This is a genomic window from Cereibacter sediminicola (genome assembly GCF_007668225.1).
In the GTDB taxonomy this organism is placed as follows: domain Bacteria; phylum Pseudomonadota; class Alphaproteobacteria; order Rhodobacterales; family Rhodobacteraceae; genus Cereibacter_A; species Cereibacter_A azotoformans.
This window is the reverse complement of the sequence record NZ_VDEK01000006.1, coordinates 1-112,947: the sequence shown is the minus strand read 5'-3', so window position 1 is coordinate 112,947 and position 112,947 is coordinate 1. Positions and strand designations below refer to the sequence as shown.

Sequence of the window (112,947 nt, the reverse complement as noted above, 5' to 3'; positions counted from 1 at the left end):
GCATGGAGACCCGTCTCCATCTTCATCGCCTCGATCGTGAGCAGCAGATCGCCCGGCTTCACCTTCTGGCCCACCGTCACAGCGACCGAGGCGACCGAGCCCGGCATCGGCGCCCCGACATGGGCGGGATTGCCCTCCTGCGCCTTGGGCCGCGCCGCCGTCTTGGCCTTCACCGCCCGGTTCGGCACGCGGATCACCCGCGGCTGGCCGTTCAGCTCGAAGAACACCTTGGCGTCGCCCTCGTCCGAGGTCTCGCCCACCGCCGACAGCCGGATCTCGAGCGTCTTGCCCGGATCGATCTCGGCGGTGATCTCCTCGCCCGGCTCCATGCCGTAGAAGAAGGTCCGCGTCGGCAGCGTCCGCACCGGCCCGTAGATCTTGTGGCGGGCGCGGTAGTCGGTGAAGACCTTGGGATACATCAGGTAGCCGTTCAGATCCTCGGAATCGACCGCCGAGTCGAGCGGATCCTCGGCGCCCTGCTTGATCTCGGACAGCAGCTTCTCGCGCGCCGCCTCGATATCGACCGGCGGAAGATGGGCCCCCGGACGCTCGGGCGAGGGGCGCTCGCCCTTCAGCACCTTCTTCAGGATCGGCTCGGGCCAGCCGCCGTGGGGCTGGCCGAGGTTGCCCCTGAGCATGTCCACGACCGAGTCCGGGAAGCTGACCTCCACCGCCGGGTCCTCGACCTGCGCGCGGCTCAGGCCCTGGGCCACCATCATCAGCGCCATGTCTCCCACCACCTTCGACGAGGGCGTGACCTTCACGATGTCGCCGAACATCCGGTTGGCGTCGGCATAGGCCTGCGCGACCTCGGGCCAGCGTTCCTCCAGCCCCATCGAGCGCGCCTGCGCCTTGAGGTTGGTGAACTGCCCGCCGGGCATCTCGTGCAGATAGACCTCGGAGGCGGGCGAGGGCAGGCCGGACTCGAAGGCGCAGTAATGCTGGCGCACATGGCCCCAGTAGTCCGAGATCTCGCGGATCGCCTCGATGTCGAGGCCGGTGTCGCGGTCGGTATGGCGCAGCGCCTCGACGATGGAGCCGAGACAGGGCTGCGAGGTGCCGCCCGAAAAGGCGTCCATCGCCGCATCGACCGCATCCACGCCCGCGTCGCAGGCGGCCAGCACCGTCGCGCCGCCGATGCCGCTGGTGTCGTGGGTGTGGAAGTGGATCGGCAGGCCGACCTCTTCCTTCAGCGCCCGGATGAGGACGCGGGCCGAGGCGGGCTTCAGCAGCCCCGCCATGTCCTTCAGCCCCAGCACATGCGCGCCCGCGGCTCGCAGTTCCTTGCCCATGCTGACATAGTAGTTGAGGTCATACTTGGCCCGGTCCGGGTCGAGCAGATCGCCGGTGTAGCAGATCGTGCCCTCGCAGACCTTGCCCGCCTCGACCACCGCATCCATCGCCACGCGCATGTTCTCGACCCAGTTCAGGCTGTCGAAGACGCGGAACACGTCCACGCCGGTCTCGGCCGCCTGACGCACGAACTCCTGCACCACATTGTCGGGATAGTTGGTATAGCCCACGCCGTTCGAGGCGCGCAGCAGCATCTGCGTCATCACGTTCGGCAGCCGCTCGCGGATGTCGCGCAGACGCTGCCAGGGGCATTCCTGCAGGAAGCGGTAGGCCACGTCGAAGGTCGCGCCGCCCCAGCACTCGACCGAGAAGAGGCCGGACAGGTTCGCGGCATAGGCCGGCGTCACCTTGATCATGTCGATCGAGCGCATCCGGGTGGCCAGCAGGCTCTGGTGGCCGTCGCGCATGGTCGTGTCGGTCAGGAGCACGCGGGTCTGCGCGGCCATCCAGTCGGCCACGGCCTGGGGGCCCTTCTCCTCGAGCAGGTTGCGGGTGCCGGGCTGCGGCTTGCCCTTCGGCGCCGGGGGGCGGGGGTCCTTCAGCTCGGCCGAGGGCCGGGTCCGCCCCGCCGTCTCGGGATGCCCGTTCACGGTGATGTCGGCGATGTAGGTCAGGATCTTCGTCGCCCGGTCGCGCCGCGGCTTGAAGTTGAACAGCTCCGGTGTCGTGTCGATGAACTTGGTGGTGTAGCTGTAGTCGAGGAAGCTGGGATGCTTCAGCAGGTTCTCGACGAAGGCGATGTTGGTGGCGACGCCCCGGATGCGGAATTCGCGCAGAGCGCGGTCCATCCGGGCGATCGCCTTGTCCGGCGTCGGCGCCCAGGCCGTCACCTTCACCAGAAGCGAGTCGTAATAGCGGGTGATGACGCCGCCCGCATAGGCCGTGCCTCCGTCAAGCCGGATCCCCATGCCCGTGGCCGAGCGGTAGGCGGTCAGGCGGCCATAGTCCGGGATGAAATTGTTTTGCGGATCCTCGGTGGTGACGCGGCACTGCAGCGCATGGCCGGACAGGGTGACGGCCTCCTGGCCTGGGCAGCCCGTGGCTTCGGCCAGGGTCGCGCCTTCGGCGATGCGGATCTGCGACTGGACGATGTCGATCCCCGTGACTTCCTCGGTGACGGTATGTTCGACCTGAACGCGCGGGTTGACCTCGATGAAATAGAATTTCTCGGTGTCCATATCCATCAGGAACTCGACCGTTCCCGCGCATTCGTAATTCACATGGGCGCAGATCCGGCGGCCAAGCTCGCAGATCTCGGCGCGCTGATCGTCAGTAAGGTAAGGGGCCGGGGCGCGCTCGACCACCTTCTGGTTGCGGCGCTGCACGGTGCAGTCGCGCTCATACAGGTGGTAGATCGAGCCATACTTGTCGCCAAGGATCTGCACCTCGACGTGGCGCGCGCGCAGGATCATCTTTTCCAGATAGCCCTCGCCGTTGCCGAAGGCGGCCTCGGCCTCGCGCCGGCCCTCGCGCACCTTGTCGGCCAGCTCGGCCTCGGAGTTGATCGGGCGCATCCCCCGCCCGCCGCCCCCCCACGAGGCCTTCAGCATCAGCGGATAGCCGATCTCGGCCGCCTGACGCCGGATCTCGTCCATGTCGTTGCCGAGCACCTCGGTCGCCGGGATCACCGGCACGCCCGCGGCCATCGCCACGCGCCGGGCGCTGGCCTTGTCGCCAAGCGCGCGCATGGTTTCGGCCTTGGGGCCGATGAAGACGATCCCCGCCTCGGTGCAGGCTTCGACGAAATCGGGATTCTCCGACAAGAGCCCGTAGCCCGGGTGGATCGCGTCGGCGCCCGACATCTTCGCCACGCGGATGATCTCGGGAATGCTCAGGTAGGCGCCGACCGGCGACAGCCCCTCGCCGATCCGATAGGCTTCGTCGGCCTTGAAGCGATGGAGCGAGAGCTTGTCTTCTTCGGCATAGACGGCGACGGTCTTCTTGCCCATCTCGTTCGCCGCCCGCATCACCCGGATGGCGATCTCGCCGCGGTTGGCGATGAGGATCTTCTTGAACTCGGCCATGCGTTCACCTCCGGGCATCAGGCTGGTGCGCGAACTCTAGTGGTGCTGCGGTGCGGCGCAATAGCACATGGGGGCGTCTGGAAAGAAATTTTGACCGATCCGGCGGCGGAACGGCGGTGGCGTCGCGAACGATTGCAGAACACTTCTTTTACTCGGGGCGGAGGCAGGTTAGATTGCCGTTCATGAGCCAGTTCGATGAAAGCGAAGCCTTCGAGGCGGCCGTGCCGCTCAGCCGTCAGGCGATGGCGGCGCGCCCGCGTCCCTATCTCGAGGATCTGAACCCCGCGCAGCGCGAGGCTGTCCTGGCGCTGGACGGGCCGGTCCTGATGCTGGCCGGGGCGGGCACGGGCAAGACCAAGGCGCTGACGGCGCGGATCGTGCATCTTCTCGATTCGGGAAGGGCCCGGCCGAACGAGATTCTCGCCGTGACCTTCACCAACAAGGCCGCGCGCGAGATGAAGGATCGCGTGGCGCGCATGCTGGGGCAGGTCGAGGGGATGCCCTGGATGGGCACCTTCCATTCGATCAGCGTCAAGATCCTGCGCCGGCACGCGGAACTGGTGGGGCTGAAGTCGAACTTCACGATTCTTGACACCGACGACCAGCTGCGGCTGCTCAAGCAGCTGATCGTGGCCGCCAACATCGACGAGAAACGCTGGCCCGCGCGGATGCTGGCGGGCCTTATCGACCACTGGAAGAACCGGGCCTGGACGCCCGCCAAGGTGCCCGCGTCGGAGGCGTTGGCCTACAACAACCGCGGGACCGAGCTGTACGACCAGTATCAGACCCGCCTGCGCGAGTTGAACGCCACCGACTTCGGCGACCTTCTGCTGCATGTGCTGACGATCTTTCAGAACCACCCGGACGTGCTGGCGCAGTATCAGCGCTGGCTGCGCTACATCCTGGTGGACGAGTATCAGGACACCAACGTCGCGCAATACATGTGGCTGCGGCTGTTGGCGCAGAGCCATCGCAACATCTGCTGCGTGGGCGATGACGACCAGTCCATCTATGGCTGGCGCGGCGCCGAGGTGGGCAACATCCTGCGGTTCGAGAAGGATTTCCCCGGCGCCCAGGTGATCCGGCTGGAACAGAACTACCGCTCGACCCCGCATATCCTGGCCGCCGCCTCGGGCGTGATCGCCACGAACGCGGGCCGCCTCGGCAAGACCCTCTGGACCGAGCGCGAGGAGGGCGAGAAGGTCCGGCTCATCGGCCACTGGGACGGCGAGGAGGAGGCGCGCTGGATCGGCGACGAGGTCGAAAGCTTTCAGCGGGGCAGGGGCGAACTCGGGCCCTTCCGGCTCGACGACATGGCGATCCTCGTGCGGGCCTCGCACCAGATGCGCGCCTTCGAGGATCGGTTCCTGACCATCGGCCTGCCCTACCGCGTGGTCGGCGGGCCGCGCTTCTACGAGCGGCTCGAGATCCGGGATGCGATGGCCTACTTCCGCCTTGCGGTCTCGCCCGACGACGATCTGGCCTTCGAGCGCGTGGTGAACCAGCCCAAGCGCGGCCTTGGCGACAAGGCCCAGCAGGAGATCCAGCGCGAGGCGCGGGCGCATGGCACCTCGCTGCTTGACGGCGCGCGCAGCATTCTGGCGCGCGGCGGCATCGGCGGAAAGGGGGCGGGGCAGCTCCGCGCCTTCGTGGCGGGGGTTGACCGCTGGCACGGGATCACGCTCGACCGCGACCATGACCACATCCGTCTGGCCGAGCAGATCCTCGACGAATCGGGCTACACGGCGATGTGGCAGGCCGACAAGACGCCCGAGGCGCCGGGACGGCTGGAGAACCTCAAGGAACTGGTCAAGGCACTCGAGCAGTTCGAGAACCTTCAGGGCTTTCTCGAGCATGTCGCCCTCATCATGGAGAACGAGACCGAGGAGGCGGCCGACAAGGTCACGATCATGACGCTTCACGCCGCCAAGGGGCTCGAGTTTCCGGTCGTGTTCCTGCCGGGGTGGGAGGACGGGCTGTTCCCCTCGCAGCGCTCGATGGACGAGAGCGGCCTGCGCGGTCTCGAGGAGGAACGCCGGCTGGCCTATGTCGGCATCACCCGCGCCGAGCAGCTCTGCACCATTTCCTTTGCCGCCAACCGCCGTGTCTATGGCCAGTGGCAAAGCCAGCTGCCCTCGCGCTTCATCGACGAGCTGCCCGCGGCCCATGTCGAGGTGCTGACGCCGCCCGGCCTCTATGGCGGGGGCTACGGCGCGGCGGGCATGGCCTCGTCGCTGGAAAGCCGTGCGGTGCGGGCGGATGTCTATGCCTCTCCGGGCTGGAAGCGGATGCAGGACCGCGCGACCAGCCGGCCCATGGCCCAGCCGCGCGAATCCCGCCATGTGACCATCGACCTCGAGGCGGTCTCGGCCTTCTCCGAGGGCGATCGCGTCTTCCACCAGAAGTTCGGTTACGGGATCGTGCAAGGGATCGAGGGCGACAAGCTCGACGTCGATTTCGAGAAGGCCGGGCCGAAGAAGATCGTGGCGCGCTTTGTCGTGGCCGCGCATCAGGCGGATGACATCCCGTTCTGAGGCTCAGGCCCGGCGCGCCGCCCGCTCCATCGCGTGAACGGCCAGCCCGGCCGCAAGGCCCCAGAAGGCGCCGCCGATCCCGAGGATCGCCACGCCCGATCCCGTGACCGCCAGCGTGACCACGGCCGCGAATCGTTGATCGGGCACGGCGAAGGCAGCCGTCAGCGCCCCGGTCAGCGGACCCAGCAGCGCGAGCCCGACCAGCGCCGCGACCAGTGCGGGCGGCAGGGCCGCGATGCAGGCGAGGATGGCCGGACCAAAGAGACCAAGCGCCACCCAGACGCCGGCATAGACAAGGCCCACGATCCAGCGACGGCCGCGATCCGGGTGCACCTCATCGCCCAGGCAGATCGCCGCGGTGATCGCGGCCATCGAGATCGTATGGCCGCCGAAGGGCGCGATCAGGGCCGACAGCCCGCCCGTCACCGTCAACGCGCTGCGCACCGGCGGCTCGTAGCCCGCGGCGCGCAGCACCGCAAAGCCCGGCAGGTTCTGCGAGGCCATCGTCACGAAATAGAGCGGCAGGCCCAGCCCGATCAGGGCCGCCGCATCGAACTCGGGCACGATGAGGGCCAGCGTCGGCAAGGCAAGCGGGATCGCGGGCAGCGCGGCCTCTCCGGCAAAGGCCAGCGCGGTGCCGCCCGCAAGCGCGGCCAGCACCGCAAAGGCCGGATTCCAGAGCCGCACCAGCGCGAAGACTGCCACCGCCGGCAGCACCAGCAGCGGAAGCGCCTCGGCCGCACCGGCGAGCTTGAGGCAGAAGGGCAGCAGCACGCCCGCCAGCATCCCGGCCGCAATGCCGTCGGGGATCAGCGCCACCGCGCGGCCAAGCGGACGGAGCGCCCCGGTCAAGGCGATCAGCCCGCCCGCCAGAACGAAGGCGCCCGCGGCCTCGGCCATCGTCACGCCTTCGCTCGCGGCCACCAGCGCCGCGCCGGGCGTGGACCAGGCCAGCACTACCGGAACGCGGCTCTGCCAGCTCAGGAACGCGCTGCCCACCGCCTTGCCCAGGCAGAGCGCCAGCACCCAGCTTGCCGTCTGCGCCTCGCTTGCGCCCGCCGCCGCCGCGGCGGCCAGCACCAGCGCGATGGTCGAGCCATAGCCGACAAGCGCGGCCACCACGGCCGCCGAAAGAAGTGAAAGCCGCATGATGTGCCCCCGCGAACGGCCGCGACTATGCCCGGCGTGTCGCCGGCTGCAAGCCGGAAGCTGCATGGGGGCAAAAGACAAACGGCGGCGCCTTTGGGGAAAGGCACCGCCGCTCGGACAGGGCCGGCGAGGGAACGTCCGGCCCGAAAAGGGTGCGGCGGCTCCAGGGAGGAGGAGGGGAGCCGCCGCCTGGTCATCGGCGCCGCGGGAGGAGGTGCAGCGCCGAAGCCCGGTGGGACGGGGCCAGGGCCCGATCCCGAAGAGGGTGCGGCGGCTCCAGGGAGGAGGAGGGGAGCCGCCGCCTGGTCATCGGCACCGCGGGAGGAGGTGCAGTGCCGAAGCCCGGTGGGCAGGGGGCGCAAGGCCCGATGCCCGTATCTGGTGCAGCGACCCCAGGGAGGAGGAGGGGGTCGCTGCGGTTGCGATCGGCCCAGGGAGGAGGAGGGGCCTTTCGAACGTCGGTGAAGCTTGCGCTTCGGAAGAAAGGACGGCGACACCAGGGAGGAGGAGAGGCGTCGCCGCTGCTGCTACAGGCCCCGGGAGGAGGTGGGACCTCGCAGGAAACTCAGTTGCCGTAGGCGGCTTCCATCGCGACGCGGGTGATCATCGAGCGATGGATGCCGAGGTCGGCCAGTTCACGGGTCGTCAGACCGTTCAGTTCGCGCACCGTCTGCCGGTAGATCCGGCGCCGTGCAAGCGCAAGTCTCACCGAAGCCACCAGGGCCGAGACACGGTCGCCCAGACCGTGGTGCCCGATACGGGTGGTGTTAGCGTAAGCCATTTCATCTGCCTCAGGTTCGTCGATAGTGCGCGGACCGGTTCCGATCGTGACGATGCCGTCGCGCTGTTAGGGCAAACATGAGCCATTTGCTGCATCTGCACAATGCGTCGCGTCGGCAATGCTGCCATGCGGCGTCTGCATGGCTTCACGACCGCGTTTCCGGCGCCCCTGCAGGCGGTTTGCCTGTTTGGCAAGCGAAATCGGGAGCCGGGCTTGTCCTTTGCGGCAGGTCCTGCAAGGTAGGGCCCGCCTGCATCTGAAGGAGAAGGCCATGCCGGTTGCTCGCGACTCCATTCTCGCGGTCCTCGACCGCATCCCGCTGCCGGACGGGGGCACGCTCGTTTCGAGAGATTTGATTCGCGCGCTCTCGGTCGAGGAGGGGCGGGTGCGCTTCGTGATCGAGGCCCCCAGCGCCGAGGCCGCCCGCGCGCTCGAACCCGCGCGACTCGAGGCCGAACGGGCGCTTCGCGCCTTGCCGGGCGTGGCGGCCGTGCAGGCGGTGATGACGGCGCACGGCCCGGCAGCGCCCGCGCCCTCGCTCAAGATCGGCCAGCACCCCTCGCCGCAGGCGGCGGGGCCGCAGCGGATCGTGGGCATCGACCGGATCATCGCGATAGGTTCCGGCAAGGGCGGCGTGGGCAAGTCCACCGTCTCGTCGAACCTTGCGGTGGCGCTTGCGCGGCAGGGGCGTCGGGTGGGGCTTCTTGACGCCGACATCTACGGGCCCTCGCAGGCGCGCATGATGGGAGTGAATCGCCGCCCCGCCTCGCCCGACGGCAAGACGATCCTGCCGCCCCAGGCGCACGGCGTCACGATGATGTCGCTCGGCCTCATGCTGAAGGAGGACGAGGCGGTGATCTGGCGCGGGCCCATGCTGATGGGCGCGCTCCAGCAGCTTCTGGGGCAGGTGGCCTGGGGTGAGCTGGACGTGCTGATCGTGGACCTGCCGCCCGGCACCGGCGACGTGCAGCTCACGCTCTGCCAGCGCACGCAGGTCACGGGCGCCATCGTCGTCTCGACCCCGCAGGATGTGGCGCTGCTGGATGCGCGCAAGGCCCTCGACATGTTCCGCAAGCTGAAGACGCCGGTCCTCGGGCTGATCGAGAACATGTCCACCTATGTCTGCCCGAACTGCGGCCACGAGGCGCACATCTTCGGTCATGGCGGAGTGGCCGACGAGGCGCGGCGACTTGAGGTGCCCTTCCTGGGCGAGTTGCCCCTCGATCTCTCGGTCCGGCTGGCCGGGGACGAGGGCCGCCCCGTCGCGGCGGGAGAGGGGCCGATCGCCGAGGCCTATGCGGCGCTCGCCCGGCGTCTCGTCGAAGGCGGCATGGCCTGAGAGGCCGGGGCGCCGCCACATCCGGCGCCCCCTCCGTTCCGGGAAATCGTGGGAGCGGCCCGGGCGCCCGGCGCGACGATGGGAAAGCATGGGACGCGAGGCGGCAGCGTCCTTTCCCCGGACTGCATCTTCAAGGCCACAGCCGGACCGGAAAGCGACCGGATGCGGCACCGCACGTCTGGCACTCGCTCGCAAACCCGTGAACACAGGTGTCAGGCGCCGATGCCGACGAATCAAGGTTCGTCACAAAGGCGCGATTCGGGCCGCTCCGGCTCGGAAGGGCGCGCCAAATTTTCCTGCCCTGTGACAAAATGGCTTCATCCTGCCGATCCTTCGGGAAAGCGTGGGACGGGCCGTTGTTAACTTCTCGCACCATATTTCGGAGGATCTGCGTACGCCTTCCCGATATGTTGGGTTGCGCAGCACGCAACGCTGCCCCGTTAACCACTGCATGACAGGCCAGATACCGCCTGCCGCGCACCCTCCACCTCAACAGGCCATTGCGTCCCATGAAATCCCATGGCATCCCTAGTTCACGAGATGAGAACGGGACAGTGAACAGGGGCGACAGACCCCGAACAGGCGAAAAGCAGGCTTCATACAGGCACCCGCTTTCATCCAATGACAGATCCGGCGCGCATGCGAGCAGACATCCCCCCAGGTGTGTGTGCGCAGTTGGACACCCAGCGATGGGACAGGCACGGCGGATCGGGCAGTGGCAGCCGCTCGATCCGCCGCTTTCGTTTCCGGCCCCGGCGATGCGCCGGTCGGTGCGGGACAGGGCAGTGAAGGAGCCGAAAGGCCGTGGCGGAGGCGTTCAGAGGCGAATACAACCAGAAGGTTGACGCCAAGGCGCGGGTGTCTATCCCGGCCTCCTTCCGTCGTGTGATCGAGGCCGGGGATCCCAAATACTCCGGCGGCCGGGCCAGCTTCGTCCTCGTCTATGGCGGCGACCGCTCCTACGTCGAATGCTACACCATGACCGAGATGGACCGGATCGAGGAACGGATCCGCGCGCTCCCCATGGGCACGCCCCGGCGCCGCTATCTGGAACGCAACATGATCACCCTCGCGCTCAACATGGAGCTGGACGAGGACGGCCGGATCGTGCTGCCGCCCAAGGGCCGCGAAAAGCTCGGCATCACCCCCGACGAGCTCAAGGGCGGCACCGAGGCGACCTTTGCCGGCACGCTCAACAAGTTCCAGATCTGGAAGGCCGACACCTACGCCGCCGAGCTGGCCGCCGAAGAGGAGGTGATCCTGCCTCCGGGCGCCGACATGCTCTCGCTGCTCGAAGAGACGGGGCTCTGAGCCATGGCCGCGGCCGAGACCGGGCGCCGGCCCCACATCCCGGTGCTGCTGCGCCCGCTGCTGGCGGCGGTGGCGCCCGTATCGGGCGTCTGGCTCGACGGCACCTTCGGCGCAGGCGGCTATGCGCGCGGTCTCCTCGAGGCCGGGGCGGACCGGGTGATCGGCGTGGACCGCGATCCCTTGGCGCTCGAGATGGCGCAGGACTGGGCCGGCGCCTATGGCGACCGGCTGCGGCTGGTCGCCGGCACCTTCTCGCAACTTGACCGCTATGCGGGCGAGCCGCTCGACGGGGTGGTGCTGGATCTCGGCGTCTCGTCCATGCAGCTGGATCAGGCCGACCGCGGCTTCTCGTTCCAGAAGGACGGGCCTCTGGACATGCGCATGAGCCAGCAGGGCGAAAGCGCGGCCGATCTGGTCAACGAGGCCTCCGAGGAGACGCTGGCCGACATCCTCTACCACTATGGTGAGGAGCGCGCCTCGCGCCGCATCGCCCGCGCCATCGTCGAGGCGCGCGCGGCCGGCCCCATCACCCGCACCCTGCACCTGGCGGAGATCGTGGCCCGCTGCCTGCCGCGGCCCAAGCCCGGCCAGATGCACCCGGCCACCCGCAGCTTCCAGGCGATCCGAATCGCCGTGAACGCCGAGTTTTCCGAACTGGTCGAGGGGCTCGAGGCCGCCGAACGCGCGCTGAAGCCCGGCGGGCGGCTGGCCGTCGTGACCTTCCACAGCCTCGAGGACCGGATCGTGAAGCGGTTCCTCCAGCTGCGGTCGGGCGGCGAGGGGCAGGGCAACCGCTACGCCCCCGAGACCCGCACGGAAGCCGCGCGCTTCACTCTGCCGTTGCGCCGTGCGATCAGCCCCGACGAGGCGGAACTCGCCGAGAATCCCCGCGCCCGGTCGGCGAGGCTGCGCGTGGGCGTGCGCACCGATGCCCCCGCCGGCCCGGTCGATTCGCAGGCGCTCGGAATGCCGCTCATCCCGAAGAAAGGACGTCGCTGAATGCGCCCCGTGCTTTATGTCCTCACCTTCCTCGCCGTGATGAGCCTGGCCTTCTGGGCCTACCGCGAGAACTACGCCACGCAGCAGGCGCTCAAGGATGTGTCGGCGCTCAACCGCGAGATCGCGGGTCTGCGCGAGGCACTGTCGGTGCAGCGCGCGGAATGGGCCTATCTGAACCGGCCGGATCGGCTGCGCGAACTGGCGGCGCTGAACTTCGACCGGCTCGGCCTCTTGCCGCTCGAGGCGGCGCAGTTCGGGACGCCCGCCCAGGTGTCCTATCCGCCCGACCCACTTCAGGTGCTCGAGCCGCAGGACCTGCGGCCGGGCGACATTTCGGGCGAAGTGGGAGAGCCGCTGTGATCCGCACGCCGCTACGTCCGCTCGCCCGCATCCTTGAAGCCCGCGCCAAGGGCGAGAACCCCGATTCGATCGAGCGCGAGAACCGCCGCCTCCGCCACGAGGCGATGCGCGACAAGGCCCGCAACCGCGCCGAGGGCCGGCTGCTGCTGCTCGGCCTCAGCTTCTTCCTCGCCTTTTCGGTGATCGGCGCCCGCATGGGCCTTCTGGCCTCGACCCAGCCGATGGAGCCGCGCGCCGCGGCCACGGGGGCCGAGATCCTGAACCAGCGCGCCGACATCACCGACCGCGCGGGCCGCATCCTCGCCACGAACCTGCTGACCCATTCGCTCTATGCCCATCCGCACGACATGGTCGATCCGGTGCGCGTTGCCCGTGAACTGGCCGGCATCTTCCCCGAGTTGAAGGAAGAGGATCTGGTCAAGCGGTTCACCGACGGCCGGCGCTTCCTGTGGATCCGCAAGAAGCTCTCGCCCGAGCAGATGCAGCAGGTGCATGACATCGGCGATCCGGGCCTCCTGTTCGGCCCGCGCGAGATGCGGCTTTATCCCAACGGCCGGCTGGCCGCCCATGTGCTGGGCGGCGCGAGCTTTGGCGCCGAAGGCGTCCATTCGGCCGAAGTGATCGGCACCGCGGGCATCGAGAAGGCGCTCGACGCGCGCCTTCGGGATCCGGCCATGGCGGGCGAGCCGCTGGCCCTCTCGATCGACCTGACCGTTCAGGCGGCCATCACCGAGGTTCTCGGCGCCGGCAAGACGATGATGAACGCCAAGGGCGCCGCGGCCATCCTGATGGAGGCCCGGAGCGGCGAGATCCTGGCCATGGTCTCGCTGCCCGACTTCGATCCGAACGACCGCCCCACGCCACTGGTCGAGAAGACCGCCGATCCCGGCGACAGCCCGCTCTTCAACCGGGCGGTGCAGGGCGTGTACGAGCTGGGCTCGACCTTCAAGATCTTCACCGTGGCTCAGGCGATGGAACTGGGGCTGGTGAACGCCCAGACGCTGGTCGATGCCAACGCGCCGATGCGCTGGGGCCGCTTCCTGATCAAGGAGTTTCGCAACCACAATTACGGCCCGCTCCTCACCGCGACCGATGTCATCGTCAAGAGTTCCAACGTCGGAACCGCGCGGCTCGCGCTGCAGATCGGCGGGCTGCGCCAGCAGGCCTTCCTCAAGTCGCTGGGCTTCTTCGATCCGACCCCGGTCGAGCTGATCGAGGCGCCCTACGCCCGCCCGCTGGTGCCCGCCAAATGGCCCGAGATCACCACGATCACCACCTCCTACGGCCACGGCCTCGCGGCAAGCCCGATGCATCTCGCCGCCGCCTATGGCACGATCGCGAACGGCGGGATCACGGTCCGGCCCACCCTCGTCCACCAGGAGAACCGCCCGCAGGGCGAGCGCGCGATGCGCCCCGAGGTCGCGCGCGACTCGCTGTCGATGCTGCGCCAGGTGGTGACGCGCGGCACCGCGTCCTACGGCGACGTGGTGGGCTACGAGGTGGCGGGCAAGACCGGCACCGCCGACAAGCCGAACCCGCGCGGCGGCTATCACAGCGACAAGGTCGTGAACACCTTCGCCTCGATCTTCCCCGCCTCCGATCCGCAATATGTGCTGATCGTGACGCTCGATGAGCCGGTCGAGACCTCCGGGCCCCAGCCGCGCCGGACGGCCGGCTACACCGCGGTTCCCGTCGCGGCCGAGATCATCCGCCGCACGGCGCCCCTCCTCGGCCTGCGACCCAAGGTTGAAGCCCCTGCCGTGAATCGGGTAACAGCGGTCCGCAACTGACAGGGAGACCGCGGCAGATGGCGGATCGCGACGCAACACTCTCGGCGCTCGGGCTCACGCCCGTGGGCGGCCGCGGGGCCGAGATCACCGTCCGGGGGCTGGCGGTTGACAGCCGGCAACTTCGCCCCGGCTTCCTCTTCGCGGCGCTGCCCGGATCCGTCAGCCACGGCGCGACCTTCGTGCCGGCGGCCCTTGCCGCGGGCGCACGCGCGATCCTCACCGACGCCGCGGGCGCCGCCCTCGCGCGCGAGGCGCTCCAGGCTTCGACGGCCGCGCTGATCGTGGCCGAGGATCCCCGTCAGGCCCTCGCCGGCGCGGCCGCGCTCTGGTTCGGCCGCCAGCCCGCCACCATGGTCGCGGTGACGGGAACCAACGGCAAGACCTCGGTCGCGACCTTCACCCGCCAGATCTGGACGGCGCTCGGCCATGCGGCGATCAACATCGGCACGACCGGCGTCGAGGGCGCCTTTGCCGCCCCCTCCGCCCACACCACCCCCGAGCCGATCACGCTCCACCGCCTGCTCTCGGAGGCGGCCGCGTCCGGCGTCACCCATGCCGCGATGGAGGCTTCCTCCCACGGGCTCGAGCAGCGCCGCCTCGACGGGGTGCATCTGGCCGCCGCGGGCTTCACCAACTTCACCCAGGATCATCTCGACTATCACGAAACCTTCGAGGCCTATTTCGCCGCCAAGGCGGGCCTCTTCACCCGCGTCCTGCCCGACGAAGGCACCACGGTCGTCAACCTCGACGATCCCCGGGGCCCCGAGATCGCCGCCCTCGCGCGCGACCGCGGCCAGAGGGTGATCGGCACCGGCTTTCATCCCGAGGCCGACCTCCGCCTCCTGTCGCAGCGGTTCGACGCCACCGGCCAGGACCTGCGCTTCTCCTGGCAGGGCACGCCGCACCTGACCCGCCTGCCGCTGATCGGCGGCTTCCAGGCCTGGAACGTCGCGGTGGCCGCGGGTCTCGCCATCGGCGCTGGCGACGCGCCCGAGCGGGTCTTCGCCACCTTCCCGCAGCTTCAGGGCGTGCGCGGCCGGATGCAGCTGGCCGCCACCAGGCGCAACGGTGCCTCGGTCTTCGTCGATTACGCCCACACGCCGGACGCGCTCGCAACCGCCCTCAAGGCGCTGCGCCCGCATGTGATGGGCCGTATCATCGTGGTCTTCGGCGCCGGCGGCGACCGCGACCGCGGCAAGCGCCCGCTGATGGGCCGCGCCGCCGCCGACCATGCCGACGTGCTCTATGTCACCGACGACAACCCCCGCACCGAGGATCCCGCCACGATCCGCCGCGCCATCCTCGAGGCCTGCCCCGAGGCGCACGAGGTCGGCGACCGGGCCGAGGCCATCCTGCGCGGCGTGGATGCGCTGACGCCGGGCGACGCGCTGCTGATCGCCGGCAAGGGCCACGAGGCCGGCCAGATCGTCGGCACCGACATCTTCCCCTTCGACGACGCCGAACAGGCCAGCATCGCCACCGCGGCCCTGGACGGGCTGATATGAGCCTGTCCCCTTGTCTTCATTCTCGCAGAAATATCCCGGGGGGCGCGGGGGGCTGGCCCCCCGTCTCCGCCGGCAACAGGGCCTGACGCCATGACCCCCCTCTGGACCTCCGACGAGGCCTTGGCCGCCACGGGCGGCCGCGCCACCCGCGCCTTCGCCGCGACCGGCGTCTCGATCGACAGCCGCACGCTTCGCCCGGGCGACCTCTTCGTCGCGCTGAAGGACCAGCGCGACGGCCACGAGTTCGTGGCCCAGGCGCTGGCCAACGGGGCCGCCGCGGCCCTCGTCTCGCGGGTCCCCGAAGGCCTGACCGAAGGCGCACCCCTTCTCCTCGTCCCCGACGTGCTCGAGGCGCTTGCAGCCCTCGGCCGCGCCGCCCGCGCGCGGACCCGCGCCCGCGTGGTCGGCGTGACGGGCTCGGTCGGCAAGACCTCGACCAAGGAGATGCTTCGCGCGGCGCTGCGCGGGCAAGGCACGGTCCATGCCGCCGAGGCCTCCTACAACAACCACTGGGGCGTGCCGCTCACGCTCGCGCGGATGCCGGCCGACGTCGATTTTGCCGTGATCGAGATCGGCATGAACCATCCGGGCGAGATCGCGCCGCTCGCGCGCCTGGCCCGTCCGCATCTGGCGCTCATCACCACGGTCGCCCCCGCCCATCTCGAGGCCTTCGAGAGCGTCGCGGCCATTGCCGAAGAAAAGGCCGCGATCCTCGAGGGGCTCGAGCCCGGAGGCCTCGCGATCCTGCCCGCCGATCTCGAGGTGACGCCGGTCCTGGCGGCGCGGGCCTCGGCGCTCGGCGTGCCGGCCGTGACCTTCGGCCAGTCCGGCGCGGCCGACTGGCGCCTCTCCGACATCCAGATCACGCCCGAGGCCACCATCGCCCGCGCCAGCCACGCCGACCGGACCTTTCTCTTCAAGGTGCTGACGCCGGGGCGGCATTTCGCGGCCAACGCGCTCGCCGTGCTGGCCGCCGCCGAGGCGCTGGGCCTCGACCTCACCATCACCGCCTGCGATCTCGGCCTCTGGTCGCCGCCCGCCGGGCGCGGCACGCGCGAGCGCATCGCCCTCGATCCGGTGGACGAGGCAGGCTTCGACCTGATCGACGATGCCTTCAACGCCAACCCGGCCTCGGTCGCGGCCAGTCTCGAGCTGCTGGCCGCGATGGCGCCGACCGACGGGGTGGGGCGCATCTCGACCGGGCGGCGCATCGCGATTCTCGGCGACATGCTCGAGCTGGGCCCGACCGAAGCCGAGCTTCACCGGGCCATCGCCGAGCACCCTGCGCTGGCCGGCATCGCGCTTGTCCATTGCGTCGGGCCGCGGATGCGGGCCCTGCACGAGGCGCTGCCCCGCCGCCAGCGCGGCGAGTGGGTCGAGACGGCGGCCGAGCTGGTGCCGAGGGCGCGGCTGCTGGTCGATGCCGGCGACATCGTGCTGGTGAAGGGCTCGAAGGGGATCAAGGTCAGCCTGGTGGTTGACGCGCTCCGCAAACTGGGTCAGTCCGGCCCATCCAGGACCCGAGGGGCCGAGTAGATGCTGTACACCCTGACCGCCTTCTCCGATGGCGGCGACATTTTCAACCTGTTCCGCTACCTGACCTTCCGGGCGGGAGCGGCCTTCTTCACCGCCCTGATCTTCGGCTTCCTCTTCGGCCGTCCGCTGATCGACTTCCTGCGCCGCAAGCAGGGCAAGGGCCAGCCGATCCGCGACGACGGGCCGGCCACCCATTTCGTCAAGGCCGGCACGCCCACGATGGGGGGGCTGCTGATCCTCTCGTCGCTGGTGGTCTCGACCCTTCTGTGGGCGCGGCTCGACAACCCCTACGTCTGGATCGTGCTGCTGGTGACGGTGGCCTTCGGACTGATCGGCTTTGCCGACGACTATGCCAAGGTCAAGAAGCAGAACACCAAGGGCGTTTCGGGGCGTGTGCGCTTCCTGATCGGCCTTGCGATTGCCGCCATCGCTGCCACGGCGGCCGCATGGTTCCATCCGCCGAACCTGACGCTTCAGCTGGCCATGCCCTTCTTCAAGGATGCGCTGGTCAATCTCGGCTGGTTCTTCGTGCCCTTCGCCATGGTGGTGATCGTGGGCGCGGCCAATGCGGTGAACCTGACCGACGGGCTCGACGGGCTGGCCATCATGCCGGTGATGATCGCGGGCACCACGCTCGGCGTGATCGCCTATGTGGTCGGCAACTTCAACCTGACCGATTATCTCGGCGTCCATTTCGTGCCCGGCACCGGGGAACTGCTGATCTTCACCTCGGCGCTCGTGGGCGGGGGGCTGGGCTTCCTGTGGTACAACGCCCCTCCGGCCGCGGTCTTCATGGGGGATACGGGCTCTCTGGCGCTTGGCGGCGCGCTGGGTGCGATCGCGGTCTGCACCAAGCACGAGATCGTGCTGGCGATCGTGGGCGGCCTCTTCGTGACCGAGGCGCTGTCCGTCATCATCCAGGTGCTCTATTTCAAGCGCACCGGGCGGCGCGTGTTCCTGATGGCCCCGATCCACCACCATTTCGAGAAGAAGGGTTGGGCCGAGCCGCAGATCGTGATCCGCTTCTGGATCATCTCGCTGATCCTCGCCCTGATCGGCCTCTCGACGCTCAAGCTGCGCTGAGGGGCCCGCCCTTTCAGACCTTTCGCGCCCGGCCCTGCCGGGCGTTTTTCTGTTCGGGAACAAGCCCGCCCCGCCGTCCGTTTTCCTGCCGCAACACGAGGAGAACGACATGGCAAAGGCGCCGCACGAGAGTCCCGAGGAAGGCGACCCGAAGGATCCCTACGCCACCGGCGATGCGGCGCGGCCCGGCTCGGCCACGATGGCCGACCGTGAGTCCGAGCCCGAGCGCGACATCGAGGATACCGGCCGCACCGACGCCTCGGGCTACGACGTGGACCCGCCGCCGGATGCCGTGACCCGCCACAGCCACGACATCGGCCTGTCGGACGAGGATGCCGCGCATCAGGGCTGGCGCGAGTTCGACAGCACCACGGAATGGGAGGGCGACGAGCCCTATCCGGCCGAGCCCGCGACCGAGGATGAGGAGGCCGCCGAGGAAGAGGCGCTGGAAGACGAGGATCTGTCGGACGATACCGGCGAAGCGGCCCCGGTGGCCGATCTGGCCGAGGCGGTGACGGCGGTGCTCGAGGACGATCCCGGGATCGACGTGACCGATCTTTCGATCGAGGTGCGGGGGGCCACGGTCATCCTGCGCGGCAGTGCGGGCAGCGCCGAGGATCGCGAGCGCGCGGCCGAGCGTGCGGCGCGCGTTCCGGGCGTGCGCTCGGTGGACAACGAACTGTCGGTCTGACCGGCCTGCGGGGCGGGCCCGGCCGGAGGGGGGGGGAGGGCGGCGCCTTGCACCTCTCCGCATCCGGCTTCATTCTCCGGCCCGACCTGCAGAAGGATGCGCCAGAATGATTCCCGTCCGTGGCCTCGAGGGCCGAAAGGTGGCCGTGCTGGGCCTTGGCCGCTCGGGCCTTGCCACCGCCCGCGCGCTGCGAGCCGGGGGCGCCGAACCGCTCCTCTGGGACGACAGTCCCGAGGCGCGGGCCAATGCCGAGGCGCAGGGCTTCGCCGCCACGGATCTCACGCGCGATCGGGCCTTCGAGGGCGTGGCGCTGCTTGTGACCAGCCCCGGCATTCCGCATCTCTATCCCGCGCCGAACCCGGTGATCGCCCGCGCGATGGCCGCAGGCGTGCCGGTGGACAATGACATCGGCCTCTTCTTCCGCAGCTTTGCCACGCGCGACTGGGACGCGTTCGACCAGATGCCGCGGGTGGTGTGCGTCACCGGCTCGAACGGCAAGTCCACCACGACCGCGCTGATCCATCACATCCTCGCCGAGAGCGGGCGGCCCACGCAGATGGCGGGCAACATCGGCCGGGGTGTCCTCGATCTCGACCCGGCCCGCGACGGCGAGGTGGTGGTGCTGGAACTCTCCTCCTACCAGACCGATCTGGCGCGCGCGCTGACGCCGGATGTGGCGGTCTTCACCAACCTCTCACCCGACCATCTGGACCGCCACGGCGGGATGGGCGGCTATTTCGCGGCCAAGCGCCGGCTTTTTGCCGAAGGGGGGCCGGACCGGGCCGTGATCGGCGTGGACGAGCCCGAGGGCCTCTATCTCGCGGGCCAGCTGTCGGTCGCGCCCGAGGACGACCGGGTGATCCGCATCTCGGCCGGCCAGAAGCTCGAGCGGTTCGGCTGGTCGGTCTTTGCCCGCAAGGGCTTTCTGGCGGAATGGCGCAAGGGTCGGCAGATGGCCTCGATCGACCTGCGCGCCATGCCGGGCCTGCCCGGCGCGCACAACCACCAGAACGCTTGCGCCGCCTACGCCGCCTGCCGGACGCTGGGTCTTGCGCCGCGCCAGATCGAGGAGGCGCTCGGCTCGTTCAAGGGGCTGCCGCACCGGAGCCAGCTGGTCGGCGAGCGAAACGGCGTGCGCTTCGTGAACGATTCCAAGGCGACGAACGTGGACAGCGCGGCCAAGGCGCTGCAGGCCTTCCCGAAGATCCGCTGGATCGCGGGGGGCCTGGGCAAGGATGGCGGGATCGCGGCGCTGCGTCCGCATCTCGAGGCGGTGGTGAAGGCCTATCTCATCGGCCATTCGGCGCGGGACTTCGCGCTGCAGATGGGGGCGACGGACCACGAGATCTGCGAGACGATGGACCGGGCGGTCGCCCGCGCGGCCGAGGAGGCGCAGCCGGGAGAGGTGGTGCTGCTGGCCCCGGCCGCCGCGAGCTTCGACCAGTATCCGAACTTCGAGAAGCGCGGCGAGGATTTCATGGAGCGGGTGAAGGCGCTTCTTTGACAGGGGAGGGGATCATGGAAGGCGGATGCACCTGCGGCGAGGTCCGCTACCGGCTGACGGAGCGCCCTCTGTTCGTCCATTGCTGCCACTGCAGCTGGTGCCAGCGCGAGACCGGCAGCGCCTTTGCGCTGAACGCGCTGATCGAGACCGAGCGCGTCAGCCTTTTGCAGGGCGCGCCCGAGATGGGGACGATCCCCTCGGCCTCGGGTCAGGGGCAGGAGGTGGCTCGCTGCCCGTCCTGCCGGACCGCCCTCTGGAGCCACTACGGGGGGACTGGGCGTCTGATGGCCTTCGTGCGGGTGGGCGCCCTCGACACGCCCGAGGCCTGCCCGCCCGACATCCACATCTACACCGCGACGCGGCTGCCTTGGGTCGTCCTCGACGACCGCGTGCCGGCGATGGAGGGCTACTACCGGCGCAGCGCCCATTGGCCCGCCGAAAGCCTCGCCCGGTTCGAGGGGATCAAGGCGCGCCTGACCGCCTCGGGCTGAGCGGGCCGATCCCGGCGGAGGCCGCCTTTCCGCTGGCCTTGAACGGAAGATTTGGCTAGAGTTTTCACCAGACCCGGCAAACGGGCGGACGAGGCAGTGCAGGCGGATTTTTCCCATGACTGAGATGGTCTATGGCTCCATGCCCGTTCGGGCGACCGAGCCGGTTCTTCCCCGCTGGTGGCGCACCATCGACAAGTGGTCGCTCACGTCGATTCTGGTGCTGTTCGGGATCGGGCTGCTGCTCGGCCTTGCGGCCTCGGTGCCGCTGGCGACGCGCAACGGGCTGGATCCGTTCTACTATGTGCAGCGGCAGGCCTTCTTCGGCGGCATGGCCATCCTGGCGATGTTCGCCGTCTCGATGATGTCGCCCGACATGGTGCGCCGGCTGGGCGTGGTGGGATTTGCAGGCGCCTTCGTGGCGCTGCTGCTGCTGCCCTTCTTCGGGACCGACTTCGGCAAGGGCGCGGTGCGCTGGTTCTCGTTCGGCTTCGCCTCGGTGCAGCCGTCCGAGTTCCTCAAGCCCGGCTTCGTGATCCTCGGCGCCTGGCTGATGGCCGCGAGCCAGGAGCTGAACGGCCCGCCGGGCAAGAGCTTTTCCTTCGCGCTGACGACGGTGATCGTGCTGCTTCTGGCCATGCAGCCCGACTTTGGTCAGGCGGCGCTGGTCCTGTTCAGCTGGAGCGTGATGTATTTCGTGGCCGGCGCGCCCATGACGCTGATCGCGATCATCATGGGGCTGGTAGGTGCGGGCGCCTTCTTCGCCTACAACTCGTCCGAGCATTTCGCGCGCCGGATCGACGGCTTCCTGACGCCCGAGGTCGATCCGCGCACCCAGCTCGGCTATGCGACGAACGCCATCCAGGAGGGCGGCTTCTTCGGCGTGGGCGTGGGCGAGGGGCAGGTGAAATGGTCGCTGCCCGACGCGCACACCGACTTCATCATCGCGGTCGCGGCCGAGGAATACGGGCTGATCCTCGTGCTCTGCATCATCGCGCTTTACGGCACGGTGACGGTGCGGAGCCTCTTCCGCCTGATGCGCGAGCGCGACCCCTTCATCCGGCTGGCGGGCACCGGGCTTGCCTGCATCTTCGGCGTGCAGGCGATGATCAACATGGGCGTGGCGGTGCGTCTGCTGCCCGCCAAGGGCATGACGCTGCCCTTCGTCAGCTACGGCGGCTCGTCGGTGATCGCGGCGGGCGTCACGGTGGGGATGCTGCTTGCCATGACCCGGACCCGGCCGCAGGGCGAGATCGGCGACATCCTCTTCAAGCGGGGGCGGTGACATGGGCCAGCCGCTCCTCCTGATCGCGGCGGGAGGGACGGGGGGGCACATGTTCCCTGCTCAGGCCCTGGCCGAGGCGATGGTCCGCCGCGGCTGGCGCGTGAAGCTGTCCACCGACGCGCGCGGCGCCCGTTATGCCGGGGGCTTTCCCCATGTGGTCGAGATCGACCAGGTCAGCTCGGCCACCTTCGCGCGCGGCGGGGCGCTGGCCCGGGCGCTGGTGCCGGCCCGCATCGCGGCGGGCGTCGCCTCGGCCGTAGTGGGCTTCCTGCGCGACCGGCCCGCGGTGGTGGTGGGCTTCGGCGGCTATCCGTCGATCCCCGCGCTGTCAGCGGCCGTCACGTTGCGCCTGCCGCGGATGATCCATGAACAGAACGGCGTGCTCGGCCGGGTGAACCGGCTCTTTGCGCCGCGGGTGGATGCGGTCTGCTGCGGCACCTGGCCCACCGATCTGCCCGAGGGGGTCGAGGGTTATTACACCGGCAACCCCGTGCGCGCCGCCGTGCTCGAGCGGGCGGCGGCCCCCTACATCACCCCCGGCGACTATCCGATGAGCCTGGTCGTCATCGGTGGCAGCCAGGGGGCGCGGATCCTGTCGGACGTGGTGCCCGAGGCCATCGCGCGCCTGCCGCGCGAGATCCTCGGCAATCTCCGCATCGCCCATCAGGCCCGCGAAGAGGATGTGGCGCGCGTGACCGAAGCCTATGACGCGGCGGGGCTTCTGGCCGAGGTGAAGACCTTCTTCACCGACATCCCGCGCCGCCTCTCGGAGGCGCAGCTGGTGGTCTCGCGTTCGGGCGCCTCGTCGGTGGCCGACATCTCGATCATCGGCCGGCCCGCGATCCTCGTGCCCTTCGCGGCCGCCACCGCCGACCACCAGACCGCGAACGCGCGCGGCCTCGTCGAGGCCGAGGCCGCGATCCTCATCCCGGAATCGGCGCTTGACCCCGGCGCGCTCTCGGAGCACATCGCCGCGGTGCTGTCGCAGCCCGAGGCGGCGCGGCAGATGGCGCGCAATGCGCTGGCCCACGGCCGCCCCGATGCCACCGAGCGTCTGGTCGAGGTGGTGGAGCATCTGGCAAGGAAAGAGACATGAACGCCGCAACCAAGCTGCCGGGGGAACTCGGCCCCATCCATTTCGTCGGGATCGGCGGCATCGGCATGTCGGGGATCGCCGAGGTGCTGATGACGCTGGGCTATCGGGTGCAGGGCTCGGACGCCAAGGCCTCGAAGATCACCGACCGGCTGGTCAGCCTCGGCGCCACCTTCTTCGAGGGCCAGCGCGCGCAGAACCTCGGCGACGCCGGTGTGGTGGTGATCTCGTCCGCGATCAAGAAGGGCAACCCCGAGCTTGAGGAGGCCCGCCGCCGTGGCCTGCCCGTGGTGCGCCGCGCCGAGATGCTGGCGGAACTGATGCGCCTGCGCTCGAACATCGCGATCGCGGGCACCCACGGCAAGACCACCACGACGACGATGGTGGCGACGCTGCTGGACAAGGGCGGCTTCGATCCCACCGTCATCAACGGCGGCGTGATCCACGCCTATGGCTCGAACGCGCGCGCGGGCGCCGGCGAGTGGATGGTGGTCGAGGCCGACGAATCGGACGGCTCGTTCAACCGCCTGCCCGCCACCATCGCCATCGTGACCAACATCGATCCCGAACACATGGAGCACTGGGGCTCGTTCGACGCGCTGCGCAAGGGCTTTTACGACTTCGTCACCAACATCCCCTTCTACGGGCTGGCCGTCTGCTGCACCGACCACCCCGAGGTGCAGGCGCTGGTGGGCCGCGTCACCGACCGGCGGATCGTGACCTTCGGCTTCAACGCGCAGGCCGACGTGCGCGCGATCAACCTGCGCTACGAGAACGGTACCGCGCATTTCGACGTGGCGCTGCAGGGCGAGGGCGAGGGGCGCGTCATCGAGGGCATGACGCTGCCGATGCCGGGCGACCACAATGTCTCGAACGCGCTGGCGGCGGTGGCCGTGGCGCGGCACCTCGGGATGAAGAAGGACGAGATCCGCGAGGCTCTGGCCGCCTTTGGCGGCGTCAACCGGCGCTTCACCAAGGTGGGCGAGGTCGGCGGCGTGACCATCATCGACGATTATGGCCACCATCCGGTCGAGATCGCCGCCGTTCTCCGGGCGGCGCGGCAGGCGGTGAAGGGGCGGGTGATCGCGGTGCATCAGCCGCACCGCTACAGCCGGCTGCACTCGCTGTTCGACGACTTCTGCACCTGCTTCAACGAGGCCGACGTGGTGGCCATCGCCGAGGTCTATGCCGCGGGCGAGACCCCGATCGCGGGGGCGAGCCGGGACGATCTGGTGGCGGGGCTGATCGCCCACGGCCACCGGCACGCGCGCGCCATCCTGTGCGAGGACGATCTCGAGCGTCTGGTGCGCGAGCAGGCCCGGCCGGGCGACATGGTCGTCTGCCTCGGGGCGGGCACGATCTCGGTCTGGGCCAACAACCTGCCTGCACGGCTGATGGGGAGGGCGGCGTGAGCCGCCGGTGATGATGGGCGCGCCGCTTATCCTGTCGGGACTCTGGGTGGTGGCCGCGCTGGCGGCGGCGCACCTGCCCGTGCGCCTGCACCGGACGGGACTTGCGCTGCTCGTGGCCGTGGGCATCCCGCTTCTGGGCTGGGTGACCTACCGGCACGGGCCCGTCCTGGGAATGCTGGCGCTGATCCTGGGCTCGGCGAGCCTCTACTGGCCGGTGGGCCGGTTCCTGATCCGCCTGCGTCGCCGCCCGCCGGAGCATGCCGAATGATGCCACCCGTCCGCGGCACCCTCACCGAGGGGCGGCCGCTTGCCGATCTGACATGGCTTCGCGTGGGCGGGCCGGCCGACTGGCTGTTCCAGCCCGCCGATGAGGAGGATCTGGCCAGCTTTCTTGCGGCGCTCGATCCGGCGGTGCCGGTCTTTCCGATGGGGGTGGGCTCGAACCTCATCGTCCGCGACGGGGGGCTGCGCGCGGTGGTGATCCGCCTGGGCCGCGGTTTCAACGGCATCCGGGTCGAGGGCGAGCGCGTGATCGCGGGGGCCGCGGCGCTCGATGCCCATGTGGCGCGCCGTGCGGCCGAGGCGGGGCGCGACCTGACCTTCCTGCGCACGATCCCCGGCACGATCGGCGGGGCGGTGCGGATGAACGCGGGCTGCTACGGCAGCTATGTCGCCGACCATCTGATCGAGGTGCGGGCCATCACGCGCGAGGGCAGGGCGGTGACGCTGCCGGCCGCCGATCTGGGCCTTGCCTACCGCCAGAGCCGGCTGCCCGAAGGTTGGGTGCTGGTCGAGGCCACCTTCCGGGCCGAGGCCGGCGATCCGGCGGCGCTGGCCCGCCGCATGGACGAGCAGATCGCGCGGCGTGATTCGAGCCAGCCCACGCGCGAGCGGAGCGCGGGCTCCACCTTCCGCAATCCGGCGGGATTCTCCTCCACGGGCCGGGCCGACGACACGCATGAGTTGAAGGCCTGGAAGCTGATCGACGAGGCCGGGATGCGCGGTGCGCGCCGCGGCGGCGCCCAGATGAGCGAGATGCACTCGAACTTCCTGATCAACGCGGGCGGCGCCACGGCGGCCGATCTCGAAGGTTTGGGAGAGGAAGTGATAAAAAGGGTTTTCCAAAGCTCGGGAATAGAGCTACAGTGGGAAATCATGCGGGTCGGCGAAGAGCCCGTTAACAAACAATAATAACGCGTCTTCAGGACGCGGCTGAGGCGGAAGAGATACATGGCGGGACGGTCCGGCAGGACGTTCCCCAGGGTTGCTGTGCTGATGGGTGGGGCCTCGTCCGAACGCGAGGTGTCGCTTTCGTCGGGTCATTCGTGCAGCGCGGCCCTGAGGGACGCAGGCTATGAGGTGACGGAGGTCGATGCCGGCCCCGACCTCGCCCGCGTGCTTGCCGAAGTGCAGCCCGATGCGGTCTTCAACGCGCTCCACGGCCGCTGGGGCGAGGATGGCTGCGTGCAGGGCCTGCTCGAGTGGCTGCGCATTCCCTATACCCATTCCGGCGTGCTGGCCTCGGCGCTGGCGATGGACAAGGCGCGGGCGAAGGAAGTCTTTGCCGCGGCCGGCCTGCCCGTCACGCAAAGCGTCATAGCCACCCCCGACGAGGTGCAGGCGGGCCATGTCCTGCCGCCGCCCTATGTGGTCAAGCCGAACTGCGAAGGGTCCTCGGTGGGGGTCTATATCGTGCAGGCGGATGCCAACGGCCCGCCGCGCCTTGCGCCCGACATGCCGCGCGATCTGATGGTCGAGACCTACGTTCCGGGGCGCGAGCTGACCGTGACCGTGATGGGCGACCGGGCCCTTGCGGTGACCGACATCGTGACCGACGGCTGGTATGACTACGACGCCAAGTATCGCCCGGGCGGATCGCGGCACGTGGTGCCTGCAGACCTTCCCGCCGAGATCAGCGACGCCTGTTTGGATATCGCGCTGCGCGCCCATCGCGCGCTCGGCTGCCGGGGCATCTCGCGGTCGGACCTGCGGTGGGACGAGGCGCGCGGGGCCGAAGGGCTGATCCTGCTCGAGACCAACACCCAGCCGGGCATGACGCCCACCTCGCTCTCGCCCGAGCAGGCGGCCCATTGCGGTCTCTCCTTCCCCGAGTTCTGCGCCTGGATGGTGGAGGACGCCTCGTGCAATCGTTGAGCTTTCCGCCCAGCCGACGCGATCCCAGAGGCGCCCCGCCACCGCGCCGCGACCCCGGCCGCCGCGATCCCGCACCCTCCCGCTGGGCCTATCGCGCGCAGCGGCTCTGGCTGACGCCGCTGTTCCGCACCTCGCTGCGCGTGGGGCTGCCCATCCTTGGCGTCGTTCTGGTGATCGCGCTGATCTTCGCCAGCGCCGACCGCCGCGCCGCCATCGCGGGGTCCTTCACCGGGCTGGTGGACAGCTTCCAGCAACGCCCCGAGTTCATGGTGACGCTGCTCGCCGTCGATGGGGCCTCGCCCGAACTGTCGGACCGCATCCGCGCGACGCTGGCGCTCAAGCTGCCGCTCAGCTCGTTCGACATCGACCTGACCGCCGCCCGCGCCCGGATCGAGAGCATCGACGCGGTGGCGCAGGCCGATGTGCGCGTGCGCTCGGGCGGGGTGCTCGAGGTGCGGGTGACCGAGCGCGAGCCCTCGATCATCTGGCGCCGGGCCGCAAATCTCGTGCTGCTCGACGAGACCGGCCGGCGGGTGGACGATCTCGCCTTCCGCAGCGAGCGCGCCGACCTGGCCGTGATCGCGGGCGAGGGGGCCGAGCGCGCCGTTCCCGAGGCGCTCGAGATCCTGTCCGCCGCGCGCCCGATCCTGAACCGGGTCCGCGGGCTCGTCCGCATGGGCGAGCGGCGCTGGGACATCGTGCTCGACCGCGGGCAGCGCGTTCTGCTGCCCGTCGAGGACCCCGTGGCGGCCGTCGAGCGGATGATCGCGCTCGACGAAGCCGAGGATCTGCTGGACCGCGACGTGATTTCCGTCGACCTGCGCATCAAGGACCGTCCCGTGCTGCGGCTTGCGCCCTACGCACTGCGGGAAGTCCGCCGCGCGCGGGGCATTGATACAAGTGGAAGCGACCTATGACCGATCTCTACCAGTCCCAGCGCGCCATGCGGAACATGCGCCGAGCCGCGATGCAGCGGGGGGTGATCGCGATCCTCGATGTGGGCTCGTCCAAGATCACCTGCCTGATCCTGCGCTTCGACGGGCCGGACCGGCTGCGGGAACATGACGGGGTGGGCCCGATGGCCGGCCAGTCCTCGTTCCGGGTGATCGGCGCGGCCACCACCCGCTCGCGCGGGGTGCATTTCGGCGAGATCTCGGTGATGAACGAGACCGAGCGCGCGATCCGCACGGCCGTTCAGGCGGCGCAGAAGATGGCGAACGTCCGGGTGGATCACGTCATCGCCTGCTTTGCCGGGGCCGATCCGCGAAGCTACGGGCTGGCCGGCGAGTGGGAACTGCAGGATTCGGTCGTGACCGAGCAGGATGTGGCCCGAGTCATGGCGGCCTGCGACGTGCCTGATTTCGGGCCGGGGCGCGAGGTGCTGCACGCCCAGCCCGTGAACTTCGCGCTGGACCACCGCACCGGCCTTGGCGATCCGCGCGGGCAGATCGGCAACCGGCTGGCGGTGGACATGCACCTCCTCACCGTCGAGGCCGACGCGATCCAGAACCTGCTGCACTGCATCAAGCGGTGCGATCTGGAACTGGCCGGGATCGCCTCGTCGGCTTACGTCTCGGGCATCTCGAGCCTTGTCGAGGATGAGCAGGAACTGGGTGCCGCCTGCATCGACATGGGTGGAGGCGCGACTGGCATCTCGATCTTCATCAAGAAGCACATGATCTTTGCCGACTCGGTCCGCATGGGTGGCGATCATGTGACGTCGGACATTTCCAAGGGCCTGCAGGTGCCGCTGGCGACGGCCGAGAAGATCAAGACCCTGCACGGGGGCGTGGTGGCCACCGGCATGGACGACCGCGAGATGATCGACATCGGCGCCGACACCGGCGACTGGGACAAGGACCGCCGCACGGTGAGTCGCGCCGAACTGATCGGCATCATGCGACCCCGCGTCGAGGAGATCCTCGAGGAGGCGCGCGCGCGGCTCGATGCGGCGGGTTTCGAGCATCTGCCGAGCCAGCAGATCGTGATCACCGGCGGCGGCAGCCAGATCCCCGGCCTCGACGGGCTGGCTGCGCGCATCCTCGGCCAGCGCGTGCGCCTCGGCCGTCCGCTCCGGGTGCAGGGGCTGCCCCAGCAGGTCACCGGGCCGGGCTTTTCCTCGGCCGTGGGGCTGTGCCTCTTCGCGGCCCATCCGCAGGACGAGTGGTGGGATTTCGAGATCCCGGCCGAGCGGTACCCCGCCCGCTCGCTTCGGAGGGCGATCAAATGGTTCAAGGACAACTGGTAACCCCCAGATCCTGCGTTCTCAGCGAAATACCGCTTATGCGGATCCTGCCTCTCCCACATTTTGTGGGTGATTAGCCTTTTTTTGATGACGACTCCGGCGTCTGCCGGTAAGGTTCGATCTAATGCGGAAAGGGCGCGCTGCTGAACGCGCCGAGGGACAACGACAAGCAGGCGGATTGGCAATGGCACTCAACCTCATGATGAACAACTCGCGTGAAGAGCTGAAGCCGCGCATCACCGTGTTCGGTGTGGGCGGTGCCGGCGGCAATGCCGTCAACAACATGATCGAGCAGCAGCTGGAGGGGGTCGAGTTCGTCGTGGCGAACACCGACGCGCAGGCCCTTCAGCAGAGCCGCGCCACCTCGAAGATCCAGATGGGCGTGAAGGTCACCGAGGGGCTCGGCGCGGGCGCCCGTCCCTCGGTCGGCGCCGCCGCGGCCGAGGAGACGATCGAGGAGATCGTCGATCACCTCGCCGGCGCGCACATGTGCTTCATCACCGCCGGCATGGGCGGCGGCACCGGCACCGGCGCCGCCCCGATCATCGCACAGGCCGCGCGCGAGCTGGGCGTGCTGACCGTGGGCGTCGTGACCAAGCCGTTCCAGTTCGAGGGCGCCAAGCGGATGCGTCAGGCCGAGGATGGCATCGACGCGCTGCAGAAGGTGGTCGATACCCTCATCATCATCCCGAACCAGAACCTCTTCCGTCTGGCGAACGAGCGCACGACCTTCACCGAGGCCTTCGCCATGGCCGACGACGTTCTCTATCAGGGTGTGAAGGGCGTGACCGACCTGATGGTGCGGCCGGGCCTGATCAACCTCGACTTCGCCGACGTGCGCGCCGTGATGGACGAGATGGGCAAGGCCATGATGGGCACCGGCGAGGCGATGGGCGAGGATCGCGCCCTTCAGGCCGCCGAGAAGGCCATCGCGAACCCGCTGCTCGACGAGATCAGCCTCAATGGCGCCAAGGGTGTGCTCATCAACATCACCGGCGGCTACGACCTCACGCTGTTCGAACTGGACGAGGCGGCGAACGTCATCCGCGAGAAGGTGGACTCGGACGCCAACATCATCGTCGGCTCGACCCTCGACACCTCGATGGAAGGCATGATCCGCGTCTCGGTCGTGGCGACCGGCATCGACGCGACCAAGCCCGCGCAGGACATGCCGGTGCCGCGCCGCTCGATGGCCGCGCCGCTGCCGGCCAGCTTCTCGGCGCCCGAGCCGGCGCCGCAGCCCGCCCCGCGCCGTGAGGCGCCGCAGCCTGTTGCCGCCGCCCCCGCGGCTCCGCAGCCCGCGCCCCAGCCGACCGCGCCGCAGCCCGCGCCTGAGCCGATGGCCAACCACTTCGATCCGTCCGCGAACCGGCCGTATGAGTCGGACCACTACGCCGACGAGGACGAGCTGCCGCCGCCGGCCTACCGCCCGCAGCCGCAACCCCAGCCGCGCGCGACCAACGTGCATGAACAGGATGCGGCCGCCTATGTGGCGCCCCGTCCGCGCGCGCCCGGCCAGCCCTCGCCCGAGGCGCTCGCCCGCCTGCAGGCCGCGGTGAACAAGAACCCCGCCCAGAGCCGTCCCAGCATGGCTGCGGGTCTGCATCGCCCCGCCGCGCCGGCCCCCCGTCCGGCGGCCGCCGCCTCGGCCGAGAAGCCGCGGTTCGGCATCGGCTCGCTCATCAACCGGATGGCCGGGCACGGCGAGCAGCAGCCCGAGCCGCGGGTGCAGCCGTCGCGCCAGCAGCCGCCGGTGACCACCTACGAGGACGAGCCGGAGCTTTCCGCCGATCAGGAGCGGATCGAGATCCCGGCCTTCCTGCGGCGTCAGGCAAACTGATCCGTTCACATCTCTCTTTTGAAAGGCCCGGCTTGTCCGGGCCTTTTTCTTTGTGAAACCAAAGCCTTGTGCGCGGCGTTGGCTTTCTCTACGGAAAAGGCGGCCCTGTGTTACATCCGGTCACAAAGAGTGAGTTGAGAAGAAATGCGCGACATCTTAACTCACGATGGCAAGACGGACCCGAGCCGTCGGCGAGAACCGGATCACAAGCCGGAAAGGAACCAGGCCGTGCAGTGCACCTTGAAATCCGCAGCGAAATTCACCGGCGTCGGGCTCCATTCCGGCGAGCCTGTCCGCATGGTCGTCAAGCCCGCCTCGGCCGACTACGGCATCTGGTTCCGGCGCGTTGACATCACCTCGGGCGATGCGCTGATCCCGGCGCGCTGGGATGCGGTGGTGCCGTCACGGCTCTGCACGCTCATTGCCAACCCGTCCGGCGTCACCGTCTCGACCATCGAGCATGTGATGGCGGCCCTTGCCGGCTGCGGCATCCACAATGCGCTGATCGAGATCGACGGCCCCGAGGTTCCGATCCTCGACGGCTCGTCCGTGCCCTTCGTCGAGGCCTTCCTGGCCCGCGGCATCCGCGAGCAGGCCGAGCCCGTGCGCGCCATCCGCATCCTCGAGCCGGTGGAAGTGCGCGAGGGCGAAGCCGTCGCCCGGCTGGAGCCCGCCGACGAGTTCGAGATCGACTTCTCGATCGACTTTGCCGAGACCGCCATCGGCCGTCAGGAAAAGTCGCTGAACATGGCCAACGGCGCCTTCGTGCGCGAGCTGTGCGACAGCCGCACCTTCTGCCGTCAGGCGGATGTGGATGCGATGCGGGCGAACGGTCTCGCCCTCGGCGGCACCTTCGAGAATGCCGTCGTGTTCGAGGGCGACCGGATCCTCTCGCCGGGCGGCCTGCGCCATGCCGACGAGCCGGTGCGCCACAAGATGCTCGACGCGCTCGGCGACCTTTCGCTGGCCGGTGGCCCGATCATCGGCCGCTACACCGGCATCCGCGCCGGCCATGCGCTGACCAACCGGCTGCTGCGGGCCCTGTTCGCCCGCCGCGAGGCCTTCCGTCTGGTGGATTGCGGGCTGATGGTGGGCTGCAAGCTGCCCGGTGTCGGCGTCCATCGGTCGGACATCCCTGCACTGCGCTGATCCTGGCGACGGGGCGCAAAGGCGTTTTGCGCCCCGGATTTTTCTGTGCTAGGAACCGGGCAAACAGCTGTCGGGCCCCGGCCCGGCAGGGCAGAGGGCAGAGGTAAGCGGAACATGGTGAAGTCTGGCGCGCGGATGCTCGGCACGGCCCTCTGTGTCGCGCTTCTGACCGGCTGTGGCGGTGGCAGCCAGAAAGAGCCGCCCCTCGAGAATTTCACCGCCGAACAGATCTACCAGCGCGGCGAATACGAACTCGAGGCGCAGACGAAGCCCGATCGCGCGATCCGCTACTTCTCGGAGGTGGAGCGGCTTTATCCCTATACGGAATGGGCCAAGCGCGCGCTGATCATGCAGGCCTACAGCTACCACAAGGCCAAGAACTACGAAGAGGCCCGCGGCGCGGCGCAGCGGTTCCTCGACTTCTATCCGGGCGACGAGGATGCGGCCTATGCGCAGTATCTGCTGGCCCTGTCCTATTACGACCAGATCGACGAGGTCGGCCGCGACCAGGGCCTGACCTTCCAGGCGTTGCAGGCGCTGCGCGTGGTGATCGAACAATATCCCGACAGCGAATATGCGCAGTCGGCGATCCTCAAGTTCGACCTCGCCTTCGACCATCTCGCCGCGAAAGAGATGGAGATCGGCCGCTACTACCTCAAGCGTGGCCACTATTCGGCGGCCATCAACCGCTTCCGCACCGTGGTCGAGGACTTCCAGACCACCACCCACACGGCCGAGGCGCTGCACCGGCTGGTCGAGAGCTATCTCGCGCTCGGCCTGCCGAACGAGGCGCAGACGGCGGGCGCGATCCTCGGGCACAACTACCGCTCGAGCCCCTTCTACGAAGACAGCTACAAACTGCTGACCGGCCGCGGTCTGGCGATGGAGGCGCGGGGCGACAGCTGGCTTGCCAAGGTCTATCGCCAGATGATCCGCGGCGAGTGGCTCTGACGCACCCGAACCTGACAGGGCAGGGCGATGCTGCGCTCGCTTGATATCCGTGACATGCTGATCATCGATCGGCTCTCGCTGGCCTTCCAGCCGGGGCTGAACGTGCTGACCGGCGAGACGGGGGCGGGCAAGTCGATCCTGCTTGACTCGCTCGGCTTCGTGCTGGGCTGGCGCGGCCGGGCCGAGCTTGTGCGCGCGGGCGCCGACAAGGGCGAGGTGACGGCCGTCTTCGACCTGCCGCCCGGCCATGCGGCCCGCGCGGTGCTGGACGAGGCCGGGATCGAGGCCGAGGACGAGCTGATCCTCCGCCGGGTGAATTTCGCCGATGGGCGCAAGACCGCCTGGGTGAACGACCGGCGCGTGTCGGGCGAGGTGCTGCGGGGCCTCTCGGACCGGCTGGTGGAACTGCACGGCCAGCATGACGACCGCGGCCTGCTGAACCCGCGCGGCCACCGGCAGATGCTCGACACGTTCGCGGGGCTCGACCTCTCGCCTTGCCGCCGCGCCTGGACCGCCCTCGGCGCCGCCCGGCGGTCCCTGCTGGCCGCCGAAGAGGCGCTGGCCGCGGTCCGCGCCGAAGAGGACTTCCTGCGTCATGCGGTGGCCGAGCTGGACAAGCTCGATCCCCAGCCCGGCGAGGAGGCGCTGCTCGACACCCGCCGCCGCGAGATGCAGGGCGCCGAGAAGATCCGCGACGACATCGCCCGCGCCTACCGGGCCCTGTCCGCCGAAGGGGCCGAGAGCCTTTTGGTCGATGCGCTGCGCTGGCTCGAGGCCGCCTCGGACCGCGCCGGCAGCCGGCTCGAGGCGCCGCTGGCCTCGCTGTCGCGGGCGCTGATCGAACTGGGCGAGGCGCAGGAGGGCGTGGAAGCCTGCCTCGCCGATCTCGACTTCGATCCGCGCGACCTCGAGGCGCTGGAAGAGCGGCTGTTTGCGATCCGGGCGCTGGCGCGCAAGCACTCCGTTCTGCCGGACGAGCTGGGCACCTTTGCCGAAGAGCTGCGCGCGCGACTCGAGGCGCTGGACGGGGGCACCAAGCGGATCGACGGTCTGCGCCGTACGGTGCAGGAGGCCGAGGCCGCATGGGAGGCCGAGGCCGCCGCCCTGTCCGCCGCGCGCCGGGCGGCCGCCGGGCGGCTCGATGCGGCGATGGCGGCCGAACTTGCGCCGCTCAAGATGGAGCGGGCGGTCTTCGAGACGCAGGTGACGGACGGCGATCCCGGCCCCGAGGGCCGGGACGCGGTGGCCTTCACCGTCGCCACCAACCCCGGCTCGCCCGCCGGCGCCCTGAACCGCATCGCCTCGGGCGGCGAGCTGTCGCGCTTCCTGCTCGCGCTCAAGGTCTGCCTGACCGGCGACAGCCCCGGCCTCACGCTGATCTTCGACGAGATCGACCGCGGGGTAGGGGGCGCCACCGCCGACGCGGTCGGGCGCCGGCTGAAGGCGCTGGCGCAGGGGGCGCAGGTGCTGGTGGTGACGCACTCGCCGCAGGTGGCCGCGCTCGGCGCGCATCACTGGCGGGTCGAGAAGCGGGTGGCCGGGGGGATGACGACCTCGACGGTGACGCCGCTCGTGGCGGAGGGGCGGATCGAGGAGATCGCCCGGATGCTCGCTGGCGACACGATCACCGATGCCGCGCGCGAGGCGGCCCGGGCGCTGCTCGACTGACGGCGGCCGTCAGCCTTCGATCACGGTGAAATGCAGCGTCACCGCCTCGCATCCGGCCTTGCGGGCGAGGAGGACGGCGGTGAGCACTGCCCCGATCCGCCCCGCATCGCGACCCTCGGCATCGACCAGCCCCGAGAGGACGAATCGCTGGTGGACGAGCGTCGCCCCCGGCCCGAGCGGGCGCATGTCGGTCTTGCCCGTCACCAGCCGCGAGCGGGCGAAGGCGCCGGCCAGCTCTGCCCGCAGGGCGGCGAGGATCTCCTTGCGGCCCTCGCACCAGAGACCGGTGAGCGTCAGCATGGTCGCGTCCTGCGCCAGGAGTTCAGAGAGGGCATCGGCGTCGCGCGCGGCCCAGAGGGCGGCAAAGCGGCGGGGAAATTCCTCGGGGGTGGGCGCGCTCATGTCTGGCTCACCATCTTTCCGGGGTTCATCAGCCCATGCGGGTCCAGCGCCCGCTTGATCTCGCCCATCACGATCCAGCCCTCGCCATGCTCGGCCGCCATGTAGCCAAGCTTGCCAAAGCCGATGCCGTGTTCGCCCGTGACGGTCCCGCCCAAGCGCAGCGCCCGCTCGGCCAGCCGGGCGGAAACGCGCTTGGCGGCCTCGCGTTCCGTCTCGCTGTCGGGATCGACCAGCAGGACCGAGTGGAAGTTGCCGTCGCCGACATGGCCCACCATCGGCCCCGGCACGCCGCAGGCCGCGATGTCGGCCTGCGTCTCCTCGACCGCCTCGGCCAGACGCGAGATCGGAACGCAGGCGTCCGTCACCCAGCCCTCGCAGCCGGGGCGCATGGCCAGACAGGCGCGGTAGGCGGCGTGGCGCATCTTCCACAGCCGCGCCCGGTCCTCGGTGCGGGTGGCCCACTGGAAGTCGGCCGAGCCGTGCCCGGCCGCAATCTCGCCGAACCGTTCCGCCTGCTCGGCCACGCCCGCCTCGGTGCCGTGAAACTCGATCATCAGATGCGGCTGAAGCGGCATCTCCATCTGGGCGTAGGCGTTGCAGGCCGCCACCGTGGCCGCATCGAGGAACTCGATCCGCGCCATCGGAATGCCGTGCTGGATCGTCTCGATCACGCAGTTGACGGCCGAGGACATGCCGGGGAAGGCGCAGACCGCGGCCGAAACCGCCTCGGGCTGGCCATGCAGCCGCAGTGTCAGTTCGGTGATCAGGCCGAGCGTCCCCTCGGAGCCCACGAAGAGCGCGGTCAGGTCGTAGCCGGCCGCGCTTTTTGGCGCCGCGGTGCCGGTGCGGATCATCCGCCCGTCGGCCAGCACCACCTCGAGCCCCAGCACATTGTCGCGCATCGTGCCGTAGCGGACCGCCGTGGTGCCCGAGGCCCGCGTGGCGGCCATGCCGCCGATGCTGGCATTGGCGCCCGGATCGACCGGGAAGAACAGCCCCGTGTCGCGGAGCGCCGCGTTCAGCGCCTCACGCGTGATGCCGGGCTGCACGCGGACGATCATGTCCTCGGGGCGCATCTCGAGGATCTGGTCCATCTGGGCGAAGTCGATCGTGACCCCGCCGCGCAGCGCCAGCGCATGACCCTCGAGCGACGTTCCCGCGCCCCAGCCGACCATCGGCACCAGATGGCGCGTGCAGATCTCGGCGATCCGCGCCACCTCGGCGGCCGAGCGCGGAAAGGCCACCGCATCCGGCGGGCCGGACCTCAGATGGGTCTCGCTGTGGGCATGCTGCTCGCGCACCGGGCGCGAGCGCGACAGCCGCTCTCCCAGCACTGCCTCGAGTTCACCGAGCGCCGCATCGATCCGCATGGTCTTCTCCCCTCTTTTCGGCGCGACCCTAAGACATGGGGCGGGCGGCTGGAAGAGGCGGGGGGCTGCGTCATCCCGCACCCGCGCAAGAGCCCGCCGCCCCGCCATCCCTTGCGTCAGGGGTGACGGTCCAGCCTCAGGGCCGCAGTTCGCCCAACCGCACCGACAAATCGCCATAGCCCGTGAAGCGCCGCTCGTAGGCAAGTCCCAGCCGGGCCGCGCAGTCCTGCGCCTTGGCGTCGAGCGCGGGATCCTCGGTCTGGGCCTGATAGACGAGCTTTGTGTAGTGGCCGAAATACATGTCCCGCAGCTCGGGGTGGCGGTCGAGGCCCATCGGCCGCCAGACGAAAGCCTCGAACTGCCGCACGAGGAAGTCGGTCAGGTAGAAGGCGGTGAATTCGTCGTCGGCATGGGCGGCAAAGGCCGCGTTGCCCTCGAAGAAGGAATAGCAGTGCGGGCCCTCGATCATCTCCACGCCCAGCTCGCGGCACTTCCGCTCCAGCGCGCCGCCGGTGCCGCAATCGGCATAGACGACGAACACCGGCCCTTCGGCGGCCCGAACCGCCGCCTCGACCGCCTCGACGATCTTCTCGGGCCGCAGGTGCAACTTGGCGGGCAGGCACTGCAGGTCGAGATGCTCCCATCCGTTCGCCCGCTTGAGGGCGAGGATCTCATGGGCCAGCGCCCCGCAGGCGATGAGACGGATGCGCCCCGCGCCCTCGGGCGCCAGCCCCTCGTCCGAGAGGCGTCCGTCGTCCGGCCTCATCGCGGTCCCCGCAGCCGCAACAGCAGGCTGGCCAGAAGTGCCACGAGCCCCAGCGCGCCCAGCGGCCAGCCAGCCCCCTGAAAGAGAGCGACCGTCACCCCCGCGGCGAGGATGACGGTCACGATCATGGCAAGGATGAGGGTCGGGGGCATGGAGGTCTCCTTTCCCCCGACTTGGGCATTCCAGCCGCCGCAGGGAAGCCCTCAGGCGTTCATCCGGTTGTGACGGCGCGCGACATGGACCTTCGCCGTCTCGACCGCCACCGCAGCGTCGCGGCAGTAGGCATCCGCACCGATCGCCCGCCCGAACTCCTCGTTCAGCGGCGCGCCGCCCACCAGCACGATATAGTCGTCGCGCAGGCCCTTTTCCTTCAGCGTGTCGATCACGACCTTCATGTAGGGCATGGTCGTGGTCAGCAGCGCCGACATGCCGAGGATGTCGGGCTTTTCCGTCTCCAGCGCCTCGAGGTATTTCTCGACCGGGTTGTTGATCCCCAGATCCACCACCTCGAAGCCCGCACCCTCCATCATCATCGCGACGAGGTTCTTGCCGATGTCGTGGATGTCGCCCTTGACGGTGCCGATCACCATCTTGCCCATGCGCGGCGCCCCGGTCTCGACCAGCATCGGCTTGAGGATCACCATCCCCGACTTCATCGCGTTCGCCGCGAGCAGCACTTCCGGCACGAAGAGGATGCCGTCGCGGAAGTCGTTGCCCACGATGGTCATGCCCGCCACCAGCGCGCGCGTCAGCACGTCGTAGGGCGTCCAGCCGCGCTCGATGAGGATCCGGACGCCCTCCTCGATCTCGTCCTTCATCCCGTCATAGAGGTCGTCGTGCATCTGCAGCACGAGTTCCTCGTCGTCGAGTTCGGACAGGATGATCTCTTCGTCGTCAGCCATGGCGGGCTCCTGCGGGCGTAGGGTTTCCGATTGAATGCGACCAAAGGTCCGGCGACACTCATCGGTTTGCGACATGGGGCAGATGAAAGCCGACAGCAAGCCTCCCGGCAGGGCGAGGGCTGGCAAATGTTCCGTAAACGTTCTATGCTTCCCGCATGAGCCCGCGCCACCCCAGCCTTCCGCCCGCCCTGCGCCTGCGCGCCCGCGGCGCGCTGGCCAACGAGACCGGCCGGTTCGAGCCCGAGCGGCGCGAGGCCTTCCACGACGGCTGGGATCTGCCCGAGGAGGAGCGACTGCTGCGCACCGAGGTGCGGACCGAGCGGCCGCGCTCCGCCCTGACCTGGAACCGCTCGCCCGATCTGCCCTTCGACCGCTCGGTCAACCCCTTCCGCGGCTGCGAGCACGGCTGCATCTACTGCTTCGCGCGGCCCACCCACGCCTATCTGAACCTCTCGCCCGGCCTCGATTTCGAGACCCGGCTGATCGCGCGCCCCGGCATCGCCGCCGTGCTCGAGCGCGAACTGCGCTCCCGCTCCTACCGCGTGGCGCCGGTGGCGCTCGGCACCAACACCGACCCCTACCAGCCGATCGAGACCACGCACCGGCTGATGCGCGAGATCCTCGAGGTGCTCCGCGACTTCCGCCACCCCACCGCGATCACCACCAAGGGCACGCTGATCGAACGCGACCTCGACCTGCTGGCGCCGATGGCCGCCGACGGCCTGCTCCGGGTCGGCATCTCGGTCACGACGCTCGACCCGGATCTCTCGCGCCGGCTGGAGCCGCGGGCCCCGCCGCCCGCGCGCAGGCTCCAGACGATCCGGCGGCTGACCGGCGCGGGCATTCCCGTGCGGGCGATGATCGCGCCCGTGATCCCCGGCCTCACCGACCCCGAGCTGGACCGGATCGTGCAAGCGGTGGCCGAGGCGGGCGCGGTCGCGGCCAGCTGGATCATGCTGCGCCTGCCGCTCGAGGTGGCCCCGCTGGTGCGGGCCTGGGCCGAGGACCATTGTCCCGGACGCGCGGACAAGATGATGGCGCGGATCCGCGAGGTCCACGGCGGCCGCGACTATGATCCGTCCTGGGGCAAGCGGATGCGCGGCGAGGGGATCTGGGCCGATCTCCTGGCGCGGCGCTTCCGCCTGGCCACGGCGCGCCACGGGCTTGACCGCGCGCAGCCCCCCTTGCGCTGCGACCTCTTCCGCCCGCCGCCCCGCCCGGGCGACCAGCTGACCCTGCTCTGACATCCCGCCGCTCGTGCAGCCCGCGGACGCGCCCCGACCTCCTGCTGTCACTCTTGCCCAAATATCCTCGGGGAGGGGGCCCGGGGGAGGGGCAGACAGCCCCGCCCCCGGCCTCTCCTCAGCTCCGCCGCCGGCGACGCTCGCGCGTGGGTCCGGCATCGTCCGACCCGTCGGAGGCCGACGAGAACCCCCCCAGCACCTCCGAGATCGTCTCGAGCGAGGGGCGCGGCCCCTTCGGCCGGGATTCCAGCGCGGCCCGCATCGCCCTGAGATGCTCGGGCATGGTGCCGCAGCAGCCCCCGATGATCCGCGCCCCCGCATCCCGTGCCAGCACGGCATACTCGGCCATGAGGTCGGGCGTGCCGTCGTAATGGATGTGGCCGTCGTGGTATTTGGGGATGCCCGCGTTGCCCTTGGCGATCACGGGCACCTCCACCCCTTGCGCGGTGAAGCCCAGCACCGTGCGCAGCAGGTCCGAGGCGCCGACGCCGCAGTTGGCCCCGAAGGCGAGCGGCGGGTTCGGCAGCTTCGTCACCAGATCGACGAGCGCCGCGGGCGTGAGGCCCATCATGGTCCGCCCCGCCGTGTCGAAGCTCATCGTGCCGCACCAGGGCATCCCGGCCAGCCGCGCGGCCTCGGCCGCGGCCTTGTACTCCTCCGCCGCCGAAATCGTCTCGACCCAGAGCACGTCCGCGCCGCCGGCCTTCAGCGCCTCGGCCTGCTCGTGGAAGATCTCGACCGCCATCCGGTGGGTGAGGGTGCCCATCGGCTCGAAGATCTCGCCGGTGGGGCCCATCGAGCCCGCCACGACCACCGTCCGCCCCGAGGCGTCGGCCACCTCGCGTCCCAGCGCGGCGGCGGCCCGGTTCAGTTCGCCGACCCGCCCCTGCGCCTCGTGCAGCTTCAGCCGCGCGGCGTTGCCCCCGAAGCTGTTGGTCAGGAAGATGTCCGAGCCCGCCTCCACCGCCGCCCGGTAGAGGGCCCGGATATTGTCCGGCCGGTCGATGTTCCACAGTTCCGGCGGTTCGCCGGACGAGAGGCCCATGTTGAAGAGGTTGGTCCCCGTCGCGCCATCGGCCATGAGCCATTCGCGGGTCTGGAGCATGCGGGAAAGGGCGTCGGTCATCTTGTCCTCGCTGAGGTCCGGGACGGCGCGCAGGGAGTGCGGGCCGTTCGCGCGAAGCTCTGCCATGCGCCGGCCCGCGAGGCAAATCCATATTGCCGGCGGTGTCGCGAAGGGGCCGGGCCGGGCGGGGCCATGCCCGTGGGCGGGCCGGTTGGCCCTGACGGCTGACCCCGGCAAGGCAAGGGGACGTCCTCGGGCGCCCTTCGGGGCCGCGGTCGGACGGACGGCGCGACCGGCGCCGCCCCGGAAGATCCGGCCGCGGACGGCGCGATCAGGTCGCGGCTTCGCTCATCAGCTGCGCCTTGGCGACCGGCAGCAGCTCCAGCATCTTGCCGCGCACCATGTCGGCCGAGGCCTTGTCGCCCAGATCGGCCGCGACCTTGCGCACCACATCCTCGAAGCCCGGCTCGTGCAGGTCAGCCTGGATCACCTCGCGGGCATAGGCCTGCGCCTCGTCGCCGGTCTTGCCCAGCAGATCCGCCGCCCACAGGCCCACCAGCTTGTTGCGCCGGACCTCGGCGCGGAACTGCATCTCGGCATCGTGGGCGAACTTGCTTTCGAACGCGCGCTCGCGATCGTCAAAGGTGGTCATGGATGGTCCTCCCGTAGAGTGTATTTGGTCCTGATATGCCCTTGCCGCGAGGGCCGGGCAAGTGCGCGCACAGCCGCGCCCCGCGATTGCCTTGCGAGGCGGGGCGGCTTGGCTTATAGGCCAGTGCAACCTGAACGGGGTGCGCCGTGCGCGCCCCCTTCGTCGTTCGATCGGAGTGTGCATGGCACGTCGCAAGAAGGTCTACGAGGGCAAGGCCAAGATCCTCTACGAGGGGCCCGAACCCGGGACGCTGATCCAGTACTTCAAGGACGACGGAAGCGCCTCCTCGAGCCCGCCCCAGCCGGCGCTGGAAGGCAAGGGCGTGCTGAACAACCGCCTGTCGGAATTCTTCATGAACGGCCTGAACGCCATCGGCGTTCCGACCCACTTCATCCGCCGCCTGAACATGCGCGAGCAGCTTGTCCGCATGGCCGAGATCATCCCGCTCGAGGTGGTGGTGCGGAACTTTGCTGCGGGCGGCATCTCGAAGCGGCTGGGCATCCCCGAGGGGACGCCGCTGCCGCGCCCGATCGTCGAGTATTACTTCAAGGACGACAAGCTCGGCTGCCCGCTGGTCTCGGAAGAGCATATCATCGCCTTCGGCTGGGCCAGCCAGCAGGATCTCGACGATGTGGTGGCGCTGGCGCTGCGGGTGAACGACTTCCTGTCGGGCGTGATGATGGGCGTGGGCATCCGCCTTGCCGACTTCCGCATCGAGGTCGGCCGCATCTGGGAGGGCGACTACATGCGCCTCATCGTGGCCGACGAGATCAGCCCCGACAGCTGCCGTCTCTGGGACGTGCGCGCCGAGGGCGAGGGCGGCGCCCCGCGCGAGCCGGGCCCGCTGCAGGACGTCTATACCGAACTCGCCCGGCGTCTGGGGGTGCTGCCCTCGAACGTCACCCATTCCCCCAAGCCCACGCTGATCAACTGAAAGGCCCTGCCGCGATGAAAGCCCGCGTCCATGTCATGCTGAAGGATGGCGTCCTCGATCCGCAGGGCGAGGCGGTGAGGCACGCGCTCGGCACCCTCGGCTTCTCGGGTGTCGAGGGTGTGCGCCAGGGAAAGGTGATCGAGCTGGATCTCGCCGCCACCGACCGCGCCGCGGCCGAGACCGAGGTGCGCCAGATGTGCGAGAAGCTGCTCGCCAACACGGTGATCGAGAAATACACGGTCGAGATCGGCTGAACCCGCGCCGCCGGGGCGGCCGCGGGGCCGGTTCCGGCCCGGCCTGCCGCGCACGCCCGGACTGTTCGCGCCGGGCGGATTGCGCTATGTGGGGCGCGGGTTCTGCCGGGCCCACCGCCTCTGTCCGACCGCGGGCCGTCGCCCGTGGCCACCGCCCCCAGTTCTGCCAGCCGGAGCGCCGCCGATGAAAGCCGCCGTCATCACCTTCCCCGGGTCCAACTGCGACCGTGACCTTGCCACTGCCTTCGAGAAGGCGGGCGCCACGGTCAGCCGCGTCTGGCACAAGGACACCGAACTGCCCGAGGGCGTCGATGTGGTGGGGGTGCCGGGGGGCTTCTCCTTCGGCGACTACCTGCGCTGCGGCGCCATCGCCGCGCGCTCGCCGATCGCCGGCGCCATGATCCGCCACGCCGAGCGCGGGGGCTATGTCCTCGGCATCTGCAACGGCTTTCAGGTGCTGACGGAAACGGGCCTGCTGCCCGGCGCGCTCATGCGCAACGCGGGGCTGAAGTTCATCTGCCGCCCCGTCGATCTGCGCGTGGCGACCGCCGACAGCGCCTTCACCTCGGGCTGGGCGCCGGAGGATGTGGTCCGCTTTCCCATCGCGCACCATGACGGCAACTACACCGCCGATCCCGAGACGCTGGCGCGGCTGCGCGGCGAGGACCGCGTGGCCTTCACCTATGTCGAGAATCCCAACGGCTCCATGCAGGACATCGCGGGCATCCTGTCGGCCAACCGCCGGGTGCTGGGGCTGATGCCGCACCCCGAGCGGGCGATCGAGGCCGAGCAGGGCGGCGCCGACGGGATGGGCCTCTTCCGCGCGCTGCTGGGCGGGATGGCGCTGGCGTGATCGCGCGGCGCTTGTTGCGTCAGGCGCCCTTCAGTACCTTCGCGCCCATGCAGGAGACGGGCTATCAGAACGATGCGCCGGTGCCGCCGCCGGGTCACGGCTGGCGGGTCAAGCTGGTGGTCGTCCTGCTCATCCTCGTGGCGGTTGCGGTGGTGCTCATCACCAACCGCTGGATGAGCGAACGCTTCACCGAGAGCACCCGCTCGCGCGCGGAGCTTCGACTGGCGCTCTATTCCGGGAACCTGCTGACCGAGTTGCAGCGCACCTCGGTCGTGCCGCTGCTGCTGGCGCGCGATCCCGCTCTGATCGGGGCGCTGGGGTCGGGGGACTATTCCGCCACCTCGCAGCGGCTGATCTCGTTCCAGACCGAGATCGGCGCGGCCTCGATCATGCTGCTCGACAAGGACGGGCGGACGGTGGGGGCCACGAACCGCAACCTGATCGGCACCAGCCACCGCAGCCAGCCCTTCTTTATCGACGCGCAGCGGGCGCGCGATACCGTCTTTACCTCGGCGCAGCGCGACGCGGGCATCTTCGACTTCACCTATTCCAAGGCGATCCTCTCGGACAACCGGCTCGTGGGGGTGATCGTCGTGGCGGTGGACCTGATGAAATACGAGCGCGCCTGGGCGGGGCTGCAGGATGCGGTGATGGTCACCGACAGCACCGGCACCGTGATCCTTGCCACCGAGCCGCGCTGGCGGGGCCTGACCATAAAGGAGGCGCTGGCCGCTCGCGATGCGCCCTCGGCGATCCGGCGCGCGCTGCAGGCCACGGCCGACTGGGCTCAACAGCCGCCGGACGCCTACCTGAAGGGTGAGGCGGTGATGAAGACCGACGCGCGCGTGCCCTTCCGCGGCTGGCGCATCGTGACCTTCACGGCCTATGACTCGGTGCGCGAGCGGGTGAACGGCATTCTCGCGCTCGAGATCATGGGCTTTGCGATCCTGCTTGCGCTGACCTTCTATTTCCTGTCGCGGCGGGCGTGGTCGCAGAGCATGTCGTTTCAGCGCGAATCGGCGGAACTTCGCCTGCTCAACGCGCGTTTGCAGCGAGAGATCGCCGAGCGCGAGAAGGTGCAGAAGGATCTGGCCGTGGCCGAGCTGACCCTTGCGCAATCTTCGAAACTGGCCGCCCTCGGCGAGATGTCGGCCGCGGTCAGCCATGAGCTGAACCAGCCTCTGGCCGCGATGAAGACCTATCTGGCGGGGGCAAAGCTGCTGCTGCAGCGGCGGCGGACCGAGGAGGCGCTGGCCTCGTTCCAGCGGATCGACGACCTGATCGAGCGCATGGGGGCGATCACGCGGCAGCTCAAGTCCTATGCCCGGAAGGGGGGCGAGGCCTTCGAGCCGGTGGATGTGCGCATCTGCGTCTCGTCGGCGCTGACGATGATGGAGCCGCAGCTCAAGATCCGCGTGGTCCGCATCACCCGGACGCTGCCGCGCCAGCCCGTCATGGTGATGGCCGATCGGCTCCGGCTGGAGCAGGTGATCATCAACCTTCTGCGAAATGCGCTCGATGCTACCAAGGGCGTAGCCAGCCCGCAGATCGACATCGTTCTGGCGGCCGGAGAGACGGCCACCCTCACCGTCCGGGACAATGGTCAGGGAATCGAGGATCTCGACAACCTGTTCGAGCCTTTCTACACCACGAAGAAACCCGGAGAGGGTGTGGGCCTCGGGCTTGCGATCTCGTCGGGGATCGTGACGGATCTCGGTGGACGGCTGACGGCACGAAACGCCGAGGGAGGCGGGGCTGTATTCGAGGTCCAGCTCCCCATATTGGGCGCAGACGTGAAAGCAGCCGAGTGAGGAAGAGCAATGGCGCGTGCAATGAAGGTGGCGATCGTCGATGACGAGGCCGATATGCGGCAGTCGATCAGCCAGTGGCTTGCGCTCTCGGGCTTTGACACGGAAACCTACGCCAGTGCCGAAGAGGCGCTCAAGGGGCTGAACGCCGACTTTCCCGGCGTGGTCGTCAGCGACATCAAGATGCCCGGCATGGACGGGATGACCTTCCTCAAGAAGCTGATGAGCATGGATTCGGGCCTGCCCGTGATCCTGATCACGGGCCACGGCGACGTGCCGATGGCGGTCGAGGCGATGCGCGTGGGCGCGTTCGACTTCCTGGAAAAACCGTTCAACCCCGACCGCATGACCGAGCTTGCCAAGCGCGCGACGCAGCAGCGGCGCCTGACGCTCGACAACCGGGCGCTGCGGCGCGAGCTGTCGGACGGCACCGTGCTGATGAAGAAGCTGATCGGCTCCTCGCCGGTGATGGAGCGTCTGCGCGAGGATATCCTCGATCTCGGCCAGGCCGACAGCCATGTGCTGATCGACGGCGAGACCGGCACCGGCAAGACGCTGGTGGCCCATGCGCTCCATGCCGTGGGCGCGCGGGCCGGGCGCAAGTTCGTCACCATCTCCTGCGCCGCCTGGTCCGAGGATCAGCTCTCGGCCAAGCTCTTCGGCCCGAACGACGACGGCTCCCTGCCGCTGGTCGAGGAGGCCCGCGGCGGCACGCTCTGCCTCGAGGACATCGAGTCGCTGTCGCATCCGCTCCAGTCGCGGCTGCTGACGGTGATCAACGAACAGGGCACCCCGCCCGAGACGCGCATCATCGCGATCTGCAACGAGCACGCGCCGGACACGACGCTGGAAAACGTGCTGCGCTCGGATCTCTATTACCGGCTGGGCGCCATGACCATCGTGCTGCCGCCGCTGCGGATGCGGGGCGAGGACATCCTGACCCTCTTCACCCGCATGTCCGAGCAGTTCGCCGAGGAATATGGCTGCGAGGCGCCGCAGGTCACCGCGCAGGAGGCGGCCCAGCTTCTCCAGGCGCCCTGGCCCGGCAATGTCCGCCAGTTGGTGAACATCGCCGAGCGGGCGGTGCTGCAGAACCGTCGCGGCTCGGGCTCGATCGCCTCGCTGCTGATGGCCGACAACGAGGCCTCGGGGCCGGCGCTGACCACCGAAGGCAAGCCGCTGAAGGATTATGTCGAGGCGTTCGAGCGGATGCTGATCGACAACACGATGCGTCGCCACAAGGGCTCGATCGTGGCGGTGATGGAAGAGCTGTGCCTGCCGCGGCGGACGCTGAACGAGAAGATGGCCAAATATGGCCTGAGCCGCGCGGACTACGTCTGACCCGATCACACCACCCGCTTCGCGGCCATTCCGGGCCGCGCTCGACCGCTGGTTGCAGGGGGTCGGGGAAAAATAGGCCATTGTCTTTTGCCCGTCCCTGCCGCTAATGTCGCACCTACGCGGGTCCTGCACTTTTCGGCAGGAGTTTGCGCACCAGTTTCTCTGCCAAGCGCGCAATCCGGACGAGGGGTCCGGGGCACCGTCCTGGCAGACCTCCGGGCCGCAAGGCCCACAAGTTCGCCCGCCAAGTCCCTGACGGAACGGGCCAGTGCAATGGACGCTCCGGCGTCCCGGGATACAGAAACGCGATGAGCCGCGCCGACCGACTGCCAGACCGCGCGAAGGGCCCCTGGGGCTCCGCCCGGTCTGGCCCACGATCCGGCCCCCGGCGCAGCCACGCCCGAACAAGCCACCACGCGCAATGGACCCCGGCCGGAGCATGCTCCGGCCCAGACCCGTTGTCCGGGTGCCATGGAATCAAATGGCCAAGAAAATGCTTATCGATGCCACCCACCCGGAGGAGACCCGGGTCGTGGTGGTGGACGGAAACAAGGTCGAGGAATTCGACTTCGAGACCATCAACAAGCGGCAACTCGCCGGCAACATCTATCTCGCCAAGGTAACGCGGGTCGAGCCTTCGCTTCAGGCGGCCTTCGTCGATTACGGCGGCAACCGGCACGGCTTCCTGGCCTTCGCCGAGATCCATCCCGATTACTACCAGATCCCGGTGGCCGATCGTAAGGCCCTGCTCGAGGAAGAGCGGGCCTACGCCCGCGCCGAGGAGGATGAGGATCACGGCCGCTCGCGCCGCAGGTCGCGGCCGGCCCCGGCCGAGGCGGCGTCGGCCGATGCCGTCCAGTCGGGCGATGTGGGCGGCATGGATGTGGTCGATCTCGGCGAAGAGACCGGCGCCGACGCTCTTTACGAGACCGAACGCGCGGACGCCAAGCCCGAGGCGGACGAGGCCGAGAAGCCCTGGAAGGCGGTGGATCACGCCGCCGAGACCGACGACGAGATCGAATCCGTCGCCGACGAGGATGTGGCCGAGGAGATCCCGGCCCCGAGGAAGCCCCGCCAGCGCCGCTACAAGATCCAGGAAGTGATCAAGGTGCGCCAGATCATGCTGGTGCAGGTGGTCAAGGAGGAACGCGGCAACAAGGGCGCGGCGCTCACGACCTATCTCAGCCTGGCCGGCCGCTATTGCGTGCTGATGCCGAACACGGCGCGGGGCGGCGGGATCAGCCGCAAGATCACCCAGGCCGCCGACCGCAAGAAGCTGAAGGAAATCGCCTCGGAGCTTGAGGTGCCGGAAGGCGCGGGCCTCATCATCCGCACCGCCGGCGCCAAGCGCACCAAGCAGGAGATCCGGCGCGACTACGAATACCTGCTGCGCCTGTGGGAGCAGATCCGCGAACTCACGCTGAAGTCGGTCGCCCCGGCGCCGATCTACGAGGAGGGCGACCTGATCAAGCGGTCGATCCGCGACCTCTTCAACCGCGAGATCGAGGAAGTGCTGGTCGAGGGCGAGACGGGCTACCGCACCGCCAAGGATTTCATGCGGATGATCATGCCGGCGCACGCCCGGCAGGTGGTCCGCTACGACGAGCCGATGCCGCTTTTCGCGCGCTATCAGGTGGAAAGCTACCTCTCGGGCATGTTCAACCCGGTGGTGCAGCTGAAATCCGGCGGCTACATCGTCATCGGCGTGACCGAGGCGCTGGTCGCCATCGACGTGAACTCGGGCCGGGCCACCAAGGAAGGCTCGATCGAGGATACGGCGCTCAAGACCAACCTCGAGGCCGCGGAAGAGGTGGCGCGCCAGCTGCGCCTGCGCGACCTTGCGGGCCTGATCGTCATCGACTTCATCGACATGGAAGAGCGCAAGAACAACGCCGCCGTCGAGAAGCGCCTGAAGGACAAGCTCAAGACCGACCGCGCGCGGATCCAGGTCGGCCGCATCTCGGGCTTCGGCCTGATGGAGATGAGCCGCCAGCGCCTGCGTCCGGGGATGCTCGAATCGACCACCCAGCCCTGCGCCCATTGCCACGGCACGGGCCTGATCCGCTCGGACGACAGCCTCGCGTTGCAGGTGCTGCGCCAGCTGGAAGAAGAGGGCACGCGGAAACGCTCGAAGGAGGTGCTGCTGCGCGCCCCGATCGCGGTCGTCAACTTCCTGATGAACCAGAAGCGCGAGCATATCGCGATGATCGAGGCCCGCTATGGCATGGCGGTGCGGGTCGAGGCCGACCCCTCGCTGTCCAGCCCCGATTATGTGATCGAGAAGTTCAAGACCGCGACCCGCGTGGTGCCCGAGACGGTCAAGGTGATCTCGGGCAGCGCCGATCTGATGGGTGCGCCGGTGGACGAGCCCGAAGACGACTGGATCGAGGAGGAGCCCGAGGTCGAGGAGGCCGAGGAAGCGGTCGAGGCCGCGGAACCGGCCGAGGCCGCGCCCTCTGAAGGCCAGCCCAAGAAGAAGCGCCGCCGTCGCCGCCGCCGCCGCAATGGCGCGAATGGCGCCGCGGACCAGACCGGCGCCGAGGCGTCCGAGAGCGACGAGTCGGACGACTCGGACGAGGATGAGGACGAGGCCGCCGACGAGGCCGAAGTGCCGGAACCGGCAGCCTTCGTGCCCGAGATGGCGCCCGAGGCCGTGATCGCGGAACCCGCAGCCGAGCCCGTGGCCGAGCCCGAGGCGGTGGCCGAAGAGCCGCCCGCCCCGCGCAAGCGCACCCGCGTCCGCAAGCCCAAGGTGGTCGAGGAGGCGGCTTCCCCCGCCGAAGCCGCGCCCGATGCCGAGCCGAAGGAGCCGAAGAAGCCCTCCCGGAGCCGCACGAGCCGCAGCCGCAAGAGCGCGGCGGCAGCCGAGGAAGCCGCTCCTGCGGTCGAGGTGGCGGTGACGGTCGAGGTGGCCCCGGCCGAGGCCGCGCTCGACGTGGTCGAGACGCCGGCCGAGCCGGCCCCGGTGGCCCCAGAACCCGAGGCGGCCCCTGAGCCCCAGCCCGAGCCGGTCTCGGGCGAGACGGACGAGGAGAGCAAGCCCAAGCGCCGCGGCTGGTGGTCGATCAGCCGCTGAGCGAAGAACGGATCGGGGCGCCTGCGGGCGCCCTTTTCCTTGGCTCGGCCGGGATCACTCTCCGCGGCGGATCAGCCAGACGCTTTCGCGGCCGTCGCGCTGACAGGCAAGGATCTCATGCCCGGCGCCGGTGCAGAAATGCGGCAGGTCGATCACCGCCATCGGGTCGGTCGCCGTCACCCGCAGCACGCGGCCGGGCGCCATCCCCATCAGCCGCTTGCGGGCGCGCAGGACGGGCAGGGGGCAGATCAGCCCCGCGCAATCCAGATCCTCGTCGAACTCCATGGCCTTCTCCGAAAGTTGCGCCGGATCAACGCGCGCGGTGCCTGTCCGCGCGATACGCCGGGGGCCGGTCCACGTCAATGTGAGACCCGGCCCCGTGACGGGACGCCGGCAAGCGGCTAGGAGAGCAGGAAAGAGGGAGCGAAGATGTTCGGACTGGAGCTGATCGACGCAGGGCTGCTGCCGGGGATGCTGATTGCGCTGGTGGCGGGGGTGCTCTCCTTCCTCAGCCCCTGCGTCCTGCCGATCGTGCCGCCCTACCTCGCCTACATGGGCGGGATCTCGATGAAGGACCTGAACGAGGGCGCCTCGCGCGGGCCGATCCTCGCCGCCTTGTTCTTCGTGATGGGGCTCTCGACGGTCTTCCTGTTCCTCGGGTTCACCGCCTCGGCCTTTGGCGCCTTCTTCCTTCAGAACGCCGACAGTTTCGCCACGCTGGCGGGCATCATCGTCATGGCCTTTGGCGCGCATTTCCTCGGCATCTACCGCATCTCATTCCTGGATCGCGAGATGCGGATGGATGCGGGCGACCGGGGCGGCTCGGCCTTTGGCGCCTATGTGCTCGGTCTGGCCTTCGCCTTCGGCTGGACGCCCTGCATCGGCCCGCAGCTGGGCGCGATCCTGACGCTTGCCGCGTCCGAGGCGAGCATCGCCCGCGGCACCACGCTGCTGGCCACCTACGCCGCCGGTCTCGGCATCCCCTTCCTGCTGGTCGCGGCCTTCTTCCCGCGGCTGACCGGCCTCATGGCCTGGATGAAGCGGCACATGGAGCGGATCGAGCGCATCATGGGCCTGCTGCTCTGGACCATCGGCCTTCTGATGCTGACGGGGGGCTTCTCCAGCTTCTCCTACTGGCTGCTCGAGACATTTCCGGCGCTGGCCCGGCTGGGCTGAGGCGGAACAAAGCCCCCGCGCACCCGTTTCGCGTGCCATCCGAGGAGGCACGCAATGTCCGACCAGAACCCCGACGAAGTGCCCGGCAAGCCCGTGGGCGCCGGCGAGAACATCTGCCGCCGGTGCGAGGGCAGCGGCCGGATCGAGGGCGGCGAGTGCCCCGATTGCGGCGGCACCGGCAAGGTGATGACCCCGATCGGCGGCGGCTGAGCCTAGCGGGCGCGGTAGTGGCGCAGCACGAAGAGCCGGATGGCGCTGGCCAGCCCCACCTCGGGGTCGCGCCCCTCGTCCACCTCGGCGGCGAGTGCATTGACCGGCAGTCCCCGCTCGGCCGCAATCTCGCGGAAGGCGCGCCAGAAATCCTCTTCCAGCGAGACGCTGGTGCGGTGGCCGCGCAGCGTGAGCGAGTGTTTCTCGGGCCTCATTCGGTATCGGGCCCGGGCCCTCGCTTATGGGCGTCGAGGTGATCCCGGGCCTTCTCGGCCCGGGCCTCTTGCAGATCGCGCTCGACCCTGGTGCGGCCGAACTTCGCGGCGTTCTCGTCGCCCTTCCGGCGGCGGGCGTCACGCTCCGCCGCCTTGCGCTTCGCGCGAAGGTTGACGATCTCGGCCATCAGCCCTTCGGCCCGATCATGTCCTCGGGGCGGACGATGCGGTCGAAGGTCTCGGCATCGACGAAGCCGAGGGCAATCGCTTCTTCGCGCAGCGTGGTGCCGTTCTTGTGCGCGGTCTTGGCCACCTTGGTGGCGTTGTCGTAGCCGATGGTGGGGGCGAGGGCCGTCACCAGCATCAGACTTTCCTTCATCAGCTTGTCGATCCGGGCCGTGTTGGCTTGCGTGCCCACCACCATGTTGTCGGTGAAGCTGCCCGCCGCATCGCCCAGAAGCTGCATGGATTGCAGCACGTTGTAGGACATCATCGGGTTGTAGACGTTCAGTTCGAAGTGGCCCTGCGAACCGGCGAAGCCCACGGCCGCGTCGTTGCCCATGACATGGGCACAGACCATGGTCAGCGCCTCGGCCTGCGTCGGATTGACCTTGCCCGGCATGATCGAGCTGCCCGGCTCGTTCTCCGGCAGGATCAGCTCGCCCAGGCCCGAGCGCGGGCCCGAGCCCAGAAGCCGCATGTCGTTGGCGATCTTGAAGAGTGAGGCGGCGACGGTCTTCAGCGCGCCCGAGAACATGACCATCGCGTCATGCGCGGCCAGCGCCTCGAACTTGTTCGGCGCGGTGACGAAGGGCAGGTCGGTGATCTCGGCGATCTTCGCCGCCACCCGCGTGTCCCAGCCGACACGGGTGTTCAGGCCGGTGCCCACGGCGGTGCCGCCCTGTGCCAGTTCGTAGATGTCGGGAAGGCAGGCCTTCACGCGGGCGATGCCCTTTTCCACCTGCTTGGCATAGCCCGAGAACTCCTGGCCCAGCGTCAGGGGCGTCGCGTCCTGCGTGTGGGTGCGGCCGATCTTGATGATGTCCTTGAATTCCTCGGACTTCGCCAGCAGCGCCGCGTGCAGCTTTTCGAGCCCCGGCAGCAGCACGTCGCGCGCCATCATGCCGATGGCCACATGCATCGCGGTGGGGAAGGTGTCGTTCGAGGACTGGCCCATGTTCACATGGTCGTTCGGGTGCACGGGCTTCTTCGAGCCCATCACGCCGCCCAGCATCTCGATCGCGCGGTTCGAGATCACCTCGTTCGCGTTCATGTTCGACTGCGTGCCCGAGCCGGTCTGCCAGACCACCAGAGGGAAGTTGTCGTCAAAGCGGCCCTCGATCACCTCGGTCGCGGCGGCGGCGATGGCCTCGCCCAGATCCTTCGGCATGTCGCCCTGATCGACATTGACCAACGCGCAGGCCTTCTTGATCACGCCGAGCGCGCGGATGATCGCGACGGGCTGACGCTCCCAGCCGATGGGGAAGTTCTGGATCGAGCGCTGCGTCTGCGCGCCCCAGTATTTGTCGGCGGGAACCTCGAGCGGGCCGAAGCTGTCGGTCTCGGTGCGGGTTGCAGTCATGCGCAAGCTCCTTGATTTTCCCGCAAGCTCTTAGGGAAGACGAGCGGGAAAATCAATCGGCATGCCATCGCATACGGAATCCGCGCGGGGGGCTGCCTGCCCCCGTCTCCGGCCGATGCCGGAGACTCCCCCGGGGATATTTGAGCGAGAATGAAAGGGGGCGGCGCGCTACTTGCGGAACTTGTCGAGGCTGACCACCTGCGCGTCGTGGCGCGGCGGCTCATCGTCGCCGTCGGGATCCTCGTCGCCCTCGGTCTCCTCCTCCTCGTCCTCGTCCTCGTGCGTTTCAAACCGGAGGCCGAATTCCACGGATGGATCGACGAAGGTGCGCACGGCGTCGAAGGGGATCACCAGCGGCTCGGGCTGGTTGCCGAAGTTCAGCGTGATCGAGAAGCCGCGGTCGTCCACGGCGAGGTTCTCGTACCAGTGCTGGATGACGACGGTCATCTCCTGCGGGTAGCGGGCGCGCAACCAGTCGGCCATGGCCACATCGGGGTGGGTCGTGTCGAAGGTGATGAAGAAATGGTGCGCTCCCGGCAGCCCGTGCTCGGCCACATCCTCGAGCACGCTCTGGATCAGGCCCCGCATCGCGCGGTGCATGAGGTTGCCGTAATCAATCGAACGCGCCATGCAATATCCCCTGTCGCTTCGGGGTCAGCATAGGGGATTCGGTTCGGAAGAAAAGGGGGCCGCGCGGGGGTTTTTCCGCCGAAAGGCGACGCGGGGCCGGGTCAACTCGCGGGCTTGCCGAGTTCGCGCAGCAGCTTGGCGCGGAGGGCCCGGCGGTAGTCCTGCAGGCCGCGGGCGGTGAGCACGAAGCCGTTCCGCGTCACGGCCCAGCGGGTGTAGAAGGCCGTGATCGGCGCGGAGGCGCCCACGTCCTCGATGGCGATGGCGTTGATCTCGACACCGGCGGTTTCGGCGGCGCGGCGCGCGGCGGCGACCGTGAAGCCCGCGTTCTCGGGGCCGTCGCCCGAGATGTCGATCACCTTGCGGCGGCAGTCCGCCACGGCGCCGAACCGGTCCAGCGAGAAGGAGATGGCCTCGCCCACCGCCGTGTCCGAGGCGGTGAAGGCGCGAGGGAGCGCGCGGGCCTCGCGGGCGAAACGCGCCAGCTCGTCCGGGCCGAGCATCCGCCGCCAAGGCAGCACCAGCGCCTGCCGGCCCACGCCCGACCACTGGACAACGGCCAGCGCGCTCTGGCCGGTGAGCAGCATCTCGCCCACGTCCGCATCCTCGAGCGCATCGGCGAGACCTTCGATCTGGAGCGCATATTCGCCGCGGTCGATCGAGCCCGAAACATCGATGGCCAGAAGAAGCGCCGTGTCGCAGGCCGGTGCGGGCAGGGGCGCGGCGAGACAGAGGGCAAGGGACAGCGCGCGAAGCATGGCGAAGCGTGGCGCGTGGCGACCGGAAGGGCAAGGAGGAAGTGCAGGTTTCTGTTGCCAGGCACCTGCGAGCCCCGCCTTACACGGCTAAGCGCAAGGACTTAGGTTTCGATAACTCGAACTGCTTACGCAGCCAGAGCCACCGGAGCACGGTTGTCGTTGGCAACTGTACTTTTCGGACCGATAACGGTGGTACCTCACCGGGACAAAGCAACCCCTTTAGACGTTCGTCGATCCTGTTTCGGCCCCTTCCGCCCCCAACGAGGGATGTATGGTGGAGCCGCCGGGTACCGCCCCCGGGTCCGATCCGCTTATGACGAGCGCGTTTATGCCCATAGTCCAAGTTGCCCCGGACAGGGGGAATATAGGGGGGCGCAACGCGCGCTGCAAGCGGATGTGGTTTCGGCAAAGCGCAGCAGGGCGGGGCATGCCCGGTGCGGGGCGCGGGCCCTTCGGGCGCCGCCGGCCGCGGGGTGCGGGAGACGGCCGGGGGCAGCGCGGCGGCATGGCCGCGCGCCCCGTGGTGGTGCGGGAGCCGAAGCCCCCGCGCCCTTGCGGGTCAGAAGCCCGCCTTGATCTTCTCGAACTCTTCCAGCATGCGGTCGCGCATCGCCGGATCGAGCGGCGTCTGCGCCAGCAGCGTCGTCTCGACCGGATCGAGGTCGGCCTTCTTCAGATCCTCTTCCGAGATCTCGGCCATGGCGGCCTCGTTGGTCAGCGCATAGCCGTGGGTCTCGAGCAGCGAGGGCGCCGAGGAATGGGCCAGCCACGAGTTGATGAAGTCGTAGGCCTTGTCCTCGCTGCCGGGCGAGTCCTTCATGTTGACATAGCCGCAGAACCAGGTGGCCGAGCCCTCGTTCGACTGGCGCTGGAAGCCCACCGGGAAGCCCTCCTGCCGCATCAGCGCGATGGCGTCGTTCCAGGTCCAGGCGAGCTGCACCTCGCCGGTGGCCATCAGCTGCGACAGCTCGGACGGGTCGGCCCAGTAGGCGCGGACATTCTCGTGGGCCTGGCGCAGCCACTGGGCGCCCGCCTGGAACTGCTCTTCGGTCAGCTCGGTCCAGTCCGAGACGCCGGTGGCGAGCAGGGCGAGCGACCAGATGTCGTCGGTGTTGTCGGGCAGCGAGATGCGGCCGGCATATCGGGGATCGAGGAAGATCTGCACCGAGGCGAGATCCTCGGCCGGAACGCTCTCGGTGTTGTAGGCGATGGCCGTGTAGGCATAGTCGGTCGGGATGTACCAGACGCCCTGGTCGTCGCTGAAGATCTCGGAGTCCTTGAACCGCTCCGAGATGTTCTCGTATTCGGGGATCCGGCTCACGTCCCAGGGCTCGATCAGGCCGGCGTCGCGGTATTTCGACACCATCTGCGAGCAGGGATGCGCGAGGTCGGCCTTGAAGCCCGAGGCGACCTTCTGGAACGCCTCGTCATCGTCGCCGTAGAAGGCGTAGGTCGGCATCTGCCCGTGTTTCTCGATGTAGCTCTTCATCAGGCCTTCGCTCTCGAATCCGGCCCAGTCGAAGACGATGAGGTTCGGATCGGCGGCAAGGGCCGGCTGCGCCAGGATGGCTGCAACGCTGACCAGAAGGGAAGTGCGACGGATCATGGAGGCTCCTTGGAACATGGGTCTGCGACGGGTCCCGGGCTGGCCGGCAGATGATCGGACGCTAGAATAGCACCCGTGACGGCTCAAGCACTTATTGCAGTCTGGCGGTAGGGCGGGCCGTCGGGCAAGCGGGGCGGCCGCATCCTCACGCAGGCTTGTCCGGGCGCGCGGGCCGCCTTGGCGACCGCGCCTGCTTGTCTTGCGGCGGGCGCATGTCTAGCCTTGCCTGGCCAGCCCCGGAGATCCCATGACCGTCCTCGACATCGACTATGTCCGCGCCTGCTTTCCCGCCCTCTCCGAGCCCGCGCTGGCCGGACAGGCCTTCTTCGAGAATGCGGGCGGGTCCTACACCTGCCGGCAGGTGATCGACCGGCTCAGCCGCTTCTACCACCAGCGCAAGGTGCAGCCCTATGCGCCCTACGCCGCCTCCCATGCCGCCGGGGCCGAAATGGACGAGGCGCGCAGCCGGCTTGCCGCCCTGATGGGGGTGGAGGAGGACGAGCTGTCCTTCGGCCCATCGACGTCGGCCAACACCTTCGTGCTGGCGCAGGCCGTGCGCGGCTGGCTGAAGCGCGAGGGCGGCGCCGTGGTCGTGACCGATCAGGACCACGAGGCCAATTCGGGCGTCTGGCGCAGGCTGGCCGACGACGGGATCGAGGTGCGGGAGTGGCGGATCGACCCGGACACGGGGCATCTGGATCCCGCGGGCCTCGCGCAGCTTCTTGGGGACGGGCGGGTGCGGCTGGTCTGCTTTCCGCATTGCTCGAACGTGGTGGGCGAGATCAACCCGGTGGCCGAGATCTGCGCCATGGCGCGCGCGGCGGGGGCCTTCACCTGCGTGGACGGCGTCAGCTATGCGCCGCACGGCCTGCCCGACATGGGCACGCTGGGGGCCGACATCTATCTCTTCTCGGCCTACAAGACCTATGGGCCACATCAGGGCCTCATGCTGATCCGGCGCGAGGTCGGAGAGCTTCTGCCCGCGCAGGGGCACTGGTTCAACGCAGGCACGCTCTACAAGCGCTTCACGCCCGCGGGGCCGGATCATGCGCAAGTGGCGGCCTGCGCGGGGCTGGCGGATTACATCGACGCGCTGGCGGACCATCACATGGCAGGGTCGCACCGGGGCGGGCCGGAGGCGGGCGGGGCGCTGCCTCTTGAACGGGGCCATGAGGGGCCGCGCGCCGCGGGTCTTCGCGCGTCGCCGGTGGAGCGCGCGCGCGAGGTGCACCGGCTGATGCGCGAGCACGAGATCCGGCTGCTGCGGCCGCTGCTCGACCAGCTCGCGCGCCGGAACGATGTGCGCCTGCTGGGCCCGAGCGAGGCCGGGCTGCGGGCGCCGACGGTGGCGCTGGCGCTCGACCGGCCCGCCGAGCAGGTTGCGACGGCGCTTGCGGCGCACGGGATCATGGCGAGCGGCGGGGACTTCTACGCGGCGCGCCCGCTCGAGGCGATGGGGGTGGATCGCGCGCTCGGCGTCCTGCGGGTGAGTTTCGTGCATTACACCTCGGAGGCCGAGGTGGCGCAGCTGATGCTGGCGCTCGACGCGGTGCTCTAGGCGCGAGGTGCGGGCCGGGCGAAGGCGGGGGCTGTCTGCCCCCGGATCGGCCTCCGGCCGATCTCCCCCGAGGATATTTCCGCGAGAATGAACAAGTTGCGCCCCGGAGGGTGATCCGTGCCGGGCGGCCGCGCGTAGAAGCGGGTGAGACGAGAAAGGACGACATGGCCGAGGCTCCCCTGATCCTGTGGTTCCGGCGCGACCTGCGGCTGGCCGACAATCCGATGGTGCGGGAGGCGGCGGCGACGGGGCGTCCGCTGGTGCCGGTCTTCATCCTCGACCCCGAGACCGAGCGGCTTGGCGCGGCGCCGAAATGGCGCCTCGGTCTGGCCGTGGAGGCCTTCGCGCAGGCGCTGGAGCGGCTGGGCAGCCGGCTGATCCTGCGGCGCGGGCCGGCGCTCGAGGTGCTCGGGCAGGTGGCCGCAGAGACCGGAGCCGTGGGCGTGCACTGGTCGCGGCTCTGCGAGCCCGGCTGGCGCAGCCGGGACGAGGGGGTGAAGGCGGGGCTGAAGCGGCAGGGGATCGGGGCCGAGAGCCATGCCGGCCACACGCTGTTCGAGCCGTGGGAGGTTCAGACCGGGCAGGGCGGCTTTTACCGGGTCTTCACGCCCTTCTGGAAGAACGTGAAGGACCGCCCGGTGCCGGCCCCGCTCGCCGCTCCGGCGGGGTTGCGGGTGCCGGACGTCTGGCCCCGGTCGGACCGGCTGGCGGACTGGGGGCTGGCGCGGGCGATGGACCGAGGCGCGGCCGTGGTGGCGCGCCACGTGGCGGTGGGCGAGGCGGCCGCGGCGGAGCGGCTGGCGCGCTTCCTCGACGACCCGGTGGACGGCTACGCGGCAGGGCGCGACCGGCCGGACAGGGACGTGACCTCGCGGCTGTCCGAAAACCTGACCCATGGCGAGATCTCGGCCCGCACGGTCTGGCACGCGGGGATGCGGGCCCGTGCGGAAGGGCGCGCGGGTGCCGAGAAGTTCCTGCAGGAGCTGGTCTGGCGCGAGTTCGCCTGGCACCTGCTCTACCACACGCCCGAGATCGCCAGCCGGAACTGGCGCGGCGAGTGGGATGCCTTCCCGTGGCGCGCGGACAATGCCGAGGCCGAGCGGTGGCGGCGTGGGATGACGGGTGAGCCCTTCGTCGATGCCGCCATGCGCGAGCTGTTCGTGACCGGCACGATGCACAACCGCGCCCGGCTGATCGCGGGAAGCTACCTGACAAAGCACCTTCTGACCCACTGGCGGGTGGGACAGGCCTGGTTCGAGGATTGTCTGATCGACTGGGATCCGGCCTCGAACGCGCTGGGCTGGCAATGGGTGGCGGGTTCGGGCCCCGATGCCTCGCCCTATTTCCGGGTCTTCAATCCGGCGACGCAGGCGGAGAAGTTCGATCCCGACGGCGCCTATCGACGGCGCTTCATCGCCGAACTTTCGCCCGATCCGGGGCCCGAGGCGCTCTCGTTCTTCGACGCGGTGCCTCGGAGTTGGGGGCTTGCGCCGGATCAATGCTATCCTCGGCCTGTCGTGGGGCTGGCCGAGGGGCGCGCGCGGGCCCTGGCGGCCTACGGGCGCAGGGACGACTGACAGGGCGCGGGCAGGCGCCGGACGGGAAGGAGAAGGAATGACGGCACTGATGAGCACGCGCGGGCAGACGGATCTGCCGCGCTACTTCCCGCAGGTGTTCGACGTGATGCAGGGCCTGCGTCACGGACGCCTCGATTTCGTGCTGGACGACGGCCGGCGCTTTCGGATCGAGGGCGCGGGGCCGGGGCCGGTGGCGGAACTCGACATCCACGATCCCGACATCTTCGCCCGGCTGATCCGCGAGGGCGACCTCGGCTTCTGCGAGGCCTATCTGGAGGGCGCCTGGTCCACCCCGGACCTGCAGGCTTTCATGGATCTCGTGCATGCCGACAACGACGACGTCTATGACGGCTTTCCGGGCATGGGGCTGCTGCGCGCCTTCGAGAATCTCCGCCACTGGCTGCGCGGCAACTCGAAGCGGCAGGCCCGGAAGAACATCGCCGCGCACTACGACCTCGGCAACGACTTCTACGAGCTCTGGCTCGATGAGAGCATGACCTATTCCTCGGCGCTGTTCCACACCGGGCAGGAAAGCCTCGAGGAGGCGCAGCGGGCGAAATACGCCAGCCTCGTGGACCGGATGGGTGCGCGGCCCGGCGATCATGTGCTCGAGATCGGCTGCGGCTGGGGCGGATTCGCCGAATATGCCGCGAAAGAGCGCGGGTTGCGCGTCACCGGGCTGACGATCAGCCGGGCGCAGCACGATTACGCCGCCCGGCGGATCGCGCGGGCGGGCCTGTCGGAGCGGGTCGAGATCCGGCTGCAGGATTACCGGGACGAGCGCGGCACCTTCGACGGCATCGCCTCGATCGAGATGTTCGAGGCGGTGGGCGAGAAATACTGGCCGGTCTATTTCCAGACGCTGCGCGAGCGGCTGAAGCCCGAGGCCCGCGCCACGCTGCAGATCATCACCGTGCAGGACAAGCGGTGGGAGGTCTATCGCCGCGGCGTGGACTTCATCCAGAAATACATCTTTCCGGGCGGGATGCTGCCCTCTCCGACGGCCCTGCGGGTCGAGATCGCGAAGGCGGGGCTGCATGTGACGGACTCGGTCGAGTTCGGCCAGAGCTATTCCATGACGCTGCGCCGCTGGCACGAGACCTTCAACGACCGCTGGGACCGGGTGGCCGCGCTGGGCTTCGACGAGCGGTTCCGCCGCATGTGGAACTTCTACCTGACCTCTTGCGCGGGCTCGTTCGAGGGCGGAAACTGCGACGTGACGCAGATCACGGTAACGCGGGCCGCGTAAGACGGCCCCCTCGGGCAGGACAGACATGCCGACCGCCGCCAAACTGTTCGCAGCCCTCGCCTTCGCCGCGCTGGGCTTTCTCGGGGGGCGGCTCTTTGCGGGGCAGCTTCCCGAGGGGACGCCGACCGACATCTTCGGGCCCGCCACGGCGGCCGTGGGCCTTGTCTGCGGCTGGATGATCTCGGGGGCGCTGGCCGGGCGCGGCTATGTCGCCGCCATGAGCACCGGGGTGCGCACCGTCGTCACCACGGCCTTCGTCGCGCTGCTGGCCTATTCGATCTACATCATGGTGCTCCGGGCGATGCGGATGCTTTACGACGGGCCGATCGAGGCGCTGCTGGGGGTCTTCGCGCTGATGCTGTCCTACGCCCGGCTGCTCGCCGTGCCGGAGATCCTTGCCATGCTGCTCGTGGGGGCGCTCATGGGCGGCAGCATCTCGGAATGGGCGGGGCGGCGCTGGAAATGAGGGTGTTCCTCTGCGGGCCGATGGCCGACGAGGCGCTGCGCGCGCTGGTGCTGGGCGAGGAGGTGGCGGGCGTGCCCGCGCGGCTCGAGGGGCACGCGCTGCGCGCCGCGGGGGCGACGGTCGTGCCGGTGCCGGCCGGCTTCGATGCGGTCGAGGGGGTGCTGGCCGAATTGGGACCAGAGGCGGCCGCACGGCTCGCCTATCACCAGCAGGCCGCGGGCTATCGGGTCGAGACGCACGAGATCGGCGGGCGTCCGGCCATCGTCTTCACGGCCGATCCCGACGGGGCCGAGGCCTGGGATGCCGTGACGTGGAACGCCGTCTGGGGGCCCATCGTCGCCGCCACCGCGGGCGATGTGATGGCGCTCTGGCCCGAGGTGCCGGCCGAGCAGGTCAGGCGGCGCTACCGGCTGATGCTGGTGCAGGGCGCGAGCCGGGTGCGGGCCGCCGCCCCCGCGCCGTCGCGGCGGCGCCATGCGGCCTCGCCCGCGGATGTGTCGGTGATCCGCCGCAGGCAGCCCTACGCCAATTTCTTCGCGGTCGAGGAATATGACCTGTCGTTCCGCAGCTTTGGCGGCGGCATGAGCCCGGCGGTCAACCGGGCCGTGTTCATCTCGGGCGATGCGGTGACGGTGGTGCCCTACGATCCCGCGCGCGACCGGGTGCTTCTGATCGAGCAGTTCCGCCCCGGACCCTTCGGGCGCGGAGACGGCCAGCCCTGGCTGCTCGAGCCGATCGCGGGCCGCATCGATCCGGGCGAGACGCCCGAGGGGTCGGCCCGGCGCGAGGCGGTCGAGGAGGCGGGCCTTGCGCTGGGCGAGCTGCTGCCCGTGGCCTCCTACTACCCCACGCCCGCGGCCAAGGCGGAATATCTCTACTCCTACGTCGCCCTGGCCGAACTGCCCGACGGGATCGAGGGCGTCTTCGGCATGGAGGGCGAGGGCGAGGACATCCGAGGGCATCTCATGGCCTTCGACGAGATGATGGAGCTTGTCCGCAGCGGCGAGATCTGCAACGGGCCGCTGCTGCTGACCGCACTCTGGCTCGAGCGCGAGCGTCCGGGGCTGAGGGCGGCCCGCCGCTGAGGGGGCGCAGGCCGTGCCGGGCCGAAAGCCGCTGAACGCCGCGAGGCGTGAGGGGCCGGGTGCTTGAGTTCCGCCGACCCGCCTCCTACACAGGAGGTCTCAGCAAAGGACGGCCCCGAATGCGCATTCACCGCGACCTTGCCGACACGATCGGCAACACTCCCCTCATTCGCCTCCGCAAGGCTTCGGAGCTGACGGGCTGCGAGATCCTCGGCAAGTGCGAGTTTCTGAACCCCGGCCAGTCGGTCAAGGACAGGGCCGCGCTCTACATCATCCGCGACGCGGTGGCGAAGGGACTGTTGCAGCCCGGCGGCACCATCGTCGAGGGCACGGCGGGCAACACCGGGATCGGACTTGCGCTGGTGGGGGCCTCGATGGGCTTCCGCACGGTCATCGTGATCCCCGAGACCCAGAGCCAGGAAAAGAAGGACATGCTGCGCCTTGCGGGGGCGCATCTTGTCCAGGTTCCGGCCGCTCCCTACCGCAACCCGAACAACTACGTCCGCTATTCGGGCCGGCTTGCCGAGGTGCTGGCCCGGACCGAGCCGCAGGGCGCGATCTGGGCCAACCAGTTCGACAACATCGCCAACCGTCAGGCCCATGTCGAGACCACCGGCCCCGAGATCTGGGAGCAGACGCAGGGCCGGGTGGACGGCTTCATCTGCGCGGTGGGCTCGGGCGGGACACTCGCGGGCGTGGCGATGGCGCTGCAGCCGAAGGGCGTCAGGATCGGCCTTGCCGACCCCGAGGGTGCGGCGCTCCATTCCTTCTACACCGAGGGCACGTTCGAGGCCCCCGGCAGTTCGATCACCGAGGGGATCGGGCAGGGCCGGATCACGGCCAACCTCGAGGGGCTGACGCCCGACTTCAGCTGCCGCATCCCCGATGCCGAGGCGCTGCCGATCGTCTTCGACCTGCTTCAGGAAGAGGGGCTCTGCCTCGGGGGCTCGTCGGGGATCAACATCGCGGGCGCGATCCGCATGGCGCGCGAGATGGGGCCGGGCCACACGATCGTCACCGTGCTCTGCGACTATGGCAACCGCTACCAGTCCAAACTTTTCAATCCCTACTTCCTGCGCGACAAGGGGCTTCCGGTGCCCCAGTGGCTCGACGAGGCGCCGCCGGCCGTCCCGTCGGTGTTCGAGGACATCTGACCCCATGCCCATCCTGCGCGTGATGCCGCTCCTGCTACTGTGGGTGATGCTCGCCTGCGCGAGCCTGCCGCTCTGGTCCCCGGACCGGGCGGTGGCCCAGGAGATGGTCGGCCCGGCCGCCGGCGCCGACGAGATGAAGGCGCCGGACTACAAGCAGTGGGAAAAGACCGCCACGCGGGCCGAGCGCGAGATCGCCGACCGCGAGACCGAGAGCGCGTCCTACGAGATGATGCGCGGCTACCTCGTGCAATGGCGCGACACGTTCCTCGGGGCGCAGGGGCTGAACGCCAGCCGCATCGCCTCGGTGCGCAGCCAGCTCGACGCGCTCGGGTCGGCGCCCGCCGAGGGCGAGACCGAACCGGACGACATCGCGCAGCGCCGGCGCGAGCTGACAACGCAGCTTTCCGAACTGCGGGCGCCGGTCGTGGCCGCCGAAGAGGCCTACCAGCGCGCGGACGGCCTGATCCGCGAGATCGACCGCGTGGTGCGCGAGCGCCAGACCGAAGAGCTGCTGCGCATCTGGCCCATGCCGCTCAACCCCGCCAACTGGCCGAGTGCCGCTGGCGAGGTCTCGGGCCTTGCCGTGGATCTCTGGGACGAGGGCACGGGTCGTGTCGCCTCGCCCGCCGCGCAATCGACCACGCGGGACAACCTGCCCGCGATCCTCGGCCTGCTGGCGGTGGGGCTGCTGCTCATTGCGCGCGGCCGCTCGCTGATGGAGCGCCTGACCCAGCAGCTGCAGGATCAGGTCTCGGCGCGGGGCCGCAAGGTGACCTCGCTCATGGTCTCGCTGGGGCAGATCGCGGCTCCGGTGGCGGGCGTCGTGGCGGTGAGCCACGCGATCACGCTCTCGGGGCTGGCGGGGCCGCGCACGACGCTGATCGTCGAGGCGCTGCCGGCCGTGGGCTTCATCCTTTATTCGGCGGGCTGGCTCGCCGGGCGGATCTTCCCCAAGAACGGCCAGCAGACATCGCCCCTGAACCTCTCGGTCGAGCGTCGGCGCGAGGGGCGCTTCCACACGGCCATGTTCGGCGTCGTGCTGGCGCTCGACGGGCTGCGCGGCGTGGCGCTGCCGCCCGCGCGGGTGGGCGAGGCCGCAACCTCGGTCATGGCCTTCCCCATGATCGTCCTTGCGGGCGTCTTCCTGTTCCGCATCGGCCAGCTGATGCTGGCCAGCGTCCGCAACGATCTGGGCGACGACGAACCCACGAGCTTTCGCAACAGCGTCATCGACCTGCTTGGGCGCGGCGCCATCGCCATCGGCGTGATCGGCCCGCTGCTGGCGGCGCCGGGCTACATCGCGGCGGCCACGGCGCTCGTCTATCCGGCAGGCATCACCCTCGGCCTGATCGGGCTGCTCTTCGTGCTGCAGACGCTGGTGGTGGACCTCTATGGCCTTGCCACCCGCAACGAGGAGGGCGGGCGCGACGCGCTTCTGCCGGTGCTGATCGGCTTCCTGCTCGCGCTGGCCATGGTGCCGCTGCTGGCGCTGGTCTGGGGCGCGCGCGTGGCCGACCTGACCGAGATCTGGGCCCGCTTCCGCGAGGGCTATCAGGTCGGCTCGACCCGCATCTCCCCCACGAACTTCCTGCTCCTCGCCATCGTCTTCTCGATCGGCTACGGCATCACCCGCCTGCTGCAGGGCGCGCTCAAGAGCCAGATCCTGCCCAAGACGCGGCTCGATCAGGGCGGGCGCAACGCGGTCGTCTCGGGTGTGGGTTACCTCGGCATCATCCTTGCGGCCCTTGTCGCGGTCAATTCCGCGGGCCTCGACCTGTCGAACCTCGCCATCGTCGCCGGTGCCCTGTCGGTCGGCATCGGTTTCGGCCTTCAGAACATCGTCGGCAACTTCGTCTCGGGCATCATCCTGCTGATCGAGCGCCCCGTCTCGGAGGGCGACTGGATCGAGGTGGGCGGGGTGCAGGGCACGGTCAAGTCGATCTCGGTCCGCTCGACCCGGATCCAGACCTTCGACCGAACCGACGTGATTGTGCCGAACCAGGATCTCGTCGCTGGCCGGGTGACGAACTGGACCCGCTACAACATGACCGGGCGGCTGATCGTGCCCGTGGGCGTGGCCTATGGCTGCGACACCCGCAAGGTCGAGCGCGTGCTGCGCGAGATTGCCGAGGCGCAGCCGCTCGCGATCCTGAACCCGCCGCCTTCGGTGGTCTTCATGGGCTTCACGCAGGAGTTCATGAGCTTCGAGATCCGGGTGATCCTGCGCGACGTGAACTTCTCGCTCTCGGTGCGCTCCGACATCAACCACATGATCGTGCAGAGATTCGCCGAAGAGGGGCTCCGGCTCACCCACATGTCGCGCGAGGTCTGGCCGCCGGAGCCGGAAGAACCCGAGCCCGAAGGGCTCGACGAGGAGGAGATGGCCGCCCTGCTGGCGCCTGCGCCCCGGCAGAAGGACAATGTGCCAAAGGGCACGAGCGCGGTCGATCCCCGCGCCAGTGAAGAGGAAGACCCCGACGACGAGCCGGACGGCGATGCGGACGCCGATGGCGCGGCCGAGGGGGTCGCCGAAGCAACCGGGAGCAACCGTTGATGACCGAGCCGCTTTTTCGCACCGATCCCTACCTGCGCGAGGCCGAGGCCCGCGTCATCGGCCACACCGCCGAGGGGGGTATCCTGATCGACCGCTCGATCTTCTATCCGACGGGCGGCGGGCAGCCCGGCGACAGCGGACTTCTCGAATGGGAGAGCGGCCGGCTGCCGGTTGCCACCGCGATCAAGGCCGAGGGTGGGCGCGTCGCGCTGGTCCCGGCCGAGGCCGGGGCGCTGCCGCCCGAGGGGGCGCCGGTCCGCCAGATCCTCGACTGGGAGCGGCGGCACCGGCACATGCGCGTGCATACGGCGCTGCATCTGCTGTCGGTGGTGATCCCCCTGCCGGTGACGGGCGGCCAGATCGGGGCCGAGCGCGGCCGGCTCGATTTCGACATGCCCGAGCCGCCGGCCGATGTGGCCGCGCTGGAAGAGGCGCTGAACGCGCTGGTCGGGCGTGACCTGCCGGTGTCCGAGGACTGGATCACCGACGAGGAGCTTCTGGCCGATCCCACGATCGTCAAGACCATGTCGGTGATGCCGCCCACGGGGCAGGGCCGGGTGCGCCTCGTCCGCATCGGGCAGGGGGCGGATCAGGTGGACCTTCAGCCTTGCGGCGGCACCCATGTCGCGCGCACCGGCGAGATCGGACGGGTGGCGATCGGCAAGATCGAGAAGAAGGGCCGGCAGAACCGCCGCGTGACGCTCGCGCTGGCCGACTGAGCCGACCGGCGGGCGATCAGGCCGCGGGCCGGCCCGCCGCGGGCGACATCGACGTGCCGCGCCATTCGAACCCCTGACGGGCGAAGGTCGCAACCCACAGCACCGGCAGCATCAGGTCGCGCGCCACCCAGGCCGCCAGATCGCGCCGCCCGCAGGGCCAGCCCATCGCCCGGCAGAGCGCCGCCTCGGCCCCATACCAGAGCGCGAGGAACGGCAGGATCCAGAGCGGCGCGGCCACCCCCAGCATGACGAGGGGCACGGCGGGCGACAGCAGCGGCTCGAGCGCGAAGAGGGCCGGAAAGCCCTTTCGGCGGATCCGTGACCAGCGCAGCTGCCGGTCCCAGACATCGCGCAGGCGGCGGCGACCGATCGGCTGGGTGAAGGGGCGCGGGACCAGCCTGACCGAACGGCCCGCCGCCCGGACGAGGCGTGTCGCGGCCACATCCTCGGCCAGTTCGGCCCCGAGTGCTGCCAGACCGCCGCGCTCGTCCAGAAGCGAGCGGTCGAGGAACATGGTCTTGCCCTGCGCGAAGCCAAGCCCCACGCGCGCGGCCGCAAGCTGCCAGCGGCCCTGCAACCCGTTGAGGAACGATGCCTCGAGCGCGCCCCAGATCCCATCGGCCCGCCCGCCTGCGGGGGGCGAGGAGACCAGCCCCACGCCCGGCCGCCATTCCGACATGAGCTGTTCCAGGTAGTCGCGCGGCAGCATCAGGTTGGCGTCCGCAATGGCGATCATGCGCGCTTCGGTGCCGGCCCAGCCCTTGGCCAGATTGTTGAGCTTGGGATTGGCGGTGAAGCGCTCCTCTCCGATCAGCAGCCGTGCCCTTGCGCCCGGATGGAGGCGGATCAGCTCGCGCACCAGCGGGACGGCGGCATCCTCCTCATGGGCCGCGCAGAAGACGATCTCGTAATCGGGCCAGTCCAGCCCGAAGCTGGATCCGAGCGTCTCGCGGTCATGCCGGTCGCGGCCGCAGACCGGGCGCAACAGGCAGATGAAGGGCCGGTGCGAGGGCTCGGCGGGGCGGCGGCGGCCGTGCGAGGCGGCAAGCGCCGCCGCCAGCAGGTGAAGCGTCAGAAGCCCGAAGGCGGCAAGGACAAGGAACATCATGCCTCGGCAGGGATGGGAAAGGCGCGGGCGAAGGCGTCCGCGGGTTCGGGGGCGGCGCTGGCTTCGATCAGGGAGAGCCGTCCCGCGTCGTCCTCGGCCAGCGCGGTGAAGCTGTCCACCCAGTCGCCGCAGTTGGCATAGACGAGCCCGTGGGCCTCGTGCAGGGCCGCCTTGTGAAAATGGCCGCAGATCACCCCGTCGCAGGCCGCACGGCGGGCCCGCGCCACGAGCCGCTGCTCGTAGGCGGTGCCGAAGGCCATGGCCGCATCCACGCCCTTCAGCAGGGCCTCGATCAGGCTCCGGCGGTCGGGATCAGCGGTGCGGCGCATCCGCTTCAGCCGCTCGTCGAGGTGGCGCAGCATCCAGTCGAGCCGGCTGCCCAGCCGTGTCATCATGTGAAAGCGCAGCAGGCGCGGATCGCAGACATCGCCATGGATCACCAGATAGCGCCGCCCATCGGCCGCCTCGTGGAGGATCTCTTCGGCGACGGTGATGCGCTGGAAATGCTGGCCGAGATAGAGGCGCATCGCGGCGTCGTGGTTTCCGGTCAGGTAGTGCAGGCGCGCGCCCTCCTGCACGCGCCGCAGCAGAAGCGCAAGGATGGCGTCGTGGCTCGCCGTCCAGTGGGGGAAGGGCGGGTGCCAGAGATCGAGGATGTCACCCACGAGGTAGATGTCCTGCGCCGTATGGTCGCGCAGGAAGGCGAGGATGCGCTCGGCGCGGCACCCGCGCGAGCCCAGATGCAGGTCGGACAGGAAGAGGCTGCGGTGGCGGCGCGGCGGCGGCAGGGGGCACATGTCCATGGACGCGTCCTTGACTGGGGAAACGGGGCCGGCTTGCCCGCGCTATGCCACGGTCACGACACCGTTTTGTGACCGTCTCCCTTCAGTCATGTAACGCAGTCGCCCGAGCGGAAGATTGCGTCGAAGGACCGCACCGGCAGCCACCTGCCGAGGGGCGCCGTTGTCCGGCGGTGCTCCCGGACGGCCGATCCACAGCCCGCGCCACATGCGCGGGCCGCAGACCGCCCCGGGGTTGCCGCACAGGGACCGCCCGCGCACTGGGCGCCGCGTCGGCCACCGTATCGCTTGCGCCTCGCCGGGGGCGAGCTCAGGTGAGCACGGCCGCCAGTTCGCGCAGCAGGTCCCGCACCGGCCCGAACATGGCCGCCACCTGCCAGGTCACGAAGAACACGGCCGGGTAGAACAGCCCGCCGTGTGTGGCGGCATAGGCGGGAACGTCGAACCGCTGGAACTGCCGGGCCAGCCACGGCACCAGCGCCAGCGCCATGGCCACGCCGATCACCGCGCCCACGATGATGTCGAGCGAGTAGTGGAGCCCGAAATAGACCCTCGGAAGGCAGATGATGAAGGTGGCATGCAGCAGGGCCACCGCCCCCACGGCGCGATGCGCCAGGAAAATCCCGGTCGCCAGGGCAAAGTAGAGAACCGCATGATCGCTCGGCATCGAACTCCAGCCGTCGAGGGTCTCTTGGCTCAGGCCCGTGTGCAGCAGGAAGCCCAGCTCGGGGTCATGGATCGGCCGGGGCCGGTAGGGCAGCGTGACCGCAAGCGCCCGGCCCACGAAGACCGCGAACATCGAGACCACCAGCGTCGCGAGCAGTCGGGTCCGCGTCTGCTCTGCGTTCCGCTGCACCCCGAACCAGAGCCCCCAGAAGAGCATCATCGAGAAGACGCCCTTGAACAGCGTGTTCCGCTCGATGATGTGCAGCACCTGGTCGAAGGTGGGCAGCGTCCCAACGGCGCTGTTGATCAGCAACGAAAGTTCCAGATCCAGTGCGGCGGCAGCCTGTAACATTAGCATAATCCTCAATTCACCAATCGAAGTAGGAAACCCCGATCGTCATGAAAGCGTCAAGAATAATTCATGTTCCTTACGGGAAACGGCCGGCCGCGTCGAGCGCCAGAGGCTGAATCCCGCTCGTCGGGGCGCGCGGCATGGTTCCGGCGGGTCCGGCGGCCGCCCGGGCGGCGCGTGCCCGGGCGGCGCGTGATGCCGCCAGCCCGCGCTTGCCCCGCCCTGACAACTTATCGTGCGAAAGCGGTAGCACCCTCTTGCGCTCGGCCTTGCCCCGCCTACAGTCAACGCGTTGTCAACAAGGATTGCACGATGACCTTTCGCCTTCGCCACTGCGCCCTCGCCCTGATCGCCGGCCTTCTGGCAGGGCAGGTGGCGGCGGCGCCCTGCAGCAACACCGGCGCCGACTACGAGAACTGGAAGACCCTCATGGCGCAGGAAGCCGCGGCCGCGGGCGTGGGGCAGAGGGGCATCGCGGCCCTCATGGGGAGTTCCTATTCCTCCCGCACCATCGCCGCGGACCGCAACCAGAAGAGCTTCCGGTACAGCCTCGACAAGTTCATGCAGGTGCGCGGCTCGGACACGATCATCCGGCAGGGCCGGGCGCGAAAGGCCAAGAACCCTGACTTCTACGCCTCGCTCGAGCGGCGCTACGGCGTGCCGGCGGGCGTCCTGCTGGCGATCCACGGGATGGAGACGGGCTTCGGCAGCTTCATGGGCGACACGAACGTGGTCTCGGCCATCGCGACCCTGGCCTACGACTGCCGCCGGTCGGATTTCTTCACGCCGCACCTGCTGGCCGCACTCGTGCTGGTGGATCGCGGCTCGATCAGCCCCGCGTCGGTGGGCGCCAAGCACGGCGAGCTTGGCCACACGCAGTTCCTGCCGGGCAACGCGCTGGCCTACGGGGTGGACGGCAACGGCGATGGGCGGGTGGATCTGGGCAACATCACCGACGCCATGGCTTCGACGGCGAACTTCCTCGCGCGCAAGGGCTGGCAACCGGGGCTCGGCTACCAGCCGGGCGAGCCGAACTTTGCCGTGATCCGCGAGTGGAACGCGGCGAGCGTCTATCAGCAGGCCATTGCGATCATGGCGCAGCAGATCGATCGGTGATTTTGCCTCTTGCGCCCGGCGGCCGAGTCGCCTAGACAGCGCCTCGTCCGGATGGCCCGTTCGTCTATCGGTTAGGACACCAGGTTTTCAACCTGGGAAGAGGGGTTCGACTCCCCTACGGGCTGCCACTTCTTCCGAATGCTGAAGGATCGGCGACAAAAGCCGGACTTGTGCATCGAGAACGGATCGCTTCTCTTGCTGTCCGCTGTCCGCTGTCCGCTGTCCGCTGTCCGCTGTCCGCTGTCCGCTGTCCGTTCGTTCCAGACGTGTGTCGTCGCAGTGGCCGCCGTCCCATCGGCCGTGTCGCGGCACCGGTAGCCTACAGGTTCCTTGCGGCTGCCTCCGAACGTCGGAGGGAAGGTTCTGGGCCCGCTCTTCCAACAGCCTGCCGGCGACCGAGCCAAGCATTGGCTGCCGATGTTGGCTTTGCGTCGTGGCAGGCGACGGCCTCGCGATGGGCCGGCCTTGGCGCACCCTGTCCAACCTTGTCGCCGGTTGCCGAAAGGTCCGTGGTATGAAGCCCAGACCTACTGTCCTTCGACGACCCACAGCGGTCGAAAATCGACCGGTTCGCATCCGGATCACAGGGATAAGTGGCAGCCCGTAGGGGAGTCGAACCCCTCTTCCCAGGTTGAAAACCTGGTGTCCTAACCGATAGACGAACGGGCCACTGGGGACAGGCGCGGTCTTATGTCGGCGCGCGAAAAGGCGCAAGAGGGAAATTCACGCTTCGTGAAAATCATGCGCGTGCGGCATCTTCGAGCCGCATCTGCACCCGCGCGCTGCCCCCCCAGGTGTCGATCTCGAGCCGGCCCGCGAGGTGGAACAAGCCTGCGCCGCCGCTCTCCAGAAGCGGACCGAGCGGGCCGTCGAAACAGCCGAAGGCCACCGCCTCCAGCCGGCCCTCGGCGCCGCCGATGGTCAGGCGCAGGTGCTTCTCGCCCATGCGGCGGGTCACGACGCGCTGGCTGGCCAGGGCGAAGCGCGGGGCGGCGGCGCCCGCGCCGTAGGGGCCCGCGGATTCGATCTGCTCGACAAAGGCGGCCGTGGCGGCCGACGGCATCAGCACCCCGTCGAGCCGCAGATCGGCCGGCCCCGCCGAGGCCGCACCCTGCCGCGCCAGAAGCTCCGAGAGCCGCTCCATCGCCGCGCCAAGACGCCCTTCCTCGACCGTGAGGCCCGCGGCCATCCGGTGCCCGCCGCCCTTGAGCAAGAGCCCCTCGTGCGCCACGCGATGCACCGCGGCGCCCAGATCCACCCCCGAGATGGAGCGGCCCGAGCCCTTGCCGATCCCGTTCTCGAGGCCGATCACGATGGCCGGACGGTTGGTCGCCTCCTTCAGGCGGGCGGCGACGATCCCCACCACGCCCGGATGCCAGCCCTCGCCCGCGGCCCAGACCAGCGCGCCGGAGGTGCCGCGCGCCTCGGCCTGCGCCAGCGCCTCTTCACGCACGCGGGCCTCGATCTCGCGCCGCTCCGTATTCAACTGGTCGAGCCGCTCGGCCAGCGCCGCAGCCTCGCGCAGGTCGTCGGTCGCAAGAAGCCGCGCGCCGAGGTCGGCCTGCCCGATGCGGCCGCCGGCGTTGACGCGCGGTCCGAGCAGGAAGCCCAGGGCGTAGCAGTTCGGGGCGCTGTTCATGCGCGAGACATCGGCCAGCGCCACGAGGCCCGGCCGCTCGCGCCGCGCCATGACTTTCAGGCCCTGCCGCACGAGGGCGCGGTTGACGCCTGTCAACGGCGCCACGTCGGCCACGGTGGCCAGCGCCACGAGGTCGAGCATCGCCATCAGGTCGGGCCCCTGGACCCCCTCGGCGCGCAGGCGGCGGTTGGCCTCGACCAGCAGGAGAAAGACCACGGAGGCGGCGCAGAGATGGCCGAGCGAGCCGTCCTCGTCCTGCCGGTTCGGGTTCACGACGGCAAGCGCGGGGGGCAGGGTCTCGGCCCCCAGATGGTGGTCGAGCACCACCACATCCGCCCCCGTCGCCGCCGCGATCGGCTCGTGCGAGAGGGTGCCGCAATCGACGCAGAGGATCAGGTCATGGGCCGCGGCCAGCGCCTGCATGGCGGGCACGTTCGGGCCATAGCCCTCGTCGATCCGGTCGGGAATGTAGAGCGTGGCCGCCCGCCCCATCGCCCTCAGCCAGACGATCAGCAGGGCTGCGGACGAGCCGCCGTCCACGTCGTAATCGGCGAAGATCGCGATCTTCTCGCGCCGCGCCACGGCCTGCAGGAGCCGCGCGGCCGCGGGCGCCATGTCCTTCAGCGTGAGGGGATCGGGCAGCAGGTCGCGCAGTGCGGGCGCAAGGAAGCTCTCGGCCTCCGTGGTGGGAACGCCCCGCCGCACCAGAGTGCGGCAGAGCGCGAGCGGCAGGCGCGTGGTCTGCGCCATCGCCTCGGCCAGCCGATCCTCCTCGGGGGAGGGGCCGACCCAGCGGCGCCCGGTCGCGGAGGCCTCGACCCCCAGAAACGCACGCGCCGCCGGACCCGTCATTTCACCGGGTTGCGGTAGCTCATCCGCCGGACCGAGCCGGTCTTGGACCGCATCAGGATCGTTTCGGTGGTCACCCAGCCCGGCTCGCGCTTGATGCCGGCGAGGATCGAGCCGTTGGTCACGCCGGTCGCGGCGAAGATCACGTCGGCCGTCACCAGCTCGTCGCGGGTGTAGATCCGGTCGAGATCCTGGATGCCGGCGCGGCGGGCGCGGGCGCGCTCGTCGTCGTTGCGGAACAGGAGCTGGCCATACATCTGGCCTCCCATGCATTTCAGCGCCGCGGCCGCCAGCACGCCCTCGGGCGCCCCGCCCGAGCCCATGTACATGTCGATGCCGGTCAGGTGGGCCTCGGCGCAGTGGATCACGCCGGCCACGTCGCCGTCGGTGATCAGCCGGATCGCGGCCCCGGTCGAGCGGACCTCGGCGATCAGTTCCTCGTGGCGCGGACGCTCGAGGATGCAGACGGTCACATCCTCGGCCGTGCCGTTCTTGGCACGGGCCAGCGCATGGACGCGCTCGGACGGGCTCATCTTCAGCGTCACCGTGTCGGGCGCGTAGCCCGGCCCGATGGCGAGCTTTTCCATGTAGACGTCGGGCGCGTGCAGCAGCGTGCCGCGCGGGGCCATGGCGATCACGGTCAGCGCGTTCGGCATGTCCTTGGCGGTGAGCGTCGTGCCTTCCAGCGGGTCGAGGGCGATATCGACGGCCGGGCCATGGCCGGTGCCCACTTCCTCGCCGATGAAGAGCATCGGCGCCTCGTCGCGTTCGCCCTCGCCGATGACGACGACGCCGGCGATGTCGAGCAGGTTGAGCTGGTCGCGCATCGCGTTGACCGCGGCCTGGTCGGCGGCCTTCTCGTCGCCGCGCCCGATCAGGCGGGCCGAGGCGAGGGCAGCGGCCTCGGACACGCGGGCAAGGCCCAGCGAAAGCATTCGGTCATGAAATTGTGCGGCGTCTGCCATGGTCACTTTCCTCGAGGGTGCAAGTTCTCCGACCCCTCCCTATCGGAACGGGAGGGGGGGATCAAACCTCTTCGATGCGGATGGCCACAGGCTCGCCGACGAGGACGCCGGTGGCGCCAAACTGGCTTATCGCATGGGAAATGTCGTCGCGCGTGGCCTTGTGCGTGACGATCAGCACCGGGGCGTGGCCGCCTTCGTGCCCATACTGGCGCATCCGGTCGATCGAGATGCCGGCGTCGCCGAGGGCGGTCGCGATCTTGGCCAGCGCGCCGGGCTTGTCGAGAAGCGTCATGCGCAGATACCAGGGCGCTGGCGCCGCGACCTTGGCGGGCACCGCCTCGACGAGGCTGGTGGCGGGGCGGCCGAAGGTCGGCAGGCGCAGGCCGCGGGCGAGGTCGATCACGTCGCCCATCACGGCGCTGGCCGTCGGGCCTTCGCCCGCGCCGGGCCCGCGCAGGACGATCTGGCCGACCGAGTCGCCTTCCAGCACCACCATGTTGGTGCCGCCCTGAAGCTGGCCCAGCGGGCTGTCGGCCGGCACGAGGCAGGGAGTCATCCGCTGCTCGAGCCCGCGGCCCGAGACCTGCGCCACGCCCAGAAGCTTGATGCGGAAGCCGAGATCGCCCGCATGGCGGATGTCGTCGATCGAGATCTGGCCGATCCCTTCAAGCTGCACCGCGTCAAAGCTGACGCGGGTGCCGAAGGCGATCGAGGCCAGCAGCGAGAGCTTGTGGCCCGCGTCGATCCCGCCCACGTCGAGGTTCGGGTCGGCCTCGAGATAGCCGAGCTGGCGGGCCTCCTCGAAGACATGCTCGTAGGGCAGGCCCGCGGTCTCCATCCGGGTCAGGATGTAGTTGCAGGTGCCGTTCATCACGCCCATCACGCGGCGCATCTGGTTGCCGGCGAGACCCTCGGTCAGCGCCTTGATGACCGGGATGCCGCCCGCGACGGCGGCCTCGAACCGGATGGCGAGGCCCGCGGCCTCGGCCATCTCGGCCAGGGCCTGCCCGTGATGGGCGAGGAGCGCCTTGTTGGCCGTCACCACATCCTTGCCTGCGGCGAGCGCGGCTTCGGTCGAGGCGCGGGCCGCGCCCTCCGATCCGCCCATGACCTCGACGAAGACATCGACATCCTCGCGCTGCGCAAGCGCCACGGCGTCCGTCTCCCAGGCGTAGCCGGACAGGTCCGCGTCGCGGTTCTTCGCACGGTCGCGGGCGCAGACGGCGGTGATGGTGACGGGGCGTCCCGCGCGCGCCGCGATCAGGTCCGCGTGGCGCTGGATGATCTTGACCACCCCGATGCCGACGGTGCCGAGACCGGCAATACCAAGACGCAGGGGGGCAGCCATGAAACCTCCGAAAACTGTGGACCGGCGTCGCGCGCCGGGCTGGGATGCGCAGGTCTGTTAGCCTTTCGCGGCCGGAAGAGCAACGCGGCTCAGGGCGCTGCGGGCGCATCCTGAAGCGCGGCCGCACGGGCGCGCAGCGCCGCCGCGCGCGCCTCGAGCGCGGCTTCGGTCTCGGGAGAGACGGTCGGGGTGCCGGCCTGCGCAAGCAGCTCGTCGAGCGGCAGGAGGGGAGGCGGCGGCGCATCCTCGCGCCCGGTGCGGGCCGCATCGACCTCTGGAAACTGCTCGCAGCCTGCGAGAGCGGTCATCACGGCAAGGATCAGGGCAGGGCGCATCGGTCGCTCCATCGGGCGGTCGGAGATTAGCCCCCGTCCCGCGGCGGCGACAAGCCCCCGTCCCGCGCCGCAAACGCGGGTCCTTGAACTGAACCACCGTTCAGATAATCCTGCGGTCATGGCACGCAAGGCAGGATCCCACGCCGAAACGACGGGCCCGCGCGTGCGCGCGGCGGCCCAGACCCTGATAGCGCGCCACGGCTATGCCGCCGTTTCCATGCGGCAGATCGCGGCCGAGGTGGGGGTGCAGGCCGGGGCCCTCTACCTCTACACGCCCGACAAGCAGACGCTGCTCTTCGACCTCATGCGGCTGCACATGGAGGAACTGCTGGCCGCCTATGAGGCGCTTCCCGCGCCCCCGGATCCGCGCGAGGCGCTGGCCCGGTTCGCCCGGTTCCACATCGGCTATCACATCGACCGGCCCGAGGCGGTGTTCATCGCCTACATGGAGTTGCGAAACCTGAGCCCCGAGAACTTCGCCGAGATCGAGCGGCTCCGGCGGCGCTATGAGCGGCATCTCGAGGCGATCCTCGAACGGGGCGCCGCCGAGCGGGCCTTTGACCTGCCCGATGTGAGGCTCGCCTCGCTCGCGCTGATCGCCATGCTGACGGGTGTGACGAACTGGTACCGTGAAGGCGGGCGTCTGGGCCGGGAGGAGGTGCAGGCGATCTACGCCGACATGGCGCTGAAGGCGGTGGCGGCCGTCACAGACAGCTCTTCGTGAGGTTGGTCTTGCCCGGACGCGGACGGGTGGCGATGAACTGGTGAAAGGTCCGCGGTTCGAGCGGGGTCGAGACCGGCAGCGAACTGAGATCCATCGCGGGCACGAAATCGACCCAGGTCTCGACGATCACCGACCATTCGCCATCATCCAGCGAGGGGATGCGCCCCTTGATCCCGGTGTCGGCATTGAGGAGGGCCGTGGTCCAGACCGACTTCGCGTTGCCCGGAGAGCAGGACCACTGGACGTTGAACCGCGTGTCCCTGTCGCTCCAGACGACGGCGGTGATCCGCATCTTCGCCCCTTCGCGGTCGCCGATCATGTATTCGAGAACGTCCTGCATCCCCGGAAAATCCGCAGGATCCAGCGTGTCGAAGCGCGAGATCATGTCGGCGATCGTGTAGCTGGCCTTCTGCGTGGTGTTGAGCACGCGGTAGGCATCCCAGTAGGTAAAAAGCGCGAGATAGGCCCACAGCATGATCGGCAGGACAAGCACCAGCTCGACCACCGCGGTGCCGCTGTCGTCGCGGCGAAAGGGGCGGAACAGACGGTCCATCATGTGCCCGGAGTGTTCTGTTGCGGTTCGTTCACGAAGGCCGAGGCGGCGATCAGCGCATAGCCGCCCTTGTCGCGCTGGAGCGACAGACCGATGCCTGTCGTCGGGAAGATCGGGTCCATGATGAGGCAGACGCGGACCAGCATGATCTCCTTGTCGGAGCCGAGCACGAAGGGGGGCGGGTCGAGGCTCTCGTCGCGGTCGCTGCACTGGGTTGCGGTGGCGGGCATGGCCCAGCTGTCCGAGCTGACCGGCTGAAGCTCGACCATGATCCGGCTTTCGCAATCGCCGAGGATCACGCCCTTGTCGCAGATCTCCTTCTTCAGGATCTGCGCGTTCGGCTCGGAGAAGTTGCCCAGCCGCAGATCGCGCATCGTCATGTCGGTCGCCCGCTGCAGCATGATGAGGCGCATCATCAGCAGGCCGCTTTCGGCCGATGCCATGAAGATCGAGAAGATGATCGGCAGCGCGATCACGAATTCGACGCCGGCCGAGCCGCTTTCGTTCGAGGCCCTGCGCCGAAGCCATGTGACGAGGCGTTTCATTGGCTGAGCCTCAGGTAGCTGATCTGGCTGGCGATGGCCCGGAAGGCGGTCTGGATCTCGAGGCCGGACGCATCGAAATAGTGGCTGCTCCTGGAGGTCGAGCAGTTCTGGATCTGCGTCTTGCCATTCGCCGGCGCCTCGAACGCGATCCCGAAGATGGTGACATTGTTGGACTTGGCGAGGTTGCAGAGCGCCTGCAACTGCGCGTCCATCGTGCTGATGGGCGTCAGGGTGCGGAACGCATTCATCTGTGCCGTATAGGCGGCCAGCCGGTCGCTGGATTTGAAGCCGGGGCGCCGGGAATAAAGCTGCCAGGCGATGTAGGAGGTCCTGTAGCTGGCCCAGACCTGCTGCCAGGTCAGTTGCGTGGGTGATTTGCCCTTTGCCGCGGTGTTGGTCGTCGTGTTGTCGTAGGGCCAGTAGAATTTTCCATTGCTCAGCTTGAGCGAAAGATATTCGCCGTCGCTGCTGCGGTAGATCGGGGACTCGCCGACGCGGTAGCCGTCATTGACCCGCTCTTCCTCGAAATGCTCGCCATCGGTCATCACGATCATGACCTTCATCACCTCTTCGTCGGTGTAGTCGAAGGGGCGGCCATGGAAATAGGACTGGATCTCGCCCGAGCCGACGAATTCCGCAAACAAGGGTCGGGCCGAGGGGTCCAGAAGCGACAAGCCTACCTTCATGCCCGCATTGATCGAGGTGGCGCCGTTGCCTTCCAACCCGTCGATGCTGGCCTGCAGGCTCGATATGCTGCCCGACGGAAGGCGGACCACGTTGGCAGCCGTAGGCAGGCACCAGCGGTTGCCGGCGGTGGGGAGCGCCTCGGATGTCTTCGGCCCCGAATAGGTATCGGGCGGAGTGCCACCTGTCCGCGCGTTGCTGAACGCCGCCGAAAAGGTATCGGCATTCGCCGTCATCGGCATCTTCAGCGTCCGGGAAAGCCCGGTGCTGGCATAGACCGACGCTGGCATGTCCACGCAATCCATGTAGGTCACGCCGTTGTTGTCGTAGGTGTTGAACTTCTGCCGCAGGGATTTGCCGAGGTTCACCTGACCGTTGTAGGGCACGATGGCGATCGAGATCCGGTGGTTCAGATCCTTTGCCAACATCGTGTCCACGAATTCCTTGGCCGCGGCCTTGAGGTTCTTCAGCTTGTCCGTGGGTCTGCTGTAGGCGTCGCGGACCATCGAGCCGGACACGTCGAGCACCATGACGATCTCGACATTCGTCACCTTCTGCTCGGCCTTGGTGGCAGCGGGCGCGGTGAGGCCGTCGATGCCCAGCATGTGCGCGAACAGGGGTTTGGTCGGCTGCTGGGCCGTGACCACCACCTCGCGGTAGTTCAGCCCCTCGTCGTGGTCAATGAGGGTGACGTACTCCGCCTTGCCCGCCTTGAGCATGCAGTCCTCGACCACCTCCTCGGGGTCGCGGGTCTGCGCCAGCGCCGCCGCCGTCAGGGCGCAGCGGTCCACGGCCTGCTGAAGATCGGTGCGCTTGGCCTCGAAGGACATGACATCGACCGCAAAGCCGCCAAGCATCAGCATGAGGATGAACAGCATGAGGCCGAAGACGAGGATCGAACCCTCCTCGGACCGGGCGAAACGGGCGGCGCATCCGTGCGCTCGGCCCGGTGCGCCAGCGGCTGCGTGGGACTCCCTCGGGACGGAAATGTTGAACTGGGCCATGAAACGCGATCCTCGAAACGCGCTCCGCCGCCCGCGGCGCGGCGGTATCCGAAAGCGGAGGAGCATGCTCATCTAACGGATGGGGTGGGGCAGAATTGTGGCGCTTTGCAAGGGGCTTGGCGGATTGGACCGGCTTCCGGAAACGGTGCCGCGGCTGGCCTGCGGATTGTTCCGCGTTCCGCGCGCCCGCGCGCCTGACGAAGCCGCCGGCGTCGGGCTGGCGAATCGCTTTGGCTGCCGAAGCAGGTGACGACCGGGCCGGGGCGGACTAGCTTGCACCCCGGGCGCAAGCCGCGCCCGATGCGAGGAGGAGGCATACCATGCATGTCGCAGAACCCGGTTTCCGCGAATCCGTCGATCTGATGTTCAATCGCGCGGTGGCGCTCATGGATCTGTCCCCTGGCCTCGAGGAGAAGATCCGGGTCTGCAACTCGACCTACACCGTGCGCTTCGGGGTGCGGCTGCGGGGCAAGATCTTCACCTTCACCGGATACCGCTCGGTCCATTCCGAGCATATGGAGCCAGTGAAGGGCGGGATCCGCTACTCGCTCTCGGTGAGCCAGGACGAGGTGGAGGCGCTGGCCGCGCTGATGACCTACAAGTGCGCGCTGGTCGAGACGCCCTTCGGCGGCTCGAAGGGCGGGCTCTGCATCGACCCGCGCGAATGGGACGAGCATGAACTCGAGCAGATCACCCGCCGCTTCGCCTACGAACTGGCCAAGCGCGACCTGATCCATCCTGCGCAGAACGTGCCGGCGCCCGACATGGGAACGGGCGAGCGCGAGATGGCCTGGATCGCCGACCAGTATGCGCGGATGAACACGACCGACATCAACGCGCGCGCCTGCGTGACCGGCAAGCCGATCAATGCGGGCGGCATCCATGGCCGGGTCGAGGCGACGGGCCGGGGCGTGCAGTTCGCGCTTCGCGAGTTCTTCCGTCACGCCGACGACAAGGCGCGCGCCGGCCTTTCGGGCGATCTCGAGGGCAAGCGGGTGATCGTGCAGGGGCTTGGCAACGTGGGCTACCATGCCGCCAGGTTCCTCTCGGAAGAGGACGGGGCGAAGATCGTGGCCGTGATCGAGCGCGACGGGGCGCTGCTGAACCCGGCGGGCATCCCGATCGAGGACCTCCGGCACTGGATGATCAAGACCGGCTCGATCCGGGGCTTTGCGCACGCCGACTTCACCGAGGCGGGCAGCGCGGTGCTGGAGGAGGAGTGCGACATCCTCATGCCCGCGGCCATGGAGGGCGTGATCACCCGCGACAACGCCGCCCGGATCAAGGCGCCGCTGATCATCGAGGCCGCCAACGGGCCCGTCACCTTCGGCGCGGACGAGATCCTGCGGCAGAAGGGGACGGTCATCATCCCCGACCTCTATGCCAACGCCGGCGGCGTGACGGTCTCCTACTTCGAGTGGGTGAAGAACCTCAGCCATATCCGCTTCGGTCGGATGCAGCGCCGCGCCGAGGAGGCGCGGAGCCGGGCGCTTGTCGAGGAGCTGGAGCGGCTCTCGGCCGATCAGGGCCTGGGCTGGCAGCTGGCGCCGGACTTCAAGGAGAAGTTCATGCAGGGCTCGGACGAGCTGGCGCTGGTGCGCTCGGGGCTCGATGATGCGATGCGCATCGCCTACCAGTCGATGCGCGAGGTCTGGCACGGGGGCGACGGGGTCGAGGATCTGCGAGTGGCGGCCTATATCGTGGCGATCCGGCGGGTGGCGGCGACCTATCGGTCGAAGGGGCTGTAGGGGAAGGGTGGGGGCGCTGCCCCCACACCCCCGGGATATTTGAGCGAGAATGAAGGGGCCGGACGCGGTGCCGGTGGGAGGCGGCGCCCGGGTGGTGCTGTCGGTGGCTGCTGGACTCGGAGGCCGGGCGGCACGATAACCGGAGCATGAGCCTGCCACCCGGATTCCTCGACGAACTGCGCAACCGCGTCCCGCTCTCGCAGGTGGTCGGGCGCAAGGTGACGTGGGATCTGCGCAAGTCGAACCAGGGCAAGGGCGACTTCTGGGCGCCGTGCCCGTTCCATCAGGAGAAGTCGGCGAGCTTTCACGTCGATGACCGCAAGGGCTTTTACTACTGCTTCGGCTGCCATGCGAAGGGCGACGCCATCGGCTTCGTGAAGGAGACCGAGAACGTGGGCTTCATGGAGGCGGTCGAGATCCTCGCGCGGGAGGCGGGGATGGCGATGCCGGCCCGCGATCCGCGGTCGGCGGAGAAGGCGGACCTGCGCGCCCTGCTGGCGGAGGCGATGGAGGAGGCGGTGAAGTTCTACCGTCTCCAGTTGCGCACCGGGGCGGCCTCGGCGGCCCGCGACTATCTGGTGCGGCGGCGCCTGTCGCCCGAGGGGCAGGAGCGGTTCGGGATCGGTTTCGCGCCCGACGGGCGGCAGGCCCTGTTCCAGGCCCTGACCGGCAAGGGGATTGCGGCGGATCTGCTGGTCGAGGCGGGGCTGTGTGCCCGGCCCGAGGACGGGGGCGCGCCCTATGACCGCTTTCGCAACCGCATCATCTTTCCGATCCGGGATGCGCGGGGGCGGGCGATCAGCCTCGGCGGGCGGGCGATGGATCCGGCGGCGCGGGCGAAATATCTCAACGGGCCCGAGACGCCGCTCTTTGACAAGGGGCGCAACCTCTACAACATCGGGCCGGCGCGCGAGGCGGCGGGCAAGGGCCAGCCGCTCGTGGTGGCCGAGGGCTACATGGATGTCATCGCCCTCTCGGAGGCGGGCTTCGGGGCCACCGTGGCGCCGCTCGGGACGGCGGTCACCGAGGATCAACTGCGCCTGATGTGGCGCATCCATTCCGAGCCGGTGATCGCGCTCGACGGGGATGCGGCGGGCCTGCGGGCGGCGCTGCGGGTGGTGGATCTGGCGCTGCCGCTGCTGGAGGCGGGGCAGGGGCTGCGCTTTGCCGTGCTGCCGCCGGGGCTCGATCCCGACGATCTCATCCGCTCGGAGGGGGCCGCGTCCATGGCGCGCGTGATCGAGGGCGCGCGGCCGATGGTGAGCCTGCTGTGGCGGCGCGAGACCGAGGGGCAGATCTTCGACAGCCCCGAGCGGCGGGCCGCGCTCGACAAGCGGCTGCGGGCGGCGGTGCAGCGGATCGCGGACCCGACGATCCGGCGGCACTACGGCGACGAGCTGAACCGGCTGCGGATGGATCTCTTCGGCAGCGCCACGCCGCGGCGGGCCTTTCACCGGGGCGGCCGCCGCGAGGCCGGGGCGGGGATGCAGGTCTCGGTCGCGCGCAACTCGCTGCTGGCGCGGGCGGCCAGCGAGGCGGCGGAGGAGCAGTTGCAGGAGGCCGTGCTGCTGGCCGCGCTGGTGACGCATCCGGGGCTGGTCGCGCGGTTCGAGGCCGGGATCGAGGCGGTGGACTTTCTGGGCGACGGGCACCGGCAGGTGTGGCGGGCCCTGATGCGCCATGCGCTGCCGGGAGTGGAGCCGCGCGACCTGCGCGCGCGGATCGCGGCGGAGGCGGGAGAGGGGCTTGAAAAGCTCCTGTCGGAGAGCCACCTGCGCATAGCGCCCGGCGCGCGGGAGGGCGACGAGGACGATCTGGCCGAGCAGTGCGTGCGCGAGGCGCTGGCCAAGAAGGCCGCCCGCATCGCCGCCCGGCGCGAGATCCAGGAGGCGCTCGAGGACATCAACGGCCTGCCGGACGAAAGCCTCACATGGCGGATCGACCAGATCAACCGCGCGAGATTCGATGCGGCACGTGGTCCTGCTCAGGCCGGGCCGGAGGTCATCATCGCGCCCAACGGGGTCGAACTGAACAGGGACGAAGTGGAATACATGAAGAAGTCATTCGACCAGATCGATTTTTCCCGCGGCGGCCGCACGAGGCACCGATAGGGCCCCGTTGCGGCGCGGCCGTAAAAACTGCGGCCCGTGCGCTTCCCCCACCTGTGATTCGAGCTATTGATTCGCTATATCGTCCCGACGATTCGACTTTCGCTTCGGCAAGACCACCCTCCGCCCTTCTGAGGAGCATCCATGGCAGTCAAAGACACTGACGACGGCAAACCCGAGGATCAGGACGCCGAAACCTCGCTGGACATGAGCCAGGCCGCCGTCAAACGGATGATCGCGGAGGCGCGTGAGCGGGGTTATATCACCTACGACCAGCTCAACACCGTCCTGCCGCAGGATCAGGTCTCGTCCGAGCAGATCGAGGACGTGATGGCCATGCTCTCGGAGATGGGCATCAACGTCATCGAGAACGAGGAGGCCGAGGAGGGTGAGCCGGCGGGCGAGCTGGTCGAGCAGGGCTCGGGCTCGCGCGAGATCGCCGTGGCCGGCACGCAGGGCGAGACGCTCGACCGCACCGACGATCCGGTGCGGATGTATCTGCGCGAGATGGGCTCGGTCGAGCTGCTGTCGCGCGAGGGCGAGATCGCCATCGCGAAGCGCATCGAGGCCGGCCGCAACACGATGATCGCGGGGCTTTGTGAAAGCCCGCTGACCTTCCAGGCGATCACCATCTGGCGCGACGAGCTTCTGTCCGAGGACATCCTGCTGCGCGACGTGATCGACCTCGAGGCGACCTTCGGCCGCTCGCTCGACGGGGATGACGATCTGGACGGGCCCGAGATCGAGGAGGTCGAGGTGGCCGCCGCGGCCCCGTCCCCCGCACCGCGCCGCACGAACGCGTCCGAGCCCGAACTCGACGCCGACGGCAATCCGATCAGCCGCGCCGAGGAGGAGGACGAGGACGACGAGGCTTCGGCCATGTCGCTCGCCGCGATGGAAGCGGCGCTGAAGCCGCGCGTGCTGGAAACGCTCGAGCTGATCGCGCGCGATTATGCGACGCTCGCCGAGATGCAGAACAAGCGGATGTCGGCCACGCTGAACGACAGTATCCGCTTCACGCCCGAGGACGAGGCCGCCTACCAGAAGCTGCGGTCCGAAATCGTGCTGCTGGTGAACGAGCTTCACCTGCACAACAACCGGATCGAGGCGCTGATCGACCAGCTTTACGGGATCAACCGCAAGATCATGTCGATCAACTCGGCCATGGTGAAGCTGGCCGACGCCGCCCGCATCAACCGCCGCGAGTTCATCGAGGAATATCAGGGCTACGAGCTGGACCCGACCTGGGCCGAGCGCATGGCGCAGAAGTCGGGGCGCGGCTGGCAGACCCTGATGGAGAAGAGCCGCGACAAGGTCGAGGATCTGCGGGGCGACATGGCCCAGGTCGGCCAGTATATCGGCGTGGACATCAGCGAGTTCCGACGCATCGTGAACCAGGTCCAGAAGGGCGAGAAGGAAGCCCGGCAGGCCAAGAAGGAGATGGTCGAGGCGAACCTGCGCCTCGTGATCTCGATCGCCAAGAAATACACCAACCGCGGGCTGCAGTTCCTGGATCTCATTCAGGAAGGCAACATCGGCCTGATGAAGGCGGTGGACAAGTTCGAGTATCGCCGCGGCTACAAGTTCAGCACCTACGCGACCTGGTGGATCCGGCAGGCGATCACCCGCTCGATCGCCGATCAGGCGCGGACGATCCGTATCCCGGTCCACATGATCGAGACGATCAACAAGCTGGTCCGCACGGGCCGGCAGATGCTGCACGAGATCGGCCGCGAGCCCACGCCCGAGGAACTGGCCGAAAAGTTGCAGATGCCGCTCGAGAAGGTCCGCAAGGTGATGAAGATCGCCAAGGAGCCGATCTCGCTCGAGACGCCGATCGGCGACGAGGAAGACAGCCAGCTTGGCGATTTCATCGAGGACAAGAACGCCATCCTGCCGCTCGACAGCGCCATTCAGGAGAACCTGAAGGAGACGACGACGCGGGTTCTGGCCTCGCTCACCCCGCGGGAAGAGCGGGTTCTGCGGATGCGCTTCGGCATCGGCATGAACACCGACCATACGCTCGAAGAGGTGGGCCAGCAGTTCTCGGTCACCCGCGAGCGTATCCGCCAGATCGAAGCCAAGGCGCTGCGCAAGCTGAAGCATCCCAGCCGCAGCCGCAAGCTGCGGAGCTTCCTCGACCAATAAGGAGCGGTTCCATGATCCGTCATCTCGTGATTGCCTCTGTCGCCACGCTGGCCCTTGCGGGGCCCGCGGCAGCCTACATCGCGCAGAACGGCCTGCAGGTCCGGGCCGAAAGCGGCGGCAGCTTTCTGGTTGTGGGCAGTCCGGGGCAGGGGCCCGGTGACAGCTGGTGCGCGGCGGGGGATTATGTGATGGCGATGGGCCTTGCGCCGACCACCCGGATCTGGCGCCTGTCCGAGCCGCCGCGGCGGCAGGGCGAAGGCGTGCGCTTTGGCCTGTCGCCCGAGGGTGCGGCCAGCAAGACCGGCCTCTTCATCCTGGGCTCCGAGGATGCCTCGCTGAGCGCGATCCACGCCCGCACCCTCTGCCGGAAGGACCCGCCGATCAACGATTGATCGCCTTTCGACAGGAAGGTTGAAGGGCCGGCCGATGTGCCGGCCCGTTTTCATTTCGGATGGCGCGCCGGGCACGGGCGCCGGCAAGCCCGTGCGGCGCGCGGGCCCTGAGTCTCCTGCGCCACAGCGTGCGTCCCTCATCTGGGGGTTTGAGATTTCCGCTGTGCAACCCCTCGGCCTCTGGCTATGGTCTTGTGGATAACGAGAGGGGCACCCCCCGGATCTGATCTCCGGGGCCTGCGCCCCCGACCTGAGGCATGAGGGAGAGGCGATGCGCTGCCCGTTCTGCGGAAACATCGACACGCAAGTGAAAGACAGCCGCCCGGCCGAGGATCATGTCTCGATCCGCCGCCGCCGCTTCTGCCCGGCCTGCGGCGGCCGGTTCACGACCTACGAGCGGGTGCAGCTGCGCGATCTCGTCGTGATCAAATCCTCGGGCAAGCGCGAGGATTTCGACCGCACCAAGCTGGAACGTTCGATCCGCATCGCGATGCAGAAGCGCCCGATCGAGCCCGAGCGGATCGACCAGATGATCTCGGGCATCGTGCGGCGGCTGGAGAGCCTGGGCGACACCGACATCCCCTCGAAGGTGATCGGCGAGATCGTGATGGAGAGCCTCGCGCGGATCGACACGGTCGCCTACGTGCGGTTTGCGAGCGTCTACAAGAACTTCCAGGCGGCGGACGATTTCGACAAGTTCGTGTCCGAGCTGCGCCCCACCGCCCCCGCGGAAGAGTGACCGACGTCGACCACATGGCCCATGCGCTGCGGCTGGGCGCGCGCGGACTTGGGCGGACCTGGCCCAACCCGGCGGTGGGCTGCGTGATCGTGAAGGCGGGGCGCGTCGTGGGCCGCGGCTGGACCCGTCCCGGCGGGCGTCCCCACGCCGAGCCTGTGGCGCTGGCCGAGGCCGGGGCCGCGGCGCTGGGGGCCACGGCCTATGTCACGCTCGAGCCCTGCGCGCATCATGGGCGGACGCCGCCCTGCGCCGAGGCGCTTGTCGCCGCCGGGGTCGCCCGCGTGGTGACGGCCACCGGCGATCCCGATCCGCGCGTCGCGGGCCGCGGGCACGCCCTGCTGCGGGCGGCCGGCATTGCCGTGACCGAAGGTGTTCTCGAGGCGGAGGCGCGCGCGGCCAACGCTGGGTTCCTGAAGCGCGTGACCCTTGGGCTGCCCTTCGTCACGCTGAAGCTGGCGGCGAGCGTCGATGGGCGCATCGCCACCGCCTCGGGCGAGAGCCGCTGGATCACGGGCGCGCAGGCGCGGCGGGCGGTTCACGCGATGCGGATGCGGCATGATGCGGTGATGGTGGGCGTGGGAACGGCGCTGGCCGACGACCCGGACCTGTCCGTGCGGGACCTGGGCGCGGCGCACCAGCCGGTGCGGATCGTGGTGGACAGCCTCCTGCGCCATTCCTGCGACAGCCGCCTGGGGCGGACCGCGCGGCATGTGCCGGTCTGGCTCTGCCACGGGCCGGATGCGCCCGAAGCCGCGCGGGCCGGCTGGCGGGAGGCGGGTGCGCTCCTGCTCGAATGCGAGGCGGGGCCGGATGGGCTCGATCCGGTCGCGGTGATGCGGCGCCTGGCATCCGAAGGGCTGACGCGCATCTTCTGCGAAGGGGGCGCGCGGCTCGGCGCGGCCCTGGTGCGGGCCGGCCTCTGCGACGAGCTTGTGTCCTTTACGGCCGGCAAGCTGATCGGCGAGGAGGGGCGTGGCGCGATGGGGCCCTTGCGGCTGGCGCAACTTGCCGAGGCGCCGGCCTTCCGGCTGGCCTCGGTCGAGACGGTGGGGGTGGATCTGCTGGCGCGCTGGCGGCCGCTCTGAGGACTGCCCGAGGGGCAGTCCCCGACGGCGCAGGCCTTACCAGTGGCCGGTGTTCGGCATCGAGGCCCAAGGCTCGGCCGGGGGCAGCGCGTCGCCCATCTGCAGCAACTCGATCGAGATGTTGTCAGGGCTGCGGACAAAGGCCATGTGGCCGTCGCGCGGGGGGCGGTTGATCGTGACGCCCGCCGCCTGCAGCCGGGCGCACATGTCGTAGATATCCTCGACCGCATAGGCGAGATGGCCGAAATGGCGGCTGTCGGAGGGCAGACCCTCGTCGCCGTCCCAGTTGTAGGTGAGTTCGACCGGGCATTCGGGCTGACCGGGCGGCGCCATGAAGACCAGGGTGAAGCGGCCCTTCTCACTTTCGGTGCGGCGGGTTTCCTCGAGCCCGAGAAGGCGGAAGAACTCCATGCTCTTCTCGAGGTCGAGGACGCGGACCATGGTGTGGAGATATTTGACCTGCATGTGGTTCCCTTTCATGTTTTGGGGCAGGCTAGCCAGATTGCGGCGGGAAGGAAACCGTGGGCAGGAGGCAGGTGCGATGGTCGGCCGGTAAACTGACTGGCATGGCGGTCGGCGGTCTGGTAGCAACCGCCGGGGGCTCTGCCCCCGGACCCCCGGGATATTTTCGCAGAGTGAAGATGGCAGGGGCGTGACAGGGAGGACCGGCGTGGCGCATCCGGAGCAGCAGTATCTCGATCTTCTGGCGCAGGTGCTTGCGCGCGGCGACCGGCGGGTGGACCGGACCGGGGTGGGCACGCTGTCGCTGTTCGGTGCCATGCTGCGGTTCGACCTGTCGGAGGGCGCGGCGCCGATCCTGACCACGAAGAAGGTGTACTGGAAGACCGCGGTGAAGGAGATGCTGTGGTTTCTCACCGGCGGCACCAACATCCGGCCGCTGCTGCAACACAATGTGCGGATCTGGACCGACTGGCCGCTGGCCTCCTATCGGCGTGCGACGGGCGAGGAGATTGGCCAGGCCGAGTTCGAGGCCCGGATCGTCGCGGATGACGGGTTTGCCGACCGCTGGGGCGAGCTTGGGCCGGTCTATGGCAAGCAGTGGCGGCGCTGGCTCGGGCCGGACGGGCGCGAGCATGACCAGATCGCGGGACTGATCGAGACGCTGCGGACCAATCCCGCAAGTCGGCGGATGCTGTTCCACGCCTGGAATGTGGCCGAGGTGGGGCAGATGGCGCTGCCGCCCTGTCACATGGTCTATCAGTATCACGTCACCTCGGACGGGCGGCTGAATGCGCTGCTCTACCAGCGGTCGGTCGATCTGCTCCTGGGGGCGCCGTTCAATTTCGTGGGCGCGGCGGCGCTGCAGCTGATGATCGCGCAGCAGGCGGACCTGGTGCCCGGAGAGCTGGTCTGGGTCGGGGGCGACACGCATCTTTATCTGAACCATCTCGAGCAGGCGCGCGAGCAGATCTCGAGGGCGCCGCGGGACTGGCCGCGGATGCGGCTGGTTCGTCGGGCGGAGAGCATCGACGACTATCGGATCGAGGATTTCGCGGTGGAGGGCTACGAGCCCCATCCGGCGATTGCGGCGGAGGTGGCGGTCTGATGCTGACGCTGGTGGTGGCGCGCGCGAAGGGCGGCGCGATCGGCAAGGACGGCACGATCCCCTGGCACGCGCCGGAGGATCTGGCCTTTTTCCAGCGTGAGACGCTGGGCGGCGCCCTCATCATGGGGCGGCGCACCTGGGAGAGCCTGCCGAAGAGACCGCTGCCACGGCGGCTGAACATCGTGGTCACCTCGCGGAGGCTGGAGGGCGAGGCTTTGTTCACCTCGCTCGATGCGGCGGTTCCGGCGGCGCGGGCGGCGGGCCATGCGCGGATCTATTCGATCGGCGGGGCGGGGATCTTCTCGGCTCACCTGCCGATCGCCGACCGCCTGCTCGTGACCGAGGTCGATCTGGAGGTCGCGGGGGCGGACACGTTCTTCCCCGAGTTCGACCCGTCGGAGTGGGTCTGCGCCGCCCGGATCGAACTGCGCGCCGCGCCGCCTGCCTGCGTGCTTTACGAATACCTGCGGCGGCGGTGATACTGGGCGGGTTCACCGCCCGGACAGGAGCCGCCGCATGAGTCTCGCCATCCTTGCCATCGTCACCGGCCTCGTCTTCCTCGGGCTCGACGCGCTGATGCTGTCGCGCGTGATGAAGCCGCTGTTTCAGGCCCACATCGGCCCCCTTATGCTGGACAGCCCGCGGATGCTGCCGGCGGCGATCTTCTATGTCGGCTATGTCGCCGGGCTGATCTGGCTCGTGTCCTGGCCCGCGCTGCGCGAGGGGTCGGCGATGCAGGCACTCATTGCGGGGGCGGTGCTCGGGGCGGTGGCCTATGGCACCTACGAGTTCACCAGCTATACGATTCTGCGCGACTGGCACCCGACGATGGTGGCGGTGGATCTGGCCTGGGGCGCCATCCTCACCGGCGTGTCGGCCGGCGTGGGCGTTGCGGTCACACGTTGGATCGCTCCGATCTGAGGGTGCTTGCGCAGCCGCGGAAATCCGGCATCACTGGGGCCGCACATCGCGAGCACGGGCACTCCATGATCCTCTACGGCATTTCCACCTGCGACACCTGCAAGAAGGCGCTGAAGGCGCTGGAGGCAGCGGGACACAGCATCGAATTTCGGGACGTCCGGGCCAGGCCCCTGAGCGAGAGCGAGATCTCGGAACTGGTGACGGAGTTCGGCGACGCGATCGTGAACCGGCAGTCAACCACCTGGCGGGGACTCTCGGACTGGCTGAAGGCTTCGGAACCCGAGGCCCAGATTGCCGCTCAGCCGACGCTCATGAAGCGGCCGGTGATCCGCACCGAGGAGGGGCTGTTTCTGGGGTGGGACGCGGGGGTGCAGCGGCGGCTTCTCGGATGAGAACAGCCCACGGGTCGGCAGGCTGTCTCTGTAGTCTCAGGCGCGTTCTCTGGCGTTACAGCAGCCGCAGGTCGCCCGCAGAGGAGCGGCCATCGCGGCCGGACTGCAGCTCGTAACCGATCTTCTGGTTGTCGCTGAGGCCCTTGAGGCCGGCACGTTCCACCGCCGAGATGTGGACGAATACGTCCTTGCCGCCATCATCCGGCGCAATGAAGCCAAAGCCCTTGGTACTGTTGAACCATTTCACGGTGCCGGTCGGCATTCCGTCTCTCCCTTCGTCAGCCTTCACCCGGGCGACATTGCCGCGGGCCGTGCATCCAGGTCCTCCGCATACACCCTGGAAACAGGAAAGCGTCAGAACGTCTGTTGTCACGTGCGAAAGGATGCCAAAGCGCCAACGAAAATCAAGCAACAAAGGAAAAGACGTGCGCAACAGGCATTTGCCCGGCCTGCGGGCAAATGCTGTTCGGGCGTGTTCGCTGGCGGGTCTGGCTTGCGTGGGTGGGATTAGAACGCATTTTCCGCCGGGATGCGCGCGGCGAACTGCCGCGCCGCGAGGGATCCAGGCCGTTAACCTTTTGAAAAGCCATGACCTTGCGGAAAGCCGCAATGCCCGCGCCCGTGCGCGCCGTGGGGCGCGGGAACCGGCGGCTCTCGGCCCGCCTGTTCCTGGCGCGCTGCCGGCCCCATCCCAAGGTCGAATGGAGCCGGCAGAGGATAAGCGGGATCATGCCGAGCGGCAGAGAATCAGCCCGGAATGCGCGCATCCGCGGCGAGCATTTCGACCACCTGATCGAGCGGCGCCGACTCTGTCCGCGTCTCGCCGAGGCGGCGGACCGAGACCGTCCGGCCCTCGACCTCCTGCATCCCGATGGCGAGGATCACCGGCACCTTGCCCACCGAATGCTCGCGCACCTTGTAGTTGATCTTCTCGTTTCGAATATCCGCCTCGGCGCGCACGCCGCGCGCGCGCAGCGCCGCCACCACCTCGGCGACGTATTCGTCGGCGTCCGAGACGATCGAGGCCACCACCACCTGCCGCGGCGCCAGCCAGAACGGCAGCTTGCCGGCGTAGTTCTCGATCAGGATGCCGATGAACCGCTCGAACGACCCGAGGATCGCGCGGTGCAGCATGTAGGGCCGGTGCTTGGCGCCATCCTCGCCGATGTACTCGGCGCCGAGGCGGGTAGGCAGGTTCGGGTCGACCTGGAAGGTGCCGCATTGCCACTTGCGCCCGATCGCGTCGGTCAGCTTGAAGTCGAGCTTCGGCCCGTAGAAGGCGCCCTCGCCGGGGTCGATCTCATAGGCGCAGCCCACCTTCCTGATCGCGTTTTCCAGCGCGGTCTCGACCTTGTCCCAGGCCTCGTCCGAGCCGATGCGGACCTCGGGGCGGGTGGACAGCTTGATCTCGAAACTGTCGAAGCCGAGATCCTTGTAGACGCTCGAGAGCAATTCGATGAAGGCCGCGCATTCGCCTTCGATCTGGTCCTCGGTGCAGAAGATGTGGGCGTCGTCCTGCACGAAGCCGCGCACTCGCATGAGCCCGTGCATCGAGCCCGAGGACTCGTAGCGGTGGCACGAGCCGAACTCGGCGAGCCTCAGCGGCAGGTCGCGGTAGGACTTCAGGCCCTGGTTGTAGACCTGCACATGGCAGGGGCAGTTCATCGGCTTCAGCGCGTTGATGCGCTTTTCCTTGGCATGTTCCTCCTCGACCTCGACGAGGAACATGTTTTCCTTGTAGGCCTCCCAGTGGCCCGAGGCTTCCCAGAGCTTGCGGTCCACCACCTGCGGGGTGCGGATCTCTTTATACCCCGCCTGCCGCAGCCGGCCGCGCATGTAATCTTCCAGCGTGCGGTAGATCTGCCAGCCGTTCGGGTGCCAGAACACCATACCGGGGGCTTCTTCCTGAAGATGGAACAGCTCCATCTCCTTTCCCAGCTTGCGGTGGTCGCGCTTGGCGGCTTCCTCCAGCATGTGGAGGTAGGCCTTCAGCTCGTCGCGGGTCTTGAAGGCCACGCCGTAGATGCGCTGGAGTTGCTTGTTGGCGCTGTCCCCGCGCCAGTAGGCGCCGGCCACCGACATCAGCTTGAAGGCGTCGGCGGGCACCTGACCCGTGTGCTGGAGATGCGGGCCGCGGCAGAGATCCTGCCAGCCGCCATGCCAGTACATGCGAATCGACTGATCCTCGGGGATGGCCTGCACCAGCTCGACCTTGAAGGGCTCGCCGCGGCCCTCGTAGTAGGCTATGGCGCGGGCGCGGTCCCAGGTCTCGGTCCTGACCGCGTCGCGGGCGTTGATGATCTCCTTCATCCGCTTTTCGATCGCGCCGAGATCCTCGGGCGTGAAGGTTTCGGCGCGGTCGAAGTCGTAGTACCAGCCGTTCGCGACGACCGGGCCGATGGTGACCTTCACGTCGGGCCACAGCTCCTGCACGGCGCGGGCCATGATGTGGGCGAGGTCGTGACGGACCAGTTCCAGCGCCTGCGCCTCGTCGGCCATGGTGTGGATCGCGATCTTCGCATCCGCCTCGATGGGCCATTGCAGGTCGTAATGCTTGCCATCGACGCTGGCCGAGATCGCCTTCTTCCCGAGGCTGGTCGAGATCGAGGCCGCCACTTCGGCAGGGGTGATGCCGGCGGGAAACTCGCGTGCGTTGCCGTCGGGAAATGTGAGGGAAATCTGGGCCATGTCTGGCTCTCCTCGTCGGTTTGGCGCCTACGATTGCGCCCGGTTGCGGGTTATGGTCGCCCGCTTCTGCGCCGCACGTCGGGGAAAGTCAACGCACCATGCCCAAGGTGGCCTGCGGCGGCGGGCTTTGCTAAGGCTGGGCGCAAAGGAGGTGCCCCATGCCAGACCCGAGCTTTCTCGTGACACCCGAACACCGCCGCATCGCCTATCGTCTGGCCGACGGAGAAGGGCCGGCGGTGGTCTTCTGCGGCGGCTTCAAGTCGGACATGGAGGGGACGAAGGCACTGCATCTGCAACGCTGGGCCGAGCAGACAGGCAGGGCCTTTCTGCGCTTCGACTATTCCGGCCACGGATCCTCGGAGGGCGCCTTCCTCGAAGGCGCCATCGGCGACTGGTTCGAGGATGCCTGCGCCGCCTGCGGCCTGCTGGCCGGGCCGCTCGTTCTGGTGGGCTCGTCGATGGGCGGGTGGATCTCGCTCCTCCTCGCGCGGGCGATGCCGGAGCGGATCGCAGGGCTCGTCGGTATCGCCGCAGCCCCCGATTTCACCGAGGACAGCATGTGGGCAGGCTTCTCCGAGGCGCAGCGCGAGGCGTTGCAGCGCGACGGGCAGGTGACGTTGCCGTCGGACTACTCCGATGAGCCCTACATCATCACGCGCCGCCTGATCGAGGAGGGGCGCGGGCGCCTCGTGCTGCGCGATCCGCTCGACCTGCCGTTCCCGGTGCGGCTGCTGCAGGGCACCGCGGACACGGATGTTCCGCCCTCGGTCGCGCTGCGGCTGCTGGATCATGCGACGGGGCCGGACATCCGCCTCACGCTGGTGAAGGGGGCGGACCACCGCTTCTCGACGCCCGAATGCCTGACGATGATCGAGGACGCGGTGGAGCAGGTTCTCGGCCGGTGATCCGGGCCGGGGCAAGTGAAAAGGGCGCCCGGCGGGGCGCCCTGATCTCGGTCAGCCCGCCACGGCGGCGGGGACGATCTTGGGCTTCGGCTTGGGGACGTTCGCGTCGATGAAGCGCAGCACCAGCGGGCGGATGTTGAGCCGCCAGCTCTTGCCCGCGAAGATGCCGTAGTGACCGGCGTCGGGCTCGAGGTGGCTCGCCTTCTTCGAGTCCGGCAGACCCGTCAGCAGGTTCAGCGCGGCGACGCACTGGCCGGGGGCCGAGATGTCGTCCTTCTCGCCCTCGACCGTCTTCACCGCCACATCGGTGATCGCGCCGATATCCACCCGCTTGCCCGCGACGGTGAACTCGTTCTTCGCAATCTCGCGGTTCTTGAACACCCGCTCGACGGTCGAGAGGTAGAACTCGGCCGTCATGTCCATCACGGCGAGGTATTCGTCGTAGAAGCGGTTGTGCGCGTCATGGTCCGACGCCTGCCCGCGCGCCACGCGCACGATCTGCTCCTGAAACGCCTTGGAGTGGCGCTCCATGTTCATCGAGATGAAGCTCTGAAGCTGGAGGAGGCCCGGATAGACCAGCCGCCCGGCGCCCATGTACTTGAAGCCGACGCGCTGGATGGCGAGTTGCTCGAGCTGGCCCATCGTGACGCGGCGGCCGAAATCCGTCACTTCGGTCGCGGCCGCATCCGGGTCGATCGGGCCACCGATCAGCGTGAGGGTCCGCGGTTGCGCCGCCGGATCCTCGCCCGCCAGATAGGCCGTTGCGGCCAGCACGAGCGGCGCCGGCTGGCAGATGGCGATCACGTTGGTGTCCGGGCCGAGGGCGCGCATGAACTCGACGACATAGAGGGTGTAATCCTCGACGTCGAACTTGCCGCAGGAGACGGGAATGTCCCGCGCGTTGTGCCAGTCCGTCACATAGACGTCGCAGTCCGGCAGCAGACTGAGCACGGTCGAGCGCAGGAGCGTCGCATAGTGGCCCGACATGGGGGCCACCAGCAGCACCTTGCGGGCCATCGGCGGGCGCCTCCGCACGAAGAACTGGATGAGGTTGCCGAAAGGCTTTTCCACGATGGTCTTGACATCGACCAGATGGTCCTGCCCGTCCTCGCCCACGATCGAGCGGATGCCCCAGTCGGGCTTGGCGACCATCCGGGCGAAGCTGCGCTCGGTGACCTCTCCCCATGCGGCGGTCAGCGCCAGCATGGGATTCATCGAAAGGGCAAAGAGTGGATAGGAGGCCATGGCCCTTGCGGTCGCGCCCAACCACTCGTTGGTGTTGCGCGCACTCTCCATGACGTCATAGGTTGTCATATATTTCATTCGGTATCCCTGCCCGGTGGAGGCGCTGTGATCCTGCAGTTCTCCCCCCAGAGGCAGGCACACTATGCTGCATGGCAGCAAATGAGGGGGGAAAAGTCAATATGGCAACCGAAGAGCAGGCCCCGGGTTCCGTCCGCGACGCGCAGCTCGAGCGTCTGAACGCCAACCTGGCGCGCATCGACGAGTTGTCGAAGCGGCTCACGGCGGCGCTCACCCGGCGCAAACTGTCCGACCCGGCGCTTCATGGCCCTTCCAGCGACGTGTTCCTCAAGGCGATGACCGCCTACATGGCCGAGATGATGCAGAATCCGGCCAAGATTCTCGAGCATCAGATCAGTTTCTGGGGCAAGAGCCTGAAGCACTACGTCGAGGCGCAGCAGCAACTGGTCAAGGGCGAGCTGAAGCCGCCGCCGGACACGACGCCGAAGGACCGGCGCTTCTCGAATCCGCTCTGGCAGACGCATCCGTTCTTCAACTACCTCAAGCAGCAGTATCTGATGAACGCCGAGGCGGTGCAGCAGGCCGTGGACGCGCTCGAGCAGATCGAGCCTGCCGACAAGAAGCGGGTCGAGTATTTCTCGCGCCAGATCGTCGATCTCTTCTCGCCCACCAACTTCTTCGGCACGAACCCCGACGCGCTCGAACGCGCCATCGCGACGGATGGCGAGAGCCTCGTGCAGGGGCTCGAGAATCTGGTGCGCGACATCGAGGCGAACAACGGCGACCTGCTGGTGACGCTGGCCGACCGCGAGGCGTTCCACGTCGGCCACAACCTCGCCACGACGGACGGCGCGGTGGTCTATCGCAACCGCATGTTCGAACTGATCCAGTATCGCCCGACGACCGAGACGGTCCACGAGACGCCGCTGCTGATCTTTCCGCCGTGGATCAACAAGTTCTACATCCTCGATCTCAAGCCGCAGAACTCGCTGCTGAAATGGCTGGTGGACCAGGGCTTCACGGTCTTCGTCGTCTCCTGGGTGAACCCCGGCAAGGGCTATGCCGGCGTCGGCATGGATGACTACATCCGCGAGGGCTACATGCGCGCCATGGCCGAGGTGCGCTCGATCACCCGGCAGAAGCAGATCAATGCGGTGGGCTACTGCATCGCCGGCACCACGCTCACGCTGACGCTCGCGCATCTGGAGAAGGCCGGCGACACGACCGTGCGCTCGGCCACCTTCTTTACCACGCTCACCGACTTCTCGGATCCGGGCGAGGTGGGTGTGTTCCTGAACGACGATTTCGTGGACGGGATCGAGCGGCAGGTCGCGGTGGACGGCATCCTCGACAAGACCTTCATGTCGCGCACCTTCAGCTACCTGCGCTCGAACGACCTGATCTACCAGCCCGCCATCAAGAGCTACATGATGGGCGAGGCGCCGCCCGCCTTCGACCTGCTCTACTGGAACGGCGACGGCACGAACCTGCCCGCCCAGATGGCGGTGGAATATCTGCGCGGTCTTTGCCAGCAGGACCGGCTCGCCAAGGGGAGCTTCCCGGTGCTCAGTTCGCCTGTGGGGCTTGCCGACGTGACCATCCCGGTCTGCGCCATCGCCTGCGAGACCGATCATATCGCGCCCTGGAAGAGCAGCTTCAACGGCTTCCGGCAGTTCGGCTCCGACGACAAGACCTTCATCCTGTCGCAGTCCGGCCATGTGGCCGGGATCGTGAACCCGCCCAGCCGCAACAAGTATGGCCACTACGTCAGTCCCGCGCCCCTGACCACCGCCGACGCCTTCCGGGAGTCGGCCGAGTTCCACGAAGGCTCGTGGTGGCCGCGGTGGGGCGCCTGGCTGGCCGAACGTTCGGGCAAGCGGATCAAGGCGCGCCAGCCGGGTGATTCGAAGCATCCCGAGCTTGCTCCGGCGCCCGGCACCTATGTCGTGACCCAGCCCGAGGCCTGATGACGGAGAACAGCCTGCCGCAGGGTAAGGACTTTCCCGCCATCCGGCCAAAAAATGCTGCATCGCAGAAATCCTGCTTGATTTGCTGCGGCGCAGCATTTATATCCTTGTCACAGGACAACCGGGCATGAGCCCGCTCGCAGGAGACAAGGCAATGACCAAGACCCCCGACTTCACCAAAGTGATGCAGGACATGATGGCGGCTTTCCCGGTCGATGCGTCGGCCATGCAGAACGCGTTCAAGACCCAGGCCGCGATGGCCGAGAAGATGTCGAAGGTGACCCTCGAGGCCGCCGAGAAATCGACCGAGATCACCGCGAAATGGGCCAAGGACACGATCGCCAAGTTCGGCGACCTGGCCAAGGCCAAGTCCGAACCCACCGAATACACCAAGGCTGCGACGGACTTTGCGTCGGCCGCCGCCGAGATGGCCGCCGAAAACCTCGCCGCCTTCGCCGAAGTGGCCAAGAAGGTGCAGATGGAAACGGTCGAGCTGATGCTGGCCGCTGGCAAGGACATGCAGGACGACGCGACCGCGGCGGTCAAGAAGGCGACCGTCGATGTGACCTCGGCTGCCAAGAAGTCCACCGCACCGGCGAAGTGAGCCGGCGCGCATCCACCCAGTCCTCCCAAGGCGGATGCGCGGGGGGCGGGCCAAAAGCCCGCCCTTTCCTTTTTTCCAGGCCTGCCCTAGTCTTCTCTGCAGCCGCACAAAAAGACAGGGTTGGGTATGGCCGAGACCGACAAGCCGTTGCTGATCAAGCGCTACGCCAGTCGGCGCCTCTACAATACCGAGACCAGCGATTACGTCACGCTCGAGGATATCGCCGGGTTCATCCGGGCGGGGCGCGACGTTCAGATCATCGACCTGAAGTCCGGGGACGACCTGACCCGGCAATATCTCCTCCAGATCATCGCCGAGCATGAGTCGAAGGGCGACAATGTCCTGCCTCTCGCGGTCCTGACCGACCTCGTCCGCAGCTACACGACCGAGGTGCAGTCGGTCGTGCCGCAGTTCCTGGCGGCCTCGTTCGAGATGCTGCGCTCGGGCCAGACCAAGATGATGGAGAATTTCAGCCAGATCTCGGGGCCGATGGCGGGGATGCCGGGGTTCGATGCGATGCGCAAGCAGCAGGAAGCCTTCATCAAGGCGATGATGGCCCTGCCAGGCTGGACGGCCCCCGTGTCCCCCAAGGAAGAGACGCCCGAGCCGGGCAGTGCCGAAGAGCTGGCCCAGATCCGCAAGCAGCTTGCCGAGCTGCAGAAGAAGCTCTCGAAACTCTGACGGCATGAAAGTGGCGAGCTCCGCAGGCGACTGCGGAGCCCCGATTCACAAGGGTCAGGCGACCTCGGCGAAGACCTTTTTCAGCGCCGCACCCAGCTTGTCGAACATCTCGTCCATCTGCGCCTCCGTCATGATGAAGGGCGGGCAGAGCACGATCGACTGACCAAGCGGCCGACAGATCAGCCCGTGATCGGTGCAGGTGTTGGCGATCCGCTCCGACACCGAGAGGTCGCCGGGGAAGGGGGTCTTGGTGGCCTTGTCCTTCACCGCCTCAAGCGCCCCCATCAGGCCCTTGCCGCGCCACTCGCCGATGTTCGGATGCTCGGCCAGATGGGCCAGGCCCGCCTCGAACTTCGGCGTCAGCCGCTTCACGTTCTCCGCCAGCCCCTCGTTCATCACCACGTCGATGGCCTTGAGCGCGATGGCGCAGCCCACCGGATGGCCCGAAGCGGTGAAGCCGTGCGGGAACTCCTCGACCGCCTCGGCGGCGGCCTGCACACGATCCGACAGCTCAGGCCCGAGGATCACCGCGCCCATCGGGAAGAAGCCCGCGGTGATGTTCTTCGAGCTGATGATCGCATCCGGCACGAAGTCGTAGGTCTGGCAACCCCAGGTGTTGCCCGTCCGTCCGAAGCCGCAGATCACCTCGTCCGCGATCAACGGAATGCCGTAGCGTTTCAGGACCGGCTGGATGGCCTGGAAATACCCCTCCGACGGCGGGATCACCCCGCCGGCGCCCATCACGGGCTCGGCAAAGAAGCCCGCGATCGTGTCCGGCCCCTCCTTGATGATCGTGGCCTCAAGCTCGCGCGCGAGACGCTGGGTGAAGGTGGCCTCGCTCTCCCCCTCCTGGCCAAAGCGCCAGTAATGCGGGCAGCCCACATGGATGAAGCCCGGCAGCGGCAGACCGAACAGGCTGTTGTAGGGCTTGCCCGTCATCGAGGCCGAAACGGCGGTGACGCCGTGATAGCTGTTCACGCGGGTGATGATCTTGCGCCGCTCGGGATGCCCTTCGGCCGCCCCGAGGAACCACAGGATCTTGACCATCGTGTCGTTCGCCTCGGAGCCCGAGTTGGTGTAGAACACCCGTCCGCGGTCGAAGGGCGAGACCTCCACAAGCTTCTCCGACAGCATCACCGTCTGGTCCGACATCCGCCCGAAGAAGGCGTGGTAGCCCGGAAAGCGGTCATACTGCGCCTTGGCGGCCTCGATCAGACCCGGATGGTCAAACCCGGCCACCATGTTCCACAGCCCCGAATTGGCATCCAGATAGGCGCGCCCGTGAACGTCGTGGACGTAGGGCCCCGTGCCATGTGTCAGCACCACAGCGCCGCGCCGATGCACCGAGGGCAGGTCGGTGAAACCGTAAAGGGAGAAGGCGTCGGCCCGCGACTCCCAGGAATTCGGCGCATCGTCACGCATGATCGGCTCCTCGCATTGGGTCAGGCGACAGGCTAGCGAGGCACCGACAGAGGTTCAACACCCGCAGCCGATCCTTCGACACACCGCGCCGCGGCCCGGAGATCCTTGCGCCCCGGCCCCATTGCGCAGGATCTTTGCCCGGCGTCCACCACCCGCCGCCCGTCCCGCACCGCCCGAACCACGTGCCCTTTCATTCTCGCCCAAATATCCTCGGGGGTCCGGGGGCAGACAGCCCCCGGCGGCTCCCGCTGGCGCCGCGCTTCAGATCCCCAGCCGATCGCGAAGGGAATACCATGTCATCGCCAGCACCAGCATCGGCCAGCGCAGCGCCGCGCCGCCGGGGAAGCGGGGCTGCGGCAAGCCCGCCATCAGATCGAAGCGCCCGGCCTGGCCTGCCACCGCTTCGGCGATCAGCCGCCCCGCAAGCGTCGCCATCGCCACCCCGTGTCCCGAATAGCCCGAGGCTGACAGGATGTTGGGTGTCACCCGTGTGAAGCAGGGCAGCCGGTTCATGGTGATGGCCAGCGTGCCGCCCCAGGCATGGGTGATCCGCACGTCGCGCAACTGCGGATAGACCTCCAGCATCGGCTTCCGCACGGTCCGCTCGATGTCGGGGAAGCGGTAGCCGTAGCTCTCGCCGCCTCCGAACAGCAGGCGCCCGTCCTCGGACAGCCGCCAGTAGTTTACCACGAAGCGCGTGTCCGCCACCGCCACGGGTTCCGACAGAACCTCGGCCGCGCGGGGCCCCAGCGGTTCGGTGGCCAGGATGAAATTGTTGATCGGCATCACGCGGGCCGCGACGGAGGGTTCGAGGCGCCCGAGGTAGCCGTTCGCGGCCAGCACGACCTGGGCGGCGCGCACGCGCCCCGCGGCGGTCTCGGCCACAGGCTCGGCGCCATGAATGATCCGCGTCACCGGGCTCCGCTCGCAGATCCGCACGCCCGCCGCAACGCAGGCGCGGGCCAGGCCGATGGCGTAGTTCAGCGGATGGAGATGGCCGGCCCCGCGGTCGATGTCCCCGCCGACATAGTCTTCCGAGCCAATCAGGCGGCGGATGCCGTCCCGGTCGAGCGGCTCGATCCGGTCGTAGCCATAGTCGCGGGCTAGCTTTTCGGCATGGGCGTGCGCGTGGGCCACCTCCGAAGGCTTGCGGCAGGCGTGGGCAATGCCGGGATGGAAGGTGACCGGCATGTCGTGGCGAAGGATGAGATCCCGGACCAGCGCCTTGGCTTCCTCGCCCAGATCCCAGAGCTTCCGCGCGTCGTCGAGCCCCACCATCGCCTCGAGCTCGTCCTGCTCGAGCCGCTGGCCCGAGCCCACCTGCCCGCCGTTGCGCCCCGAGGCGCCAAAGCCCACCCGATGCGCCTCGAGCAGAACCACCGAATAGCCGCGCTCGGCCAGATGCAGCGCGGCCGAGAGGCCCGTATATCCGGCCCCCACGACGCAGACATCGGCCCGCACCTCGCCCTCCAGCGCGGGGAAGGGGGCAAGATCGGCCGCGGTGGCCGCATACCAGGAGCGGGGATATTCCCCCGGCCGGTCGTTGGCATAGAGCAGGTTCATACGTTCAGCAGCAGATGCTCGCGCTCCCACGGGCTGATGACCTGCAGGAACTCCTTGTATTCGTTGCGCTTGACTGCGTCATAGACGCCGCAGAACTCGTGCCCCAGCACGTCGCGGAGCGCCGCGTTCTCCTCGAGCAGGTCGAGCGCATCGCCGAGATTGTAGGGCAGGTCGGTCTCGGACATGTAGGCGTCGCCCGTGCATTCGGGGCGCGGCATCTTCCGCTCCTTCAGCCCGAGGTAGCCGCAGGCCAGCGAGGCCGCGAGGCCGAGGTAGGGGTTGCAGTCCATCCCCGCGAGCCGGTTTTCCAGCCGGCGCGCCTCGGGCCCCGAGATCGGCACGCGCAGCCCGGTGGTGCGGTTGTCGCGGCCCCACTCGAGGTTGATGGGCGCCGCGAAGTCCGGGACATAGCGGCGGTAGCTGTTGACGTAGGGCGCAAGCAGGGCCACCGCGGCGGGCAGATGGGTCTGCATCCCGGCGATGAAATGGAGGAAGGCCTCGGCCTCGCCCCCCTTCGCGTCCGAAAAGATGTTGAGGTTCGTCCCGGTCTCGACCACGGAATGATGGATATGCATGGCCGAGCCGGGCTCGCCCTCGATGGGCTTGGCCATGAAGGTGGCGAAACAGTCGTGCCGCAGCGCCGCCTCGCGGATCAGCCGCTTGAAGAAGAAGATCTGGTCGGCCAGCGCGACCGGATCGCCGTGGGCGAGGTTGATCTCGACCTGACCCGCGCCGCCTTCCTGAAGGATGCCGTCGATCTCGAAGCCCTGCGCCTCGGCAAAGTCATAGATGTCGTCGATCACCTTGCCGTATTCGTCCACGGCGGACATGGAATAGGCCTGCTTGGCCGCCGCCCGCCGGCCCGTCCGCCCCATCGGCGGCATGACGGGCATGTTGGGGTCGATGTTGCGGGCGACGAGGAAGAACTCCATCTCCGGCGCGACGATCGGCGTCCAGCCCTCGGCATTGTAGAGGTCCACCACCCGGCGCAGCACGTTGCGCGGCGAGACGGGAACCGGATGGCCCTGCTGGTCCACCGCGTCATGGATCACCTGCAGCGTCACATCCGCCGTCCAGGGCGCGGCGGTTGCGGTCGAATAGTCGGGGATCAGGATCATGTCGGGCTCGGTGAAGGCGCCCGAGGGATTGTCGGCCCATTCGCCGGTGATGGTCTGCAGGAAGATCGAGTTCGGCAGGAAGAAGCTCGTCTGCTTGCCGAACTTGTAGGCGGGCATGGCCTTGCCGCGCGCGACGCCGGCGATGTCGGAGAGGATGCATTCCACCTCGTCCACGCGGCGGTTGCCTATATAGGCGCGGGCGGCTTCGGGGAGACGATCGGTCCAGTCGGACATGGGACTATCTTGCCTGATTGAAGAACTGGGCGATGCGGTCGGCGAGGCGGCCGGCATCGTTGGGCTGGCCAAGCCGCTGCTGCGCGGCCTCGAGCCGGTCGTCGGGAACGACGCCCTTGCCGCGTGTCTTCATCAGCCCGTCGATGAAGTCGTCGCGGAACTCGGGGTGGGCCTGCACCGTCAGGGCGAAGTCGGGATAAAGCAGCGCCGCATGCGCGCAGAAATCGTTCGAGGCGATCACCTCGGCATCGGCGGGCGGCTCGATCACCTGGTCGCGGTGCCAGGCGTTCAGCACGATCCGGTCGTCGCCGAAGTCGTAGGCGGTCGGGCCCACGGCCCAGCCCTTCTCCGACCGCTCGACGCGCCCACCGAGGGCCTGGGCGATGATCTGGTGGCCGAAGCAGATCCCCACCATCGGCACGCGCGCCTCGCGCGCCTCGCGGATGAAGGTCTCGAGCGGCGGGATGAAGGCATGATCCTCATAGACGCCGTGGCGCGAGCCGGTGATCAGCCAGCCGTCGCACTCGGTCACGCTCGCGGGGAACTCCATCTCCATCACCCGGTAGGTGCGGAACTCGAGCCCCTTCTCGTCGAGCAGGCGCCGGAACATGTCGGGATAGTCCCCCATCTCGCCGGAGAGGACGTCGGGCGCTTCGCCCGTCTGCAGGATGCCGATCAGCATGAATTGTCCGAAATTGTCTGAGCCGGAGACTAACCCCGGCCCGGGTGAGGCGGCAAGAGGTCACACGGTATCGAGGTAGAGCTCGACCTGTTCCTCGGGCGAAAGCTCGGCCAGATAGTGCAGTTCCTGCCGCTTCGTCAGCACATAGTTGCGGATCAGCTCGCGCGGAAGGATGCGCGGCAGGATGGCGGAGTTTTCGAAGGCCCGGATCGCCTCTTCCCAGGTGGCGGGGATCTGGGGCAGGTCCTCGAGCGCGTAGGCGTTGCCCATGATGGCCTGAGGCGGCTCTTCCTGGTCCTCGATCCCGGTCAGGGCCGCGCCGAGGATCGTGGCCACCAGCAGGTAGGGGTTCACGTCCCCCCCCGCCACGCGATGCTCGATCCGCCGCGCGGCGGGATTGCCCGCGGGAATGCGGACGGCGGTCGTGCGGTTCTCGTAGCCCCAGGAGATCGCCGTCGGCGCGTGCATTCCCGGCACGAGACGGTCGTAGCTGTTCGCGTGCGGTGCAAAGACCAGCGTGCTGTCGTGCATCGCGTTCAGGCAGCCCGCCACCGCATGGCGCATCATGGCGGTGCCCTTGGGGCCGCCGCTGTCGAACACGTTGCGCCCCTGCGCGTCGAGCACCGAGAAATGCATGTGCAGCCCCGAGCCGGAATATTCCGGGTAGGGCTTGGCCATGAAGCTGGCGGCGAAGCCGTGCCGCCGCGCAAGCCCCTTGACCAGCAGCTTGAAGAGCCAGGCATCGTCGGCCGCGCGCAGCGCGTCGTCGCAATGCATCAGGTTCACCTCGAACTGGCCGAGGCCGGTCTCGGAGGTGGCGGTGTCGGCGGGGATGTCCATCTCTTCACAGGCGTCGTAGAGGTCGGTGAAGAAGGTGTCGAACGCGTCGAGCGCGCGGATCGAGAGCGCCTCGGCGGCCTTGCGGCGCTTGCCCGACCGGGGCGAGGGCGGCACCTGAAGCGTCTTGCCGCTGTCGTCGATCAGGAAGAACTCCAGCTCGACCGCGACCACCGGGGTCAGTCCCCGCGCCTTGTAGCGATCAAGCACGGCGCGCAGCGCGTGGCGCGGGTCGCCCTCGTAGGGGCGGCCGTCCTCGCGGAACATCCAGATCGGCAAGAGCGCGGTCGGCGCCTCGAGCCAGGGCATCGGCATGAAGCCGCGCTCGGTCGGGCGCAGGATGCCGTCGGCGTCGCCCTGCTCGAACACCAGCGGGCTGTCGTCAATGTCCTCGCCCCAGATGTCGAGGTTCAGCACCGAAAAGGGAAAGCGTGTCCCGTCCTTCACCACCTTGTCGGCGAAGCGGGCGGGGATGCGCTTGCCGCGCGCCTGCCCGTTGAGATCCGCGGCCGCGACACGGATCGTGCGGACCTGGGGGTGCTTTCTCAGCCAGTCTTTCATCACGTCACCTGATGATCTGCGGCCTGACCCTCAGTCGCGGCCTGCGGGCCGCGGGAACGTGGCGGTTCAGCCTCCGGTTCATCAGCCCGAAGAGCCAGATCACGAGAAGAGTGAGGCAGATGAAATAGAAGGCCACGATGGGGTAAGGCACGAACGGGTTGAAGGTCTTGTCGGCGAAATATTTGGCGTAGTAGAGGGCGTCGCCGCGCTGCTGGAAGGCGGGAAAGCCCGAGAAGAACACGAGCGTGGTGGCGTGGAACAGGAAGATCGCCTCGTTGGTGTAGGCGGGCCAGGCAAGGCGCAGCATGGTGGGCCACTGGATGCGGCGGAACTTCTTCCAGCCCGACAGGCCGTAGGCGTCGGCGGCCTCCAGATCGCCCTTCGGGATCGCCATAAGCGCGCCGTGGAAGATCTCGGCCGAATAGGCGGCCGTGTTCAGGAACAGCACGATCAGCGCCCCCGCCCAGGCGCGGGTCAGCCAGCCGGTCTCGACCGTGAGGCCGAAGATGTCGATGCCCGCCCGCGGCAGCAGAACCAGCGCCTCGTAGGCCAGGAAGAACTGGATGAAGAGGGGCGAGCCGCGGAACAGGAAGATGAACCATTCCGCGGGCTTGCGGATGACGGGCGAGGGGGCGGCCTTGGCCACGGCCAGCGCGTTGGCTAGGAAGAAGCCCGCCGCCAGCGCCAGCACCCCGAAGTAGATGTTCCAGATCATGCCCGAGCCGATCAGCGTGAACTGCTGGCAGAGCGTGAAGTCGCTGCGCGGCAACAGCCTCTCGCCCATGCCCAGCGAGCGGAGGCCGTAATCGGCGATCGTTTCGATGCAACTCATGCCGCGGCCTTCCGCTGTGCTTCGCCCGCGGCCGTGGCCTGCCCGAAGCTGAGCCTGCGCGTCAGACGGCCGAGCACGACCTCGGACAGGCGCGTCATGCCGAGGTAGAAGACCAGCAGCGCGAGGAAGTAATAGAGCCGCCAGTCCGGGTGCGGATAGGCGTAGAGCGAGGTCTTAGTGCCGCCCAGCTCGCGCGCCCAGTAGACGATGTCCTGCACGCCGAGCAGGAACAGCAGCGGCGTGGCCTTGATGAGGATCATCCAGAGGTTCGAGAGGCCGGGCAGGGCGTAGATCCACATCTGCGGCACGAGGATGCGGCGGAAGACCTGACCTTGCGTCATCCCGTAGCTTTCGGCGGTCTCAAGCTGCGCGCGCGGCACGGCGTTCATCGCGCCGGTCAGCACGTTCGAGACGAAGGCGCCGAAGACGATCGCGAAGGTCACGACCGCCAGCCCGAAGCCGTAGATCTGGTGCCAGATCTGCGCGGCGTTGCCGGGCGGCACCTTGGCCGAGGGGCAGACGCGGAACTCGAGTCCCTGCCGCACGGGCTCGGTCCAGTCGGGGCAGCGGATCTGGTGGGTGACCCATTCGATGCCCTGGTCGAGCGCGATGACGAAGAAGAGGAAGAAGACGATGTCAGGGATGCCCCGGACCATCGCGGTGTAGGTCTTGCCCGCGACCGAGACCGGCCAGAGGGGCGACCGGGCCGCGACCGCACCGGCAAAGCCGAAGGCCAGCGCCACCGGAGCCGTGATGGCAAGCAGCACAAGCACGGTGACGAACGACCAGTAGAAGGCGATGTGCGACCCCGAGGTGAGGTAGCACAGGAGCCAGCTCAGGCCCTCGAGACTTCTGGGATCGGCGCAGCTTGCGAACATGGGCGGGCGGAGGGCCCTCGCCGGGCCCCCCTCCTTTCGTCAGAAGGTCTGGATCTCGTCGCCGAACCACTTGCGGATCATGGCGTTGATCGTGCCGTCGTCCTTCATGGACTGGATGGCCGCGTTGAACTTTTCCTTCAGCTCGGTGTCGGACTTGCGAACGCCCATGCCCACGCCGCCGCCCAGCGGCACGTCCTCGCCCACGAAGGTGAACTCGCCGTTCGACTCGTTGACGAAGGGCACGAGGAAGTCCTTGTCGGCAAAGACCGCGTCGGCCTCGCCGTTGCGGACCGCGGCCACGGTCTCCTCGCCGGTGGCGAACTCGAGCAGCGTCGCGCCGCTCTCGGCCACATGGCTCGCCTGGATCGTGCCGGTCTGCGCCGCCACCACGCCGCCCTCGATGTCGGCGTCGGGCGAGATCGAGGCATAGGCCGACGCCAGCGGCGGGATGTAGTTCTGGGTGAAGTCGATGACCTCTTCCCGCTCTTCCGTAATGCTCATCCCGGCCATGATCGTGTCATAGTTGCCGGACTGCAGGTTGGGGATGATGCTGTCCCACTCGTTCTTCACCCAGGTGCAGGTGAGGTTCGCGCGCTTGCACAGCTCGTCGCCCAGCTCGCGCTCGTAGCCGTCCACCTCGCCCTTGTCGTTGATGAAGTTGTAGGGAGGGTAGGCGCCCTCGGTGCCCATGCGCACGGTCTGTTGCGCCGCGGCCGCGCCCGCGGCCAGCGCCAGAAGCGCGGTGGTCAGGATCAGCTTCTTCATCGGTCTCTCCCGGTCAGTTTTCTCTTGTTGTTGGTCGTCAGGCGGTGGCGGACAGGAACTGGCGCAGCCGATCGGTCTGCGGCGCACCGAAGAGCCGGTCGGGCGGCCCCTCTTCCTCGATCCTGCCCTGATGGAGGAAGATCACATGGTCCGACACGTCGGAGGCCATCCGCATGTCGTGGGTCACCAGAAGCATGGTCCGGCCCTCTTCGGCCAGCGCCTTGATGACGCGCACCACCTCCTGTTCCAGCTCGGGGTCGAGCGCCGAGGTCGGCTCGTCAAAGAGCAGGGCGCGGGGCTCCATGCAGAGGGCGCGGGCGATGGCGGCGCGCTGCTGCTGGCCGCCCGAAAGCTGGGCGGGGTAGGCGTCGCACTTGTCGCCGATCCCCACCTTGGCCAGATAGCGCCGCGCGGCCTCCTCGACCTCGGCCCGCGGCCGCCCGAGCACCGTCACCGGCGCCTCCATGACGTTCTGGAGGATGGTCATGTGGGACCAGAGGTTGAACTGCTGGAACACCATCGACAGGTTGGTGCGGATGCGGATCACCTGCGCCTTGTCGGCCGGGTGGCGGGCAAGCCCCGTGCCCTTCCAGCGCACCGCCTCGCCCTCGAAGAGGATCTCGCCGTCCTGGCTGTCCTCGAGCAGGTTCGCGCAGCGCAGCAGGGTGGACTTGCCCGAGCCGGACGACCCGATGAGCGAGACCACATGGCCCCTGGGGGCCACCATGTCCACGCCCTTGAGCACCTCGAGACTGCCGTAGCTCTTGTGCAGGTTTCGGATCTCGATGACGGGAACGGGGCGCGAGGGGCCTGGGTCTCGGGTCTGGGCGGTCACGACGGCTCGCAAATTGTCACTCTGGCCCGAGTAGGGCCCAAATCCTTGGCCAAGGCAAGGCGGATTCGCCGCGCACCCGCGGCCGACGACCGACCGACGGCCTTGCCGTCCCTGCGCGAGGCGACGGTCCGCGCGGGCCCTGGCCGTTCAGCCGCGTTCGGCGCGCTGGCGGGCGATGGCGCTTTCCTGGTCGGTCAGGCCGAGCAGGTTCGCCACCAGCCGAAGCACCTGATCCTCGCCGTCGTCGCGCTCGCCATCGGCCAGCGCCACCGTCCAGAGCGCCTGCATCAGCGAGAAGCGATCCTCGACCGGCACGGCCTCCTTGAGGGCGCGCGTGAAGCGCACCGTGTCGGGCGCCTCGGCCTCGAGCGCCTCGGCCTCACGCCTCAGCCGGGTGGCGTCCTCGGGCGTGATCCCGCGTCGGCCCGAGAGCACGCGGTCGATGCGGCTGATCTCTGCCTCGTCGTAATGGCCATCGGCGCGGGCCACGCGCACCAGAAGCGCCGCAAGCGCAAGGTCGGCGTCGGCCTCGGGCAGGCGATCGGGGGCGGGCGCCGTCAGGCGGCGGAGAAGGCTGTCGAACATGGGACAGGATATAGAGCGGCGCCCCACGGCTGCCAAGCGCCCGGACATCACGTCGCGCGCAGCCCGTTCATCCGGCAAAGAGTGCGGTCAGGCGCGCGGCCTCGTCGTCCGTCCCCCAGGGCGGGTTCACCACGAACATCCCCGAGCCCACCAGACCGTGCCCCTCGCGCGCGGGGGGGAAGCGGACCTCATGCGCCAACGCCTCCGGGAACTGCGCCCGCAGCACCTCGACCATCGGACGGTGCAGGCCCGCGGGCAGGATCGGATACCACAGCGCCAGCGTCCCCACATTCCATTTCCGCGCGATGGCGGCCATGTGCCTGGGGATCGCCGCATAGTCGTCCTTCACCTCGAAGCTCGGGTCGATCAGCATCAGGCCCCGACGCGGCACGGGCGGCGTCAGCGCCAGGGCTGCGCGGAAGCCGTCTTCCTGCCGCAGATGCGCGCCCCACGGCTCCATGACCCGCGCGAGCGCCCGGTATTCCTGCGGATGCAGCTCGGCCAGATGCATCACGTCGCCGTCGCGCAGGAAGCCCGCCGCCAGCAGGGGCGAGCCGGGATAGGCCTCGGGGCCGAAGAGCGCGCGCTCTTCCCGCAGCCGCCGCCGGTAGGGATGGTCCTCGGGCAACCGCCGCTCCAGCACCGCGATGCCCTGCGCCGCCTCGCCGGTCTTGACCGCCTCGGCCGAGGACAGATCGTAGAGCCCCCGCCCCGCGTGGGTCTCGATGTAGGTGAGCGGCTTGTCCTTCTTCACCATGTAGTCGAGCATCGCACAGAGCAGCGCGTGCTTGTGCACGTCGGCGAGGTTCCCCGCATGGAAGATGTGCTGATAGGAGAGCATCAGGGCCGCCCTGGTCCGCGCGCGTCCCGGGCGCCGGGTCGCGACGGTGCGTGGCCGGGATCAGGCCGAGGCCGGGCGTGCTGCGGGTTCATGCGATCTCCTGAAGGGGCAGGCCCAGGCCGCCATGGGCCGCCCCTTCGGGCGGCCGGCGGGCAATCTCAGACCAGCCGCGACACCTCGACGGCGGCGCGGATGAAGTCGGCGAACAGCGGGTGGGGCGCGAAGGGCTTGGACTTCAGCTCGGGGTGGAACTGCACGCCGATGAACCACGGATGGTCCTTGATCTCGACGATCTCGGGCAGGCGGCCGTCGGGGCTCATGCCCGAGAAGGTCAGCCCGCAGCCTTCCAGCGCCTCACGGTAGCGCACGTCCACCTCGTAGCGGTGGCGATGGCGCTCCTCGATCTCGGTCGAGCCGTAGATGGTGGCCACGCGCGATCCCGCGGCCAGCGCGGCCGTATAGGCGCCAAGCCGCATCGTGCCGCCCTTGTCGTCGTCGTGCTTGCGCTCGACGATATGATTGCCCTGGATCCATTCCTTGAGGTGATAGACCACGGGGGTGTAGCGCTTCCGGCCGATCTCGTGATCGAACTCTTCCGAGCCTGCATCCTTCACATGGGCAAGGTTCCGGGCGGCCTCGATCACCGCCATCTGCATGCCCAGACAGATGCCGAGATAGGGGATGCCCTTCTCGCGCGCATACTGCGCGGCGCGGATCTTCCCTTCCGTGCCACGTTCGCCAAAGCCGCCGGGCACGAGGATGGCGTGGAAGCCCTCGAGGAACGGGCTCGGGTCCTCGCGCTCGAACAGCTCGGCGTTGATCCACTCCGCCCTGACCCGCGTCCGGTTCGCCATCCCGCCGTGGGTCAGCGCCTCGGCGATGGATTTGTAGGCATCCTCCAGCTGGGTGTATTTGCCGACGATCGCGACGCGCACCTCGCCTTCGGCATTCTCCAGCCGGTCCATCACATCCACCCAGCGGTCGAGGTTGGGTTTCGGCGCGGGCGAGATCCCGAACGCATCCAGCACCGCCTGATCCAGCCCCTCGCGGTGGTAGGCCAGCGGCGCCTCGTAGATGGTCTTCAGGTCATAGGCCGCGATCACCGCCTCTTTGCGCACGTTGCAGAAGAGGGCGATCTTCTCGCGCTCCTTTTCCGGGATCGGGTGTTCCGAGCGCAGGAGCAGCACGTCCGGCGCGATGCCGATCGAGCGCAGCTCCTTCACCGAATGCTGGGTGGGCTTGGTCTTCAACTCGTGCGACGCCGAGACGTAGGGCAGGAGGGTCAGGTGGACGAAGATGCACTGGCCGCGCGGCTTGTCCTGCGCGAACTGGCGGATGGCCTCGAAGAAGGGCAGGCCCTCGATGTCGCCGACCGTGCCCCCGATCTCGCAGAGCATGAAATCGACCTCATCCTCGCCGACCCTCAGGAAGTCCTTGATCTCGTTGGTGACGTGCGGGATCACCTGGATGGTCTTGCCGAGGTAGTCGCCGCGGCGCTCCTTCTCGAGCACGTTGGAATAGATCCGCCCTGACGAGACCGAATCCGTCTTGCGCGCCGAGACGCCGGTGAAACGTTCGTAATGGCCGAGGTCGAGGTCGGTCTCGGCGCCGTCATCGGTGACGAAGACCTCGCCATGCTCGAAGGGCGACATCGTGCCCGGATCGACGTTCAGATAGGGATCAAGCTTTCTCAGTCTGACCGAAAACCCGCGTGCCTGCAGCAGCGCGCCAAGCGCGGCCGAGGCCAGACCTTTGCCCAGCGAAGACACCACCCCGCCGGTGATGAAGACGTAGCGTGCCATGCGGTGGGATCTCCCGTGACTGTCGGTTCAAGGTAGTGCGATCGGCTTGCCCGAATCCCACCATCACGGGAGTCGGGATATAGCGCATCCGCAAAGAGTTCGCAACTGACGACAGCTAGATGCTGTCGTCAGAAAGGCAAAAGCATCAAAGGATTGTAGAGATCAGTTGGCCGTCGTCGGAGCGGGCGCGACAGGAGCTTCCGGTGCGGCCGGTTCCTCGGTCGGGGCGGCCGTTTCCGGCGCCGGAGTGGCCTCGGGCGCAGCCGCTTCGGGCTGGGCAGCCTCCGGCTCGGTCGTTTCCGGGGCGCTCGCCTCCGGTGCGGCCGGTTCCGCGTCAGGTGTCGCCGCCGCCTCGGGGGCCGCGGCCTCAGGGAGAGGGGCTTCAGCCGGAGCCGGAGCTTCCACCGCCGGGGCCTCCAGCGCCGGGGCCGCCGGTTCGTCCACGCGCGGCGGCGTCAGCGGGGCGTTCGTCGGTGCCGGGGGCAGCAGATCACCACCCAGCGGCGCCTCGGGCGCGGCAGGGGCCTGCTGGCGCGTGGTGCCGCCGAACTGGTCGATCACCGAGGACCCGTGCGAGTTCTGCGCGGCAAAGATTGTCAAAGCGATCGAGGTGCCGATGAAGGCCACCGCAAAGACCCAGGTCAGGCGCGTCATGGCGTTGGCCGCCTGACGGCCGGTCATGGCGCCGCCGCCGCCGCCCATGCCGAGCCCGCCACCCTCCGAGCGCTGCAGCAGCACCACGCCGATGAGCAGAAGCGCGAGGATCAGATGGACGATGAGAACGACGTTTTGCATGCGGAGGGGGCCTTCAGATGCTGACGCGCCTATCTAGGCCCATGCGTCCGTCGCCGCAAGCCCTTCAAGGCCGCAGGTCCGGGTGCCGCGCGCCGCGGGCGCCGGTCCCGGTCCCGCCGGCCAGGCCCCGGCCGCCGCTTGCGGCCGTCCGTCCGTCCGCCGGGCGAATTTGCGGTTCCGTCCCGCTCGGGCAAGGGATATAGAGCGCGGGTCTTTTTTCATCAGCAAGGAACGGACATGGCCAACGTCGTCGTCGTGGGCGCCCAGTGGGGCGACGAGGGGAAGGGCAAGATCGTGGACTGGCTCTCGGAGCGGGCCGACGTGATCGCGCGCTTCCAGGGCGGGCACAACGCCGGCCACACGCTGGTGATCGACGGCAAGGTCTACAAGCTGTCGCTGCTGCCCTCGGGGATCGTGCGGCCGGGCAAGCTGTCGGTGATCGGCAATGGCGTCGTGCTCGACCCCTGGCACCTGGTCGGAGAGATCGCCAAGCTTCGCGGCGAAGGCGTGGAGATCACGCCCGACAATCTCATGATCGCCGAGAACGCCGTTCTGATCCTGCCGCTGCATGGAGAACTGGACCGGGCGCGCGAGTCGCACAATGCGGTGGCCAAGATCGGCACCACGGGCCGCGGCATCGGTCCGGCCTACGAGGACAAGGTGGGCCGCCGGGCGATCCGCGTGGCCGACCTCGCCGACGAGGCGACGCTTGCCCTAAGGGTGGACCGGCTGATGGTCCACCACGACGCGCTGCGCCGTGGCCTCGGGATCGAGCCCATCGACCGCGAGGCCCTGCTCGCGCAGCTGCGCGAGATCGCGCCGCAGGTGCTGCCCTACGCGAAGCCCGTGTGGAAGGTGATGAACGAGATGCGCAAGGCCGGAAAGCGCATTCTCTTCGAGGGGGCGCAGGGCGCGCTCCTCGACATCGACTTCGGCACCTATCCGTTCGTCACCTCCTCGAACGTGATCGCGGGGCAGGCCGCCACCGGCACGGGCATCGGTCCGGGCGCCATCGGCTTCGTCCTTGGCATCGTCAAGGCCTACACCACCCGCGTGGGCGAGGGCCCGTTTCCGGCGGAACTCATGGACGCCGACGGCGAGCGTCTGGGCGAGCGCGGCCGCGAATTCGGCACCGTGACCGGGCGCAAACGCCGCTGCGGCTGGTTCGATGCGGTCCTCGTGCGCCAGACCTGCGCCACTTCCGGCGTCTCGGGCATCGCGCTGACCAAGCTCGACGTGCTGGACGGGTTCGAGACGCTGAAGATCTGCGTGGGCTACGACCTCGACGGCGAGCGGCTCGACCACCTGCCGATCGCCGCCGACCAGCAGGCGCGCTGCACCCCGATCTATGAAGAACTCGAAGGCTGGTCCGAAAGCACCGCCGGCGCGCGCAGCTGGGCCGACCTTCCGGGCGCCGCGGTGAAATACGTCCGCCGGATCGAGGAACTGATCCAGTGCCCGGTGGCGCTGCTCTCGACCTCGCCCGAGCGCGATGACACGATCCTCGTCACCGACCCTTTCGAGGACTGACCCACCGGGCCGCCCTCGCCCGGGCGGCCCTCCCTTGCCACAGGAGGTTCCATGGCCCTGAGCTACAAGACACGCCGCCGCCTGTCTCTGCTGGTCCTCATCGTGGGGATGCCGCTCTATATCGTGGCGGCGGTTGAGCTGGTCGACCTCTTCGACCGCCCGCCCTTCTGGCTCGAACTCGTCATCTATGTGGCGCTGGGTATCGTCTGGATTCTGCCCCTGAAGCCGATCTTCATCGGCGTCGGGCAGGCAGACCCCGACGCGAGCGAAGCTCGTGGCTCATCTGGGCGAGACACCTGTCCTTGGTCGCATTGGCCGCG

103 protein-coding genes, 2 tRNA genes and 1 other RNA gene (1 of these 106 only partly in view) are annotated in these 112,947 nt (G+C 68.7%); 60 read left to right on the top strand and 46 right to left on the bottom strand.

Annotated features, from left to right (window positions below):
* On the bottom strand, window positions 1–3,377 hold the 5' portion of the coding sequence (locus FG154_RS06565; RefSeq protein WP_145105639.1) for a pyruvate carboxylase. It extends 88 nt beyond the left edge of the window; 3,377 of the gene's 3,465 nt are visible here — the first part of the coding sequence; the start codon lies at window positions 3,375–3,377; its stop codon lies beyond the left edge, outside the window.
* Window positions 3,378–3,559: 182 nt separating this feature from the next.
* On the opposite strand from FG154_RS06565, the gene FG154_RS06560 reads away from it, so the two are divergent.
* Complete coding sequence (locus FG154_RS06560) at window positions 3,560–5,911, top strand: ATP-dependent helicase (protein ID WP_145105636.1); 2,352 nt, start codon at window positions 3,560–3,562, stop codon at window positions 5,909–5,911.
* 3 nt (window positions 5,912–5,914) lie between these two features.
* On the opposite strand, the gene FG154_RS06555 is transcribed toward FG154_RS06560, so the two are convergent.
* Window positions 5,915–7,060, bottom strand: a complete 1,146-nt coding sequence (locus FG154_RS06555) for a benzoate/H(+) symporter BenE family transporter (protein ID WP_145105633.1) — start codon at window positions 7,058–7,060, stop codon at window positions 5,915–5,917.
* 565 nt (window positions 7,061–7,625) lie between these two features.
* Complete coding sequence (locus tag FG154_RS06550) at window positions 7,626–7,841, bottom strand: DUF1127 domain-containing protein (RefSeq protein ID WP_145105631.1); 216 nt, start codon at window positions 7,839–7,841, stop codon at window positions 7,626–7,628.
* A 271-nt stretch (window positions 7,842–8,112) separates the two neighbouring features.
* Here FG154_RS06550 and FG154_RS06545 point away from each other — a divergent pair, with 271 nt between their 5' ends.
* From FG154_RS06545 to recN, 23 genes are all read left to right on the top strand, one after another.
* Window positions 8,113–9,180: an Mrp/NBP35 family ATP-binding protein gene (locus FG154_RS06545; RefSeq protein WP_145105629.1), complete on the top strand. Its 1,068-nt coding sequence runs from the start codon at window positions 8,113–8,115 to the stop codon at window positions 9,178–9,180.
* Between the two features lie 804 nt (window positions 9,181–9,984).
* Window positions 9,985–10,491: a division/cell wall cluster transcriptional repressor MraZ gene (gene mraZ / locus FG154_RS06540; RefSeq protein WP_145105626.1), complete on the top strand. Its 507-nt coding sequence runs from the start codon at window positions 9,985–9,987 to the stop codon at window positions 10,489–10,491.
* Between the two features lie 3 nt (window positions 10,492–10,494).
* Complete coding sequence (gene rsmH / locus FG154_RS06535; RefSeq protein WP_145105623.1) at window positions 10,495–11,490, top strand: 16S rRNA (cytosine(1402)-N(4))-methyltransferase RsmH; 996 nt, start codon at window positions 10,495–10,497, stop codon at window positions 11,488–11,490.
* Window positions 11,491–11,850 (top strand): cell division protein FtsL, encoded by a 360-nt coding sequence (gene ftsL, locus FG154_RS06530; RefSeq protein WP_145105621.1) that lies wholly within the window; start codon window positions 11,491–11,493, stop codon window positions 11,848–11,850.
* Window positions 11,847–13,640, top strand: coding sequence for a peptidoglycan D,D-transpeptidase FtsI family protein (locus FG154_RS06525; protein WP_145105619.1), 1,794 nt, complete (start codon window positions 11,847–11,849; stop codon window positions 13,638–13,640). Before ftsL ends, FG154_RS06525 begins: the two co-directional genes overlap by 4 nt.
* Before the next feature lie 17 nt (window positions 13,641–13,657).
* Window positions 13,658–15,145, top strand: coding sequence for a UDP-N-acetylmuramoyl-L-alanyl-D-glutamate--2,6-diaminopimelate ligase (locus tag FG154_RS06520; protein ID WP_145105616.1), 1,488 nt, complete (start codon window positions 13,658–13,660; stop codon window positions 15,143–15,145).
* Between the two features lie 90 nt (window positions 15,146–15,235).
* The gene (locus tag FG154_RS06515; RefSeq protein WP_145105613.1) at window positions 15,236–16,681 is read left to right on the top strand and encodes a UDP-N-acetylmuramoyl-tripeptide--D-alanyl-D-alanine ligase; all 1,446 of its coding nucleotides are present in this window, start codon (window positions 15,236–15,238) and stop codon (window positions 16,679–16,681) included.
* Window positions 16,682–17,764, top strand: a complete 1,083-nt coding sequence (gene mraY, locus FG154_RS06510; protein ID WP_145105610.1) for a phospho-N-acetylmuramoyl-pentapeptide-transferase — start codon at window positions 16,682–16,684, stop codon at window positions 17,762–17,764.
* Window positions 17,765–17,873: 109 nt separating this feature from the next.
* Window positions 17,874–18,455, top strand: coding sequence for a BON domain-containing protein (locus FG154_RS06505; RefSeq protein ID WP_145105607.1), 582 nt, complete (start codon window positions 17,874–17,876; stop codon window positions 18,453–18,455).
* A gap of 106 nt (window positions 18,456–18,561) precedes the next feature.
* On the top strand, window positions 18,562–19,959 hold the full coding sequence (gene murD / locus FG154_RS06500; protein ID WP_145105604.1) for a UDP-N-acetylmuramoyl-L-alanine--D-glutamate ligase: 1,398 nt from the start codon (window positions 18,562–18,564) through the stop codon (window positions 19,957–19,959).
* Between the two features lie 14 nt (window positions 19,960–19,973).
* Window positions 19,974–20,450: a GFA family protein gene (locus FG154_RS06495; protein WP_145105601.1), complete on the top strand. Its 477-nt coding sequence runs from the start codon at window positions 19,974–19,976 to the stop codon at window positions 20,448–20,450.
* Window positions 20,451–20,565: 115 nt separating this feature from the next.
* A complete protein-coding gene (gene ftsW, locus FG154_RS06490; protein ID WP_145105598.1) occupies window positions 20,566–21,732 on the top strand; it encodes a putative lipid II flippase FtsW in 1,167 nt (388 codons plus the stop codon).
* A gap of 1 nt (window position 21,733) precedes the next feature.
* Window positions 21,734–22,828, top strand: coding sequence for a UDP-N-acetylglucosamine--N-acetylmuramyl-(pentapeptide) pyrophosphoryl-undecaprenol N-acetylglucosamine transferase (locus FG154_RS06485; protein WP_145105595.1), 1,095 nt, complete (start codon window positions 21,734–21,736; stop codon window positions 22,826–22,828).
* Window positions 22,825–24,237: a UDP-N-acetylmuramate--L-alanine ligase gene (gene murC / locus FG154_RS06480; RefSeq protein ID WP_145105592.1), complete on the top strand. Its 1,413-nt coding sequence runs from the start codon at window positions 22,825–22,827 to the stop codon at window positions 24,235–24,237. The genes FG154_RS06485 and murC overlap by 4 nt, the downstream gene beginning before the upstream one ends.
* A 13-nt stretch (window positions 24,238–24,250) precedes the next feature.
* Entirely contained in the window at window positions 24,251–24,505 is a 255-nt protein-coding gene (locus FG154_RS06475) for a DUF2484 family protein (protein WP_145105589.1), read from the top strand.
* A complete protein-coding gene (gene murB, locus FG154_RS06470; RefSeq protein ID WP_145105586.1) occupies window positions 24,502–25,428 on the top strand; it encodes a UDP-N-acetylmuramate dehydrogenase in 927 nt (308 codons plus the stop codon). Before FG154_RS06475 ends, murB begins: the two co-directional genes overlap by 4 nt.
* A gap of 39 nt (window positions 25,429–25,467) precedes the next feature.
* The gene (locus FG154_RS06465) at window positions 25,468–26,391 is read left to right on the top strand and encodes a D-alanine--D-alanine ligase (RefSeq protein ID WP_145105583.1); all 924 of its coding nucleotides are present in this window, start codon (window positions 25,468–25,470) and stop codon (window positions 26,389–26,391) included.
* Window positions 26,379–27,308, top strand: coding sequence for a cell division protein FtsQ/DivIB (locus FG154_RS06460; protein WP_145105580.1), 930 nt, complete (start codon window positions 26,379–26,381; stop codon window positions 27,306–27,308). Before FG154_RS06465 ends, FG154_RS06460 begins: the two co-directional genes overlap by 13 nt.
* Complete coding sequence (gene ftsA, locus FG154_RS06455; protein ID WP_011907752.1) at window positions 27,305–28,639, top strand: cell division protein FtsA; 1,335 nt, start codon at window positions 27,305–27,307, stop codon at window positions 28,637–28,639. The genes FG154_RS06460 and ftsA overlap by 4 nt, the downstream gene beginning before the upstream one ends.
* Window positions 28,640–28,820: 181 nt before the next feature.
* Window positions 28,821–30,476, top strand: coding sequence for a cell division protein FtsZ (gene ftsZ, locus FG154_RS06450; RefSeq protein WP_145105577.1), 1,656 nt, complete (start codon window positions 28,821–28,823; stop codon window positions 30,474–30,476).
* 228 nt (window positions 30,477–30,704) lie between these two features.
* The gene (lpxC, locus tag FG154_RS06445) at window positions 30,705–31,625 is read left to right on the top strand and encodes a UDP-3-O-acyl-N-acetylglucosamine deacetylase (protein WP_044247828.1); all 921 of its coding nucleotides are present in this window, start codon (window positions 30,705–30,707) and stop codon (window positions 31,623–31,625) included.
* Window positions 31,626–31,739: 114 nt separating this feature from the next.
* Window positions 31,740–32,576: an outer membrane protein assembly factor BamD gene (locus FG154_RS06440; RefSeq protein ID WP_145105574.1), complete on the top strand. Its 837-nt coding sequence runs from the start codon at window positions 31,740–31,742 to the stop codon at window positions 32,574–32,576.
* 27 nt (window positions 32,577–32,603) lie between these two features.
* Complete coding sequence (gene recN, locus FG154_RS06435) at window positions 32,604–34,244, top strand: DNA repair protein RecN (RefSeq protein WP_145105571.1); 1,641 nt, start codon at window positions 32,604–32,606, stop codon at window positions 34,242–34,244.
* Window positions 34,245–34,253: 9 nt separating this feature from the next.
* On the opposite strand, the gene FG154_RS06430 is transcribed toward recN, so the two are convergent.
* The 5 genes from FG154_RS06430 to FG154_RS06410 all read right to left on the bottom strand — a co-directional run bounded on the left by FG154_RS06430 (window position 34,254) and on the right by FG154_RS06410 (window position 37,684).
* On the bottom strand, window positions 34,254–34,646 hold the full coding sequence (locus FG154_RS06430; RefSeq protein WP_145105568.1) for an SgcJ/EcaC family oxidoreductase: 393 nt from the start codon (window positions 34,644–34,646) through the stop codon (window positions 34,254–34,256).
* Complete coding sequence (locus tag FG154_RS06425) at window positions 34,643–36,016, bottom strand: FAD-binding oxidoreductase (RefSeq protein ID WP_145105564.1); 1,374 nt, start codon at window positions 36,014–36,016, stop codon at window positions 34,643–34,645. The genes FG154_RS06430 and FG154_RS06425 overlap by 4 nt, the downstream gene beginning before the upstream one ends.
* Before the next feature lie 136 nt (window positions 36,017–36,152).
* The gene (locus FG154_RS06420; protein WP_145105561.1) at window positions 36,153–36,782 is read right to left on the bottom strand and encodes a DUF1638 domain-containing protein; all 630 of its coding nucleotides are present in this window, start codon (window positions 36,780–36,782) and stop codon (window positions 36,153–36,155) included.
* On the bottom strand, window positions 36,779–36,934 hold the full coding sequence (locus tag FG154_RS06415) for a hypothetical protein (RefSeq protein WP_145105558.1): 156 nt from the start codon (window positions 36,932–36,934) through the stop codon (window positions 36,779–36,781). The genes FG154_RS06420 and FG154_RS06415 overlap by 4 nt, the downstream gene beginning before the upstream one ends.
* 51 nt (window positions 36,935–36,985) lie before the next feature.
* Window positions 36,986–37,684, bottom strand: a complete 699-nt coding sequence (locus FG154_RS06410) for a corrinoid protein (protein WP_145105555.1) — start codon at window positions 37,682–37,684, stop codon at window positions 36,986–36,988.
* 155 nt (window positions 37,685–37,839) lie between these two features.
* Between FG154_RS06410 and FG154_RS06405 the strand changes: the two genes are divergently transcribed.
* Entirely contained in the window at window positions 37,840–38,928 is a 1,089-nt protein-coding gene (locus tag FG154_RS06405) for a PA0069 family radical SAM protein (protein WP_145105552.1), read from the top strand.
* A gap of 118 nt (window positions 38,929–39,046) precedes the next feature.
* On the opposite strand, the gene bmt is transcribed toward FG154_RS06405, so the two are convergent.
* Window positions 39,047–40,054, bottom strand: a complete 1,008-nt coding sequence (gene bmt / locus FG154_RS06400) for a betaine--homocysteine S-methyltransferase (protein WP_145105549.1) — start codon at window positions 40,052–40,054, stop codon at window positions 39,047–39,049.
* A 271-nt stretch (window positions 40,055–40,325) separates the two neighbouring features.
* On the bottom strand, window positions 40,326–40,646 hold the full coding sequence (locus tag FG154_RS06395) for a DUF1476 domain-containing protein (protein ID WP_108221043.1): 321 nt from the start codon (window positions 40,644–40,646) through the stop codon (window positions 40,326–40,328).
* A gap of 181 nt (window positions 40,647–40,827) precedes the next feature.
* On the opposite strand from FG154_RS06395, the gene FG154_RS06390 reads away from it, so the two are divergent.
* The 6 genes from FG154_RS06390 to FG154_RS06365 all read left to right on the top strand — a co-directional run bounded on the left by FG154_RS06390 (window position 40,828) and on the right by FG154_RS06365 (window position 48,912).
* Complete coding sequence (locus FG154_RS06390; protein ID WP_011907764.1) at window positions 40,828–41,580, top strand: phosphoribosylaminoimidazolesuccinocarboxamide synthase; 753 nt, start codon at window positions 40,828–40,830, stop codon at window positions 41,578–41,580.
* 14 nt (window positions 41,581–41,594) lie between these two features.
* Entirely contained in the window at window positions 41,595–41,834 is a 240-nt protein-coding gene (purS, locus tag FG154_RS06385) for a phosphoribosylformylglycinamidine synthase subunit PurS (protein WP_011907765.1), read from the top strand.
* Window positions 41,835–42,018: 184 nt separating this feature from the next.
* Window positions 42,019–42,687, top strand: a complete 669-nt coding sequence (purQ, locus tag FG154_RS06380; RefSeq protein ID WP_145105546.1) for a phosphoribosylformylglycinamidine synthase subunit PurQ — start codon at window positions 42,019–42,021, stop codon at window positions 42,685–42,687.
* Between the two features lie 47 nt (window positions 42,688–42,734).
* Window positions 42,735–44,498 (top strand): sensor histidine kinase, encoded by a 1,764-nt coding sequence (locus FG154_RS06375; protein ID WP_145105764.1) that lies wholly within the window; start codon window positions 42,735–42,737, stop codon window positions 44,496–44,498.
* Window positions 44,499–44,507: 9 nt separating this feature from the next.
* The gene (locus tag FG154_RS06370) at window positions 44,508–45,836 is read left to right on the top strand and encodes a sigma-54-dependent transcriptional regulator (RefSeq protein WP_145105543.1); all 1,329 of its coding nucleotides are present in this window, start codon (window positions 44,508–44,510) and stop codon (window positions 45,834–45,836) included.
* A gap of 481 nt (window positions 45,837–46,317) precedes the next feature.
* Window positions 46,318–48,912, top strand: a complete 2,595-nt coding sequence (locus tag FG154_RS06365) for an Rne/Rng family ribonuclease (RefSeq protein WP_145105540.1) — start codon at window positions 46,318–46,320, stop codon at window positions 48,910–48,912.
* A gap of 54 nt (window positions 48,913–48,966) precedes the next feature.
* Here the strand turns inward: FG154_RS06365 and FG154_RS06360 are convergent, their stop codons facing one another.
* Window positions 48,967–49,197 (bottom strand): sulfurtransferase TusA family protein, encoded by a 231-nt coding sequence (locus FG154_RS06360; RefSeq protein ID WP_145105537.1) that lies wholly within the window; start codon window positions 49,195–49,197, stop codon window positions 48,967–48,969.
* Window positions 49,198–49,341: 144 nt separating this feature from the next.
* On the opposite strand from FG154_RS06360, the gene FG154_RS06355 reads away from it, so the two are divergent.
* Both FG154_RS06355 and FG154_RS21020 read left to right on the top strand, forming a co-directional pair.
* Entirely contained in the window at window positions 49,342–50,088 is a 747-nt protein-coding gene (locus FG154_RS06355) for a cytochrome c biogenesis CcdA family protein (RefSeq protein WP_145105534.1), read from the top strand.
* Between the two features lie 54 nt (window positions 50,089–50,142).
* Window positions 50,143–50,298: a hypothetical protein gene (locus tag FG154_RS21020; protein WP_186312301.1), complete on the top strand. Its 156-nt coding sequence runs from the start codon at window positions 50,143–50,145 to the stop codon at window positions 50,296–50,298.
* 2 nt (window positions 50,299–50,300) lie between these two features.
* Here the strand turns inward: FG154_RS21020 and FG154_RS06350 are convergent, their stop codons facing one another.
* From FG154_RS06350 to FG154_RS06320, 7 genes are all read right to left on the bottom strand, one after another.
* Window positions 50,301–50,513, bottom strand: coding sequence for a ribbon-helix-helix domain-containing protein (locus tag FG154_RS06350; protein ID WP_145105531.1), 213 nt, complete (start codon window positions 50,511–50,513; stop codon window positions 50,301–50,303).
* Entirely contained in the window at window positions 50,510–50,701 is a 192-nt protein-coding gene (locus FG154_RS06345; protein WP_145105528.1) for a DUF4169 family protein, read from the bottom strand. The genes FG154_RS06350 and FG154_RS06345 overlap by 4 nt, the downstream gene beginning before the upstream one ends.
* On the bottom strand, window positions 50,701–52,095 hold the full coding sequence (gene fumC, locus FG154_RS06340) for a class II fumarate hydratase (RefSeq protein WP_145105525.1): 1,395 nt from the start codon (window positions 52,093–52,095) through the stop codon (window positions 50,701–50,703). The genes FG154_RS06345 and fumC overlap by 1 nt, the downstream gene beginning before the upstream one ends.
* Window positions 52,096–52,263: 168 nt before the next feature.
* Entirely contained in the window at window positions 52,264–52,725 is a 462-nt protein-coding gene (locus FG154_RS06335; RefSeq protein ID WP_145105522.1) for an SspB family protein, read from the bottom strand.
* A gap of 101 nt (window positions 52,726–52,826) precedes the next feature.
* A complete protein-coding gene (locus FG154_RS06330) occupies window positions 52,827–53,483 on the bottom strand; it encodes a DUF1194 domain-containing protein (protein ID WP_145105519.1) in 657 nt (218 codons plus the stop codon).
* Window positions 53,484–53,523: 40 nt separating this feature from the next.
* Window positions 53,524–53,877: a transfer-messenger RNA gene (ssrA, locus tag FG154_RS06325) on the bottom strand.
* 165 nt (window positions 53,878–54,042) lie between these two features.
* A complete protein-coding gene (locus FG154_RS06320; RefSeq protein ID WP_145105516.1) occupies window positions 54,043–55,089 on the bottom strand; it encodes an ABC transporter substrate-binding protein in 1,047 nt (348 codons plus the stop codon).
* A gap of 247 nt (window positions 55,090–55,336) precedes the next feature.
* Here FG154_RS06320 and FG154_RS06315 point away from each other — a divergent pair, with 247 nt between their 5' ends.
* The 8 genes from FG154_RS06315 to FG154_RS06280 all read left to right on the top strand — a co-directional run bounded on the left by FG154_RS06315 (window position 55,337) and on the right by FG154_RS06280 (window position 65,451).
* Window positions 55,337–56,647, top strand: coding sequence for an aminotransferase class V-fold PLP-dependent enzyme (locus FG154_RS06315; protein WP_145105513.1), 1,311 nt, complete (start codon window positions 55,337–55,339; stop codon window positions 56,645–56,647).
* A gap of 164 nt (window positions 56,648–56,811) precedes the next feature.
* The gene (locus FG154_RS06310; RefSeq protein WP_145105510.1) at window positions 56,812–58,224 is read left to right on the top strand and encodes a cryptochrome/photolyase family protein; all 1,413 of its coding nucleotides are present in this window, start codon (window positions 56,812–56,814) and stop codon (window positions 58,222–58,224) included.
* Window positions 58,225–58,261: 37 nt separating this feature from the next.
* Window positions 58,262–59,473: an SAM-dependent methyltransferase gene (locus tag FG154_RS06305; RefSeq protein ID WP_145105507.1), complete on the top strand. Its 1,212-nt coding sequence runs from the start codon at window positions 58,262–58,264 to the stop codon at window positions 59,471–59,473.
* 25 nt (window positions 59,474–59,498) lie between these two features.
* Window positions 59,499–59,939, top strand: a complete 441-nt coding sequence (locus FG154_RS06300) for a TrgA family protein (RefSeq protein WP_145105504.1) — start codon at window positions 59,499–59,501, stop codon at window positions 59,937–59,939.
* Complete coding sequence (gene trgB / locus FG154_RS06295) at window positions 59,936–61,024, top strand: tellurite resistance ADP-ribose pyrophosphatase TrgB (protein ID WP_145105502.1); 1,089 nt, start codon at window positions 59,936–59,938, stop codon at window positions 61,022–61,024. Before FG154_RS06300 ends, trgB begins: the two co-directional genes overlap by 4 nt.
* Before the next feature lie 119 nt (window positions 61,025–61,143).
* Window positions 61,144–62,178: a cysteine synthase A gene (locus FG154_RS06290; protein WP_145105499.1), complete on the top strand. Its 1,035-nt coding sequence runs from the start codon at window positions 61,144–61,146 to the stop codon at window positions 62,176–62,178.
* Window positions 62,179–62,182: 4 nt separating this feature from the next.
* Complete coding sequence (locus FG154_RS06285) at window positions 62,183–64,732, top strand: DUF3772 domain-containing protein (RefSeq protein WP_145105496.1); 2,550 nt, start codon at window positions 62,183–62,185, stop codon at window positions 64,730–64,732.
* Window positions 64,732–65,451, top strand: a complete 720-nt coding sequence (locus tag FG154_RS06280) for an alanyl-tRNA editing protein (protein WP_145105493.1) — start codon at window positions 64,732–64,734, stop codon at window positions 65,449–65,451. Before FG154_RS06285 ends, FG154_RS06280 begins: the two co-directional genes overlap by 1 nt.
* A 16-nt stretch (window positions 65,452–65,467) precedes the next feature.
* Here FG154_RS06280 and FG154_RS06275 read toward each other — a convergent pair whose 3' ends face one another.
* The 3 genes from FG154_RS06275 to FG154_RS06265 form a co-directional block, all read right to left on the bottom strand.
* Complete coding sequence (locus tag FG154_RS06275) at window positions 65,468–66,556, bottom strand: ceramide glucosyltransferase (RefSeq protein ID WP_186312300.1); 1,089 nt, start codon at window positions 66,554–66,556, stop codon at window positions 65,468–65,470.
* Window positions 66,556–67,362: a UDP-2,3-diacylglucosamine diphosphatase gene (locus tag FG154_RS06270; protein ID WP_145105487.1), complete on the bottom strand. Its 807-nt coding sequence runs from the start codon at window positions 67,360–67,362 to the stop codon at window positions 66,556–66,558. The genes FG154_RS06275 and FG154_RS06270 overlap by 1 nt, the downstream gene beginning before the upstream one ends.
* A 307-nt stretch (window positions 67,363–67,669) precedes the next feature.
* Window positions 67,670–68,377, bottom strand: a complete 708-nt coding sequence (locus FG154_RS06265; protein ID WP_145105484.1) for a phosphatase PAP2 family protein — start codon at window positions 68,375–68,377, stop codon at window positions 67,670–67,672.
* 312 nt (window positions 68,378–68,689) lie between these two features.
* Between FG154_RS06265 and FG154_RS06260 the strand changes: the two genes are divergently transcribed.
* Both FG154_RS06260 and FG154_RS06255 read left to right on the top strand, forming a co-directional pair.
* Complete coding sequence (locus FG154_RS06260; protein WP_145105481.1) at window positions 68,690–69,493, top strand: lytic murein transglycosylase; 804 nt, start codon at window positions 68,690–68,692, stop codon at window positions 69,491–69,493.
* A 53-nt stretch (window positions 69,494–69,546) separates the two neighbouring features.
* A tRNA-Glu gene (locus FG154_RS06255) sits at window positions 69,547–69,621 on the top strand.
* A 466-nt stretch (window positions 69,622–70,087) separates the two neighbouring features.
* On the opposite strand, the gene FG154_RS06250 is transcribed toward FG154_RS06255, so the two are convergent.
* From FG154_RS06250 to FG154_RS06230, 5 genes are all read right to left on the bottom strand, one after another.
* Window positions 70,088–70,162 (bottom strand) — tRNA-Glu (locus tag FG154_RS06250).
* Window positions 70,163–70,232: 70 nt separating this feature from the next.
* Window positions 70,233–71,984: a single-stranded-DNA-specific exonuclease RecJ gene (recJ, locus tag FG154_RS06245; protein ID WP_145105478.1), complete on the bottom strand. Its 1,752-nt coding sequence runs from the start codon at window positions 71,982–71,984 to the stop codon at window positions 70,233–70,235.
* Window positions 71,981–72,946, bottom strand: coding sequence for a class II fructose-bisphosphatase (glpX, locus tag FG154_RS06240; RefSeq protein WP_145105475.1), 966 nt, complete (start codon window positions 72,944–72,946; stop codon window positions 71,981–71,983). The genes recJ and glpX overlap by 4 nt, the downstream gene beginning before the upstream one ends.
* A gap of 61 nt (window positions 72,947–73,007) precedes the next feature.
* Window positions 73,008–74,294, bottom strand: a complete 1,287-nt coding sequence (locus FG154_RS06235) for a homoserine dehydrogenase (RefSeq protein WP_145105472.1) — start codon at window positions 74,292–74,294, stop codon at window positions 73,008–73,010.
* 89 nt (window positions 74,295–74,383) lie between these two features.
* Window positions 74,384–74,629, bottom strand: a complete 246-nt coding sequence (locus tag FG154_RS06230) for a hypothetical protein (protein ID WP_145105469.1) — start codon at window positions 74,627–74,629, stop codon at window positions 74,384–74,386.
* A gap of 118 nt (window positions 74,630–74,747) precedes the next feature.
* Between FG154_RS06230 and FG154_RS06225 the strand changes: the two genes are divergently transcribed.
* Window positions 74,748–75,353 (top strand): TetR/AcrR family transcriptional regulator, encoded by a 606-nt coding sequence (locus FG154_RS06225; protein ID WP_145105466.1) that lies wholly within the window; start codon window positions 74,748–74,750, stop codon window positions 75,351–75,353.
* Here the strand turns inward: FG154_RS06225 and FG154_RS06220 are convergent.
* The 3 genes from FG154_RS06220 to FG154_RS06210 are packed head-to-tail and all read right to left on the bottom strand — an operon-like array spanning window position 75,334 to window position 78,139.
* Window positions 75,334–75,909 carry a TadE/TadG family type IV pilus assembly protein gene (locus tag FG154_RS06220; protein WP_145105463.1) on the bottom strand — a complete coding sequence of 192 codons (576 nt, stop codon included), beginning with the start codon at window positions 75,907–75,909 and terminating at the stop codon, window positions 75,334–75,336. The genes FG154_RS06225 and FG154_RS06220 overlap by 20 nt on opposite strands.
* The gene (locus tag FG154_RS06215) at window positions 75,906–76,451 is read right to left on the bottom strand and encodes a TadE/TadG family type IV pilus assembly protein (protein WP_145105460.1); all 546 of its coding nucleotides are present in this window, start codon (window positions 76,449–76,451) and stop codon (window positions 75,906–75,908) included. Before FG154_RS06215 ends, FG154_RS06220 begins: the two co-directional genes overlap by 4 nt.
* Window positions 76,448–78,139 carry a vWA domain-containing protein gene (locus tag FG154_RS06210; RefSeq protein ID WP_186312299.1) on the bottom strand — a complete coding sequence of 564 codons (1,692 nt, stop codon included), beginning with the start codon at window positions 78,137–78,139 and terminating at the stop codon, window positions 76,448–76,450. The genes FG154_RS06215 and FG154_RS06210 overlap by 4 nt, the downstream gene beginning before the upstream one ends.
* A gap of 320 nt (window positions 78,140–78,459) precedes the next feature.
* Between FG154_RS06210 and FG154_RS06205 the strand changes: the two genes are divergently transcribed.
* The 6 genes from FG154_RS06205 to ribD all read left to right on the top strand — a co-directional run bounded on the left by FG154_RS06205 (window position 78,460) and on the right by ribD (window position 86,359).
* The gene (locus tag FG154_RS06205) at window positions 78,460–79,887 is read left to right on the top strand and encodes a Glu/Leu/Phe/Val family dehydrogenase (protein ID WP_145105454.1); all 1,428 of its coding nucleotides are present in this window, start codon (window positions 78,460–78,462) and stop codon (window positions 79,885–79,887) included.
* Window positions 79,888–80,033: 146 nt separating this feature from the next.
* Window positions 80,034–81,998 carry a DNA primase gene (dnaG, locus tag FG154_RS06200; RefSeq protein ID WP_145105451.1) on the top strand — a complete coding sequence of 655 codons (1,965 nt, stop codon included), beginning with the start codon at window positions 80,034–80,036 and terminating at the stop codon, window positions 81,996–81,998.
* Between the two features lie 141 nt (window positions 81,999–82,139).
* Entirely contained in the window at window positions 82,140–84,143 is a 2,004-nt protein-coding gene (gene rpoD, locus FG154_RS06195; protein ID WP_145105448.1) for an RNA polymerase sigma factor RpoD, read from the top strand.
* A gap of 11 nt (window positions 84,144–84,154) precedes the next feature.
* Window positions 84,155–84,535, top strand: a complete 381-nt coding sequence (locus FG154_RS06190; RefSeq protein WP_145105445.1) for a hypothetical protein — start codon at window positions 84,155–84,157, stop codon at window positions 84,533–84,535.
* Between the two features lie 271 nt (window positions 84,536–84,806).
* Window positions 84,807–85,274 (top strand): transcriptional regulator NrdR, encoded by a 468-nt coding sequence (gene nrdR / locus FG154_RS06185; RefSeq protein ID WP_011907893.1) that lies wholly within the window; start codon window positions 84,807–84,809, stop codon window positions 85,272–85,274.
* 14 nt (window positions 85,275–85,288) lie between these two features.
* On the top strand, window positions 85,289–86,359 hold the full coding sequence (gene ribD / locus FG154_RS06180; RefSeq protein ID WP_145105762.1) for a bifunctional diaminohydroxyphosphoribosylaminopyrimidine deaminase/5-amino-6-(5-phosphoribosylamino)uracil reductase RibD: 1,071 nt from the start codon (window positions 85,289–85,291) through the stop codon (window positions 86,357–86,359).
* A gap of 36 nt (window positions 86,360–86,395) precedes the next feature.
* On the opposite strand, the gene FG154_RS06175 is transcribed toward ribD, so the two are convergent.
* The gene (locus FG154_RS06175) at window positions 86,396–86,824 is read right to left on the bottom strand and encodes a VOC family protein (protein WP_011907895.1); all 429 of its coding nucleotides are present in this window, start codon (window positions 86,822–86,824) and stop codon (window positions 86,396–86,398) included.
* Window positions 86,825–87,029: 205 nt separating this feature from the next.
* Between FG154_RS06175 and thyA the strand changes: the two genes are divergently transcribed.
* The 4 genes from thyA to FG154_RS06155 all read left to right on the top strand — a co-directional run bounded on the left by thyA (window position 87,030) and on the right by FG154_RS06155 (window position 89,239).
* Window positions 87,030–87,926 carry a thymidylate synthase gene (gene thyA, locus FG154_RS06170; RefSeq protein ID WP_145105442.1) on the top strand — a complete coding sequence of 299 codons (897 nt, stop codon included), beginning with the start codon at window positions 87,030–87,032 and terminating at the stop codon, window positions 87,924–87,926.
* Complete coding sequence (locus tag FG154_RS06165) at window positions 87,926–88,405, top strand: dihydrofolate reductase (RefSeq protein WP_145105439.1); 480 nt, start codon at window positions 87,926–87,928, stop codon at window positions 88,403–88,405. Before thyA ends, FG154_RS06165 begins: the two co-directional genes overlap by 1 nt.
* A gap of 37 nt (window positions 88,406–88,442) precedes the next feature.
* Window positions 88,443–88,847: a DUF2177 family protein gene (locus FG154_RS06160; protein ID WP_145105437.1), complete on the top strand. Its 405-nt coding sequence runs from the start codon at window positions 88,443–88,445 to the stop codon at window positions 88,845–88,847.
* Between the two features lie 65 nt (window positions 88,848–88,912).
* The gene (locus FG154_RS06155) at window positions 88,913–89,239 is read left to right on the top strand and encodes an arsenate reductase family protein (RefSeq protein ID WP_145105434.1); all 327 of its coding nucleotides are present in this window, start codon (window positions 88,913–88,915) and stop codon (window positions 89,237–89,239) included.
* A 55-nt stretch (window positions 89,240–89,294) separates the two neighbouring features.
* Here the strand turns inward: FG154_RS06155 and FG154_RS06150 are convergent, their stop codons facing one another.
* Window positions 89,295–89,501: a cold-shock protein gene (locus tag FG154_RS06150; protein WP_002720550.1), complete on the bottom strand. Its 207-nt coding sequence runs from the start codon at window positions 89,499–89,501 to the stop codon at window positions 89,295–89,297.
* A gap of 485 nt (window positions 89,502–89,986) precedes the next feature.
* Window positions 89,987–91,927 carry a threonine--tRNA ligase gene (gene thrS / locus FG154_RS06145; RefSeq protein ID WP_145105431.1) on the bottom strand — a complete coding sequence of 647 codons (1,941 nt, stop codon included), beginning with the start codon at window positions 91,925–91,927 and terminating at the stop codon, window positions 89,987–89,989.
* 158 nt (window positions 91,928–92,085) lie between these two features.
* Here thrS and FG154_RS06140 point away from each other — a divergent pair, with 158 nt between their 5' ends.
* Window positions 92,086–92,832, top strand: a complete 747-nt coding sequence (locus tag FG154_RS06140) for an alpha/beta hydrolase (RefSeq protein ID WP_145105426.1) — start codon at window positions 92,086–92,088, stop codon at window positions 92,830–92,832.
* Window positions 92,833–92,883: 51 nt separating this feature from the next.
* Here FG154_RS06140 and phaZ read toward each other — a convergent pair whose 3' ends face one another.
* Window positions 92,884–94,155: a polyhydroxyalkanoate depolymerase gene (phaZ, locus tag FG154_RS06135; protein ID WP_145105423.1), complete on the bottom strand. Its 1,272-nt coding sequence runs from the start codon at window positions 94,153–94,155 to the stop codon at window positions 92,884–92,886.
* A gap of 101 nt (window positions 94,156–94,256) precedes the next feature.
* Between phaZ and FG154_RS06130 the strand changes: the two genes are divergently transcribed.
* The 3 genes from FG154_RS06130 (at window position 94,257) to phaR (ending at window position 97,347) form a co-directional block, all read left to right on the top strand.
* On the top strand, window positions 94,257–96,062 hold the full coding sequence (locus FG154_RS06130; RefSeq protein WP_145105420.1) for a PHA/PHB synthase family protein: 1,806 nt from the start codon (window positions 94,257–94,259) through the stop codon (window positions 96,060–96,062).
* A gap of 154 nt (window positions 96,063–96,216) precedes the next feature.
* On the top strand, window positions 96,217–96,666 hold the full coding sequence (locus tag FG154_RS06125) for a Phasin (RefSeq protein WP_145105417.1): 450 nt from the start codon (window positions 96,217–96,219) through the stop codon (window positions 96,664–96,666).
* 126 nt (window positions 96,667–96,792) lie between these two features.
* Window positions 96,793–97,347: a polyhydroxyalkanoate synthesis repressor PhaR gene (phaR, locus tag FG154_RS06120; protein ID WP_145105414.1), complete on the top strand. Its 555-nt coding sequence runs from the start codon at window positions 96,793–96,795 to the stop codon at window positions 97,345–97,347.
* A 54-nt stretch (window positions 97,348–97,401) separates the two neighbouring features.
* Here phaR and FG154_RS06115 read toward each other — a convergent pair whose 3' ends face one another.
* From FG154_RS06115 to secG, 13 genes are all read right to left on the bottom strand, one after another.
* Window positions 97,402–98,769: an aminotransferase gene (locus tag FG154_RS06115; protein ID WP_145105411.1), complete on the bottom strand. Its 1,368-nt coding sequence runs from the start codon at window positions 98,767–98,769 to the stop codon at window positions 97,402–97,404.
* 261 nt (window positions 98,770–99,030) lie between these two features.
* Window positions 99,031–100,332 carry an NAD(P)/FAD-dependent oxidoreductase gene (locus FG154_RS06110; RefSeq protein ID WP_145105408.1) on the bottom strand — a complete coding sequence of 434 codons (1,302 nt, stop codon included), beginning with the start codon at window positions 100,330–100,332 and terminating at the stop codon, window positions 99,031–99,033.
* Entirely contained in the window at window positions 100,329–101,684 is a 1,356-nt protein-coding gene (locus tag FG154_RS06105) for a glutamine synthetase family protein (protein ID WP_145105406.1), read from the bottom strand. Before FG154_RS06105 ends, FG154_RS06110 begins: the two co-directional genes overlap by 4 nt.
* A gap of 4 nt (window positions 101,685–101,688) precedes the next feature.
* A complete protein-coding gene (locus tag FG154_RS06100; protein ID WP_145105403.1) occupies window positions 101,689–102,366 on the bottom strand; it encodes a type 1 glutamine amidotransferase in 678 nt (225 codons plus the stop codon).
* A 60-nt stretch (window positions 102,367–102,426) separates the two neighbouring features.
* Window positions 102,427–103,764, bottom strand: coding sequence for a glutamine synthetase family protein (locus tag FG154_RS06095; RefSeq protein WP_145105400.1), 1,338 nt, complete (start codon window positions 103,762–103,764; stop codon window positions 102,427–102,429).
* Window positions 103,765–103,768: 4 nt separating this feature from the next.
* Window positions 103,769–104,596, bottom strand: coding sequence for an ABC transporter permease (locus FG154_RS06090; RefSeq protein ID WP_145105397.1), 828 nt, complete (start codon window positions 104,594–104,596; stop codon window positions 103,769–103,771).
* Window positions 104,593–105,474 (bottom strand): ABC transporter permease, encoded by an 882-nt coding sequence (locus tag FG154_RS06085; protein WP_145105394.1) that lies wholly within the window; start codon window positions 105,472–105,474, stop codon window positions 104,593–104,595. The genes FG154_RS06090 and FG154_RS06085 overlap by 4 nt, the downstream gene beginning before the upstream one ends.
* A 39-nt stretch (window positions 105,475–105,513) precedes the next feature.
* Entirely contained in the window at window positions 105,514–106,239 is a 726-nt protein-coding gene (locus FG154_RS06080; RefSeq protein WP_145105391.1) for a transporter substrate-binding domain-containing protein, read from the bottom strand.
* 37 nt (window positions 106,240–106,276) lie between these two features.
* The gene (locus FG154_RS06075) at window positions 106,277–107,074 is read right to left on the bottom strand and encodes an ABC transporter ATP-binding protein (RefSeq protein ID WP_145105388.1); all 798 of its coding nucleotides are present in this window, start codon (window positions 107,072–107,074) and stop codon (window positions 106,277–106,279) included.
* Between the two features lie 147 nt (window positions 107,075–107,221).
* Window positions 107,222–107,659, bottom strand: a complete 438-nt coding sequence (locus FG154_RS06070; protein ID WP_145105385.1) for a tellurite resistance TerB family protein — start codon at window positions 107,657–107,659, stop codon at window positions 107,222–107,224.
* Window positions 107,660–107,726: 67 nt separating this feature from the next.
* Window positions 107,727–108,500, bottom strand: coding sequence for a 23S rRNA (adenine(2030)-N(6))-methyltransferase RlmJ (rlmJ, locus tag FG154_RS06065; protein WP_145105382.1), 774 nt, complete (start codon window positions 108,498–108,500; stop codon window positions 107,727–107,729).
* A 158-nt stretch (window positions 108,501–108,658) separates the two neighbouring features.
* Window positions 108,659–110,302, bottom strand: a complete 1,644-nt coding sequence (locus FG154_RS06060) for a CTP synthase (RefSeq protein WP_145105379.1) — start codon at window positions 110,300–110,302, stop codon at window positions 108,659–108,661.
* Between the two features lie 162 nt (window positions 110,303–110,464).
* Window positions 110,465–111,097 carry a preprotein translocase subunit SecG gene (gene secG, locus FG154_RS06055; protein ID WP_145105376.1) on the bottom strand — a complete coding sequence of 211 codons (633 nt, stop codon included), beginning with the start codon at window positions 111,095–111,097 and terminating at the stop codon, window positions 110,465–110,467.
* 237 nt (window positions 111,098–111,334) lie between these two features.
* Here secG and FG154_RS06050 point away from each other — a divergent pair, with 237 nt between their 5' ends.
* A complete protein-coding gene (locus tag FG154_RS06050; protein ID WP_145105373.1) occupies window positions 111,335–112,627 on the top strand; it encodes an adenylosuccinate synthase in 1,293 nt (430 codons plus the stop codon).
* Window positions 112,628–112,678: 51 nt separating this feature from the next.
* On the top strand, window positions 112,679–112,947 hold a 269-nt coding region (locus tag FG154_RS06045), incomplete at its 3' end, for a DUF2842 domain-containing protein (RefSeq protein WP_145105370.1).

Coding starts and splice junctions, on each gene's coding strand:
- FG154_RS06560 (WP_145105636.1), top strand. CDS start 3,560: ATGAGCCAGTTCGATGAAAGCGAAGCCTTCGAGGCGGCCGTGCCGCTC.
- FG154_RS06555 (WP_145105633.1), bottom strand. CDS start 7,060: ATGCGGCTTTCACTTCTTTCGGCGGCCGTGGTGGCCGCGCTTGTCGGC.
- FG154_RS06550 (WP_145105631.1), bottom strand. CDS start 7,841: ATGGCTTACGCTAACACCACCCGTATCGGGCACCACGGTCTGGGCGAC.
- FG154_RS06545 (WP_145105629.1), top strand. CDS start 8,113: ATGCCGGTTGCTCGCGACTCCATTCTCGCGGTCCTCGACCGCATCCCG.
- rsmH (WP_145105623.1), top strand. CDS start 10,495: ATGGCCGCGGCCGAGACCGGGCGCCGGCCCCACATCCCGGTGCTGCTG.
- ftsL (WP_145105621.1), top strand. CDS start 11,491: ATGCGCCCCGTGCTTTATGTCCTCACCTTCCTCGCCGTGATGAGCCTG.
- FG154_RS06520 (WP_145105616.1), top strand. CDS start 13,658: ATGGCGGATCGCGACGCAACACTCTCGGCGCTCGGGCTCACGCCCGTG.
- FG154_RS06515 (WP_145105613.1), top strand. CDS start 15,236: ATGACCCCCCTCTGGACCTCCGACGAGGCCTTGGCCGCCACGGGCGGC.
- mraY (WP_145105610.1), top strand. CDS start 16,682: ATGCTGTACACCCTGACCGCCTTCTCCGATGGCGGCGACATTTTCAAC.
- FG154_RS06505 (WP_145105607.1), top strand. CDS start 17,874: ATGGCAAAGGCGCCGCACGAGAGTCCCGAGGAAGGCGACCCGAAGGAT.
- murD (WP_145105604.1), top strand. CDS start 18,562: ATGATTCCCGTCCGTGGCCTCGAGGGCCGAAAGGTGGCCGTGCTGGGC.
- FG154_RS06495 (WP_145105601.1), top strand. CDS start 19,974: ATGGAAGGCGGATGCACCTGCGGCGAGGTCCGCTACCGGCTGACGGAG.
- ftsW (WP_145105598.1), top strand. CDS start 20,566: ATGACTGAGATGGTCTATGGCTCCATGCCCGTTCGGGCGACCGAGCCG.
- FG154_RS06485 (WP_145105595.1), top strand. CDS start 21,734: ATGGGCCAGCCGCTCCTCCTGATCGCGGCGGGAGGGACGGGGGGGCAC.
- murC (WP_145105592.1), top strand. CDS start 22,825: ATGAACGCCGCAACCAAGCTGCCGGGGGAACTCGGCCCCATCCATTTC.
- FG154_RS06475 (WP_145105589.1), top strand. CDS start 24,251: ATGGGCGCGCCGCTTATCCTGTCGGGACTCTGGGTGGTGGCCGCGCTG.
- murB (WP_145105586.1), top strand. CDS start 24,502: ATGATGCCACCCGTCCGCGGCACCCTCACCGAGGGGCGGCCGCTTGCC.
- FG154_RS06465 (WP_145105583.1), top strand. CDS start 25,468: ATGGCGGGACGGTCCGGCAGGACGTTCCCCAGGGTTGCTGTGCTGATG.
- ftsA (WP_011907752.1), top strand. CDS start 27,305: ATGACCGATCTCTACCAGTCCCAGCGCGCCATGCGGAACATGCGCCGA.
- ftsZ (WP_145105577.1), top strand. CDS start 28,821: ATGGCACTCAACCTCATGATGAACAACTCGCGTGAAGAGCTGAAGCCG.
- FG154_RS06440 (WP_145105574.1), top strand. CDS start 31,740: ATGGTGAAGTCTGGCGCGCGGATGCTCGGCACGGCCCTCTGTGTCGCG.
- recN (WP_145105571.1), top strand. CDS start 32,604: ATGCTGCGCTCGCTTGATATCCGTGACATGCTGATCATCGATCGGCTC.
- FG154_RS06430 (WP_145105568.1), bottom strand. CDS start 34,646: ATGAGCGCGCCCACCCCCGAGGAATTTCCCCGCCGCTTTGCCGCCCTC.
- FG154_RS06425 (WP_145105564.1), bottom strand. CDS start 36,016: ATGCGGATCGATGCGGCGCTCGGTGAACTCGAGGCAGTGCTGGGAGAG.
- FG154_RS06420 (WP_145105561.1), bottom strand. CDS start 36,782: ATGAGGCCGGACGACGGACGCCTCTCGGACGAGGGGCTGGCGCCCGAG.
- FG154_RS06415 (WP_145105558.1), bottom strand. CDS start 36,934: ATGCCCCCGACCCTCATCCTTGCCATGATCGTGACCGTCATCCTCGCC.
- FG154_RS06410 (WP_145105555.1), bottom strand. CDS start 37,684: ATGGCTGACGACGAAGAGATCATCCTGTCCGAACTCGACGACGAGGAA.
- FG154_RS06405 (WP_145105552.1), top strand. CDS start 37,840: ATGAGCCCGCGCCACCCCAGCCTTCCGCCCGCCCTGCGCCTGCGCGCC.
- bmt (WP_145105549.1), bottom strand. CDS start 40,054: ATGACCGACGCCCTTTCCCGCATGCTCCAGACCCGCGAATGGCTCATG.
- FG154_RS06395 (WP_108221043.1), bottom strand. CDS start 40,646: ATGACCACCTTTGACGATCGCGAGCGCGCGTTCGAAAGCAAGTTCGCC.
- FG154_RS06390 (WP_011907764.1), top strand. CDS start 40,828: ATGGCACGTCGCAAGAAGGTCTACGAGGGCAAGGCCAAGATCCTCTAC.
- purS (WP_011907765.1), top strand. CDS start 41,595: ATGAAAGCCCGCGTCCATGTCATGCTGAAGGATGGCGTCCTCGATCCG.
- purQ (WP_145105546.1), top strand. CDS start 42,019: ATGAAAGCCGCCGTCATCACCTTCCCCGGGTCCAACTGCGACCGTGAC.
- FG154_RS06375 (WP_145105764.1), top strand. CDS start 42,735: ATGCAGGAGACGGGCTATCAGAACGATGCGCCGGTGCCGCCGCCGGGT.
- FG154_RS06370 (WP_145105543.1), top strand. CDS start 44,508: ATGGCGCGTGCAATGAAGGTGGCGATCGTCGATGACGAGGCCGATATG.
- FG154_RS06365 (WP_145105540.1), top strand. CDS start 46,318: ATGGCCAAGAAAATGCTTATCGATGCCACCCACCCGGAGGAGACCCGG.
- FG154_RS06360 (WP_145105537.1), bottom strand. CDS start 49,197: ATGGAGTTCGACGAGGATCTGGATTGCGCGGGGCTGATCTGCCCCCTG.
- FG154_RS06355 (WP_145105534.1), top strand. CDS start 49,342: ATGTTCGGACTGGAGCTGATCGACGCAGGGCTGCTGCCGGGGATGCTG.
- FG154_RS21020 (WP_186312301.1), top strand. CDS start 50,143: ATGTCCGACCAGAACCCCGACGAAGTGCCCGGCAAGCCCGTGGGCGCC.
- FG154_RS06350 (WP_145105531.1), bottom strand. CDS start 50,513: ATGAGGCCCGAGAAACACTCGCTCACGCTGCGCGGCCACCGCACCAGC.
- FG154_RS06345 (WP_145105528.1), bottom strand. CDS start 50,701: ATGGCCGAGATCGTCAACCTTCGCGCGAAGCGCAAGGCGGCGGAGCGT.
- fumC (WP_145105525.1), bottom strand. CDS start 52,095: ATGACTGCAACCCGCACCGAGACCGACAGCTTCGGCCCGCTCGAGGTT.
- FG154_RS06335 (WP_145105522.1), bottom strand. CDS start 52,725: ATGGCGCGTTCGATTGATTACGGCAACCTCATGCACCGCGCGATGCGG.
- FG154_RS06330 (WP_145105519.1), bottom strand. CDS start 53,483: ATGCTTCGCGCGCTGTCCCTTGCCCTCTGTCTCGCCGCGCCCCTGCCC.
- FG154_RS06320 (WP_145105516.1), bottom strand. CDS start 55,089: ATGATCCGTCGCACTTCCCTTCTGGTCAGCGTTGCAGCCATCCTGGCG.
- FG154_RS06315 (WP_145105513.1), top strand. CDS start 55,337: ATGACCGTCCTCGACATCGACTATGTCCGCGCCTGCTTTCCCGCCCTC.
- FG154_RS06310 (WP_145105510.1), top strand. CDS start 56,812: ATGGCCGAGGCTCCCCTGATCCTGTGGTTCCGGCGCGACCTGCGGCTG.
- FG154_RS06305 (WP_145105507.1), top strand. CDS start 58,262: ATGACGGCACTGATGAGCACGCGCGGGCAGACGGATCTGCCGCGCTAC.
- FG154_RS06300 (WP_145105504.1), top strand. CDS start 59,499: ATGCCGACCGCCGCCAAACTGTTCGCAGCCCTCGCCTTCGCCGCGCTG.
- trgB (WP_145105502.1), top strand. CDS start 59,936: ATGAGGGTGTTCCTCTGCGGGCCGATGGCCGACGAGGCGCTGCGCGCG.
- FG154_RS06290 (WP_145105499.1), top strand. CDS start 61,144: ATGCGCATTCACCGCGACCTTGCCGACACGATCGGCAACACTCCCCTC.
- FG154_RS06285 (WP_145105496.1), top strand. CDS start 62,183: ATGCCCATCCTGCGCGTGATGCCGCTCCTGCTACTGTGGGTGATGCTC.
- FG154_RS06280 (WP_145105493.1), top strand. CDS start 64,732: ATGACCGAGCCGCTTTTTCGCACCGATCCCTACCTGCGCGAGGCCGAG.
- FG154_RS06275 (WP_186312300.1), bottom strand. CDS start 66,556: ATGTTCCTTGTCCTTGCCGCCTTCGGGCTTCTGACGCTTCACCTGCTG.
- FG154_RS06270 (WP_145105487.1), bottom strand. CDS start 67,362: ATGGACATGTGCCCCCTGCCGCCGCCGCGCCGCCACCGCAGCCTCTTC.
- FG154_RS06265 (WP_145105484.1), bottom strand. CDS start 68,377: ATGTTACAGGCTGCCGCCGCACTGGATCTGGAACTTTCGTTGCTGATC.
- FG154_RS06260 (WP_145105481.1), top strand. CDS start 68,690: ATGACCTTTCGCCTTCGCCACTGCGCCCTCGCCCTGATCGCCGGCCTT.
- recJ (WP_145105478.1), bottom strand. CDS start 71,984: ATGACGGGTCCGGCGGCGCGTGCGTTTCTGGGGGTCGAGGCCTCCGCG.
- glpX (WP_145105475.1), bottom strand. CDS start 72,946: ATGGCAGACGCCGCACAATTTCATGACCGAATGCTTTCGCTGGGCCTT.
- FG154_RS06235 (WP_145105472.1), bottom strand. CDS start 74,294: ATGGCTGCCCCCCTGCGTCTTGGTATTGCCGGTCTCGGCACCGTCGGC.
- FG154_RS06230 (WP_145105469.1), bottom strand. CDS start 74,629: ATGCGCCCTGCCCTGATCCTTGCCGTGATGACCGCTCTCGCAGGCTGC.
- FG154_RS06225 (WP_145105466.1), top strand. CDS start 74,748: ATGGCACGCAAGGCAGGATCCCACGCCGAAACGACGGGCCCGCGCGTG.
- FG154_RS06220 (WP_145105463.1), bottom strand. CDS start 75,909: ATGATGGACCGTCTGTTCCGCCCCTTTCGCCGCGACGACAGCGGCACC.
- FG154_RS06215 (WP_145105460.1), bottom strand. CDS start 76,451: ATGAAACGCCTCGTCACATGGCTTCGGCGCAGGGCCTCGAACGAAAGC.
- FG154_RS06210 (WP_186312299.1), bottom strand. CDS start 78,139: ATGGCCCAGTTCAACATTTCCGTCCCGAGGGAGTCCCACGCAGCCGCT.
- FG154_RS06205 (WP_145105454.1), top strand. CDS start 78,460: ATGCATGTCGCAGAACCCGGTTTCCGCGAATCCGTCGATCTGATGTTC.
- dnaG (WP_145105451.1), top strand. CDS start 80,034: ATGAGCCTGCCACCCGGATTCCTCGACGAACTGCGCAACCGCGTCCCG.
- rpoD (WP_145105448.1), top strand. CDS start 82,140: ATGGCAGTCAAAGACACTGACGACGGCAAACCCGAGGATCAGGACGCC.
- FG154_RS06190 (WP_145105445.1), top strand. CDS start 84,155: ATGATCCGTCATCTCGTGATTGCCTCTGTCGCCACGCTGGCCCTTGCG.
- nrdR (WP_011907893.1), top strand. CDS start 84,807: ATGCGCTGCCCGTTCTGCGGAAACATCGACACGCAAGTGAAAGACAGC.
- ribD (WP_145105762.1), top strand. CDS start 85,289: ATGGCCCATGCGCTGCGGCTGGGCGCGCGCGGACTTGGGCGGACCTGG.
- FG154_RS06175 (WP_011907895.1), bottom strand. CDS start 86,824: ATGCAGGTCAAATATCTCCACACCATGGTCCGCGTCCTCGACCTCGAG.
- FG154_RS06165 (WP_145105439.1), top strand. CDS start 87,926: ATGCTGACGCTGGTGGTGGCGCGCGCGAAGGGCGGCGCGATCGGCAAG.
- FG154_RS06160 (WP_145105437.1), top strand. CDS start 88,443: ATGAGTCTCGCCATCCTTGCCATCGTCACCGGCCTCGTCTTCCTCGGG.
- FG154_RS06155 (WP_145105434.1), top strand. CDS start 88,913: ATGATCCTCTACGGCATTTCCACCTGCGACACCTGCAAGAAGGCGCTG.
- FG154_RS06150 (WP_002720550.1), bottom strand. CDS start 89,501: ATGCCGACCGGCACCGTGAAATGGTTCAACAGTACCAAGGGCTTTGGC.
- thrS (WP_145105431.1), bottom strand. CDS start 91,927: ATGGCCCAGATTTCCCTCACATTTCCCGACGGCAACGCACGCGAGTTT.
- FG154_RS06140 (WP_145105426.1), top strand. CDS start 92,086: ATGCCAGACCCGAGCTTTCTCGTGACACCCGAACACCGCCGCATCGCC.
- phaZ (WP_145105423.1), bottom strand. CDS start 94,155: ATGAAATATATGACAACCTATGACGTCATGGAGAGTGCGCGCAACACC.
- FG154_RS06130 (WP_145105420.1), top strand. CDS start 94,257: ATGGCAACCGAAGAGCAGGCCCCGGGTTCCGTCCGCGACGCGCAGCTC.
- FG154_RS06125 (WP_145105417.1), top strand. CDS start 96,217: ATGACCAAGACCCCCGACTTCACCAAAGTGATGCAGGACATGATGGCG.
- phaR (WP_145105414.1), top strand. CDS start 96,793: ATGGCCGAGACCGACAAGCCGTTGCTGATCAAGCGCTACGCCAGTCGG.
- FG154_RS06115 (WP_145105411.1), bottom strand. CDS start 98,769: ATGCGTGACGATGCGCCGAATTCCTGGGAGTCGCGGGCCGACGCCTTC.
- FG154_RS06110 (WP_145105408.1), bottom strand. CDS start 100,332: ATGAACCTGCTCTATGCCAACGACCGGCCGGGGGAATATCCCCGCTCC.
- FG154_RS06105 (WP_145105406.1), bottom strand. CDS start 101,684: ATGTCCGACTGGACCGATCGTCTCCCCGAAGCCGCCCGCGCCTATATA.
- FG154_RS06100 (WP_145105403.1), bottom strand. CDS start 102,366: ATGCTGATCGGCATCCTGCAGACGGGCGAAGCGCCCGACGTCCTCTCC.
- FG154_RS06095 (WP_145105400.1), bottom strand. CDS start 103,764: ATGAAAGACTGGCTGAGAAAGCACCCCCAGGTCCGCACGATCCGTGTC.
- FG154_RS06090 (WP_145105397.1), bottom strand. CDS start 104,596: ATGAGTTGCATCGAAACGATCGCCGATTACGGCCTCCGCTCGCTGGGC.
- FG154_RS06085 (WP_145105394.1), bottom strand. CDS start 105,474: ATGTTCGCAAGCTGCGCCGATCCCAGAAGTCTCGAGGGCCTGAGCTGG.
- FG154_RS06080 (WP_145105391.1), bottom strand. CDS start 106,239: ATGAAGAAGCTGATCCTGACCACCGCGCTTCTGGCGCTGGCCGCGGGC.
- FG154_RS06070 (WP_145105385.1), bottom strand. CDS start 107,659: ATGTTCGACAGCCTTCTCCGCCGCCTGACGGCGCCCGCCCCCGATCGC.
- rlmJ (WP_145105382.1), bottom strand. CDS start 108,500: ATGCTCTCCTATCAGCACATCTTCCATGCGGGGAACCTCGCCGACGTG.
- FG154_RS06060 (WP_145105379.1), bottom strand. CDS start 110,302: ATGGCACGCTACGTCTTCATCACCGGCGGGGTGGTGTCTTCGCTGGGC.
- secG (WP_145105376.1), bottom strand. CDS start 111,097: ATGCAAAACGTCGTTCTCATCGTCCATCTGATCCTCGCGCTTCTGCTC.
- FG154_RS06050 (WP_145105373.1), top strand. CDS start 111,335: ATGGCCAACGTCGTCGTCGTGGGCGCCCAGTGGGGCGACGAGGGGAAG.